The following is a 115,343-nucleotide window of genomic DNA, read 5'->3' as shown; positions in this document are numbered from 1 at the left end:
CTCACCGACGGACCTGGCTGCGGTCCGCAGGGCCACGACCTCGGCGTGGCCGGTGGGATCGCCCGCTGCCTCGCGGACGTTGTGGCCGGCCCCGATGACGGTCCCCTCAGGGGAGAGGACGACCGCGCCGATCGGCACGTCGTCGGTGGCGAGCGCGAGGCGGGCCTCGTCGAGCGCGAGCCGCATCGGCTCGTGCCAGGGGTTGAGGGGGCTCATGCAGAGGTGAAGCCGACCGCGTCGTCGAAGAGCTCACCGAACCCGAGGCTGCGGGCCACCTCCGAGAGCATCTCGTCGGGGTAGAGATCGTCGTCGTCGATCAGCACGGCCATGTCCACCGCCTCCATGCCGAGGTCGGCGAGCAGGGCGAGGTCTCCGGCGGGGGCGACGTCCTCGTCGTCGAGGTCGCCGAACACCGGCAGGCCGAGGAACGTCAGCGCGGACTGCGCCAGCTCCCATTCGTCCGCAGCAGTGATGTCGCTGAGCAGCACGCGGGTGGACGGCCCCTGCACGCGCACGATCACGAAGAAGTCCTCGTCGACCCCGACCAGGGCGACCGCCCCAGCCTCGTCGGGCAGGCGCCGCAACGCATGGCTGAGGGACTCCACGGACTCGAAGGCCGGCGAGGCGATGTCCTGCACCTGCCACTCGCCGTCGGACCGGTAGGCCGCCAGTGCGAAGTCGACGCTGTCGAGCTGGTCGTCCATGGTCAATCCATCCATGAGAGCACCTCCCTTCTCGCTCCAGCGTCGCAGATCGACCGCGCCGAGGAAACCCTGCACGGAGGCCCACTAGGCTCCGGGCCATGCGCACGAACGTCGTCGACCATCCGCTCGTCTCCCACAAGCTCACCACGCTGCGCGATGTCGACACCGACTCGCCGACGTTTCGCCGGTTGACCGACGAGCTCGTGACCCTCCTGGCCTACGAGGCCACTCGGGACGTCCGCGTCGTCGAGACCAGCATCGTCACCCCGGTCGCGCCCGCGACGGGCGTCAAGCTCGCCACCCCCAAGCCCCTGGTGGTCCCGATCCTGCGTGCCGGTCTGGGCATGCTCGACGGGATGATGCGGCTGATGCCCACCGCCGAGGTCGGTTTCCTGGGCATGGTGCGCAACGAGGAGACGCTCGAGGCTTCGACGTACGCCGAACGCCTCCCCGACGACCTGTCGGGACGCCAGTGCTACGTGCTTGACCCGATGCTGGCCACCGGCGGCACGCTCGCGGCCGCCATCCGCTTCCTCGTAGACCGCGGCGCCGACGACATCACCGCGATCTGCCTGCTCGTCGCCCCGGAGGGGCTGGCCAACCTGGAGGCCGGGCTCGAGGGCCTCGACGTGCCCGTCACGATCGTCACCGCCGCGCAGGACGAGCGGCTCAACGAGAAGGGCTACATCGTGCCCGGGCTCGGCGATGCAGGCGACCGTCTCTATGGCCTGGCCCAGTAACCCAGCGAGTCGAGTGATGGGCTGCACCGTGGATGGAGCCACTTCATCACTCGAGTCGGTCAGGACGCGGCCGAGAGCCGCGGAACCCCGAGGGCGATGAGGTCTTCCATGACCTCCCACGGCTCGTGCCGGATCTCGTAGGCGCTGCACTGCACCACGATCCGCGTGGCGGTCATCAGCTTGCGGTTGCGCGCCCGGTGGTCGCTGGCTTCCGCCACGTCGTCGTGGAAGCTGCCGTCCACCTCGAGCACGATGACGCGGCCGTCGGCGAGGTGCCACTCGCAGTCGGTGAAACGCGTCCGGCCGCCTCGGTCCCTCCGCTTCGTCTGCCGCGACGGGGCGACGATGCCGAAGTCGCGACATGCCTCCTTGACGTCGATCTCGGCCAAGGACTGCGCCCCACCCTCCAGGTCGTCCAGCAGGACCCGGAACTCCCCGGCTCGCCGGAGCGGCGCCAGCTCTGACAGGGACGCGCGGAGCTTGTCGGGAGTGGTGAGCCGTTGCTGCACGGCCGCGGCAAGAGCGCCATGAGCGGTCCGCTGGTTGAACTCGTAGCCGCTGAAGAGCAGAAGGGCTGGCTCGAGCCGACACAGAGGAAGAGCCGTGGGCGCACTCAGGGTGTCCAGATCCCGACGAGTCCGGAAGAACTCGACTCCATCCAACGGCTCGAGGGACTGGGGGTTGTTGATCAGGACGGTGACGTTGTCGCGGGACCAGTTCTTCATCCCGCTCACCTCGGCGGCCGTGAGCCCACCGATCAACGAGTCGCCGCCCGCGTGCAGTACGGCGCACCAGAGCTGCTGCTCGCGTGAGAGCGGTCCGGTCGTGGTGGTCAGCACCTGGCTCGTTCGCTGAGCCCAGCGCCCCACCCTCACGTGGTGACGGAAGGCGGTGCGGGTGACTCCGATGGTTCGAAGCTGGCGAAACGACAGGACGCCGGCCTGCCCGGTTGCGAGCTCCTGCCAGGTCGTGCTCCTCGACTTCCCCATGCTCGGGCCCATGCCTAGGGAGTCTGGGGCGGGTCGCGATGCAACGCGAGCGGTCTTCCACAGGCCCGAGTCGAGTGATGGGCTGCACCGTGGACGGAGCCACTTCATCACTCGACTCGGTGGCCCGCGTGACCAACGCCACCTGAGACCCTGACTGCGCGCGACGGGGCCCGTGTAGGTTCAGCGACTGTCCAGCCGCCCCCAAGGAGGCAACTGTGCGCATCGGCATCCCTCGCGAGTCCCGTCCGGGCGAAACCCTCGTGGCCGCCACCACCGTCACCGCTGCCCAGCTCGCCGCGTTGGGCTACGACGTCGTCGTGGAGTCGGGTGCGGGCGTGGCCGCAGACCAGACCGACGCGGCCTTCACCGACGCCGGCATCCGGGTCACCGGCGCCGACGAGGTGTGGGCCAGTGACATCGTGATCAAGGTCAACGCCCCCAGCGCCGACGAGATCTGGCGGCTCCAGCAGGGCGCGACCATCATCTCGCTGATGGCTCCGGGGCGCAGCCCCAAGCTGATCGAGCAGCTCCAGGCACAGCGCGTGACCGCCCTCGCCATGGATGCAGTGCCACGCATCTCGCGGGCACAGGCGATGGATGTCCTCTCCTCGATGGCCAACGTCGCCGGATACCGCGCCGTGATCGAGGCGGCGCACGAGTTCGGACGCCAGTTCACCGGCCAGGTCACTGCCGCCGGCAAGGTGCCGCCGGCGCGGGTCTTCGTGGTCGGAGCAGGTGTCGCCGGGTTGGCGGCCATCGGTGCCGCCGGCTCCATGGGCGCCGTCGTCCGGGCCTTCGACGTACGCCCCGAGGTCGCGGAGCAGGTGGCCTCGATGGGCGGGGAGTTCGTCACGGTCGAGATGGAGCAGGAGGTCTCCGCCGACGGCTACGCCAAGGAGATGACGGCGGAGCAGGAGGCGGCGACAGCCGCGATGTATGACGAGGAGGCGCGCAACGCCGACATCATCATCACCACCGCGCTGATCCCCGGCCGCCCCGCGCCCCAGCTGATCACCGCCGAGACGATCGCTGCGATGAAGACCGGCTCGGTCATCGTCGACATGGCCGCGGCCAACGGCGGCAACGTCGCGCTGACCCAGGCCGACGAGCGGGTCGTGACCGACAACTTGGTCACGATCCTCGGCTACACCGACCTCGCCAGCCGGCTCGCCGCGCAGACCAGCCAGCTCTACGGCACCAACGTCGTCAACCTCTTCAAGCTGCTCACGCCCGCCAAGGACGGCCAGCTCGTCCTCGACCACGACGACGTGGTCCAGCGCGGCATCACGGTGACGCAGGACGGCGAGTCCCTGTGGCCGCCCCCGCCGGTGCAGGTGAGCGCGGTGCCGGCAACCGCAGCTCCGGTGGAGCGGCACGTCCCAGAGCCGAAGCAGCCGATGGACCCGCGGAAGAAGTTCTTCGCGGCAGCGCTCGGGGCCGTCCTGTTCGCCCTGGCCGCGGCCTACGCACCGCCCGACTTCCTGGGTCACTTCACGGTCTTCGCGCTGGCGATCTTCGTCGGCTACTACGTCATCTCCAACGTGGCGCACGCCCTGCACACGCCGCTGATGGCCGAGACCAACGCCATCTCCGGGATCATCCTGGTCGGCGGGATCCTGCAGGTCGGCAGTGACAACCTCGCCGTCACCACGCTGGCCCTCGTCGCCGTGCTCGTCGCCAGCATTAACATCTTCGGTGGCTTCCTGGTGACCGCACGCATGCTCCAGATGTTCCGGAAGGACTGACCCGCCATGAGCGACTTCCTGACATCCGTTCGGCTCCCGGGCCTCATCCAGGCCGCCTACATCCTCGCCGCCATCCTCTTCATCCTCGCCCTGGGTGGGCTCTCCAAGCACGAGACCGCGCGCCGCGGCAACGCCTTCGGCATGGCCGGCATGGGCCTCGCGCTCGTCGCCACGCTCGTCCTGGCGGCCCGCAACAGTCAGTACGGCGACCAGCGCCCGCTCGCCGTGACGATGGTGCTGATCGTGGTGGCCATGGCCATCGGCGCGGTCATCGGCGCCTGGCGCGCGCGCACGGTCGAGATGACCGGCATGCCCGAGCTGGTGGCGATCCTGCACAGCTTCGTCGGCCTCGCTGCCGTGCTGGTGGGCTTCAACTCCTACCTCGAGACGAGCCACGGCGAGGGCCATCTCGACGGCTCGCTCGGCACGATCCACGACGTCGAGGTGTTTCTCGGCGTCTTCATCGGGGCGGTGACGTTCACCGGCTCGATCGTGGCCTACCTCAAGCTCAGCGCGAAGATGAAGTCGACGCCCCTGGCGCTGCCCGGGCGACACCTGCTCAACCTCGCGATCCTCGTCGCCTCGGCCCTGCTCCTCGCGTGGTTCATCCCGGTCGAGGGCGACCTGGGCCTCGTCCCCCTGATCGCCATGACCGCGCTGGCCCTGCTGCTCGGCTTCCACCTCGTCGCGGCCATCGGCGGCGGCGACATGCCTGTGGTCGTCTCGATGCTCAACTCCTACTCGGGCTGGGCCGCGGCCGCTGCTGGCTTCATGCTCAGCAACGACCTGCTCATCATCGTCGGGTCGCTGGTGGGGTCGTCCGGTGCGATCCTCAGCTACATCATGTGCAAGGCGATGAACCGCTCGTTCGTCAGCGTCATCGCCGGGGGCTTCGGCTCCGACGGTGCCGTGACCGGCGAGCAGCGCGACTACGGCGAGCACCGCGAGGTCCAACCCGACGAGGTCGCCGAGCTGCTCGCCGACGCGAAGTCGGTGGTGATCACGCCCGGCTACGGCATGGCGGTCGCCCAGGCGCAGTACCCCGTGGCCGAGATGACCCGGAAGCTCCGCGAGAAGGGCGTCGAGGTGCGGTTCGGCATCCACCCGGTTGCCGGCCGGCTTCCCGGCCACATGAACGTGCTGCTCGCCGAGGCCAAGGTGCCGTACGACATCGTGCTCGAGATGGACGAGATCAACGCCGACTTCCCCCAGACCGACGTCGTCCTCGTCATCGGCGCCAACGACACCGTCAACCCGGCTGCGCTGGAGGAGCCGGGCTCACCCATCGCCGGCATGCCGGTGCTGGAGGTGTGGCACGCCAAGGACGTCATCGTGTTCAAGCGATCGATGGCCACCGGCTACGCGGGTGTCCAGAACCCGCTGTTCTTCAAGGACAACTCCAGGATGTTGTTCGGTGATGCGAAGGACCGCGTCGAGGACATCGTCCGCGCCCTCGGCTGACGCACCGGCCGGGTCGGGGACCTAGCCCTTGGTGCCACCGGCGGTCAGGCCGGCGACGAGGTGCCGCTGGGCGAAGAAGAAGACGACTGCGGCCGGGATCAGGATGAGCACCGAGCCTGCAGTGAGCAGGTGCCACTGGGCATTGAACTGCGGGACGAACTGCTGGAGCCCGGCTCCGAGGGTCAGGTTGTCACGGGTCTGCATGAAGGCGATGGCGTAGGCGACCTCGCCCCACGCGGTGAGGAACGTGTAGAACGCGGTCACGGCAAGACCGGGGCGAGCCAGCGGCAGGACCACCCGGTAGAACGTGCCGAACGGTCCCAACCCGTCGAGTGCCGCGGCCTCGTCGAGCTCGCGGGGGATGGTGTCGAAGTATCCACGGAGCATCCAGGCGCAGAACGGCACGGCCACCGTGCAGTAGGCGATGATCAGCGATGCCTTGGTGTTGATGAGACCCAGGTTGGCCATGATCGTGTAGATCGGCACGATCAGGATCGCCACCGGGAACATCTGGGTGATCAGGAAGACCCACATGAGGCCGCGCTTCCCGGGGAAGTTGAACCGGCTCAGCGCGTAGCCGCAGGTCGCCGACATGGTGATGCCGATGACCATCGTGAACAACGCGATGACGACCGAGTTGAGGAACCAGGTGGGGAAGGGCGTGTCGAGGAGCAACGTCCGATAGTTGTCCAACGTGGGGTTGTCGATCAGCGTGATCTCGCTGGTGAGGATCCGGTTGGCCGGCTTGAACGAGCTGAGCAGGATCCATACCACCGGGAACAAGGCGAACAGGGTGGCGAGCATCAGCGTGCCGTGCAGCGCGACGCTGGCGAGGAGCGAGCGGTCGTGTCGGCTGCGGCGGGGGGCAGCGGCCCTCGTCGTCGCGGTGGGCTCGACCGTCTTTCCGGGGATGGCGAAACCCATCAGAACACCTCTCCCTGGGCCTTGAGCGTGCGGCGGTAGACGGAGGCGAAGACCAGCAGGATCGAGAGGATCAGGACGCCGTACGTCGCGGCGAGCGAGTAGTTGCGGACCCCCTCGAAGGCTGCCCGGTAGGCGCCGGTGACCAGGATCTCGCTCTGACCGGCCGGCTCACCACCGGTGACGAAGAAGATGATCGGGAACATGTTGAAGGTCCAGATCGTGCCGAGCAGGATCACGGTCGAGCTGACCGGACGCAGGCCCGGGAGGGTGATGTTGCGGAAGCGCTGCCACGGGCTGGCGCCGTCCATCTCGGCGGCCTCGTAGAGATCGCCGTTGATGGACTGCAGGCCCCCCAGGATGGCCACCATCATGAAGGGCACGCCCAGCCAGACGTTGGTGCAGATGGCGGTGAACAGGGCGGTCCATCGATGGTTGAACCACTCGACCGGGTCCAGGCCGACGCTGATGAGCCCCTGGTTGATCAGACCGAAGCGGGGGTTGAAGAGGAACTTCCAGCCGAAGGCCGCCACGAAGCCGGGCACGGCCCACGGGACGATGAGCAGCACGCGGTAGAGCCCGCGCCCTCTCATCGTCCGGTTGAGCATGACGGCGAGCCCCAGCCCGAGCCCGTAGTGCAGCGACACGCACGCCAGCGTCCAGACCAAGGTGTTGGTGAACTGGAGCCAGAAGCTTCCGCGTGCGCCGGTGAGCAGGTCGACGTAGTTCTTCAGCCCGACGAACTCGGAGCTCTTGGGGTTGTCCTTGCACTCCTCGCCGCCGCCGAGGGTCTTGGTGCAGATGACGTCCTGCGCGTTGGACTCGGTGAGGTCGGTGAAGGACTGCAGGATGCCCTGGACGAGGGGATACATCACCAGCACGCCCAGCACGAGGACGGTGGGCAGCACCATCGCCCAGGCGTACCAGTTGCGGTCGTAGGACCGCCGGAGGCGTCCGTCCCGCTTCCCGGGTGGCTCGACCGGCGCCTCAGCCACAGCCAGTGCTTGGCTCATCTCTCGAGCTCCCTCGCTCCTCGATCCTGGGGTCCGTGCAGCCGGAACGGGAGCCGGGCTGGTGCCCGGCTCCCGTCCCGAGTGGTCTCACTCGGTGGTGTAGTCCGGGACGACGTCGGACTTGAACTTCTCCTCGGCCTCCTGCATCGACTGGTCCACGTCCGCGCCCTGGATGAGCACCTTGGTGGCCATCTCATCGAGCGGCGCGAAGAACAGCCCGCCCTCGGGGATCCAGGGGCGTGCCTTGCTCGACTCGAGCGCCGGCTGCCAGGCCTGCACCCGCTCGTTGTCGCCGAGCTGGTCGTAGGCGTCCGAGTTGCCCGGGAGGACACCGAGCTCCTGGGCAGCAAAGGCCTGCGACTCAGCCGAGGCCATGAAGTTGACGAACGCGATGGCCGCGTCGGCCTTCTCCTCGTCCATGCCGCTGTAGATCACGTAGTTGTGACCACCGACAGGGGCGCCGGCGCCGGCCGACCCGGCGGGCACCGGGGCGACGCCGAGGTTCTCGAAGCCACCGAAGTTCGGGTCGTCCGACATCGCGGCGGTCTCCCAGGGCCCGTTGATGATCATCGCGACCTTGCCCTCCTTGAAGAGGGTCATCATCGTGCCGTAGGAGTCGTTGGCGTCCGGCTTGACGGCGGCACCTGAGTCGACGAGGTCCTGGGCGGTCTGGATACCGGCCACGGCCTCGGGCGAGCCCACCTCGATGGTCTGGGCTTCGGTGTCGAGGAGGTCACCACCTTCGCCATAGATGAAGGGGAGCAGGAAGTAGCCGCCGTTGTTGATGTAGAGGCCGTCGACTCCCGCCTTCTCCTGGAGCTGCTTGGACACCTCTTCGACCTCTTCCCAGGTGGCGGGAGGTTCGGTGATGCCCGCCTTCTCGAAGAGCGCCTTGTTGTACATCAGTCCCAGGGTGTCGGTGACCTGCGGGACGCCGTACGTCTTGCCGTCGTAGACGTTGGACGACAGCGGCGTCTCGAGGAAGTTGTTGTCCTCCAGCAAGGCCGTGCCGTCGAGGGCGTAGAGGTGACCGGCGGCCGCGAATTCCGGGACCCAGGCGACCTCGGCGCGCATGATGTCCGGCGCACCGGAGCCGGCCTCGGCCGCGGTCTTGAACTTGTTCTGCGCGTCGCCGAAGGGGACCGACTCGTAGTTGATGGTGATGTCGGGGTATTCCTCGTTGAACTTCGCGATGAGGGCTTCGTAGGTCGGGCCCTCGTTGGTCGGGTCTGAGGTGTCCCACCAGGTCAGCTCGGCTTCGAGCGACGTGGGTTCGGTGTCCCCGGAGCTGTTCTCCGAGTCCGTGTTGTCGCTCTCCGAGCTGCCGCCACAGGCAGCGAGGGCGAGAGCGAGCGCGGCGGTGCCGGCGATACCAGACAGCGTGCGGCGCATGTGTGCTCCTTGCGGTTGGGTCGCGTCCGGGAGGGGCCCCGTGACGAGGGTCACCTGACAATAGAAGGACTTTGCAAAAAATGGAAGATCCTTGCAGAAACTCTGCAAACCGGCTTACATGGACCCATGCCCACCCTTGCCGAGATCGCTGCCGAGGCAGGTGTCAGCGAGGCGACGGTGTCTCGCGTGCTCAACTCGAAGCCCGGGGTCAGCGACACCACCCGACAGTCGGTCGTCTTCGCCCTCGACGTGCTCGGCTATGAGCGACCCCGTGAGCTGCGGCGGCGCAGTGCGGGGCTGGTCGGGCTCGTCGTCCCCGAGCTGGAGAACCCGATCTTCCCCGCGTTCGCCCAGGTCATCGAGGACGGGCTCGCCCGCCGCCGGTTCACCCCGGTCCTGTGCACCCAGTCGCCGGGCGGCATCTCCGAGGACGAATACGTCGAGTCACTGCTCGACCACGGCGTCGCCGGCATCGTGTTCGTCTCCGGCAAGCACGCCGACCGCGGCGCGGACTACGACCGCTACCGTGCGCTGATCGCGCGGCGCATGCCGGTCGTGTTCATCAACGGGTACGTCGAAGGCCTGGCCGCCCCGTTCTTCTCCACCGACGACCGGGCCGCCGTGGGCATCGCGGTGTCGCACCTTGCAGAGCTGGGCCATCACACCATCGGGCTGGCGATCGGACCGGCGCGCTTCGTGCCGTCGCACAACAAGCGGGAGGGTTTCGTCGAGGCGCTGCGCGACGAGCTGGAGCTCTCCGAGGGCGAGGCGCGCGGATGGATCGCCGAGGGACTCTTCACGGTGGAGGGTGGTGCCGCCGCCGCGCGGGTCCTGATCGAACGCGGCGCGACCGCCATCGTCTGCGGCTCGGACATGATGGCGTTGGGCGCGATCCGCGCCGTCCGCGACGCGGGGCTCTCGGTGCCCGGCGACGTCTCGATCGTCGGCTTCGACGACTCCCGCCTGCTGCCGTTCCTGGATCCGCCGCTCACGACCATGCGGCAACCGGTCGGAGACATGGCGATGCAGGCGGTCGACGCCCTGTGCTCGGCGATCGCTGGCCAGCCACTGCCGAGCCACGACTACCTGTTCAAGCCTGAGCTGGTGCTGCGCGCGTCGACGGGGCGTGCACCCGCCCGAGCGGAGCCGTAGACCCCGTCAGGCGATCCCGCCGACGAGTGATCCGACGAGCGAGCCGATAGCGAACGTCACGCCCATGGCCAGCATGCCGCCGACCACGTTGCGTGCGATCGCGCGAAGGCGCGGGCTGAGGCTCAGCCGGGCGCTGATGAGCCCGGTGAGGGCCAGGGCCACGGCGACGGCAAGGACCGTGACGACGACGCGGGCGCTCGCCGGAACGAGGAGGACGCAGAGGAGTGGCAGCAGCGCGCCGAGGGTGAAGGAGATCATCGACGCCCACGCCGCGTGCCACGGGTTGGTCAGCTCGTCGGGGTCGATGCCGAACTCGATGTCGGCGTGCGCGGCCAGCGCGTCGCGCTGGGTGAGCTGAGCCGCCACCTGGGCGGCCAGGTCGGCGTCGAGGCCCTTCTCCTCATACATGCGCGCGAGCTCGCGCTGCTCGGTCTCGGGCATCGCCGCCAGCTCCGCGGCCTCGAACCGCAGGATCGATCGCTCGGAGTCGCGCTGCGTGCTCACCGAGACGTATTCGCCGGTGCCCATGCTCATCGCGCCCGCCACGAGCCCGGCCACGCCGGCGATCAACAGTGCGGAGCGGTCGCTGGTGGCACCAGCGACACCCATCACGATGCCGGCGGTGGACACGATGCCGTCGTTGGCGCCCAGGACGGCGGCCCGCAGCGCGTTGAGACGGTTGCCGCTCGCCGCGTCCAGCTGGTCGTGCCAGTGCCGGGGCTCCGTGTCGGTGCCCATCTTCATCGCTCGCTGCCCTCGCTCATGGCCCCAGCGTTCCTCGCCGGGGTCGTCCTCGCAAGGAAGGTGAGGCTCGGCTGGGGAGGGCGGGGACGCCTACGAACCGAGTGGGAAGGTCTCGCGCACCTCGTAGCGCGGTCGCCGTCCTGGCCCCTCGCCCAGGTGCGACTCCACGAGCGCGAGCTCGGTGACCGTCCACGACGGCCCGGTGTAGGCGTCGAGAACCCTGATCCATCTCGTGACGTTCTCCGGCTGGCCCAGCCGCGCCAGCGTGACGTGCGGTCGGAATCGCTGACCGTCGACCTTTGCGCCGGCCTTGTTCAACGCCGCGCGAGCGGTGGTGGCGAGCTGTTCGAGGTCACTGCGATCGGTGTCGCCGCCCGCCACGTCGGCGTACAACACCTTGGCCCGGTCAGGATGCGGGAAAGCACCGCCTCCGACGAAGCCCAGAGTCAGCTCGGGTTGCTTGGCAGCCGTCCTCGCGATGTGCTCGACGGCGTCATCGAGTGAGCGGTCGGGCAGGTCGGTGGCGAAGGCAAGGGTGACGTGCCACTGGTCAGGGAGGGTCCAGCGGTACGCCGCTGCGTCGCGGCGTACGGACAGGAACTCCTCGAGGTGCTCAACGACGTCGGTGGGCGGGATTGCGGCGACGAAGGCTCGATGCATGGAGCCGATCGTGTCACTCCTGGTCGACTTCGACCTCGTCATTGATGTCGCTGCCATCGACCTCGGTGACGGTGACCGTCAGTCCGAGCTCGTCGGGGCCGGCGGTGAGAGTGCATCGCATGGTCGTGCCGACTTCTGCCTCGAGGTCGCCTGGGCAGTCGATGTCGTCGGGCGCCTGGCCGACGCTCTCGGTCAGCTGCTCGCTGACGCCCTTCTCGACGTCCTTCTCCGCCACCACGCCAGCCCCACAGGCGGAGAGGGCGAACACGGAAAGGACGATGCTGATCGGGGCGATGCTGAGTCGCTGCATGGTTGTCTCCTTGAGAGGTCTGGGCCCCGAGTTCCGGCGCCGTATCGTCCGCGATGAGCACCCCGGACCGTTTACCCAGAACGGCCAGCTCTGGATGAGTGCCAGCGTGACGTGCCACTGATCGACCCCAGGAACATGCGGGCGACGAGTCCATCCCTACGGGTAAATTTCCCGCGATTCACGTCCAGAACCACCCAATCCTTGGCACTGTGTTCTCAACTACGGATCCTGGAGGGTCATGGACGGGGATCAATGGCTCACGCCGTTGCCCCAGCACGTCCGCAACAGCAGCTGGGGAGGGCCGGAGGCGGGCGCCGAGCTGGGGCGCATCTGCTTCGACGCGCGCCTGCGAGCAGGGTTCAAGGTCGCCTCGCTCGACGTGCTGCGTCCGGACGGTTTCCTGGAGGCCGTGGCGTTCTCGGGCGGCCCGCACGGTGATCCGACAGCGGGCGGGAGCTTTTCGCTCGCCTTGGCGCGACGGGTCCTTCGCGAGGGGACGGCCTACGGCAAGTTCGTCTTCCTCCGGGAGGAGGACATGGCCCCCGACCTGCAGGAGGAGGTCCGCGGCTACGGCTACGTCCCTGACCTTCCCCAGACCGATGACCCCTGGCGGTGGCGGTCCCTGGACATGTTCATGGCCCACCTCACCGACAGCACCGGCAGGACCCGCGCCTTCTTCCACCTCGACGAGCCGGTGGACGGGATCCGACCGTCTCCCGAGGGCTTGGCACAGATCGCGGCGGACCTCGAGCTGCTGCTCCAAGCGGTGATCACGGCGGTCGACCGCGAGGAGCTGACCCGCTACGCGAGGCTGGACGAGACCGCCCGGGAGATCGTCCGGGCCGCGTCGGGTCGCCTCGGCCACCATGAGTTCCTCGAGGTCGTCAAGCCGCGGTTGGTGGCGGGGTTCCGCGCCTCGGCGGCGCTGGTCCACCTCTATGACGACCCCGCCGGCGATGCGCAGTCCGGAAGGCTGAGTGCCGAGTTGCTCTCCGGACTCGAAGCGGCCACCCGGCGCGCCTGGGTGTCACGCACCGTGATCGTCGTCGAACCCGACCATGTGTGGGGCGACGACGAGCTCCATCGCCACCACCGGGTCGCCCTGGGCCACTATCTCCGCGACGCGTCGGCCAAGGAGCTGATCCTGGTGCCGGTCGGCGCCGGCCATGAGGCGATGGGGATGCTCGTCATCGTGCGCGACGCCCGCGACCGCTGGACCGAGAACGAGAGCCTTTCGGCGCTGGGCGTCGGTCACGACCTCGGCCGGGCGCTCCTCAGCACCCGGGCGCACGAGCGGGAGCAGCAGCTCATCGGCGAGCTGCAGCAGCTCGACGACTACCGCCGTCAGCTCATCGCCACCGTCGCCGACGAGCTCAAGAACCCCATCGGGGTCATCGCCGGCCACGTGGAGCTCCTCGAGCAGCTCCCCGGCGTGCCCGCGTCGGCCTCACCCTCCCTCCAGGCGCTCACGCGAAGCGCCTCCCGCCTCGACACCGTGGTCCGCGACCTCTTGCTGGTCAACCGCATCGGCGACCCCGAGACACCTCTGGAGCGCGTGCCGGTCGACCTGAGTGACGTGCTCGCTGCGGTCGTTGCAGACGCAACCGTCCGGGCCACCGAGCACAAGGTGACCATCCGCAGCGCGGCGGAGGATGACGTCATCGTCCACGGTGACCCCGAGGAGCTGCGCGAGATGCTTGCCAACCTCGTCGGCAACGCGGTGAAGTACTCGCACCGTCACGGCGTGGTCGACCTGACGCTGAGGCGCGAGGTGGACCAGGTCGTCTTCAGGTGCAGCGACCACGGGCTCGGGGTGTCGAGGCGCGATCGGTCGCACCTGTTCGACGACTTCTTCCGATCCCTCGACCCGGTGGCTCGCCAGCGCCCCGGCACCGGTCTGGGCCTGGCGATCGTGGCTCGCATCGTGGGTCGACACGAGGGTCGGGTCGACGTGGACTCGGAGCTCGGCGGGGGCAGCACGTTCACCGTGACCCTGCCGGCTGGTCCGCGCCCTCGGGACCCCGGCGCCTAGAATCCGAGGTCGCGCCCGATCAGCATCTTCATGATCTCGTTGGACCCGGCCCAGATCTTCGACACGCGAGCGTCACGCCAGGCTCGGGCGACACGGTATTCGTTCATGTAGCCGTAGCCGCCGTGGAGCTGGACACAGTGGTCGAGCACGTCGTTCTGCATCTGGGAGGTCCACCACTTCGCCTTGGCAGCGTCGACGGCGGTGAGCTGGCCGCGCGTGTGCTTCAGGACGCACTGGTCGACGTAGGCCTGGGTGACCTCGACCTGCGTGACCAGCTCAGCCATCAAAAACGCGTTGTGCTGGAAGCTCCCGATCGGCTGTCCGAAGGCCTTGCGGTCCTTGGCGTACTGGATGGTTTCCTCGAGGATCTGCGCCGCGTGGGCCAGGTTGGTGATCGCCGAGCCGAGGCGCTCCTGCGGCAGGAACTGCATCATCGAGATGAAGCCGGTGTCCAGGGGACCGATCAGGTCGTCGTTGCTGACCCGGACGTCCTCGAAGGCGAGCTCCGCGGTGTCGGACTCGTCCTGGCCGACCTTGTCGAGCACCCGTCCCACCGAGAAGCCCGGCAGGGTGGTGTCGACACCGAAGAGCGAGATGCCCTTGGCCTTCTTCTCCGGGCTGGTGCGCGCCGCTACGACGACCAGGTCGGCGCTGCCGCCGTTGGTGATGAAGGTCTTGGAGCCGTTGATGATCCAGTCGTCCCCGTCGCGGACCGCGGTCGTCTTCAGGTTGGCGAGGTCGGAGCCGCCGCCGGGCTCGGTCATGCCGATCGCGGTGAGAAGCTCGCCCGAGCAGAAGCGCGGCAGCCAGCGCTGCTTCTGCTCCTCGGTGGTGAGGTGCACGAGGTAGGGCGCGACGATGTCGGCGTGGATGCCGACACAACTGGGCAGGGTCATGTTGATCTTCGAGAGCTCCTCGGTGAGCACGGCGTTGAAGCGGTAGTCACCCGCCCCTTCCTCGATCTGGCCGCCGTACGTTTCGGGAACCTCCAGGCCGAGGTATCCCTGCTTGCCGGCTGCGAGCCAGAACTCCCGGGCGAGCCCGTGTGACGCGGCGTAGTCGTCCAGGTGCGGGACGACCTCGCGGTCCAGGAACTCCTTGACGGAGGCCCGGAAGGCCTCGTGGTCCTCGTCGTAGATCTCACGGCTCATGTCTCGATGTTACTGGCGAGTCACCTTCTGCGTCGCCGGATGTCGTGCAGATGTGACGAGGGCTACCCGCAAGGGTGCCCCGCCGCGGGCGAGGATGGCGTGCGCGGAGCGGGAGCCGTTAGGCTTTGAACGATCCAAAATCAAGGAGACCTCTTGCAGATCTGGCCAGGACAGTCCTACCCCCTCGGCGCCACCTTCGACGGCAGCGGCACCAACTTCGCTCTCTTCAGCGAGATCGCGGAGCGTGTCGAGCTCTGCCTCTTCGACGAGGACGGCACCGAGACCCGACTCGAGCTCAGTGAGGTCGACGCCTACGTCTGGCACGCCTACCTGCCGACGGTCCAGCCGGGCCAGCGCTACGGCTATCGCGTGCACGGGCCGTGGGACCCGGCGCAGGGACTGCGCTGCAATCCCAACAAGCTGCTCATGGATCCCTACGCCAAGGCGACCAGCGGCGAGATCGAGTGGGACCAGGCGTTGTTCGGCTACACCTTCGGTGACCCCGACTCGAGGAACGACGAGGACTCGGCCCGGCACATGCAGAAGAGCGTCGTCATCACGCCCTTCTTCGACTGGGAGGGCGACCGCCGCCTCAACATCCCCTACAACGAGTCCTTCATCTACGAGGCTCATGTCAAGGGCCTGACCCAGCTGCACCCCGACATTCCCGAGGAGGAGCGCGGGACCTACGCCGGCCTCGCGCACCCGGCGGTCACCGACCACCTGTGCAAGCTCGGTGTGACTGCGATCGAGCTGATGCCAGTGCACCAGTTCGTCCAGGACTCGACCCTGCTCGACCAGGGTCTGCGCAACTACTGGGGCTACAACACCCTCGGCTTCTTCGCGCCGCACGCCGACTACGCCGCCAACCGCGAGCACGGCCAGCAGGTGCAGGAGTTCAAGGCCATGGTCAAGGCGATGCACGCCGCCGGCATCGAGGTCATCCTCGACGTGGTCTACAACCACACCGCCGAGGGCAACCACCTCGGTCCCACGCTGAGCTTCAAGGGCATCGACAACCCGGCCTACTACCGCCTGGTCGAGGCCGACCAGCAGCACTACATGGACTACACGGGCACCGGAAACACCCTCAACGTGCGCCATCCCCACTCGCTGCAGCTGATCATGGACTCGCTGCGCTACTGGGTGACCGAGATGCACGTCGACGGCTTCCGCTTCGACCTCGCGGCCGCCCTCGCCCGCGAGTTCTACGACGTGGACCGGCTCGCGACGTTCTTCGAGCTCGTGCAGCAGGACCCGGTCGTGAGCCAGGTGAAGCTCATCGCCGAGCCCTGGGACATCGGCCCCGGCGGCTACCAGGTCGGCAACTTCCCGCCGCAGTGGACCGAGTGGAACGGTGCCTACCGCGACACCGTCCGCGACTTCTGGCGCGGTGAGCCCTCGCTCGGCGAGTTCGCCTCGAGGCTCTCCGGCTCCTCCGACCTCTACGAGCACTCCGGTCGGCGGCCCTTCGCCAGCATCAACTTCGTCACTGCGCACGACGGCTTCACGCTGCGCGACCTCGTGTCCTACAACGAGAAGCACAACGACGCCAACGGCGAGGACAACAACGACGGCGAGAGCCACAACCGCTCCTGGAACCACGGCGTCGAGGGTCTCACCGACGACCCGGAGATCCTCGAGGCCCGGGCCCGCGAGCAGCGCAACTTCCTGGCCACGCTCCTGCTGAGCCAGGGCGTGCCGATGCTGCTGCACGGCGACGAGATGAGCCGCACCCAGAACGGCAACAACAACACCTACGCCCAGGACTCCGAGATCGCCTGGATGCACTGGGACCGGGCCGACAAGCCGCTGATCGAGTTCACGGCCGCGGTGGCCAAGCTCCGCGCCAGCCACCCCACCTTCCACCGCAAGCGGTTCTTCACCGGCCGCACGGTGCGCACCGGTGACGGCACCCGTCTCAACGACATCGTCTGGCTGGCGCTCGACGGCCAGCCGATGGAGGACGGCGACTGGGACGGATCGAAGGCCATCGGCATGTATCTCAACGGCGACGGCATCGCCGGCAAGGACGCCCGCGGCGGCACCATCACCGACGACCACTTCCTGCTCTACTTCAACGCCGACGGCCCAGCTGACGTGACCCTGCCACCCGACGAATACGCCGCGGCGTGGGACGTGGTCATCGACACCGGTGGGACCGCCGACACGATGGTGACCCTCGACGCCGGTGCGACCCTGTCACTGACGACGCACAGCCTCGTGGTGCTGCGCGAGCACGCCGAGCCCGAGCTGGAGCCCGACCACTCCGTCGCGGCGTCGCTCGCCTCGCTCGCCGACGCCGGCAACCTCGACAGCACACCGGCAGCGGACCAACGGCACCGCGACGACAAGCCGACCGACCAAGACTGATCCCTCGGGAGACCCCACGATGCGCACGCCCGTCAGCACTTACCGGCTCCAGATCAACAAGGACTTCGACCTGCATGCGGCAGCCCGGGTGCTGCCGTACCTGCACGATCTGGGCGTGGACTGGGTCTACCTCTCGCCGCTGCTCGCAGCGGAGGCGGACAGCAACCACGGCTACGACGTGACCGACCACGGCCGGATCGACGCGGCGCGTGGTGGGGTGTCGGGCCTGTCGGCGGTCTCGGCCGAAGCGCATCGGCTCGGGATGGGCGTGCTCGTCGACATCGTGCCCAACCACGTCGGCGTCGCCACGGCCAGCGCCAACGCCTGGTGGTGGTCGGTCCTCACGCACGGCCAGGACTCGGAGTATGCCGACGCGTTCGACATCGACTGGCCTGCAGGCGGCGGCCGGCTGCGCATCCCGGTGGTCGGCGACGACGACCTCGCGGACGACGGCACGATCGACAACCTCCGCGTCGAGGCGGGCCAGCTGCGCTACCACGACCACGTCTTCCCGCTCGCCCCCGGCAGCGCTGGTCTCGGCCTGGATGCCCAGCAGGTCCACGCGCGTCAGCACTACGAGCTGGTGTCGTGGCGGCTGGCTGACGCCGGCCTCAACTACCGCCGCTTCTTCGCCGTCAACACGCTCGCCGCGATCCGGGTCGAGGAGCGGGAGTGGTTCGCCCGCTCCCACGACGAGATCGGACGCTGGTTCACCGAGGGACTGGTCGACGGGCTCCGGGTCGACCACCCTGACGGCCTGTGCGACCCCGAGGGATACCTCCGCGACCTGGCCCAGCTGACCGGCGACGCCTACGTCCTCGTCGAGAAGATCGTCGAGCCCGGCGAGGAGCTCCCCTCGGAGTGGGCGACGGAAGGCACCACCGGCTATGACGCCATGGCGCTGATCGACCGGGTGCTCACCGACCCCGCGGCTGCCATGGCCCTCGGCGCGCTGGACGAGCGACTGCGCGGCGGGCCGGTCGACTGGCCCTCGATGGTCCACGACAACAAGCGGGCGGTGGCAGACGGGATCCTGCGCTCCGAGGTGCTGCGCATCGGGCGCGAGCTGCGGGTGGCGCTGAGTCGTTCGGGGGTGGCCGACGCACCAGCAGACGCCGAAGACGCGATTGCCGAGCTCCTGGCCTGCTTCCCGGTCTACCGTTCCTACCTGCCCGGCGGTCGCGAGCACCTGGACGAGGCGTTCGAGCTCGCGCGCCGGCTCCGTCCCGACCTCGACGGCACCCTCGACGCGCTGCTCCCGGTCCTCTCCGATCCCGAGCAACCGCCGGCGCTGCGCTTCCAGCAGACCTCCGGCATGGTGATGGCGAAGGGGGTCGAGGACTGCTCCTTCTACCGCTGGTCGCGGCTGACCTCGCTCAACGAGGTCGGGGCCGACCCGTCGATCTTCTCGGTCACTGCCGAGGAGTGGCACGAGGCCATGGCAGCCCGCCAGCGGGACTGGCCGCACGCCATGACGGCCCTGTCGACGCATGACACCAAGCGCGGTGAGGACGTGCGCGCGCGGATCACCGCCCTGGCCGAGGTCCCCGACGTGTGGGAGCACGCCCTCGACCGGTTGCTGGCTCTCGTCCCCCTCCCCGACCCCGGTTTCGGCAACCTCCTGTGGCAGGCGATCCTCGGTGCGTGGCCTGCCCGAGGTCTCGACCGCAACCTCCGCGAGCGCTTGCACGGGTATGCCGAGAAGGCGATGCGCGAGGCCGGTGACCGCACCACGTGGACTGCCCCTGACCAGGACTACGAAGCCGCGGTGCACAGGTGCGTCGACGCCGCCCTCGACCGGCCGGACGTCCGTGCGGTGCTCGACGAGGTCCTCGCAGCGGTCGCCGACGCAGGCTGGAGCAACTCGCTGGCAGCCAAGCTCGTCGCGATCACCATGCCGGGGGTGCCGGACGTCTACCAAGGCAGTGAGCTGTGGGAGCAGAGCCTCGTGGATCCCGACAACCGGCGACCGGTCGACTTCGACGTACGCGCCTCGATGCTGGCCTCGGTCGAGAAGGGTGAGCGGCCGGGGCTCGACGGCGGCGTCGATGACTCCGGCGCGGCCAAGCTGCTCGTCACGCGCGCTGGTCTGCGCGCGCGCCGCGAGCACCCGGAGCTCTTCGCGTCCTACTCGCCCGTGGCGGCCGACGGCGAAGCAGCTGGGCACGTCCTGGCCTTCGACCGCGGCGGCGCGATCACCGTCGCAACGCGGCTCCCGATCGGGCTGGCCGCTCGTGGCGGCTGGGGCGACACCAGCCTCGCCCTGCCGGCCGGGGAGTGGACTGACGCTGTCTCCGGGCGCACCTTCTCCCGTGACGCTGCGCTGTCCGAGGTGCTGAACGGGCATCCCGTCGCACTGTTGATCCGAGGCGCCGCGCCGCTCCCGACTGCGCACGACCGCTTCGACGTGTGGGCCCCCCGCGCGCGCTCGATGGCCCTCCAGGTCGGCGGCCAGCGGATCGCGATGCGACGTCGCGCCGACGACTGGTGGACACCCACCGAGGCGGTCCCGGAGGGAGAGGTCGACTACGGCTACCTCATCGACGACGCCGACCGGGCAGTCCCCGACCCCCGGTCGCGGCGGCAACCCGACGGCGTCCACGGGCTCTCCCGGACCTTTGACGCCGGCGCGCACGACTGGACCGACACGGCGTGGACCGGACGCCAGCTCGCCGGTTCGGTCATCTACGAGCTGCACGTCGGCACCTTCACCCCCGAGGGCACCTTCGACGCCGCGCTGACCAGGCTCGACCACCTGAAGTCGATCGGCGTCGACTTCGTCGAGCTCCTCCCCGTCAACGCCTTCAACGGGACCCACAACTGGGGCTACGACGGCGTCCTGTGGTCAGCAGTCCATGAGGGGTATGGCGGTCCCGCGGCCTACCAGCGCTTCGTGGACGGCTGCCACGCGGCCGGGATCGGCGTGATCCAGGACGTCGTGCACAACCACCTCGGACCGTCGGGCAACTACCTGCCGATGTTCGGGCCCTACCTCAAGGCCGGTGCCAACACCTGGGGCGACCTGGTCAACCTCGACGGCGAGGGCAGCCACGAGGTGCGTCGCTTCATCCTCGACAGCGTGCGCATGTGGTTCACCGACATGCACGTCGACGGGCTGCGACTCGACGCCGTGCACGCGCTCTCCGACGACTCGCCGATCCACCTCCTCGAGGAGATGGCGAGGGAAGTGGCCGCCCTGTCGGCACACCAACGGCGCCCCCTCACCCTGATCGCCGAGTCGGACCTCAACGACCCGCTGCTCGTGACCCCTCGCGAGGGCGGCGGCTACGGACTCGACGCCCAGTGGAGCGACGACTTCCACCACGCCGTTCACGTCGCACTGACCGGCGAGACGGCGGGCTACTACGCCGACTTCGAGCCGCTCACCGCGCTCGGCAAGGTGCTGACCCGCGGGTTCTTCCACGACGGCACCTTCAGCTCCTTCCGCAACCGGCCGCACGGCGTGCCGTTCGACGTGGACCGGATGCCCGCGTGGCGCCTTGTGGTCGCCAGCCAGAACCACGACCAGATCGGCAACCGCGCCCGCGGCGACCGGATCACCGAGGCTCTCGACGACGACCAGCTGTCCTGTGCAGCGCTGCTCACCCTGGCCTCACCGTTCACCCCGATGCTGTTCCAGGGTGAGGAGTGGGCGGCCTCGACCCCGTTCGCGTTCTTCACCTCGCACCCCGAGCCCGAGCTCGGCACGGCGACCGCCGAGGGGAGGCTCGAGGAGTTCGAGCGGATGGGCTGGGACCCCGCCGTCGTCCCCGACCCTCAGGACCCGACGACCTACGAGCGTTCCAAGCTCGACTGGGACGAGGTCGAATCCGGCCGGCACGCCGTGCTCCTCGAGGTCTACCGCAAGCTTGCGACGCTGCGGCGTGAGTTGCCGGACCTGACTGATCCGGACCTCCGTCGGGTGGGGGTGGACGTGGACGAGCGCGCCCGCACCCTGGTGATGCGGCGCGGGGCGACCACGGTCGTCGTCAACTTCGACGAGTTCGACGCGTCCGTCGAGATGGCCGGCGAGCACGACGTCCTCTTCGCGACGCCGTCCGGAGCGTCCCTGGCTGCCGGTCGGCTGGACCTGCCGGCGCACGCAGGTGCGCTGCTGCGGCGTACGCACTGACGGCTCCGCCTCTGGATCACAGCGCAGGTCTGTGGAAACCGCTCCGTCGGGTGCCGCGCCGTGTCATCGTGGTGGATCGGAGGTATCCACGCGCATGGTCAGCGACGAGCAGATCCGCACGCACGCCTTGGTCCATCAGGGCGGCTGGGGCGAGCCTGCCGCGCGCAGCAAGCTGTGGCGCATCGCCAACGACCTCCGTCGCCGTGCCGGCTTCGACATCTGCGCGATCGAGGTGCGTCGCAGCGACGACCGGATGGAGTTCGTCGCCATCGCCACCGACGACCCGGCGGCTCGCGAGCTCGAGGGCCAGAGCTCTCCGCTCGACGCGATGTTCCCGGTCATCGATCTGGGGGAGGTCATCGGCCTCTTCACCTTCATCCCGCACGAGGCGGTCACTGACGAGGCGCACGCAAGCATCGAACCCTATGTCGTCACTCCGGACCTTCCGTACTCCGACGATCCGGATGCCTGGCACCCCCAGGACATGCTCGTGGCCCGGCTCTACGACGCCTCCAACCGCCTGCGCGCGTTCGTCTACTTCGACGTCCCATGTTCTCTCCGTCGACCCTCACATGACGATCTGGTGAAGCTGAGCGAAGACCTCGACGTCACGCTCCAGGCCATCATCACCACGATCGAGCGGGAGGAATTCGCCGCCGGCGTCCGGTTCGCGACCGGCGCACGGATGGTCGTACGCTCAGCCGACAGCCGCCACGGGCTCCCCGATCTCCTCCGTCTGGCCACTGAGGAGCTGCAGAAGTCCTTCCGGGCGACGGTGCTGGCCGTGGACGTCTTCGGTGAGGCCCTCGCGATGCACCCTCCCGGAGCCGTGACGATGGAAGACATGCCCCTCCTCCAGGCCGTGCGTGACTCTGCCCGTCGTTGCTGGGACCGGCAGCGCGTGCTCCTGGTGGACGGCACCGGAGTCTGGGGCGACGACCAGCTCGCCGAGACCTCGGGCGGGCCTCTCGCCGACCTGATGACCTGCCACGACTGGATGGAGCTGATCGTCGTGCCCATCGGTGCCGGTGACGAGGCCCTGGGCATGCTCGCGATCGCGCGCGGCTTCGGGATCGCGTCCTGGAGCGATGACGAGAGCTCGGCGGCCCTCGACGTGGGCCACGACCTCGGTCGCGCGATCCTCAACGCCCGCGCCTCCGAGCGCGAGCGGCAGGCGGCCGAGGAGCTCCGCCGGGTGGACGACTATCGCACGGGGCTCATCGCCACGCTGGCTCACGAGCTCAAGAACCCCATCGGGGTGGTGGCCGGCCACGCCGAGATGCTCTCCATGCTGGACGAGGAGCATGATCTCCCGCCGGCGGCGCTGGTGTCGCTGGAGGCCATCACCCGAGGCGCCGACCGGCTCGCGATCCTGGTCGACGACCTGACGACGCTCAGCAAGGTCGGCGATCCTGCCCACGAGCTCGAGGCCGTCCCCGTCGACCTCGGACGCCTGGCGATGTCGGTGATCGACCAGTCAGCGCTGGCAGCCGGACAGCGCGACATCAAGCTCGTGTACGACGCCCCGCCGGAGCCGCTCATCGTGCTGGGTGACACGACCTCCCTGACCAGCGTGATCACCAACCTCGTGACCAACGCGATCAGCTACTCCGACGACGGGGGCAGCGTGCGGCTCGCGCTGTGGTGCCGCGACGAGGAGGTCGTCGTCGAGTGCACTGACGCGGGCCTGGGCATCTCGAGCGAGGACCTGACGCAGCTGTTCACCGAGTTCTTCCGCAGCACCAACCGGGAGGCCCTGGTCCGGCCGGGCACGGGTCTTGGGCTGACCATCACCCGGCGGATAGTGGAGCGACACGGCGGCCGGATCGAGGTCGAGTCCGAGCTGGGATCCGGGTCGACCTTCCGCGTGTGCCTGCCCCTGGCTGTTGCACCTGAGGCCGTCGTCCTTACCTGAGCACCTCGTCGACCCACGCGGGGACCAGCTCGGTGGCGGGGCCACGACGGGACTGGTGGAAGTCGCTGCTGGTGTCGCTCTCGTCCAGGTTGAGCTCCAAGGTCTGTCGCCCATTGCCGATGGCGTAGTGCACGAATGCTGCAGCCGGATAGACCACGCCCGAGGTGCCGATCGACACGAAGAGGTCGCACGCCCACAGGGCCTCCTCGATCGCCTCCATGTCGTATGGCACCTCGCCGAACCACACGACGTCCGGGCGCAGCTGGGCCGATCCGCATGCCGGGCACGGCGGCCGGTCGACCAGCGTCGCCTCCCAGTCGTGGCGCGCGTCGCACGCCGTACACCATGCGGCACGCAGACGTCCGTGCATGTGGTGCACCCGTTGCGAGCCGCCGCGCTCGTGCAGGTCGTCGACATTCTGCGTGACGAGACAGAGGTCGTCTCCCAGCTCGGCCTCGAGGCGCGCCAACGCCTGGTGCGCGGCGTTGGGCTGGACGCGGGTCAGGGCGGTTCGGCGTTCGTCGTAGAACCGCTGCACCAATGTGGGGTCGTGGTCGAAGGCCTCGGGCGTGGCCACGGTCATCGGGTCGTGGCCCTCCCACAACCCGTCGGCATCACGGAAGGTCGGCACCCCGCTCTCGGCCGAGACGCCGGCGCCGGTGAGGACCACGATGCGCATCGGGTGAGTTTATGCCCGAGACTCGGCTGCACAACGACCGAAGGGGACCTCATGTCCTTCCACACTGCGTTCGCGATCGTGGATGCGTTCACGACCCAGCGCGCCTTCTCAGGCAACCCCGCAGGGGTCATGCTGCTCGACGCCTTCCCCGGGGACGAGTGGATGCAGGGAGTTGCCAACGAGCTGCACCAGGCAGAGACAGCGTTCCTCGTCGCGGACGGCGAGAGCACGTTCCGGTTGCGGTGGTTCACGCCGACGACCGAGGTGGCGCTCTGCGGGCATGCCACGCTGGCAAGCGCCCACTGGCTCTGGGAAGCCGGTGTCCTGCCCGAGGACGCCGTGGCCGTCTTCACGACCCGCAGCGGCCGGCTCACCGCCGAGCGCGACGGAGGTCGCGTCGTGCTGGACTTCCCAGCCGCCCGGCCAGTGGAGGAGCCGGCCTCTCCCGATCTCCTGGCAGCGCTCGACGGCACGGTCCCGGTGTGGACGGGCGTCACCAGCCACCCCGATCCCGCAGAACGCAACGTCATGGCGGTCCTGGACTCCGCGGAGGCCGTGCGGTCCCTCACCCCCGACCTGCAGGCCGTCGCGCGGCTCCCCGCCGGCGGTCTGATCGTCACGGCAGCCGGTGGCGACGCAGCCGTGGTGTCGCGCTACTTCGCACCCGCCTACGGGATCCCGGAGGACCCCGTCACCGGATCGGCCCACTGCACGATCGGCCCCTACTGGCGCGACGCACTCGGCGCGACCCTCGCCGCTGAGCAGGCGTCACCGCGGGGCGGAGAGCTGACGGTCGTGACGACGGACGCCGGCAGGGTCCGGCTGTCGGGCACGGCGCGTACGGCGGTCACGGGGTTCGTTCACTGACGGGGTCCGGCGATCCGTGGACTACCCGCGCGTTCCTCCGGGCCGTTGGCGAAGAGCAGCTTCCCGACATCCGCTGTCAGGCCGAGTCACCACCTTCTTCGCGTCGAGTCCTCCACTCGTGCTCAAGGATGGCGAAAAGGAACTCGCTTCCCCACGCGCCTTTGAAGAAGACGTTCTCAAGAAAGTGCGCCTCCCTCCGCATGCCCACCTGCTCCAGCAAGGCAGCTGCAGGGACATTGCACGCGTCGGTCACGGCGAACACCCGGTGCAGCCCGAGGGTGCCGAAGCCGAGATCGAGCAACCCTCGCAACGCTTCCCTGCCGAAACCTCTGCCCTGATGAGCAGGGGCGAGTGTGAAGCCCACCTCCATCACCCCTGGCTCGCTCTCGCTGACCTTCGCGGCGAGATCGCCCACAAGATCGCCGCCCGCATGCTCCTCCAGCGCGAGTTGGTACCACTCCCCGGGCGTACCCAGTCGGCATCCTTCCAGCGAGGCCAGAAGAGCGCGGCCATCCTCGAGGGAGTAGTCACTCCAACTCTGGAAGCGCGCGACCTCCGGGTCGGCCCGATAGGCCACAAACGCCCCAAGATCCCCCGCAATCATCGGCCGAGCACGCAGCCTGGCAGTCTCGAAAATCGACTCAGAGGGCGCCATGGCCGCGAGCCTATCGCCGCAAGTTCGACACTTGGACAGCAATGGTCGGCAGCGTGGTCACTGGAGTCCATCTGCATACGTGCCGTGGGACGAGGAGCGAACCGCGGTGCCAGAGCGACGATCGCCGCCGGGTCACGCGAGGATCGGTGGCCAGCTCGAGTGCCACGGCACCGCCCATCGAGTGCCCGACGATGACGAGGTCGCGAGCGGCGGGAAGCATTGAGCGCACGGCGTCGGCCTGCCGGGTGAACGTGTACGCCGCCTTCCAGCCCGAGCGCTCGTGGCCGGGCAGGTCGAGGACCAGCCAGCCGGGCCGGGCGTCCGGGAGCAGCGCCTCGCCGCCCGCGTACACCTCGCCGGTTGCTCCCAGCCCGTGCAGGAGCACCAGCAGCGGCCCGTCTTCACGGCCGCTCGTTCGGGACCAGATCACGCGGTCACGCTAGCGACTGTGAATGGCCATCGGTCGTTCACACGTAGCGGACGTGCGCGTCACCGCCGTGCGGGAGGAAGGAGTCATGACATCTCTCCGCGTCTCAGCCGCTGCTGGCGCCTCGTTGCTGGCGGCACTCGCTCTCGGCTCCGCGTCCCCGTCCCTCGCCGCGAACGGGCAGGACAAGCCCTCATCGACCACCTTCGCCGTCATCGGCGACGTGCCCTACGGCGCCGCCCAGATCGAGGCCTTCCCCCGCTGGGTCGACCGGATCAACGACCAGCCGGGCCTCGACCTCGCCTTCCACGTCGGCGACATCAAGAACGGTTCGTCGGCCTGCACCGACGCCTACAACGCCATGATCCGCGAGCAGTTCGACCGGTTCGAGATGCCGCTGCTCTACACGCCGGGTGACAACGAGTGGACCGACTGTCACCGTCCGGCGGCGGGGCGCTACCACCCGCTGGAGCGTCTCGACGCGCTGCGCGCAGCGTTCTACGAGACGCCCGGCCTCACCCTCGGCGCCCCGATGAAGGTGGCAAGCCAGTCCGCCGCCGGCTTCCCCGAGAACCAGAGCCTTCGCACCCGCGGCATCGAGATGGCCACCCTGCACGTGGTCGGCAGCAACAACGACCGTGCGCCCTGGACGGGCCTCGGACTCACGACGCCCACCGTGGAGCAGCTCGACGAAGAGGCCAGCAGGATGGCAGCCGCCGTCGACCTCCTCGAGGAGACCTTCGCTCGTGCGCGACGCACGAACGCCCGCGCGGTCGCGATCTTCCAGCAGGCCGACATGTTCGACCCGTCCTACCAGCCGACCTGGGACATCAGCGCATTCCGTCCCCTGGTCCAGGTCCTCGTCGACGAAGCCTCGACGTACGACGGCGAGGTCTACCTCTTCGACGGGGACAGCCACGTCTACAACGTCGACCGCCCGCTGGAGGCCGGTTCGCGCTGGCTGGAGATCCACGGTGTGCAAGGGAGCGCGGACAACCTCACGCGCATCACGGTGGACGGCGAGGCCAACAACACCAACTTCCTGCAGGTGACCGTCAACCGACCGGGCGCGGACGATGTCTTCTCGTGGGAACGCGTGGCCTACGACTCACAGCCCTGACGACCGAGACGGCCGCGCGTCAGGCGGCGGGTCGATTCAGTCATTGGTGATCGCGACCCCGGCGCCGACCAGTCCCGCCGCGGCGACGGTCCAGTAGTGGTGAGGCGCCGCGGGAGGAACGTCGAGGACTCGGAGCACCTCGGCGCTGCCCGGACGCCACGCCACGATGCCGTCAGGCGTCCCGATGAGCATCGTCTCAGGGTCGAGCCAGTCGTACGTGCGCACGACGTAGTCCCGGTTGTCGAACGCCAACCTCGCCTCCACCGCCAGGCTCGCGGCGTCGACCACGACGAGCTCGACCCGACGGAAGTCCCTCGCCTGAGGTTGGTGAAGGATCGCGAACCGACCCTCGATGGGGGCCACCTGCCACAGGCGTTGGAGATCCCGGCCGAGCCCTGGCAGAGCCAGTCGACCGTGCGGGACCAGCTCGCCTCCACGGTGCTCGACCAGCTCCGCCTCGCCGACCCGGATGTGGCGCAGCGAGAAGGCTGTGTCGTGCGGGGCGATGCCGACCTGCGACAACCGGTACGGCAGCTCGGTGATCTCCAGGTCTGGCACGGTCACGCGGTGGGTGCGCCCACGGCGCCCCGAGGAGCCGTTGGAGACCACGTAGCCCTGACTGTCGGACAGCCAACGAATCTCCGAGACCCAGTCGGTGCCGACGTCGACCACGCGGTGCTGTCCGGTCGAGAGGTCGAGCAGGACCACCCCTGCGCGTGACCCGCCGGCCCACCAACGGCCGTCCGGAGACAGGTGCCCGGCGCCATATGTGTCATGGTCGCCCCACGTCTCGGGGGCCGGCCGAGCTCGTCCATCCGGAGGCTCCGCCAGCGTCGGTCGTGGCCGAAGAACAGCACGGTCTCGCTCGCCCAGCCGTCTGGATCGCCGAACCCTTCAGGCGGGTGGTAGCTCAGCAACGCGCGTCCCGGCGGGTCCGTCAGCAGCGAGGGGAAGGCGTCAGCGCGGTCGGGCACAGAACGCGGGAGACGGGTCCGAAGGCGTGTCAGCCCACCGAGGCCGGAGCCCAACAGACGCTGGGGCTTCGGGAGGACGGGCTGGGCCGCAGCGACCGGTGGTGGTCCGACCCGCGGTTCGGCGGAGTTTTCGCAGCCGGAGACGAGGCCGAACAACGAGCAGGTCAACAGGACCAGGCACACCTTGCCCAACCGGGGGCGTGCCCTCACGGCAACCGCACCGACTCGTTGACGCCCACCTGCACGGGGCCGGTCGCCGACTCGCAGCGAAGCGCCGCGGTGCTGCAGCGCACGAGTCGCGACGATCCGTTGCCGGCCGGCACGGACAGGAGGAGGTCGTCGTCATCGAGCCAGTGGATCTCGGAGTCGCGGCGCACGCTGTGCAGCGGAGTGTCAGACAGCGACGAGGCATCAGCGGTCGCGAGGTCGATGACCCGAAGGTCGGTGGTGACCCCGGTGGTGCCGTCGGGGGACACGCTCAACAGGTCCGGGACGCAGCCGGCGCTGAGTGTCGTGACCTCTCCGGAGCCGGCGATGCGGACTGCCTCCGCACAACCGTTCTGGGCCCCCCGCAGCCCGACGTCCGAGCCCACGTCGAAGACACCGGGAAAGCCGTCAAGGGCAATGGGCGCCTCGCCGAGCCGCCAGAGGAAGTACTCCTGCCCGCGGGCCGAATAGATGATCCCCTCCGACGTCCAGGAGACCAGCACCTCGGCCGCCTCGGGCATCTCGCCGACCGTGGCGCCGGTGGACTTGTCGATCACCTGGTCGCCGTTGGTGAAGTAGCGGCCGTCAGGAGAGACCACGGCCTCATAGGCCGCGCCCTCGACCGCGGTGCTGGCCTGCATGTCGGTGGTGGTGCCGTCGTCCTGGACCAGGACGAAGCGAGTGCCGGCCAGGACCCCTTGGGGGTCGTTCTCCTCGACGAAGATGATCAATCCGGCCACGGTCTGGCCGACGATCGCGGCGTCTGCGACGTCCAGGTCCCTCACCGCTCCGCCGGGAAGGTGGACGGTTGTCCCGGCCAGGTAGGCGACCTCGGGAGCGGCTCCGCGAGGCAGGCCGGCTGCCCACTCCGCCAGTGCCTGCTTCTCCGCCGGACGTGCAGTCCCGCTCGTCGCGGGAACAGCGGGCTCCTTGGCCGTGTCCGGCTCTGACGGCCTCAGCCCGCTCATGCTGACGGCCGCGCCGAGTGCGACAGCGCCGACGCCGGCCGAGACGGCGTACCGTGCCCGCCGCTTCCTGCGCTCGCGCCGCCCTTCGGCCATGATGCGATGGGTCAGGCCGGCGGCAGGGGAAACGCGGGGTTCGTGGAGGCGGAACTGCTGCCGGAGAACTGTTTCGAAGTCTTCATCGACGCTCAACGTCGGCTCCTTCGGCGGGGGCTCGGTAGGTGTCGTGGAGGCGCTCTCGCAACGTGGCCAGCCCGCGGGAGGCGTGTTGTTTCACCGAGCCTGTGGAGCAGCCGAGCGCATCGGCGATCTGTTGTTCGCTGAGGTCTTCGTAGTAGCGAAGGACGACGACGGCGCGTTGCTGCCGGGGAAGCGCGGCCAGCTGGGGAAACAGGGAGAGGTGGTCGTCGTGGTCGCCGGCGGGTGAGGCGCGGTCACGGATCTCAGCGACGTGCGCGACGTCCTTGGCGCGGGCCGGCCCGCGGCGGTACGACTCCCGCACCATGATCTTGCGGACGTACGCATCGCGCTTGTGCTCGTCGCGGACCCGGGACCAATGGACGTAGGCCTTGACCAACGTCGCCTGGACGAGGTCCTCGGCTGCAGCAGAGTCGCCGGAACAGAGGAAGACCGCAGTGCGCAGCAGCGCAGCACTCCGTGTCTCCACGTAGCGCGTGAACTCCTCGTCCCGGGCGGTCACCCAGCATTCCTCCCGTCAACGATCGTGTCTCACCACTCAGAGCCGTACGTTCCTCGTTCGGTTGACCTGGGCTGCGGACAATTTTCGCCTCACCAGGTGTGCGGGCTTGTGGGGTTCGTGGCCCCATCACGCGATCACGCTAGCGATGCGGAATGGGGCACGGCCGGAATGGCCGTATCCTCCCGACCATGACGCAATACGGGGGAACGGACGCGCCTGTCACGAAGTGGGTGGCAGTGCCGCTCGTGCTTGCCTTGCTGGCCACGATCGGATTCCTTGGCTGGGCCGTCTTCGGCGGGCAGACGCCAACCGAGTCGTCGCACCCGAAGGCATGGGACAAGCGGGTCAAGCCCTACGTCAAGCTGGTGGAGAAGAGCCGCGGCTTCGACTTCATGCACCCCGTGGAGGTGCGCTTCCTACCCGCTGGCGAGTTCCGGAAGTCCGTACGTGCAGATGCCGCTGAGCTCTCCGGTGACGACCGGGAGGAACTCGAGAAGTTCGAAGGGTTCTTCCGTGCCCTGGGTCTCATCTCGGGTGACGTCGACCTCCTCGAGGCCTCCAACGACGCGAGCAGCGGCGCGACACTCGCCTACTACTCATTCGAGGACCGCCGGATCACCGTCCGCGGGAAGACCATCACGGCCGCCACCAAGTCGACCGTCGTGCACGAGCTCACCCACGCTCTCCAGGACCAGCACTTCGGGATCGGAGACCAGTTCGAGGCGCTGGAAGGAGCCGACGAGGACGACACCGAGGCGGACGGAGCCTCCTCCGTGCTTCGGGCCGTCGTGGAGGGAGACGCCGTACGGATCGAGGCGGCCTACGCCGCATCGCTCAACGCCAAGGAGCGTGCCGCACTGGTCCGCGCGCAGCGCAAGCTGTACGAGGAAGCAGGCGACCGGACTGCGCGCCAGGACGTCCCAGAAGTGATCCTGACGTTGATGGGGGCGCCGTACGCGCTCGGCTCGAGCCTGGTCGAGATCGTCGCCGCCGACGGTGGCAACGGCGCCGTCAACTCGCTGTTGCGTCGCGGCGCGATGCCGCACGACGACGTGCTGCTCGACCCGTTCTTGTTCCTCGCGGGAGAGGGAGCAGGTCGCCCCCCGGTGAAGGCCCCGGGGACGATGGCCGGCGAGGAGGAGTTCGACTCAGGTGAGTTCGGAGCACTGGGATGGTACTTCCTGCTCGCCGAGCGGATGCCCCTACGCGACGCGCTCGCCGCAGTCCGAGGCTGGGACGGAGACGCCTACGTCGCCTATGAACGCGATGACGTCACCTGCGCGCGGATGGCGGTGAGGAACGACTCCGCAGCAGGCGCCGAGCGGATGCATCAGGCGCTGCAGCGCTGGGTGGCCGCCGCCCCGCGGTCCGGCGCGTCCGTCACCATCGACGGTTCGCGTCTCGAGTTCGAGTCGTGCGACCCGGGCACCGAGGCGGCGCCCGGCAACGACGCGTCGCAGGAGGCGCTCGATCTCGTCACGGTGCGCAACTCCCTGGCTCTCCAGCTGTTGAACAGCTCGGCGGCGCAACCTCTGGCGCGCTGCTCTGCAGACCGGATCATCGCCGAGTACTCAGTCGAGCAGCTCGTCGACCCGGCGTTCGGGGTGTCGGACCCAGCGGTCACGGCGCGGATCCAGCAGATCGTCGCCGACTGTCGCTGACTGCGTGGTCGGGCCTCCGGCACTGTCGAACGACTCCGTTCAAGAGGACCGGGGAGGCTCCATCACGGCCACTCCCCAAGGCGGCGGTCCGATGTCGGGATGTGCGCTGTCGAGCCAGGGCGCAGGGATGTGGGCCCATCCGCCGATCTGTTCGTGAGTGCCATCCTCAAGAGTCGCCCACACTTCAGTGTCGGAGGGTCGCCAGATCGTGAGGTAGTCCGGTCCATGAACGACCTCGAAGTCCGGGGCTGCAACCGGCCCCCGGAACGTCAGGAGAACGCGCTCCTGCGGGGGGAAGTCGTAGGACATCGCCTCCGGTTCGACCAGCACGCAGAACTGACTGTCGGCGTCGCCCTGCACCAGCATGCGCGTGATCTGAACATCGACAGACCCACTTGATGGTGAATCCACTCGCTCGTCGACATCACGTTTCTCGTCACGACGGCGGGCCCGTGAGGCCCACTTCTTCGCCTCGTGAGCGTGCCCCCAAAAGCCGTGCTTGCGCGACATGTCGCGAGCACCGTCGTGCTCGGTCTTCCCGCGTCCAAGGGCCATGTCGACAGGCTATCCGCCACGCACGCAGCCCCTATTTCAGTAGTACCAGGGGTACGGCGACCAGTCCGGCTCGCGCTTCTCCAGGAACTGGTCGCGACCTTCCTGCGCCTCGTCGGACATGTACGCCAACCGCGTCGCCTCGCCGGCGAAGAGCTGCTGGCCGACGAGCCCGTCGTCGAGCAGGTTGAAGGAGTACTTCAGCATCCGCTGGGCTGTTGGCGACTTGCCGTTGATCTTCGCGCCCCACTCCAGGGCGGTGGCCTCGAGGTCCGCATGGTCCACGACCCTGTTGACCGCGCCCATGCGGTGCATCTCCTCGGCGTCGTACTCCTCGGCGAGGAAGAAGATCTCCCGGGCGAACTTCTGCCCGACCTGTCGCGCGAGGTATGCCGACCCGTACCCACCGTCGAAGGAGCCGACGTCCGCGTCGGTCTGCTTGAAGCGGGCGTGCTCGCGACTGGCGAGGGTCAGGTCGCTGACGACGTGGAGGCTGTGGCCGCCGCCGGCCGCCCAGCCTGGCACGACGCAGATGACGACCTTCGGCATGAAGCGGATGAGTCGTTGGCACTCCAGGATGTGCAGTCGCGACAGCTTGGCGCGGTCGATCGGGTTGGGCGGCGCGGCGGCGTCGGTGTGGCCCTCGGTCTCGTACTGGTAGCCCGTCTTGCCGCGGATGCGCTGGTCCCCGCCGGTGCAGAACGCCCACTTGCCGTTCTTCTCGCTCGGACCGTTGCCGGTGAGGAGCACGCAGCCGACGTCGGATGACGACCGCGCGTGGTCCAGCACCCGCAGCAGCTCGTCGACCGTGTGCGGTCGGAAGGCGTTGAGCACGTCGGGCCGGTCGAAGGCGACGCGGACGGTGCCGTGCGCCTTCGCGCGGTGGTAGGTGAGGTCGGTCAGGTCCTCGAAGCCGGGGACGTCGTCCCACGCGCTGGGGTCGAACGTCTGGGACACGCCCTCGATCGCACTCATGCAGGCGAGGGTAGTCGGGGTGGAATCACTGCCCCGGAAGTGGTGTTGTGGGGGTATGGCACTTCAAGGCACCTATGTCCCGAGCGCGACCGAGTGGGTCCGCGACAACGTCGAGGAGTACGAGGCCAGCAACGGCGAGGTGGGTGGCACCCTGCGCGACACCGGCTATCCGGTCGTCGTGATCACCTCGGTCGGCGCGAAGTCCGGCCACCTGCGCAAGAACCCGGTGATGCGGGTCGAGCGCGACGGCGCCTATCTGGCGGTGGCGTCCAAGGGCGGCGCCCCCGACAACCCGGAGTGGGCCAACAACTTCCTTGCCCACCCCGAGGTCGAGTTGCAGGACAAGGCGGAGAAGCACACCTACTCGGTCCGCCTGCTCAAGGGCGACGAGCGTGCCGACTGGTGGGACCACGCCGTGGCGACGTGGCCGACCTACGCCTCCTACCAGGAGAAGACCGAGCGCGAGATCCCGCTGTTCCTGCTCGAACGCGCCTGATCGGACGATCTTGCCCACCGGGTGACGGGGCTCCCTAGACTGCGGAGGTGTCTGAACCCCGCCGCCTCCGCCTGACTCACCGCGGAGCCGCAGCAGTTGCGGTCGGCGTGCTCTTGGTGCTGGCGACCTTCTCCGGCTGCAGTGGCCAGGATAGCGACAGGACCGAGCGCCCATCGGCCGAGTCGTCCACGGCTGCTGCTGACGAAGAAACCTCAGCCGCCGTGGACGTCCTCGTGCAGACCGGCCTCGACCAGATGACGGCAGGTGACCGAGCAGCGGCTCGCGGCACCTTCGCCAATGTGCTCGCGCTCGATCCGGACAACACGCTCGGTCACTACAACCTCGGCGTCATCGAGCAGCAGACAGGTCGCGACGCCGAAGCAATGGCGTCGTACGACGCAGCGCTGGCCACCACTCCCGACCATGTGCCGTCGCTGTTCAACAAGGCAATCCTGCTGGAGACCACTGACTTGCCGGCCGCAGTGGATCTGTATCGCACCGTCGTCGACCTCGACGACCAGCGGGCCGCCGCCCACATGCGGCTGGGCTTCGCGTTGATCCATCTCGGGGAGGCGACCGAAGGCGAAGCCTTGCTGGCGGAGGGCCTACGACTGGACCCGGCGATGGCCGGGGTCGAGGCGCCCCGCTACGACTGAGCGGACGTGCCCAGGACTAGACCAGTCGGGTCGATGCTGACTGCAGACACGTTTGTTGGAGTGCTGTGCACCTACGGGTGCTTTGCTGCACGGATGGTCTCCACGAAGAACGCTCATGCCGTCGCTGTTGCTGTGTCCTCCCTGAGCCTGCTCGCCGTCGGGACCATGCTGAGCCCCGCGGGCGCCTCCGCAGCTGCGAGCACCGACCGGGTCCTCATCGCCTGCGTGCAGAAGTCCTCGGGCGACCTGCGCATGGTCGAGCCGGGTGACTGGTGTGGTCCGGATGCGAACAAGATCCGCTGGCGCCGGGAAGGCCTGCCCGGCAAGGACGGTGCCACCGGTGCCGCTGGTCCTCAGGGTGCGACCGGTGCGACGGGAGCGACCGGCGCGACCGGGTCCATCGGCATGATGGGCGCCACCGGCGCCACGGGTGCGACGGGCGCTCCCGGACCGACCGGTGCAACAGGAGTCACGGGCGACATCGGCATGGCAGGACCCACCGGTCCCACGGGCCCTCCCGGACCGACGGGAGCCACCGGCGCCACGGGCCCGAGAGGAACGCCGGGCACGGAAGGTCCTGTTGGCCCGACCGGCGCCACTGGCGCCATCGGCGCCACCGGCGCCACCGGCGCCACCGGGGCCACCGGGGCCACGGGTGCCACCGGGGCCACGGGTGCCGCCGGCGCCACCGGCGCCACCGGGGCCACGGGTGCCGCCGGACCAGCCAGTTTCGGCGCGATCACGGTCCGCAACACCAGCGAGCCCGTGTCCGGCTTCGCGTTCACCTCGGTCGTCGGATCCTGCGCAACTGGCGAGGTGGCCATCGGGGCTGGTTACACAGGCACCCTTGACCTGGTCATCAGGAACAGCGAGCCGAGGGACGTTTTCCAGACGGCACCTGTCGGGCCTGACGGGTGGGTGCTCGACGTCTACAAGAGCAACGGCGGCAGCGGCACGGTGACGCTGCGGCTGCTCTGCGCCGACGTGACCCCCTGAGTCAGAGCCGCTGGCGGCAGAACTCGACGTTGGCGAGCAGCCGCTCGTCGTGCGGGTGTACGGCCAGTGCGCGCTCAGCGGCGTCCAGCGCTTCGGCGTACGCCCCGGTCCAGTAGCAGCTGATCGCCAGCTCGTCCCAGGCCCGCCAGGAGTACGCCGACTCGTCGACGAAGAGCGCTGAGGTGCCGGGGTGCGGTGCCAGCGTGGCCGGACGCGCGAACAGACAGGCCACGGCGTGCTGGTCACGCTCCCGGTGGAAACGCGAGAGCTCGACCAACGGCTCGGCGCGTGAGGGCAGGTCGGCGTACGCGGCGAGGTAGGCCGCCACGACGTCCGCATCCGGTCGGCCCAGTCGCTCCGATACGACCGCTGCCTGGAACCGTGCGTACCACCGCTCCTGGTCCCAGCCGGCCTCGTTGTCGCTGCGCGTCCGGTAGGCCGCCAGTGCACGCTCATGCTCGCCCGCGTCGCGCCAGGACTGCGCGAGGTAGAACTGCGTCCGCGGCTCGTCGGGCGTCTTGACGAGCGCACCGGCGAGGAGCTCGGCGTCCTTCCTGTACTTGTCCGGATCGCGCGAGCGAGCGCCCGCTCGTTCCTCGTGCACGCGGGGCGCTGACAGGGCGCCGACCTCGGCACCCGCTAGCGCGAGGTGCTCGTGGACGACCCCCGTCCAACGCCACGGTCGGTCCAGCCGGGTCAGCCGCAGGACGGAGTAGCTCGTGGCGCCGAAGTGGTTGGTGACGTAGTAGCCGTCAAGCGCGAGGTCATGGCGCTCCGCAGGGACCGAGGTGAACTGGTCGTCGGCGTCGATCCACACGCCGTAGCTGTCAGGACTCCGAGCTGAGAATGCGGCCGCCAGCTCGAGAGACTCCTGCCGGTTGTGACCGAAGTCGACCCAAGGGCGTTCGTGCAGCTCGCCCGGCACCCCGCCCAGGATCCGGCGCACCACGTCCTGGGTACCGTCGGTCGACCCGGTGTCGACGATCACCCACCAGTCGATGAATGGAAGCGCACTGCGCAGGCAACGCTCAATGATGTGCGCCTCGTCCTTGACGACCATGTAGAGACCGATCTCCGTCACCCCCGGAGGCTAGCGACCGGGACCGATCAGGTGGCAAGAACGCCCAAGGTTCGAGGCGGAAGTCACTGGTCCCGGGCGGTCTCCGCCCGATTGATCGTCCACGCCAGCCCAAGCAGGTGCCCGACGCGGGCCAGCTCTGAGTCCAGGAACTCCGGGCCGCCCTGGCGACCCAGCACGATGACGTCGCCGTCCAACGGGGCTCCGCAGAGCACAGTCTCGTCGTCGTCAGGGAGGCGTGACGGACGGTCCAGGTCGACCCACGTCACCACGGCAGGCGCAGGCTCGGTGGCTCGGACCACGTGACCGTCGCGACGCACCCGCGCCGCCCAGTCGACGCGGAAGGTCACCGGCAGCAGGTCCACGACGCGTTCGAGCGCCTCGCCGGGGTGGAGGGTCAGCTCCTCGACCACCTCGAGGTCCAGGAACAGGTTGCCCGCAGCGGCATACCTGCTGATCCACAACACCTCGACGCCCTCGATGGCGTTGCACGCCGAGACGATCGAGTCGGGCATCACGCCCGGACCCATCTCGAGCAGGACGTCATCGACTGCGGCACCGTTCGGAAGCTTCTCGACGACCTCGATGGCCGCGATGTCGCCGCCCGCCCGGCCAATGGCCCCGGCGACGCGTCCCAGCGAACCGGGGACGTCGGGCAGCGAGACGCGTAGCAGGAAGGACATGTCGTGAGGCTAGCCGGGCGATGTTGCGCCGAGGTTGCCGATGCCGCTGATGGACAGAGGCAGGCTCAGCCGTCGGCCAACCGCGCCCGCAGCCCGCTGGCTCGCAGGGCTTGCCGGCCGATGGCCGCCCGCACCGCTGCTTCGGGCCCGACGATGCGCACCTTGGTGCGGGCACGTGTCACCGCGGTGTAGAACAGCTCGCGGGTGAGGAGACGGGACGTCTCGTCAGGCAGCAGCACGGTCACCACGTCGGCCTGGCTGCCTTGACTCTTGTGGATCGTCATTGCGTGCATGGTCTCGACGTCACCGAGGCGAGATGGCGCCAGGCTCAGCGGACCCTCGCTGGTCGCGATCACGACCCTCCGCCCGGCAGGGGTGTCGACGACCACACCCGTGTCGCCGTTGTAGACGCCGAGGGCGTAGTCGTTGGCGGTGACCAGGACCGGACGCCCGAGGTAGGCGGAGTCGTAGAGGGGATCGCCCGTCTCCTGGGTCAGCCACTGCTCCACGCGCCGGTTCCAGTGCCGGACACCGAAGGGGCCGTCGCGGTGGGCACACAGCAGCCGGTGCCGGTCGAGCGCGGCCAGGGCCTTGGCGGCGTTGCCCGTGGCCGCTGCGTCGCGCACGGCCAGGGCCGAGGGCAGCGCGGTCGCACGTATGGCGGAGGCAGGGTCCTGATCCCGCACCCACTCCACCTCGCTGTGGCCGGCGCTCAGCACGGCGACAACGGCGTCCGCGTCGCCGACCCGCAGCGCCTCCGCGAGCTCACCGATCTCGGCGCCGTAGCGGTGGGCGGTCTTCAGCGCCACGACCGGACTGTCGGCCCGACCCTCGAAGCCGTGCACGATGTCGGCCAGCACTGCGCCGGCATCCACCGAGGACAGCTGGTCGGGGTCGCCGACGAACACCAACCGGGAGTCCGGTCGAACCGCCTCCAACAGGCGCGCCATCATGGTCAGGGAGACCATCGAGGTCTCGTCGACGACCACCACGTCGTGCGGCAGCCTGTTGCCGCGGTGGTGGCGAAACCGGGTCCGGTTGCCCGGACGGGTCCGGAGCAGCCGGTGCAACGTCATCGCGCTCGAACCCGCCAACCGGTCGCGGTCGCGCTCGCTGAAGTCCTTGGCCGAGTCGCGGACGGCTTGCTCGAGCCGGGCCGCTGCCTTGCCGGTGGGAGCTGCCATCGCGATGCGGAGGTGGTGCCCCTGGGCCTCTGCCTGCTCGTGCAGTGCCACCAGCAGCCCGGCCACGGCCGTCGTCTTGCCGGTGCCGGGACCGCCCGTGATCACGGTCGTCCACCGACCGGCCGCGTGGGTGCAGGCGGCGCGCTGCTCGTCGAAGCCGGCGTCGGCGAACACCCGCGCCAGCGAGTCAGCCAGCAGTGACGGGTCGTAGGGAGGCGTCGAAGCGGCGCGGGTCGTCAGGTCCTCGAGGACCTGCGTCTCCTGCTCGTGGTAGCGGTCGAGGTAGAGCAGGCCGTGCTCCCAGTGCAGCACGCCCAGCGCCAGCAGCTGGCTGCGCGCTATCGCCGCCTCCCACCCGGCGGGTGCAGGCCACGGGAGATCGATGTCCGTGAGCAGACTGCCGACCTCTGCGAGCTCGAGACACACCGACCCGTGGCGCACAGCTCGTGACGTGAGGGCGATGGCGAGCAGCACGTCCGGATCCGGCTCGTTTCCGAGCCGGCCGAGGGCGGTGGCGATGTGGATGTCGGCGGCCGTGATGACGCCAGCGGCGTTGAACGCTGCCAGCGTCGGTGGCGCGGTCACGGCAAGGTCGCGGTCGTGCTCGTCGACCGGCTCGAAGAGCTCACTCATCGCACCGCCCCCGATCGCCCGACTGCGCCGTCGAGCAGCGCCGAGAGCGCCTCGACGAGTGCCACCGGCGGCCGCCACGCGAAGACGCCGCACGGTGCGCCCGCAACACGGGGGGTGTCCGGTCCGCACATGCCCCGAAGGTAGAGGTAGAGCACGCCGCCCAGGTGGCTCGCCGGGTCGTAGTCGGGAAGCCGCCAGCGGAGGAACCGGTGCAGCACCACGGTGTAGAGGAGCGCTTGGAGCGGATAGTCGGAGTGGGCCATCGCCTCGTCGAGCATCGCCGGTCGGTAGTCGTGGGCCGTCAATGGCGCATCGAGCGGCCCGAGCCAGTTGGTCTTGTAGTCGACGGTCAGGAAGCGTGGCGACCCCTCGACGTCGACGCGCAGCACCACGTCGATCGAGCCGGTGAGATATCCCAGCAGCGGCTGCCCGGCCAGATCGGGGTCGTGCTCCAGGGTGGACGCGTAGGAGAGGACCGGGTCGCCGCCGGGCAGGTGGCGTCGGAGCAGCGGCGCGAGGTCGCCGAGTGTCACGGGGCTTGCTGGGTATGTCGCGTCGTCACCGCCGGCGAGCGGGAGCTCGAAGTCCAGCTCGCGGAGCCGGTCGGCGAGTCGCAGGTCGAGCAGCGTGCGCTCCCCGGCGAGTGGTCCGAGCGGGCTCGAGCACACCGCGACCAGGGCGTCGGCCAGGACATCGGCGTCGAGCTCGACGGGCCACCAGACCTGTTGCTCGCGGATGTGGGTGAGCAGCTCCGCACGGAAGTCCGGAGAGGCCGGGTCAGCGTGCTCGAGCACCGCGTGGACGAGCGAGCCGAAGGTCGCACCGACCGGGAGTTCGGCCATCGGCGAGGGAACTGAAGCCGTCGCCAGCTCTTCGTCGATCTCACCGCTGCCCACCAGCACGAGGGCGTCACCCTCCTCGGGCCGCTCCTCGGGTTCGGAGAGGGAATCCACGATGCTGGCCTCGGGGTGGGCGTGCCCTGCGGTCGATGCCGCGGACAGCGACGAATAGGACGTACGCCGCCAGGTGGTGTCCACCTCGCGGCTGAAGGTGCGCGCCGCGAGGACGTCGGTGGAGACCGGCAGGGGAGACGGATCGGGCGCGACCAGCTCCGCGAGCTCGCTGACCGGTCCACCGGCGTCCCGCCAAGCGCCGAGGATTTCGGGCAACCGGTCCTCGCTGACGACCGCCTGCTCGTCGGGCACGACGGCGGCGCCGGGCCGACGGCCGAAGAGCATGCGGTGCAACGGGGAGGCCGGGGTGTTGAGGTCTGCGGCGGCGTACCAGACGACGACCTGTGACTGGGCGCGGGTCAGCGCGACGTAGAGCAGACGGAGCGACTCGCCGGCGTCCTCGCGGCGGTGGCGAGACACCGCGTCTCGGTGGAACGCGCTGGGACCGCCGACGTCGCGGCACCGACGACCGGCGTCGTCGTGGAACAGCGGGATGTCCGGGTCCTTGCCGACGTATTTGTCCCAGAGGGTCGGCAGGAAGACGACGGGGTATTGCAGGCCCTTGCTGCCGTGGATCGTCACCAGCTGCACGGCGGCGGCGTCGGAGTCGAGCCGGCGGGTGCGCTCGGAGGCGACCTCGAGCTTCTCGTCGTCCACCTGCTCACGCAGCCAGCCGAGGACCCCGACGATGCCGAGGCGGTCCTCGACGCTGACTCGATGGAGGGCCTCACCGATGTGGCGCAGGTCGGTCAGGGTGCGTTCACCGCCGACCCTGCCCAGCACGCGTGCGGTCAACCCCGCCACGACGGTCACCTCGAGGACAGCGGCGACACCGCGGGTCGTGAAGACGTCGGTCAGGGTCCGCACGCGGTCGGCCAGCCGGTCGGTCAGGTCGTCGCCGCCGGCGTCCAGCTCCGCGGCTGAACAGCCGAAGAACGACGTCAGGGCTGCGGCTCGCACGCGGTCTGATCGATGGGGCTGCTCGAGCGCTTCGAGCAGGACCAGCCACTCGCCGGCAGCGGGAGTGTGGAAGACAGAGCCGCCGGCATTGACCACCGACGGGACGCCCACGGACGCCAGCGCCGCGTGGGCGGCCTCGAGGTCACTGCGCTTCGCGGCCAGGACGGCGATGTCGCCCGGCACCAGCGCCCGGCCCTCGAACGTGGCACCGCTCTGGACGAGCCGCTTGATCTCGTGGGCGGTGTCGGTGACGGCATGCTCGCGCCACAGCGCGACCGGCGGCCTCGACCGGGGACCCTTCCCCAGCTCGGCGCGACGGACGACGCGCAGCCGGAAGGGCTCCCCGGCCCCGACCAGTCGTGAGTGCTGCTCGTGCGCGACGACGGGGTGGACGACGATGCGCGGGTCTCCCAGGGTCGCCCCCTCCAGCAGTGCCTGGACCGACTCGAGCAGGGGCCGGTCCGCACGCCAGTTGACGCCCAGCGTCTGGGTCGTCCCCGCGATCCTGGCCGCCTCCAGATAGGTGACGATGTCGCCGCCGCGAAAGGCATAGATGGCCTGCTTGGGATCACCGATCAGCACCATCGTGGCTGACTCGGCGAAGGCCCGCTGGAAGACCTGCCACTGGACCGGATCGGTGTCCTGGAACTCGTCGATGAGGACGAACTTCCAGCGACGCTGCATGCGCGCGCGAGCCGCGGCGGAGGGGTGTTGGAGCGCGTCGGCAAGCTGGCTCAGCAGGTCGTCGTAGCTCAGCACGCCGAGTCGCCGCTTGCGCCGCTCGACCTCCTCCAGGACGGAGATGGCGAATCGGACGCGCATGGCCGCGGCGGAGTCGGGGTCCTCGGCCAGCACCGCCAGCGGCTCGATGACCGCGCGCGGGTCGCCCACCACGGTGTGCGCCAGCGCAAGTGCCTGGTTGCGGGTCCAGGGCGGCGTCTGCTCGTGGCCGAACCGGGCGAGGTAGAGGTCGTCGACGACCTCGGTCGTGAGCTGCTCGAGATCCTCCACCAGCGTGGCGCCCGAGTCGGTGTCACCGGCCACGCCCAGGCTGCGGAGCACCAGCTGGCAGAACTGGTGGATGGTCGCGATCGTCGCGGCATCGAAGGAGACCAGCGCTGCGGTGACGCGCTCCAACCGCGCCTCGATCGTGGGCTGATCGCCGGCGAGCAGCCAGTCGTGGAGCCGGTTGTCCGGGTCGCCGACGGCCGGGTCGGCCAGCACCTGGACGGCCTCGTCGAGCTGGCTGCGCACGCGCTCGCGCAGCTCCTGGCTCGCCGCTCGGGTGAAGGTCACGACCAGCATCTCTTCCAGGGCGACCTGGCCGGCGGCCACGTGCTTGGTCACCAGGGCAGCGATCGTCCACGTCTTGCCTGTGCCTGCGCTGGCCTCGAGCAGGGTGACGCCGGGCTCGAGGTCGCGGGCGATGTCGAAGGTCTCCATCACAGCCCCCGGATCTGTTCGGTGCCCGGGCTGCCGGCCGAGCCGATCAGCGGACCCCAGAGTCGGGCCGAGTAGTGGCCGAGACGGTGGGGCGCGGTGCCGTCCTCGCCCGGACGCAGCGGCGACGCCAGCAGCTCGTATGCCGCGTGCTCGCCGAAGGCACGGACGTGCCAGACGTCGGCATCCTCCTTGGGGAAGCCTGAGTCGTTGAACCGAGGGGTGACCCACTCGGCTCGCGCCTTCGCGTCAGGGTCGCCGTCGCTGCCCGACTGTGCACGCCGGAACTCCTCGGCCCAGGCGAGCGACGCCCTGATCGGAAGCGGCAGCGGCTCGCGGAGCCCGGCTTCGTGGATGGCGACCAGGTCGCGCAGCCAGGCACGGGCCTCGTGCTGGGCCAGCGGCTTGATCATGGCGACCTGTCCACCGGTGCGGTGCTTGCCGATCGTGTGTGCGGTCCAGTTCTCGTCGGGCCGCCCGGCCGCCAGGGCGAGCGCGTTGATCCAGGCCGCGAGTCGGTGCTTGGCGCCGAGGTTGGAGAAGGACACACCCACGAGGTTGTTGCCGAAGATGTCGCCGATGGTGCCGCTGACCCGGCGGTCCCCGAGGTCGATGTCGACGTCGAGGGTGCGCACGGGACCTGTCTGGAGGCTCCGCGCCGCGAGCACGAGCGGCCTCGCCTTCGTCTTGATGGCCTCCAGCACGCCGTCGCCGAGGGCGCCGGGGGGCAGCTGCCCGCTGACCCGGAGTGCCTCGATGACCGCGGGACCGTCGGCCCCGCCGAGCACCGAGGTGGCGAGGTGGTCTCCGATCGCCCACTGCTCGAGAGCGTCGAGGGTGATCGGGATGTCGTCCTTGATCTCGTCGGCGTCGACAGGCTTGGTGATCCTGAGTCGCCGGCGGAGGAACCCTTGGACAGGGTGGCGGAAGAAGTCCTGGAGGTCGGCCAGAGAGACGTCCGTCGTCGGCGCGGCGACCGGGGTGAGTGCTGCAGGGACCAGCTCCCTGACGACCGTCCGCTCTCCTCGGGCTGCGGTGGCCCCGGCCAGGGCGGAGCGGTCGAAGGTGAAGGGCTGGGCGCCGCGGAGACGACCGGGGACCAGGTTGGCCTCGTCGAACGGCTGCAGTGGGTGCTGGGTCAGCACGTGCTCGCGCACCGGAGCCGAGGCGGTGCGGTCGAGGGCGTCGAGGAGCTCTCCGAGGGGTACGGCGGGTGGCCGCTCCGCCCCGTTGTGCTCGCCGCGTCCGGTGTAGGTGATGACGAGCGTCTCGGTCGTCGCCGCGATGGCGTCGAGCAGCAGCTGGCGGTCTTCCGAGCGAGGGTCTCGATCGCCCGTGCGTGGGCGGCGGGCGAGCACGTCGTCACCGTCGACCGACGAGTGGCGGGGGAAGACCCCGTCGTCGAGTCCGACCAGGCAGACCACGCGGTGCGGCACTGACCGCATCGGCACCATGGTGCAGACCGTCAAGGTGCCGGTGCGGAAGTTGGAGCGGGTCGGCCGGCCGCGCAGTCGCTGTTGGAGAAGGGCCCGGACATCGGACTGTCGCAACACGGTGTCCTGGTCGACCGCGCCTGCCGCGATCCGGGCGAGCTCGCGGTCGAACTGGGCCACCTGCCAGACGTCTGCCGACGGCGTCGCCGTCAGCTGGTGGACTCCTTGGCCCAGCACGCGCGTCCAGTCCAGGACGGTGCGCGCGGCCTCCGCGCCGACCAGGAAGGTGTGGAGGCGGTCGACGAACTCGGCGAAGCGCCCGACCGTCTCGAGGTCGCTGTCACTGACGTCGTCGACGGGGAGCGCGCCGTCCACGTGACGGTGCTCCAGGCCCGACATCGCAGCCCCCAGCAGCACGCGACGCACCCCGGCCGACCACGTGTTGGCGCCCACGGTGCCGAGGCCGAAGGAAGCGCGGTGGTCTGCGTCGTATCCCCAACGGATCCCGGACTCACCGACCCACTGGGCGATCCGCTCGAGCTCGTCGTCGCCGAAGCCGAAACGCCCGCGCACAGGTGCCGAGCCGGCGAGGTCGAGCACCTGCGTGGCGCTGAGGCGACCTCGCACCAGCTCGACGAGCTGCGCCGCCACGGCGAGCAGCGGATTGGTGGCTCCGAGCGAGCGGTCGGCCAACCGCACGCGGAGCCGGTGCGCTGGGTGACCCACCCCGTCGCCGGCGATGTCCGCCAGCCCGAAACCCGCGGAGATGAGGGGGGCGTAGGTCTCGATGTCCGGGCACATCACCAAGATGTCGCGCGGCTCCAGGGTCGGGTCGTCCTGCAGAAGACCGACCAGCACCTCCCGCAGCACGTCGACCTGACGAGCAGAACCGTGACAGGCATGGACCTGCACCGAGGCGTCGCGCCCGGTGCGGTGTCGGGTGATGGCCCGGTCGGGCGCTGCATTGGCCTGGAGGTCGGACTGGAGCCATCCGAGCAGTGTGTCGGCGCGAGCGGGCGCCAGCCCTGCGTGCTCGCTGTCGATGTCACCGAGCATGCGCCGGAGCTCGCGGGAATCGCGGCCCAGCGAGCTGAGGAGGGGATGGCCGACCAGCACGGCGGACCCATCGGCCGACCGAGGCACCGGCCCAACGGCTGCGGTGGGCTCCAGCGCCGTCCACAGTGCCGGCGAGGCCTGGGGCAGCCACAGGTGGACCTCGCGCAGTTCGCCGAGAGCGTCGAGCAGGGAGATCTCGGTCTCCGGCAGTCGCGTGTGGCCGAACAACGAGAGCCGCGGCGGCAGGTCGAGGTCCGCCCCACCGGCGCGCAGGCGCCCCAGCGTGGCAGCGTGGCGCACGTCGGGCGGGTCTGTGCCCATGAGCTCGAGGAGGCGCCGCCAGAGCTCTGCCTGCCAGCGCAGATCTGGTTCGAGCTCGCCTCCGAGACCGTCGCTGACGCGCCCCGACCGCCAGTCGGTGATCAGCGTCGGCCGCTGGGTGGCGTACGAACCGAACAGGCCGGCCAGACGCCTGGCGACGGCGTAGCGCCGGGTCGAGCGGTCGTCGTCGCCGTCCCCGCCGCCGAGGTGCGCCGTGAGGTCGGCGAAGGCCGGCTCGCCCATGACGGAGTCGATCACCTGGAGCACGGGCCAGGCGAGACGTTCGGGGTCCCAGGGGTCGTCGGCGCCCTTGTCGAGCAGCATCGAGACGAGGGAGGACGGGGTCACGAAGTCGACCCCTGCACACACGCCGTCCCCGCTCCGCGCACCCACTCCGAGGCGGTGGGAGAGCCGCTGTGTCAGCCAGCGCTCCACCCCGCGCGCCGGGACGACGACCACCTCACGGGCGAACGGATCGGCCAGTGGCGTCGACAACAGCTCCGCGAGCCCGTCGGCGAGCGCGTCGGTGCGCTCTGCGACGTGGACGTGGACTGTCATGGCGGCAGCCTGCCACCTGGCACGGACACCTTCACGGGACCCACCCGTCCGGGCGACAGGGCGCCAGGACGCCAACGAGGCACCGACTGCTCGAGTCGGTGCCTCGGGTGGGGTTCGCGATCGCTGAGGATCGAGGAGGTCAGTGCTTGAAGGCGTCCTTGACCTTCTCGCCGGCCTGCTTGATGTCGGCCTTGGCCTGGTCGCCCTTGCCCTCGGCCTCGAGACTCTCGTCGTCGGTGGCCTTGCCGGTGCCCTCCTTGACCTTGCCGGTCATGTCCTCGGAGGCATTCTTGATCTTGTCGTCGAGTCCCATCAGGTTCCCTTCGTCGGTGCGCCCCGACCGGGGCGCGCCATTCGAACTTGCCACGCCGGGCCCTGCTGACCAACACCCCTGCGGGTGGATGGTCACAGTCACGCAACGCATCTTGCGGCGCGCGGTGCCGGTGTGACTAGAGTGCCGACGTGGCGTGATCTGAGTCACATCCTCTCGATCGGCCCGTCCTCCGATGGGTCTCGGACCAGAAGTGAGGTTGCATCCATGAGAGCCATCCGGAAAGTTGCATCGGCGGCCGTGGCAGGCGTGCTTGCCCTGACCGTCGCGTCCTGCGCCGAATCGGAGCGCGGTGAGGGTGGCGAAGGCGGCGGCCGTGAGGGTGACGAGTCCACGTTCACCTTCGGCGCGGCTGGTGCGCCGGAGATGTTCGACCCCCTCTACGCCACGGACGGCGAGACGTTCCGCGTGACCCGCCAGATGTTCGACGGGCTGCTCGGGATCGAGGCCGGTAGCGCTGAGGTCGTCCCGGAGCTGGCCACGGAGTGGACCTCCAACGAGGAGGGCACCGAGTGGGCGTTCACGTTGCGCGACGACGTCACCTTCCACGACGGGGAGCCGTTCAACGCCGAAGCGGTGTGCGCCAACTTTGAGCGCATGTTCGACCAGAACGAGGCCGGCCAGGTGGCGGCCGAGTACTGGGGCTACGTCATGGGCGGCTTCGCCAACGATCCCGAGAGCTCGCTCTACGAGAGCTGCGAAGCTACCGACGAGTTCGTGGCAACGGTCAACATCACCCGTGCCACCTCCGGATTCCCGACCATGCTCAGCCTCTCCTCGCTGGCCATGCAGTCGCCGAAGGCGATGACGGACGGCGACGCCAACGGCATCGAGGCGCAGGGCGAGGGCTTCAGCTTCCCTGACTACGCGCAGAACCCGGTCGGCACCGGCCCCTTCAAGTTCGTCGAGTACGACCAGGCCACCGGCGCGATCGAGCTGGAGGCCAACGACGACTTCTGGGGCGAGGCGCCCGCGTCCAGCAGCCTGGTCTTCCGAGTCATCCCGGACGAGAGCACTCGCCGTCAGGAGCTCGAGGCGGGCAGCATCGACGGCTACGACCTGCCCAACCCCGCGGACTGGGCCGGCCTGGAGGATGGCGGCAACCAGGTCGAGGTCCGTGACCCCTTCAACATCTTCTACCTCGGACTCAACCCCGAGACCAACCCGCAGCTGAAGGACCTCAAGGTCCGCCAGGCGCTCTACCACGCGCTGGACCGCGACCAGCTGGTCTCCACCCAGCTGCCTGAGGGAGCCCAGGTCGCTACGCAGTTCATGCCGTCGACCGTCGGCGGCTACAACAGCGAGCTGCAGCCCTACGCCTACGACCCCGAGAAGGCCAGACAGCTCCTGGCGGAGGCCGGCGCCGAGGGCATGACCCTGACGTTCGCCTACCCGACCGAGGTCAGCCGTCCCTACATGCCCGACCCGCAGAAGCTCTACGAGGCCATGCGGACCAACCTCGAGGATGTCGGCATCAAGGTCGACGTGAAGACGGCTTCGTGGAACGGCGGCTATCTCGACAACGTGACCGCCGGCAAGTACGACGCCTACCTGCTTGGTTGGACCGGTGACTACGACGCCGCGTTCAACTTCGTCGGCACGTTCTTCGGCAACCTCAAGGAGAACGACTTCGGGACCGAGGTCATGCCCTGGGGTGAGGCGCTCGCAGACGACCTCCAGGCTGCCGACGCCGTCGTCGACGAGGACGAGCGGGCTGCAGCGTTCGAGGACATCAACCGGCAGATCATGGAGGAATACCTCCCCGGCCTGCCAATCAGCCACTCGCCGCCAGCCCTCGTGGTCGGAGCGGACGTCGAGGGCGTGATCCCGAGCCCGTTGACGGCCGAGGAGTTCGCCAGCGTGAGCGTGGGCGGTCGCTGACGCTTCGTAGTGAGGTCGAGGGGGGCCGTCCGGCACGGACGGTCCCCTTCTCCTCTCCCTCGCCTGCGCCGACACCGTCCCCGGGAGCCTGTCCATGGTCCGCTTCATCGTGCGTCGCCTGTTCCAGATGGCGGTTGTGCTCGTCGTGCTGTCGATCCTGCTCTTCGCCTGGCTCAAGGCACTGCCGGGCGGCCCCGTCTCGGCGATCCTCGGCGAGCGGGCGACCCCTGCGCGCCGGGCCGCGCTCGAGGCAGCGCTGGGCCTCGACCAGCCCGTCCACGTCCAGTACTTCCGGTTCGTGGAGCGCGCGCTCCACGGCAACTTCGGCGCCTCCACCGGCGTGCTGCCGGGCGAGGACGCCTTCCAGGTCTTCCTGATCCGGCTGCCCGCCACGATCGAGCTGTCGTTCTTCGCCATCCTGCTGGCGGTGGCCCTGGGGATCCCACTCGGCTACTTCGCCGCGCGTCGCCACGGGTCGCCGGTCGACTCAGGCGCGGTGATCCTCTCGCTGATCGGGGTGGCGGTGCCGGTGTTCTTCACGGCCTTCCTCCTGAAGTACTACGTGGCAGTGCAGTGGAACCTCCTACCCGTCTCAGGACGTCAGGACGCCAGCCTGGACGCCACGCGGGTCACCGGTTTGTTCGTCCTCGACGGGATCCTCACCCAGGAGTACGACGCCGCATGGGACGCCGTCCTGCACCTGATCCTGCCCACGCTGGCCCTGGCCACCATTCCGTTCGCCATCATCTTCCGGATCACCCGTGCCTCCGTGCTCGACACCCTCGACGCCGACTTCGTCCGGACCGCCGAGGCCAAGGGTCTCTCCACTCGGGTCATCCGCGGTCGCCACGTCCTGCGCAACGCGATGCTCCCCGTGGTCACCACCATCGGCCTGTCGCTGGGCGGGCTGCTGGCCGGTGCCATCCTGACCGAGACCGTCTTCTCCTTCCCAGGCATCGGCGACGCCATCGCCCAGGGCTATCGCAAACGGGACTACGCCGTGCTGCAGGTGCTGATCCTTGCCTCGGCGGCGATCTACGTCGTCATCAACCTGCTGGTCGACATCGCCTACGCGATCATCGACCCCCGGATCAGGACGAGGTGAGCGGCATGGGTGTCGACGCGTACGCCGACCGGCGCAAGGACCGCATCGACGCGCTGGCGGCGAGGTCGGTCGACGACTCCCCCGGGGTGTCCTTGATCGCGAGCGCCTGGCGGCGTCTGCGCCGCAACCCGGTGTTCCTGCTGGGGTTAGCCATCACCGTGTCGTTCGTGGTGCTGGCCGTCGTCTCTCCGTGGTTGGCGCCCTACGACCCGGCTGCCAACCCGCTCATCGACCAGGTCCGCCCCCAGTCCAACCCGATCCCAGGCCCCGAGCCCGGCTTCCCGCTGGGTGCCGACGACCGCGGTCGTGACCTGCTGTCCCGCCTCCTGGTCGGCAGTCGGCAGACGCTGATCGTCGGGGTCCTGGCCACCGTCTTCGGCCTGATCGGCGGACTGGTGCTGGGGACACTCGCCGGGGCGCTCGGCGGTTGGGTCGACTCCGTGGTGATGCGGCTGGTGGACGTGATGCTCTCGATCCCGTCCCTGCTGCTGGCCTTCACCATCGGGGCGCTCGCGGCCCGTCCGAGTCAGTGGACGCTGATCGTCGCGATCGCCACGATCCAGGTGCCCGTCTTCGCGCGGCTGTTGCGCGGGACGATGCTCGCCCAGCGCCACAGTGACCACGTGTTGGCCGCCCGGGCGCTCGGAGTCAAGCCGCAGGCGATCGTCTTCCGGCACATGTTGCCCAACGCCATGGGGCCGGTCATCGTGCAGGCGACCCTGGTGCTGGCGGTGGCGATCATCGACGCGGCGGCCCTGTCGTTCCTGGGCCTCGGCAACCCCGATGACCGCCAGCCTGAGTGGGGCCAGATGCTCGGCGCGTCGCAGCAGTACATCTACGACCACCCGCACCTCGCGATCTACCCAGCCCTGTGCATCATCGTCGTCGCCCTCGGCTTCACGTTGATGGGGGAGTCCCTGCGCGAGGCCCTCGACCCGAAGTCCCGGAGATGAGCCGATGAGTGCCACGCTGAGCCTGCGTGACCAGGCGAGCCCGACGAGCGGTCCCCTGCTGTCCGTCCAGGACCTGCAGGTGACGTTCACCCGGCAGGGCGAAGAGTCCTTCCATGCCGTCGACGGGGTCTCCTTCGACGTACACCCCGGGCAGACGGTCGGCCTCGTCGGTGAGTCGGGCTGCGGCAAGTCCGTCACGTCGCTGGCGATCATGGGGCTGCTGCCGAAGCGGGGGAACCGCGTCGAGGGGGTGGCGACCTACGACGGGGTCGACCTTCTCAGCCTTCCCTCCAAGCAGATGCGCGACCGGCGCGGCCGCGACATCGCGATGATCTTCCAGGATCCGCTGTCCTCGCTGAACCCCGTGGTGCCCATCGGCGTGCAGGTCACCGAGGTGATGGAGCGGCACCGTGGCCTGAGCCGCAAGGAGGCGATGCCGAAGGCGCAGGAGCTGCTCGAGCGGGTCGGCATCCCCGACCCGAAGGCCCGGTTGAAGAACTACCCGCACCAGCTCAGTGGCGGGATGCGTCAGCGGGCGTTGATCGCCATGTCGCTGGCGTGCTCACCCCGTCTGTTGATCGCCGACGAGCCGACCACCGCGCTCGACGTCACGATCCAGGCCCAGATCCTGGCGCTGCTCAAGGAGCTGGTGGTGGACACCGGCACCGCATTGATCATGATCACCCACGATCTCGGCGTCGTCGCGGGACTGTGCGACGAGGTCAACGTCCTCTATGCCGGCCGCATCGTCGAGCGGGGTGATCGCCACGGTCTGTTCGGTCAACCACGTCACCCCTACACCCACGGTCTGCTCAGCTCCATCCCACGCCTCGACGCCCCGCGTGGCGAGCAGCTCAACCCGATCCCGGGCTCGGTCACGGACAACCTGCCGTGGACCTCGGCGTGCGCGTTCGCACCGCGCTGCCCCCACGCGCTCGAGCTGTGTCGCGAGGTGACTCCCGTGTGGGAGCTGGAGCCGGGGGGCCGTGGGTTGCGGTGCCACAACCCGATGGAGCCCGAGGAGGTCGGCCATGAGTGACGACACTGCGCAGTCCGAGGACCTGCTCGTCGACGTACGCGGCCTCAAGGTGCACTTCCCGATCAAGGCCGGCGTGGTCTTCGACCGGACCGTCGGCCACGTCTATGCCGTCGACGGGGTCGACCTCCAGATCTTCCGTGGTGAGACGTACGGGCTCGTGGGGGAGTCGGGCTGTGGCAAGTCCACCTTGGGCCGAGCGATCCTCAACCTCGAGACGCCCACCGAGGGCTCCGTCCACTTCGACGGGGTGGACGTCGCCAGCCTCAAGGGAGAGACGCTGCGGCGCCAGCGCCAGCACATGCAGATGGTCTTCCAGGACCCGATGTCGAGCCTCGACCCGCGCCAGTCGGTGGAATCGTTGCTGATCGAGGGGATGCGTGCCCACGGTCTGGACAAGGACAAGGCGAGCACGCAGGCCCGGCTTCGAGAGCTGCTCGCGTCGGTGGGTTTGCCGTCCACTGCGCTGTCGAAGTATCCGCACGAGTTCTCCGGCGGCCAGCGTCAGCGGATCGGGATCGCCCGGGCCCTGACGGTGGGCCCGACGTTCATCGTGGCGGACGAGCCGGTGAGCGCCCTCGACGTCTCGGTCCAGGCGCAGGTGCTCAACCTGCTCGAGGAGCTCCAGGGCGAGCTCGGTCTCACCTATCTCGTCGTCGCGCACGACCTCGCTGTCGTACGCCACATCAGCGACCGGATCGGTGTGATGTACCTCGGTGGCATCGTCGAGGAGTCGGAGGCGGGGGAGCTCTACGACCTCCCGCTGCACCCCTACACGCGTGCTCTCATGTCGGCCGTCCCCGTCCCCGACCCGGTGGTCGAGGACAGCCGCGAGCAGCTCCTGCTGACGGGCGACCTGCCGTCGCCGTCCGACCCCCCGAGCGGTTGCCGGTTCCACACCCGCTGTCCGTGGCGCCAACCGACCCGTTGCGACGACGAGCGCCCGGTGCTCCGGGCCCTCGAGGTCACCGGGATCACCCCCGGGCACCGCGTCGCGTGCCACTGGGTCAAGGAGATCGCAGCGGGCGAGCTCCAGCCGCATGCGGTGGCTGCGGAGCTGGTCGAGGCCGCCGACACCACCACCCCCGCGGACGACGCCTCACCCTTCGGTCCGGCCTCCGTGGCCGAGCTCGGCTGAGGGAGCAGCCCGGCCGGGTCACTGCTCCACCTCCCAACGGATGGGTCCGGGGCGACCGCGCACACCAGTACGCTCTCGCAGATGACCGAGACCGCGAACGACAACAAGGACACCAGGAGCGAGACGCTCGACGAGCGAGCGGACCGCAACTGGTCCGACCTGATGCAGGAGCTCCGGGTCAGCCAGACCGGCGTGCAACTCCTGGCCGCCTTCCTCGTGACGCTGCCCTTCCAGGCGCGGTTCGCCCAGCTCGACACCTTCCAGCAGCGGTGGTACCTCGGCCTGCTCGCCCTCGCCTTCCTGACCGTCGGCGTCACCCTCTCGCCGGTGGCCATCCACCGCCACCTCTTCCAGGGCGGAGCGAAGCCGGACGTCGTCCGGGCTGCGCACGTGATGACAGGTCTCGCGCTGGGCCTCATCGCCCTGCTGCTGGCGGGCATCGCCTTCCTGGTCGTCGACGTCGTCGTCAGCCGCGAGGTGGCCGCAGTCGGCGGCGGCATGACGTTGCTGATCGGGCTCGTCCTGCTGGTCGGGATCCCGCGGATGGTGGCGCAGAACGCCGATCAGAGCACGTGACGCAGGTAGCGCATCGGGTCCTCGAGGTAGGCGCGCCAGTGTCCGACGACGTCGAGGTCGTCGTACGCCGTCTGGCGCAGTCCCCACGGCCCCACCTCCAGCAGGTGCGCTCCGGGGAGTGCCGCCAGCAGCGGTGAGTGCGTCGCGCACAGCACCTGGCCGCCCGCCGCGGCGATCTCGGCCATGGTGCTGACCAAGGCGACCTGCGCGGAGAACGACAGCCCGGACTCCGGCTCGTCGAGGCAGTAGAAGCCCGGTGAGTCGAATCGGGTGCTCAGCAGGGCGAGGAACGACTCGCCGTGGCTCAGCGCGTGGAAGTCGGGACCGGCGCCGCCCGGGTTGTCCTCGAGATAGCTGTAGAAGCCGTGCATCGTCTCGGCACGCAGGAAGAACCCCCACTTCCGCACGCCCGGTGAGCGCTCGAGCTGCAGCCATTCGTGCAGGTCGGACTCGGTACGCCGCGTGGAGTGCCGCGCATGGATCGAGCCACCCTCGGGGGAGAGACCGAAGGCCATCGCGATCGCCTCCACCAGGGTGGACTTGCCGCTGCCGTTCTCGCCCAGCAGGAGGGTCACGCCGGCGGGTAGCTCGAGGCCGTTCGTCAGCACCTGCGCGACCGCCGGGATCGTGAGCGGCCACGTGCCGGCCGGCGCCGGCGCATCGGTCGCTGCGACCACGCGGCGTACGGGCCGCCGGTCCCAGCGTGCTTCCACGACGACGACCCTACGGTCCGGCCGCGCCTACGACGACCGCCCCAAGGTGTCCTGGGTCACGTGGGGCAGTAGCCTCGCCGACAACACAGTTCTTGCGACGTCGGTTGCAAGGGCGAGTCGTCGAGTGGGAGGGCAAACGGGTGTTCTCGCGGATTGCGATCGTGAACCGCGGCGAGGCCGCGATGAGGTTGATCCACGGCGTGCGCGAGCTCAACGCCGAGGGCGGCGCGCCGATCCGGACGATCGCGCTCTACACCGACGAGGAACGCACCTCCATGTTCGCGCGCGAGGCGGACGAGACCCATCCCCTCGGACCGGCCGCGGGGCGTCCCTACATCGACCTGGCCGTGCTCGAACGAGCACTGCTGGCCTGCCGCGCGGATGCGGTCTGGGTGGGATGGGGCTTCGTCGCCGAGGACCCGGCGTTCGCCGACCTGTGCGCTCGTCTGGGTGTGACCTTCATCGGCCCCAGCGCCGAGGCGATGCGTCGGCTCGGCGACAAGATCGGCTCGAAGCTGCTCGCCGAGGAGGTCGGCGTGCCCGTCGCCCCCTGGAGCAGAGGTGGCGTGGACACGCTCGAGGCTGCCCTCGCCTCGGCTGCCGAGATCGGCTATCCGCTCATGCTCAAGGCGACCGCAGGTGGAGGCGGTCGGGGCATCCGCAAGGTCGACTCGCCTGCCGAGCTCGAGGACGCCTACCAACGCACCCGCGACGAGGCCGAGCGCGCCTTCGGCAGCGGTGTGGTGTTCCTGGAGCGCCTTGTCACCGGTGCCCGACACGTGGAGGTCCAGCTGATCGCCGACAGTCATGGGACGGCCTGGGCCCTCGGCGTACGCGACTGCACCGTCCAGCGTCGCAACCAGAAGGTGATCGAGGAGTCCGCCTCACCGCTGCTCGACTCCGACCAGACCGACGAGGTCAAGGCCTCGGCCGAACGACTCGCCCTTGCGGTCGGATACGTCGGAGCCGGGACCGTGGAGTTCCTCTACCACCCCGGCGAGCGCACGTTCGCCTTCCTCGAGGTCAACACCCGGCTCCAGGTGGAGCACCCGATCACGGAGCTGACCACCGACGTCGACCTCGTCAAGGCACAGATCCACGTCGCCGCCGGGGGACGTCTCGAGGGCCCGAAGCCGGCCGAGAAGGGGCACGCGATCGAGGCGCGTCTCAATGCGGAGGACCCGGACCGTGACTTCGCACCGTCGCCCGGCCGCATCGCGCTGCTCGAGCTGCCCTCGGGACCCGGCATCCGCGTCGACACCGGGATGGGGGAGGGCGACACGATTCCCTCCGACTTCGACTCGATGATCGCCAAGATCATCGCCTACGGCCGCACCCGCGACGAGGCACTGGCCCGGCTCCGCCGGGCGATGTCCGAGACGACCGTGGTGATCGAGGGCGGCGCCACCAACAAGAGCTTCATCCTCGATCTCCTCAACCAGTCCGAGGTCATCGACGGGAAGGCGGGCTGGGCCGACACCAGCTGGATCGACCGGGTCCGCGACGAGGGACGACTCGTCGTGCACGAGCACTCCGGCATCGCCCTGGTCGCCGCCGGGATCGAGGCCTACGAGGACGAGGCACAGGTCGAGATCACCCGACTGCTCTCCAGTGCGCGCGGTGGTCGTCCGCAGGTGCAGCACAAGGTCGGCCGGGCGGTCGACTTCAAGCTTCGCGGCACGACCTACAAGGTCACGGTGCTGCAGATCGGCAGCCAACGGTTCCGGGTCGGTGTCGAGGCGGGCGGAGTCGAGCACGACGTGGTCGCCGAGGTCGAGCGGCTGGACGAGTTCCACACGCGCCTGACCGTCGGCGGCGAGCTCTACCGGCTGGTGACGGCGACCCACGGTCCCGTGCACATGATCGAGGTCAACGGTGTCGCCCACCGGGTCGCCGGCGATGACGGCGGCGTGCTGCGTTCGCCCGCCCCCGCGTTGGTCGTGGCCTCGCCCGTCGCCATGGGCGACCTCGTCGCGGCCGGTGCTCCCGTGCTGGTGCTGGAGAGCATGAAGATGGAGACGGTGGTGCGCGCGCCGTTCGCCGCCCGGGTCCGCGAGCTGCTCGTGACGACCGGCAGCCAGGTCGAGACCGGCGCACCGCTGGTGCGCCTCGAGCCGGTCGACGACGGTCCCGGCGTCGAGCAGGCAGCCTCCGACGCGACGGCCCCGGCGCTCGACCTGCCGGCACCCGCCGAAGCCGTCTCAGCGCAGGAGCGTGCTGCACGGGCCCGCGCGGACGTCTCCGCGATCCTGATGGGCTACGACGTCGACCCGAGCGACGAGAGCGACCGCATCCTTGGCTACCTGACGGCGCGCGACGAGCTCGTCGCAGCCGGTGGCGACGTGGTGAGCGACGAGATCCGACTGCTGGGGATCTTCGCCGACCTGGCCGAGCTCAGTCGCAACCGACCGGTCGGCGAGGACCTCCACACCGAGCTCCGGGTGCACAGCTCGAAGGAGCACTTCCACGCGTTCCTGCAGACCCTGGACGTGGAGCGCGGCGGTCTGACCGACCAGTTCCGCGAGCGGCTCGCGCGGGTGCTGGCGCACTACGGCGTGACCGAGACCGACCGGACGCCACAGTTGGAGGAGGCGGTGTTCCGCATCTTCCTGGCGCAGCAGCGTTCGACCCCCGACGTCTTGCTGGCCACCGAGGTGTTGCAGCGCTGGATCGCCGAGCCCCCACCGACCGAGGAGCTCGCTGGCCCCGCCCGCAACCTTCTCGAGCGATTGGTCAGGTCCACCCAGCTGCGGTTCCCGGTCGTCGGTGACCTCGCACGCAGCACCCGCTTCCGGTGGTTCGACCAGCCCCTGGTCGACGCTGAGCGGTCCAGCGTGCTGGCGGGCGTCCGCGATGAAGTCGCTGCCCTTGCGGCCGACAAGGACGCCCCGCACCGCACCCAGCGCATGGAGGCGTTGGCAGCGATCCCCGAGCAGATCGTCAGGTTCCTGGCTGAGCGCCTCGAGGACGGCGTGCCGCTGGAGGAGCCGATGCTCGAGGTGCTGGTCAGGCGCCACTACCGCGAGCACGATCTGCGCAGTCTGGCGTCGACGACCCGGGCGGACCGGACCTTCGTGGTGGCCGACTACACGCTCGACGACCGACCCACCCGCCTGATCTCAACCTTGTCCACGATGGCCGAGCTCACCGCTCCCGGCAGCGCGCTGACGGCAGCGGTCGGCGACGAGGTGGCGGCACGCGACTCCCGCGCCGACGCCGTGGTCGACCTCTACGTCCACTGGCCCGAGGCTCCCGAGGCCCCCGACGATGCCGCGCAGGAGCTGGCCCGCATCGTCGAGGCCCTGCCCTTCGCTGCTGACGTGCGGCGGATCGCCGTCGCGGTCTGCCCCGGCGGGGGTCGCCCCGTCACCTACTTCACCTATCGTCCGCTCGCCGACGGCGGTGTCACCGAGGACGACCTGGTCCGTGGGGTGCACCCGATGGTCGGGCGCCGGCTCGACCTGTGGCGGCTGCGCAACTTCGTCGTCCACCGCATCGAGGCCCCCGAGGACGTGCTGCTCTATGAGTGCGTCGCGCGGGAGAACCCCGCCGACCGGCGACTGGTGGCGCTCGCGCAGGTGCGGCAGATGGCGGTCGTGCGCGACGAGCAGGGCCGGGTCACAGCCATGCCCCATGCCGAGCGAGCGGTGGAGAACTGCCTCGAGGCGATCCGACGGGCGCGTACGTCTCGTGGTGCCGCCGGCAGCAAGCTCGACTCCAACCACGTGTGGGTCCAGGTCTGGCCCGACGTCGAGGCCGACCCGGAGCAGCTGATCGCGCTCCAGGGCAAGATCACCCCTCTCACCGACGGTGCCGGGATCGCCGAGGTGGTGGCACAGGGCCGGGTGGTCAACTCCGACGGCAGCAGGACGCCCCTGGCCATCAGGTTCCACGCCCGACCGGGCGCCGGCGTGACGGCGTCGCTGGAGGCGCCGCCGACCGAGCCGCTCCAGCCCCTGAACGAATACGACGGCAACGTCGTGCGTGCCCGTCGTCGGGGGCTCGTCTACCCCTACGAGCTCGTCGACGTCCTCACCGGCCCCGACGGAGGCTTCGTCGAGCACGACCTGGACGACACCGGCACCCTCGCGCCCGTCACCCGCCCGCCCGGGCTCAACAAGGCGGGCATCCTGGCCGCCGTCGTGACGACGCCCACCGCCCTCCACCCGGAGGGGGTGACCCGGGTCGTGCTGTGTGGCGACCCGACCAAGGCGCTCGGCGCCGTGTCGGAGCCGGAGTGCTCACGGATCATCGCTGCCATCGACCTCGCCGAGCGCATGCAGGTGCCCGTCGAGTGGTTCGCCCTCTCCGCCGGCGCCCGCATCTCGATGGACTCCGGGACCGAGAACATGGACTGGGTCGCGGCCGCCCTGAAGCGGATCATCGAGTTCACCCAGGCCGGCGGCGAGATCAACGTCGTGGTGGCGGGCATCAACGTGGGAGCGCAGCCCTACTGGAACGCCGAGGCCACGATGCTGATGCACACCAAGGGCATCCTGGTGATGACGCCGGACAGTGCGATGGTCCTGACCGGCAAGCAGTCACTCGACTTCTCCGGAGGCGTGTCCGCCGAGGACAACTTCGGCATCGGTGGGTACGACCGCGTCATGGGACCCAACGGGCAGGCGCAGTACTGGGCGCCCGACCTGGCCAGCGCGTTCGACGTGCTGATGGCGCACTACGACCACACCTACGTCGTGCCCGGCGAGACCCGACCGCGCCGGGCCGCGTCCACGGACCCGACGGATCGCGACATCTCGCCATACCCCCACGAGTCTGCCGACAGCGACTTCACGACGGTCGGCGAGATCTTCTCCGCCGACTCCAACCCGGACCGCAAGAAGGCCTTCGACATCCGCACCGTGATGCGAGCCCTGGCCGACCAGGACCACGTGAGCCTGGAGCGCTGGGCAGGTATGGCCGACGCGGACACCGCCGTCGTCCAGGACGCCCACCTGGGCGGCTATCCCGTGTGCCTGCTCGGGATCGAGTCGCGGCCGGTCCCACGGCGCGGCTTCCCGCCCACGGACGGGCCCGACATCTACACCGCCGGTACGCTCTTCCCGCGGTCGTCGAAGAAGGCGGCCCGGGCGATCAACTCCGCCAGCGGCAACCGGCCACTGGTCGTGCTGGCCAACCTGTCCGGGTTCGACGGCTCACCTGACTCGATGCGCAACCTGCAGCTCGAGTACGGCGCCGAGATCGGCCGTGCGATCGTCAACTTCGACGGGCCGATCGTCTTCTGCGTGATCTCGCGCTACCACGGTGGCGCGTTCGTGGTGTTCTCCAAGGCGTTGAACCCCCACATGACCGTGCTGGCCCTCGAGGGGTCGTTCGCGTCCGTCATCGGTGGCGCGCCCGCCGCGGCGGTCGTCTTCGCGGGAGAGGTCGAGAAGCGGACGTCCGCGGACTCCCGCATCGGCGCGATCGAGCGCCGGATCACCGACGCCGGACCGGATCGCACCCACCTCGTCGTGGAGCTCGCCGAGCTCAGGGCAGCAGTGCGGTCGGAGAAGATCAGCGAGGTCGCCGCGGAGTTCGACGGGGTGCACGACATCCACCGCGCCGTCCGCGTGGGCTCGGTGGACGAGGTGATCTCGGTGGCGCGGCTGAGGCCCCGGGTGATCGAGGCGATCGAGCGAGGACTCGAGGGGTCCGGACCGGTCTAGCGACCCAGCAGGCTCAGCGCGGCATCGGCGATCGATCCGGTGTCGATGCGGTGCAGCCGGTAGGCATCGTCGAGGTCGGAGGACTGCCCGAACTCCGTGACGCCCAGGCAGCGGATGCGGTCCCCGCGCGCGCCGGCGAGGAACGCCAGGGTGTGGGGATGGCCGTCCAGCACGGTCACCAGCGGCGCCGGGTGCTGCGTCGGGAACAGCTCGTCGAGGATGCTGCCGCCCTCACCGATGTCGCGCCGTCCGCGTTGCTGGAAGGACCGGAAGACGAGGTCCGGGCTGGTCAGGCACACCACGCCGGCGTTGACCCCGGTGGTGGCGAGCACCTCCGCCGCGGCGATGGTCTCCGGCATGATGGCGCCCACCCCGACCAGGGTGACGCCCTCCTCGGCGGCCCGATGTCCCGGGGGGATGCGGTAGCCGCCCGCCACCGCCTGCTGTCGCCTGCGCTCGACCAGGGCAGGCTCGGTCGGGACCTGGGACAGCGCGGGATCGATCGGTCGGGTGCTGAGCCGGAAGTATGCCGACGTCCCGCCGTCGACTCCGACGCGGCCCATCGCGTGCAGGAAGCACCACTCGAGGTCCTGCGCGAAGGCGGGTTCCCACGCAACGCAGCCGGGCTGCTCCAGCCCGATCGACGGGGTGGTGATCGACTGGTGTGCGCCGCCCTCGGGCGCGAGCGTGACACCCGACGGTGTGCCGACGAGGATCGACTGACCGCCGGCATAGATCCCGTAGGACCAGGGTTCCAGGGCGCGGGAGACGAACGGGTCGTAGAGCGTGGCGATCGGGATCAGCCGCTCGCCCCATCGCGACCAGGTCGCCCCGAGCTCGCCGAGCAGCGAGACCAGGTTGACCTCGGCGATCCCGAGCTCGATGTGCTGGCCGTTGCTGACCTCGTGCCAGCGCAGCACGCGCTCGGCGTCGTCGGCGAACCAGTCGCGCCGCTCCTCGACCGACCACACGCCGGTCTTGTTGATCCAGCCGCCGAGATTGGTCGAGGAGGCGACGTCCGGGCTGCAGGTGACCACGCGCGCTCCCACCTCGGGCGCGTCGCGCACCAGGTCCGCGAGGAACCGGCCAAAGGTCGCCTGGGTCGAGACGGGCTTGCGGTGGGGATGCCCGAGGGACACCGGGACCTGCAACGCGGTCGACGGGGTGACCGGATCGCGACGCAGGTCCGCAGCGCGACGCTCGCACAGCTGGCCGGCGCCCGTCCCGGGGTCGAAGAGCTGCCAGGGCGACGCGGGATCCATCCCCGACGACTCCGCCAGGGCGTCCATCTGTGCCGGGGTGAGCAGGGCCGAGTGGTTGTTCGGGTGCCCTTCGGTGGGCAGCCCACGTCCCTTGACGGTGTAGGCGAACACGATGGTGGGCCGCGCCTGGTCCACGCTGCTGAAGGTGTCGACGAGCAACCCGAGGTCATGACCGCCCAGGTCGCGCACCGCCGCGGCCAGCTCTGCGGACGGCAGCGAGGACAGCAGGGTGCGCAGCTCGTCGGTGCCGCCGCCGGCCAGGATCCGCTCGGCCACCTCGGCGGAGTCGACCCGGAGCATGCGCTGGTATTCCTCGTTCGGCATCTGCTCCAGGCGCTGACGCAGCTCACCGCCACCGGTGCGCTCGAAGATCTCGGAGATCAGCCGCCCCCACTTCAGGACGATGACCTGCCAGCCCGCGGCCGCGAACATGCCCTGCAGCCGCGCGATCTGGATGTCGGGCACCACGCGGTCCAGGGACTGGCGGTTGAGGTCCACGACCCACAGCAGCTCGCCCAGCTTGGCGACTGCTGGGTCGGCAACTGCCTCCCAGATCGCCCCTTCGTCGAGCTCCGCATCGCCGAGGAGGCTGATGAACCTCCCCGCCGGCGGTGCGTCGGTGAACTGCGAGGCGACGTAGCGGTGGGACATCGCTGCCCACAGGGCTGCCGTCGCGCCGATGCCCACGGAGCCGGTGGAGAAGTCCACGGTGTCGGGGTCCTTGAGCCGCGAAGGGTAGGACTGCAGCCCGCCCTTGGACCGCAGGGTGGGCAGGTAGGACTCGTCGAGGTCGCCGAGCAGGTAGTTGATGGCGTGCAGCACCGGCGAGGCGTGCGGCTTGACCGAGACGCGGTCGAGGCTGGTCAGCTCCGCGAACCACAGCGCGACCATGATGTCGACCATCGAGGCACTGGAGGCCTGGTGGCCACCGGCCTTGACCCCGCTGACGTTCGGCCGTCCGGCGTTGGCAGCGTCCACGATCGCGGCGGAGAGCCACAGCACCCGCCGGGCGATCTGTCGGAGCACCTCGGCGTCGTACGACGCTCCTGTGGTCGGGTCGGACTCCAGGTCGGTCGTGGCGCTCATCCGCGTCCTTTGGTCGAGGTGGTGGGGACTCGGGCTCCCGGACTCTATCCGTCGAACGCCGGTGTCGGCTGGCCCGGCCGGGTGGCCAGTGCGAAGTCCACTGCGGCCTCGGCATGGACCCGCATGGAGTCGAGCAGGGGGATCGGGGCGTCCCCGTCGTTGACCAGGAGCTCGATCTCGGTGCAGGCCAGCACGACTGCCTCCGCCCCCGCATCGGCCAGCCGGTCGATGGCCGCGAGGTAGGTGATCCGCGATTCCTCCACGACCCGGCCCTGCGTGAGCTCGTCGAAGATGATGCGGTTCACCTCAGCGCGGTCGTCGGGGGCGGGGACGTGGGTCCGGAGCCCCGAACGTTCGAGCCGCCCGGTGTAGAAGTCCTCCTCCATCACCCACCGGGTGCCGAGGAGTCCCAGCTGGGACCAGCCCCGAGCGCGGGCCTGGTCAGCGATGGCGTCGGTGATGCGCAGGAGAGGTACGTCGAGAGCGGACTCGACGTCATCCGCGACCCGGTGCATGAGGTTGGCGCAGATCAGGACGACGTCGGCGCCCGCGTCCTGGCAGCGTCGTCCGGCGTCTGCGAGCAGGCGACCGGCGGCCGCCCAGTCGCCAGATTCCTGGTGCGCACGGACGACGGAGAAGTCGAGCGACTGGAGGGCGATCAGTGCCGAGGCGTGCCCGCCCCGACGCTCCTGGACCAGCTCGTTGATGGTGCGGTAGTACTGCGCGGTCGAGTACCAGCTGAGTCCGCCGATGAGGCCGATGGTCTTCATGGGTCCACTCTGCGCCGCGACCATGGCTCATAGGAAGACCGCTTCTCCTATGCCGGGCCATAAGTGTTGCTTTTATGCTTACGGGTATGGACCCGCGACGCCTGATGATCTTCCGGGAAGTGGCACGGGCGGGCTCGATCAGCGCTGCGGCCCGCAGCCTGGGGTGGACGCAGCCGGCCGTGAGTCAGCACCTCAGCGCTCTGGAACGCCAGGCTGGCTGCGCCCTCCTGTTGCGGTCTCCACGCGGGGTGGAGCTGACGGAGCCCGGGCGCGTGCTGCTGGCTCGGGCTGACGCCATTGCCGGCCAGCTGCACATGGCCGACGAGGAGCTGGCGACGCTCACCGACCTCAGGGCAGGTCGCGTCCGGCTGGCCGCCTATCCGTCGGGCGCCGCGACGCTGGTGCCCCGGGCGGTTGCCGCGCTGCGTCGGCAGCATCCTGACGTCGAGGTGGCGCTGACGCAGGCAGAGCCTCCCGAGGCGGTCGCCATGGTCCAGGCGGGAGACGCCGACCTTGCGCTCGCCTTCTCCTACGACGAGGAGCCGCTGGACAACGGGGGGTTGGTCTGGCGGATGTTGGGCAGCGAAGCCGTCGACCTCATCGTGGGGCCCGGGCACCCTCTGGTCGGGGGAGGCACGTTCTCGGTCGGCGACCTGGCTGAAGAGCAATGGATCGTGGGGTGCGAGCGCTGTCGGGCTCACGCGGTCGCGCTGTGCGACGAGGCCGCGTTCGAGCCGGACGTCCGCCACGTCAGCGACGACTACGTGGTGGTGCAGAACCTGGTCGCCGTTGGTCTCGGGATCGCGCTGCTCCCGCGGTCTGCTCTCGAGGCGTTCCGACACCCTGATGTGGAGGTACGTCGCAGCACCGTCCTGGGCTCCCGTACCTTCGGGATCGTCCATCCGGTCGGGGCCGAGACCGTCCCTGCCACGGCGGCCATGATCGCGGTGCTGAGTGAGCCATGACGGCATGCGCGACGGTTCCCGCACTGGCTCGGACGGCCACTCACGCCAGGGAGCTCAGCTGACCTTCCTCATGGCAGGCAGTGGTGCCGGCCTCGCACGCGCAACGGGCGACCTGGTTGCGGCCTCCGCGCTTGGCGCGGTAGAGCGCGTGGTCGGCCCGGGACAGAGCTCCCTCGGTGCTCTCGTCGGCGTGCACCTGGGCGAAGCCGATCGAGCAGGTCGACGTACCGGCGACGGCGTCGGCGATGCGCTGGAAGATGGCTGCCTCCTCATCGACGGTGCAGCCGTACAGCGCCACCGTGAACTCGTCGCCGCCCCATCGGGCGAGCACGTCGACGTCGCGCAGCACTGCGGACGCTTCTCGCGCGAACGACGAGAGGAGCTGGTCGCCGGCGTGGTGGCCGAAGCGGTCGTTGAACTCCTTGAACCGGTCGAGGTCGATGATCCCCAGGGTCAGGGACTCGCCCTCCCGGCCGGCAAGTCGGTGCAGTGCCACGACCCGCTCGTCCCACCCGCGCCGGTTGAAGCAGCCGGTCAGCTGGTCGGTGGTGCTGGCCAGCTCGAGCTGGCGGCGCGCCTCGTCGAGCTCCCGGACGCGCTCGGTCAGCCGCTCCTCGGCGAGATGCAGCCGCTCCCAGGTGAGCGCACGGATGCCAAAGATGGCGAAGGCCAAGGCAGAGGCCAGGATCAGGTCGATCGCGTGCTTCAGGACGAGACCATCGGGGTGGGGTCCCCAGGCAAGGGCGATCGCGACCCACGCCGCCAGCGCCACCAGCGTCAGCACCAGCCCGGGACGGAGGGTCGGGGCCACGGCTCCGATGCCGACGATCGACAGCATGACCATGGTCGGGGCGATCGCGCCGGTGGCAGCGATGAACATCAGCCCGTTGAGCAGAGGCACCGCGCAGACCAGCCACACCATCCGCTGCAGCATCGACGGGCTGGCGGAGGGAAGACGCCGGGCGCACAGCAGCCCGGCGACGACCGAGAGGCCCGAGACGGTCGCCAGCACCCACTTGGCGGCACCGTCCACCAGGACGAGCTGGATCACCGCGAGCGCGGCGTACACGACCACGATCGCCCGGGTGCCGACGTACACGATCTCTTCGGCGCCACCGACAACAGCGTGCGAGTTCATCGCCGTGAGCTTCATGGCGTCACCCGGGGACGGTCTGGACAGGTCATTCGGCAGGTTATGCCGATCCGTCCCGGGGCATGGTCGTTTCGGGAGTTCAGCCCCCGCTCACCTCAAATCGTCGGGTCGCCCTCGGTGAACGCGGCCCTCCGTCCCAGCCAGCCCCCCAGCTCACGTGCCATCCGGCGTCGCGAGCCACCATGGCGAGCCGCCCGGCGAGCGCCGACTTCCCGATCCCGGCGTCCCCGGTCAGCACGACCGCGCTGCCGTAGCCCGAGCGCGCGGCGTCCAGGGCGCCGAGTAGGACGCGGAGGTCGGTCTCCCGGCCGGCGAGCAACGGTCCGGACCGCCCCGGCTCGCCCTCACCGTCGCGCGAAAGAGTCAGCACCGCCCCGTCCACGGCCGAATCCTGCGACGAACGATGGGGCCAGGGAATAGGTCGCAGCAAGCAGAAACCGCAGGTCAGCTGGACGGTCAGGTCAGGCTCGGGGTCGCTGGCAGCGCATCACCGAACGTGCTGGTGGTCAGCTCGCCGAGAGCGCCGCCGTGGGGCAGGTCCTCGGGAGCGCGAACCGAGAGCAGGACGTTCAGCAACATCCCGTGGGCGATGACGTCTCGCGCCTGGCCCGGGGTGCACCCCGTGGACAGGAGAGTGGCATAGATGCGGGCCATGCAGCGGCGACCGACGGCAGCGATCTCGTCGACAGATCCGGCCGAGAACCCGTGCATCAGCACCTGCAGGACGTCGGGATCCGCGACCAGGTCGGTGTAGGCCGCGCTCAGCCGGTCCCAGTCCTCGTCACGCTCCGGGTCGAACGGAGCGGCCTCCAGGACGTCCTGGAAGACGCACTGGATGCGCTCGCCCGCCTCTTCGAACACCTCGATGAAGAGATCGAGCTTGGTGCCGAACATCCGCACGACGTACGGCTGCGAGACGCCGGCCTCCTTGGCGACGGCGTCGGTCGTGGTCCCGTGGAAACCGGCGCCCGCGAAGGCCCGTCGCGCGGCCGCGAGCACGAGCTGGCGGCGTTCGTCTGCCTTCATCCGAGTCGCCATGTTGACACGGTATCAGTTGATTACTTAAGTTGTAATCAGTCAATGCCAACAAGGAGGTTCGAACATGCCCACGACCCTGGCCCCGGCGCCGCCGGTGGCACCGACGCACGCGAAGCGCCAGGCCCCCGTGGCAGTCGTGGTGGCCGCGGCGTCACTACCGGTCTTCATGGCCACCCTCGACAACCTCGTGCTGATCAGCGCTCTGCCCGTCGTGCAACGAGATCTCGAGGCGACCGTGAGCCAGCTCTCGTGGTTCCTCAACGCCTACACGTTGGCCTTCGCCACCTTCATGCTGCCGGCTGCGACTCTCGGCGATCGCTGGGGCAGACGGCGCACGATGATCGGGGGCCTGACCGTCTTCACAGTCGCCTCGATCGCGGCCGCACTGTCGACCAGCTCGGAGTCCTTGATCGCTGCCCGGGCGCTCCAAGGTCTGGGGGCGGCAGCGATCATGCCGCTGTCGCTGGCTCTCCTCGCGTCAGCGGTGCCGCCCGAGAAGCGAGCAGCGGCCATCGGCGCCTGGGGCGGCATCTCCGGCCTCGGCGTGGCGCTTGGTCCGGTCCTCGGTGGAGCGGTGGTCGAGGGCTTCGGCTGGCAGGCGATCTTCTGGCTCAACGTCCCGGTCGCCCTGATCGCCCTGCCGCTGCTGGTGGTCGCGGTCCCGGAGTCGCGCGGCACGTGGTCGCGCCTCGATCCGGTCGGCACGCTGATGCTCGGCGGTGCGGTCTTCGGTGGCATCCTGGCCCTCGTCCGCGGCCATGACGAGGGGTGGGGCTCGGTCAGCGTGGCCGGAGCGCTGGTCGTCGCGGCCCTGCTGCTCCCGTGCTACGGCCTGTGGGCCCGAGGGCGCGCACACGCGGTCCTGCCGCTTCGGCTCTTCGCGTCCCGCGGGTTCTCGGTGGCCAACGTGATCGGCCTGACCTTCAGCCTCGGCATGTTCGGGGCAGTCTTCCTGCTCTCGCAGTACCTCCAAGTGGTGGAGGGCTACAGCCCGTTGGAAGCAGGAGTGCGCACCCTCCCGTGGACCGCCGCCCCCATGGTGGTCGCGCCGCTCGCCGGGGCGCTGGCGCCTCGCACCGGACTGCGGGCGCTCCTCGTGACCGGGCTCGGCCTCCAAGCCGGCGCACTGGTGTGGTTCGCGTGGCTGACCGAGAACGCGTCGCCGTACGCCGTCTTCGTGGTGCCGCTGGCACTGGCCGGGATCGGGATGGGACTGACCTTCGCCCCCAGCACCACAGCGGTGCTCGACGGGCTGCGCGAGGCCGACTTCGCGGTCGCCAGCTCGGCCAACTCCACGGTGCGCGAGTTCGGGGTGGCGTTGGGAGTCGCGCTGCTGACAGCGGTGTTCCTCGGCAACGGGGGCACGATCAGCCCGACCGGCTATGACGGCGCGATCGGCCCGGCGCTGCTCGCCGGCGCCGCCGCCATTGTCGTCGCGCTCATCGCTGCCGGGTTCGCGCCTGGTCGCGGTCGACGCTGACCGCTCACGATGCGCTCGGCGGCGTGAACTGGGTGCGCAGGAACCTGTCCCACATCCGGTCCGACATGAGGCGTCGCTGGGCGGTGAGCACCGAGGCCGACGGGGTGACCCGCACCCGGACGGGGGCGCGCCTGGCGGTGATCGCCTTCTCCACGGCCCGCGCGACGACGTCGGGCTCGCCACCCAGTCGGGCCAGCGGGCCCTTCTCGTAGACCTCAGCGGTTGCCCTCGCGACGGTGCGGTTGAACTCTTCGTACGGCGCCGGGGTCGATGGCAGGGAAGCGCCCGCTGTGGCTGCGAAGCCCGTCCGGATCAGGCCGGGTTGCACGAGGGTGACGCCGATCCCGAACCCGGAGACCTCGAACCGGAGCGCGTCGCTGAGCGCCTCCACGGCGTACTTCGTCGCGTGGTAGGCGCCTCCTCCGGGAAAGACGAAGTTGGCGCCCATCGAGCTGATGTTGACGATGCGACCGCTGCCCTGCGCCCGCATGCTCGGCAGTGTCAGCTGGCACATCCTGACGAGGCCGAAGACGTTGGTCTCGAACTGTCGACGCAGGTCGTCGGGCTCGATCGTCTCGACCGCGCCCGACTGGGAATATCCGGCGTTGTTCACCAGCGCATCGACCGCACCGTGCTGCTCGACGACCCGGGTGACTGCGGCGCTCATCGAAGCCTCGTCCGTTACGTCGAGCTCGGAGACGTGGCAGCCGGCCTCTTCCAGAGCGGCAAGGGAGTCGATACGGCGCGCCGTGGCGTGGACGGTGTGTCCGGCACAGGCGAGTCGAAGTGCAGTCGCGTGGCCGATGCCAGTGGAGCATCCGGTGATCAGGACGGTGCGGGGAGTATTCATGTGAGCAGGATAGACAAACTATGCCGATATTGTCTATCTCGTCTAGACTGGCTCCATGTCGTCGCCGACCCGCGCAGATGTCACGAAGCTCGAGCTCCTGGACGCATCGGTCCACGAGTTCGCTGCGTTCGGCTATCGGCGTACCTCCATGGAGGCGATCGCCCGGCGTGCCGGCCTCTCCAGGGCCACGGTCTACCTGCACTGGTCCTCGAAGGAGGCCCTCTTCCGCGATCTCGTGACGCAGCTGCATGCCGACCGGACAACGGCCATGGAGGCCGCGCTTGCTGAGTCGGGCGACGTCGAGTCGCGCCTGATCGCGATGCTCCGCGCCCGATACGACCGGTTCGTCCAGCTGACGGCGAGCTCACCGGCTGCTGCTGACCTCTACGACAGCCACGACCGCATCTGCGGCGACATCTCGACAGCCGCGGACACCCGAGCCCGTGAGCTCGTGTCCGCCCTCGTTCGTCGTGCCACCAAGGACGGCGAGATCGACCTGCGGCGAGTGGGCATCAGCTCCGATCTCCTGGTCGACGTCCTGCTGGGCCTCGGCCATGCCGCCAAGGGCACTGACCCTGCGCGATCCACCCTGGAGGCCTACGAAGAGACGCTTGCCGCCACCGTGCGACTGGTGGTGAGGGGACTCGCGCCCGGCCCTCCTGCGCGCAGCAACTAGCGCGAGGCACGCGATCGCGGCGCGGACCGCTGGCCATCGACTGTCAGGACCTGCCGGCAGGCGACGAGGCACGCCTTAGCGCCGGGCATCAGTTCTGGGGGTGGCGGATGACGGCGCGGTCCATCCGGAACCTGACGACCTCGTAGCCGACCAGACCGCCCAGGACGACGGCAACCACGGCCAGGGCCGCCAGTGCGGGAAGTTGCCACGCGACCGGGAGCAGGAGGACGAGGACAACGGCCGCGAGACTTCGATGAGGGTTCCACGTGCCGATGTTGCGGCGCCTGAACGCAACGTGACCGAGCAGGTGCACTGCGACGCCGAGGTACAACGCGACCAGAGGGACCCCGGTGAGAGCGTCACTCAACTGGTGGTCGCTGGTGTTGGCGACGTACTCGAGGACCTTCTTCATCCCGAGGGCGATGAAGATGACCGAGATGACGATCGGGAAGTGCAGGTAGGTGTAGGAGTCCCGCGCAAGTCTGGTGCGATCCTGGCCGCTCGTTGCTGACAGCACCTGTTCGGCCACGTGCGCCACCACGTCGAAGTACAGCCACCACAGACTGACCGCGATACCGACCCCGAGCACCGACGCGACGATCACCGGCGTCGACACCGGCGCGCCCGCAACCCCGACCCCGATGGCGACCAGCGACTCGCCCAGCGCGACGATGAAGATCAGCCCGTGGCGTTCGGCGAAGTGGCCAGGACTGTTCAACCGCCAGCCCGAGGTGCCGGTGACCCAGATGCCTGCATAGTCCACCACCAGCGCGAGCGCCCAGAGGAACGCTTGGTACGGCGGACCGGTGAGTCCGCCGATCACCAGCAGCGTGACTGCCATGACGACCGGCACTGCCGTGAAGAGCAGCTGGCGTCTCAGCTCGACATCGTCACCAGCGGCTACGAGATAGCAGGCCAGGTGTGCAACCCGGACCAGGGCATAGCTGGCTGCCAGCACGAGCGGCGCCGGCAGCCCGCCAGGAAGGTCGTCGAACGACTCGGGGATGGCCAGCGCGACGACGAACATGGCGATCATCGCCGTGATCATGGTGAGTCTGACGACGCCTTCGTCGGCGAACGCCTGGTTGCCGAGCCATGCGTAGGAGCACCATGCCCACCACAGCAGGGCGAGCACCACCAGCCCCTGCGAGGCCCCGGCGGGAGTCGGGTTGTCCGCCATGAGCTGGGTCACCTGGGTGAACGCGAAGACGAAGACCAGGTCGAAGAACAGCTCGAGGGTCGTCACCCGGTGTCCGGCATCGGTGGGGCGGAATCGCGCCGCAACAGAGCGTGTCGTCACCGGATGATTACATGCTTACAACGCTGTTCGGGTCAACCGTCATGAGCAGGGCAGGGCCGCTTCGGGCGTCGTGAACGAAGTAGGGGCAGCGTGACTTCTACCCCATCGGATTCCTGCCACACGGTGTCCGACTCTCGGCCTACCCGGGCGACGCCAGCGACCTACCCGGGCGACGCCAGCGACCTACCGACCTGTGTTCTGCAGGAGTTCCTCGATGCGATGGCCGTCGGGGACGCAGCCGTGGGCGCACTCGCTCGGCGCAAGCTGGATCAACGCCCCGCGAACGGCGAAGCCCCCATGCTGTTGCATGGGGGCTTCGATCTGTGCGCCTGTAGGGATTCGAACCCCAAACCTTCTGATCCGTAGTCAGATGCTCTATCCGTTGAGCTACAGGCGCGCTGTCCTCACCGAGGCGAGGACTGGTAGAGACTAGCCGACTCATCTGGCGGGGACGAAATCAGTATCCGTAGCGCGGGGCGTGCCGCGGCGTCGGTGCCCTAAGGTGCCCAGAAACCCGGGCAGGCAGTCGTGGCGGTGAAGGCCGGCACGCCGACGAGAGGCACGGCACCATGGCAGATCTGGATGCAGCCCTGGATGCAGCGGGACTGACGAATCCGAGCGTCCGCGACTACGTGCGCAAGTACGCAGACCTCACGGGAGCAGAACGGATCGAGGTGGTCAACGCCGGCGACGACGCGCGCCTGGTCCAGGAGGCGCTGGACGCCGGCGAGCTGCTGCCCGCGGGGGAGGGGCGCTACTACTCCCGCAGCCATCACCTCGACACCGCCCGGTCCGAGGAGCGCACGATCGTCGCGACGAACGACGAGAAGGACAAGGGCGTCTACAACAACTGGCGGCCCGCCTCCGAGATGGTCCCGCTCCTGGAGGACCGCATGCGGGGTGCCTCGGTCGGCAAGACGATGTACGTCATCCCCTACCTGATGTCGCCACCCGGCAACGACCTCGCTCCGTGGGCAACCGGCGTCGAGCTGACCGACGCACGGACCGTCGTCCTGCACATGATCCGCATGGCCCGCGTCGGCGTCGAGCACGTCAACGACGTGGGCGACCAGTTCGTCCGCGCGGTGCACGTCACCGGCGACCTGCACAACCTGCGCCAGGGCACGCCCGAGGACCGTCGCTACTTCGTCACCGTCGGTGACGAGCGGACGATCCTCCACTTCGGTTCGTCGTACGGCGGCAACGCACTGCTCGGCAAGATCGCGCACGGGCTCCGGCAGGGCGCCTACGACGGCTGGGCGTCCAAGAAGTTCCTCGCCGAGCAATACATGCTCATCGGCATCCACGACAAGGAGACCGGGAAGGACTACCACATCTGTGGTGGCTTCCCGAGCGCCTCCGGCAAGACCAACCTCGCGATGATGCTGGCTCCGGACGTGCTCGGGGACCGCTACCACGTGTCGTTCTACGGCGACGACATCGCGTGGCTGTGGGTGCACGAGGACGGCCGTCTCTACGGCATGAACCCCGAGTACGGCGTCTTCGGGGTCGCCAAGGACACCAACGAGCGCACCAACCCGACCGCTCTGCGTTCGGTCGACCCCGGCACCGGCGCGATCTTCACCAACGTGGCCTACAACCCCAACACCGAGGAGGTCTGGTGGGAAGGCCGCACGCCCAGCCGGCCTGAAGACGTCCACGGGTGGCTCGACTGGACGGGCGCTCCGATCGCCGACCGCAAGGACAGCGACTCCTCACCCTGGGCCCACCCCAACAGCCGCTTCACCACGACGCTGGCCAACGTCCCCAACATCGCCGACGACTACGACGCCCCGACCGGCGTGCCCATCGACGCGATCATCTTCGGCGGCCGCACCCGCGACCGCGAGCCGCTGATCCGTGCCATCCACGACCTCGCCGAAGGCGTCTACGACGGACTCACGCTGGGAGCCGAGGCCACCGCGGCGGCAGAGGGCAAGGAGGGCGTGCTCCGCTACGACCCGATGTCCAACCGCCCCTTCATGGCGTACGGCGAAGGCGACTACGCGCAGCACTACCTCGACGTCGTCGGAGCCGCCGCCGAGCAACCGATCTTCGCCCACGTCAACTGGTTCCAGCGCGACCCCGAGGACGGCCACTTCCTCTGGCCGGGCTACCGCGACAACCTGCGCCCGCTGCTGTGGTTGCTCCAGCTCAGGAACGGTGAGGTGACGGGACGCCAGACGGCGGTCGGCATCATCCCGACGGCCGACGAGTTCAATCTCGAGGGCGTGGACATCTCCCCGCAGGACCTCGAGACGATCCTCTCGATCGACAAGGAGCGGTGGCAGCAGGAGATGACCAACCGCGAGGAGCACCTGCGCCAGTTCCGCGACCTGCCCGAGGCGATCTGGGAAGCCCACCGCCGGGTGGCCGCGGCCGTGGAGGACAGCCAGCCCTAGGAAATCCACAAATCAACCAATCGCCAACGCGGCTGCCGCGACTCGGTGATGATGGCGCTTACCATGAGCAGCTTCGAAGCTTCAAGGCCCCCCACGCGACGCAGGTTCGACCGGCACCGGCCGTCGCTGCGTCTGATGCGCCCGTTCGGGGTTGTTGCTGGCATCGGTCTGGCCACCGTGCTGGTCCCGCCCTACGAGGCTCCGGCGTGGGTGCTGGTCGCGACCACGCTCAACTACCTGCTCATCGCCCTGCTCCTCGTTCTGAGCGTCCGCACCGGGAAGTCAGAGCTCTCACTCGCCTCCGCCTACGTCGCATTCCCGTTCGTCGCCCTGATCCGCGAAGCAGCCGGCGGACAGGCCTCAGGGCTCTCCGCGCTCGTGTTCCTGCCCGTCCTCTGGCTGGCTGTCACCGGAGTCAGGCGCGATGTCTACGTCGCGTCCCTCCTCACCGGGGTCATCATCATGGCGCCCGTCCTGCTGATCGGGGCTCCGCGCTATCCCGCCGAGGACTGGCGTCGGGCGTTGATCATGCTCGCCATCGCATTCGTCCTCGGGCGGGTGGTCCAGCGGATCGTGGAGCGCCTGGAGAAGGAGACACGGTTTGCCCAATCGGCCACCGAGCGCAGCGAGCGCCTCTTCCTCGATGCCCCGCACGGCATCGCGGTGCTGGACGACCAGGGTCGGATCGAGCTGGCCAACGACGCGCTGGGGGTCATCGTGGGCGCGCCGCCGGAGGAGCTGGTCGGCAAGATGCTCACCGATCTCGCCCCGGCCGGCGATGGCACGGTCGGAGCGCACGTCGCCCGCATCCTGAACCACGAGGCCCTTCTCGGGCTGGTCGCCGATGACACACCCGGCGCCTCCACCGTCTCCGACTGCGTCCTGCGCAACGCTCGCGGCCAGAACGTGCATGTGGCGCTGAACAGCCGGATGCTCATGCACAACGACCTGAACGAGCCCGACGTCATCCTGGTGAGCGTCGTGGACGTGTCCGAGCGCCGCCGCTACCAGGACCGGCTCGCGCACCTCGTCGACCACGACGTCCTGACCGGCCTCGCCAACCGCCGACGCTTCGACAACGAGCTCCAGCGACACCTGGAACGTGCCCGCCGCTACGGCCAGAACGGCGCTGTCCTGCTGCTCGACCTGGACAACTTCAAGCAGGTCAACGACAGCCTCGGCCACAACGCCGGCGACCAGCTCCTCGTCACCATCGGTGGGCTGCTTCGGCGGTCCGTGCGGCAGACCGACGTCGTGGCGCGTCTGGGCGGCGACGAGTTCGCCGTCCTGCTGACTGACGGTGACCAGTCGGTGGCCGAGCGCATTGCTCAGGACATCGTCGACCGCATCGGCAAGCACGCCGCCACCCTCGACGGCGTCAACCGTCGCGTCACTGCCAGCGTCGGCGCCGTGACCTTCCAGGCCGCAAGTGAGCACTCGACCGACATCCTGGCGCTGGCCGACATGACGATGTACGACGCCAAGGAAGCCGGTCGCAACCAGATCGCCATCCTGCCCGAGGGCGAGACGCGCCCGCCGCGCTTCTCCGCCCGGCTGCAATGGCAGAGCCGGATCGAGGAGGCGCTCGAGCACGACCGCTTCGAGCTCCACCTCCAGCCGATCATGAACCTCGCCAACAACCGGATCAGCTCCGCCGAGGTGCTGCTGCGGCTCCGCGACCAGGACGAGCTGGTGCCGCCCACCCGCTTCGTCTACATCGCCGAGCGCACCGGGCTGATGCCTCAGGTCGACGCCTGGGTCGTCGAGCACAGCCTGGAGATGCTGGCCAAGCTGCGTCAGCGCGACCCCGGCTTCGAGCTCGAGGTCAACCTCTCCGGACACTCCATCGGTCACCCGGACATCGAGCGGACCATCCGGGAGTCCCTGGCTCGGCACGACGTCGACCCGGCCGCCCTCATCCTGGAGATCACCGAGACCGCGGCGGTGGCCGACGTGGGCCTGGCGCGCGCCTTCGCCGAGCGGATGACCGACCTCGGCTGCGCCTTCGCCCTCGATGACTTCGGTGCCGGTTTCGGCTCCTTCTACTACCTCAAGCACCTGCTCTTCGACTACGTGAAGATCGACGGCGAGTTCGTCGCCCACGTGCACGAGTCGCAGGTAGACCGGACCATCATGCGGTCGATCGTGGGCATCGCCAAGGACCTCGGAAAGAAGACGGTCGCGGAGTTCGTGTCCGACCCGAGGATCCTCGAGGTCGTCCGCGCCGAGGGCGTCGACTACGCCCAGGGGTTCCTGATCGGCCGGCCTGCGCCGTACGACGAGTTCGTCGAGAAGTTCATGGACCTGCCGGTCGCCGCTGCCCTGCGTGCCTGACCGCTGGCCCTGACTCTCGTGCTGGGGCGCCGTACGTCAACGTGACGTGCGCCTCACGGGTGGATCGATCCAATATGACCCGTGCAGGGCGGACGTTAGCCTCGAGCAACCGTCGCCGCAACGAAGCCGGACGGGACCGAACACACACTCCACGACACCACCGTCGACGGGTTCGACGGCCGGAGGCGCCTCCCATCAATTTGGGGCGACCGCCGCGAATGCGCGAGAGGGAAACTGCAGGCATGACAGCCACCACAGACACTTCGGCCCCGACGACCCACCAGGGAATCCTGGCCTGGGTCAACGAGATCGCCGAGCTCACCCAGCCCGACAACATCCACTGGTGCACCGGCTCCGACGAGGAGTGGGTGCAGCTCACCGCGGCGCTCGAGGGCACGGGCACCTTCACCCGGCTGAACCCTGAGATCAAGCCCAACTCGTTCTACGCGGCCTCCGACCCCACCGACGTGGCGCGCGTCGAGGACCGCACCTACATCTGCTCGGTCGACGAGAAGGACTGCGGGCCCACCAACAACTGGATGGACCCAGCGGAGATGAAGGACCTCATGCGCGGGCTCTACGCCGGCTGCATGAAGGGCCGGACGATGTATGTCATCCCCTTCGTCATGGGTCACCTCGACGCCGAGAAGCCGATGTTCGGCGTGGAGCTCACCGACTCCGCCTACGTCACTGTCTCGATGCGCGTGATGGCGCGCATGGGTAGCGAGGTGCTGAAGCGGATCGAAGAGCTCGACAACGGTGGTGCAGGGGACGTCCAGTGGGTCCCGGCGCTGCACTCGGTCGGCAAGCCGCTGGCCGAGGGTGAGCCCGACGTCGCGTGGCCGTGCAACGACACCAAGTACATCGTCCAGTTCCCCGAGGAGCGGATGATCTGGAGCTTCGGTTCCGGGTACGGCGGCAACGCGCTGCTCGGCAAGAAGTGCTACGCGCTCCGCATCGCCAGCGTGATGGCGCGCGACGAGGGGTGGATGGCCGAGCACATGCTCATCCTCAAGCTCACCTCGCCCGCCGGCGTCACCAAGTACATCGCCGCGGCCTTCCCGAGTGCCTGCGGCAAGACCAACCTCGCGATGCTCCAGCCCACCATCCCGGGATGGAAGGTCGAGGCCATCGGCGACGACATCGCCTGGATGCGCATCGGGGAAGACGGCCGCCTCTGGGCGGTCAACCCGGAGTTCGGCTTCTTCGGTGTCGCACCCGGCACCAACGAGCACACCAACCCCAACGCGATGGCCACCATCAACAAGGGCAACTCGGTCTTCACCAACGTCGCGCTCACCGAGAGCGGCGACGTGTGGTGGGAGGGCCTGGAAAATACTCCGGAACGCGCGACTTCCTGGAAGGGCGAGCCGTGGACCCCGGACAGCGACGAGCTGTCCAGCCACCCCAACAGCCGCTACTGCACCCCGATCAAGCAGTGCGACATGCTCGCTGCTGAATACGAAGACCCGCGCGGCGTGCCGATCGACGCGATCCTCTTCGGCGGACGCCGCAAGACCACCATCCCCTTGGTGACCGAGGCGCGCGACTGGACGCACGGCACCTTCATGGGAGCCACGCTGTCCTCTGAGACGACCGCCGCGGCCGTGGGTGCCGTGGGCGTCGTACGCCGCGACCCGATGGCGATGCTGCCGTTCATCGGCTACAACGCCGGTGACTACTTCAGCCACTGGATCAACATGGCCAAGGACAACGACGAGTCCAAGATGCCGCGGATCTTCTACGTCAACTGGTTCCGTCGCGACCAGGACGGCGGCTTCCTGTGGCCGGGCTTCGGCGAGAACTCGCGCGTGCTCAAGTGGGTCATCGAGCGGCTCGAGGGGCAGGCTGCCTCGGTCGAGACGCCGATCGGGCACGTGCCAGCTCCCGGCGCTCTGGACATCGATGGTCTTGACGTGACCCCCGAGGCTCTCGCTGCCGCGCTGGCGGTCGACGTGGAGGAGTGGAAGGCCGAGATCCCGCAGATCACCGAGTGGTTCGAGAAGTTCGGCGATGACCTGCCGGCCGTGTTGTGGACCGAGCTGGACGGGCTGAAGCAGCGCCTCGGCGTCTGACCCACCCGGCACCACCTGCTCCGGCCCGTCGTGATCCCTGGATCCGATGGGCCGGAGGCGTCAGTGCGCAAGGCAACCGAGTGGCCTCGAGGCGAGTTGCCCGTTCGGGTGCTACGCCCGGCCTGCATCCTGTGGGAGGTTGAGGTGTGACATACGGGCCAGAGCAACGTGCAGTGTTCGAGGCGACGGCCACCGCCCTCTACGAGAGCCTCGTGGCCGAGGGGGGCGCGCCTCCAGATGATGAGCGCATCAGCGGGAGCGGTGCGGCCGCCGAGGCGTTCGAGATGCTGAAGGAAATGGGGCTCGTCGCCCTCGACAGGTCCGAGGGTCGGTGGCTGCCCGTCGACCCGTCGATCGTGCAGTCCCGTGTCGTCTCCCCGCTCGGGCAGAAGGGCGCTGAGCTGATCGCCGAGTCCGCCCAGTGGGCGAAGGCCTTCGGCGGTCTCTCCCAGGCGTGGCGGCGGTCTCCCGAGGCGCTCCGCGGCCCGTTCTCCGAGCTCCGGGGCGACGCGATCAGGGCCTACATCAAGGCTGTCGTCGCTGATGCGTCCGAAGAGCTGTTGACGGCCCAACCGCAGACCGACCGGGCGGTGAAGCAGCTGCCGGAGGCGATCGAGCGCGAGGTCGCAGCGCTGCGCCGGGGGATCAAGATGCGCACCCTCTACCAGCACGCCGCGCGCCGCTCAGTCGCCACTGCGAAGTACGTCGCCGCAGTCACGCCCGAAGGAGCGCAGGTCCGCACGCTCGACGAGTTCTTCAACCGGCTGATCGTGGTCGACCGACGGATCGCGATCATCCCGGGCCGTGAGGGAGAGGACATGGCGTTGGCGGTGCGCGAACCGTCCCTCATCGCCTACCTGGTCGACATCTTCGAGCGGTCCTGGGAGCGAGCGCGCCCCTTCACCAACCGAGACACCCCGGTGGTGCGAGACATTGCAGACGAGCAGCGGGCGATGACGATCCGGATGCTCATCGGTGGCCACTCGGACCCGAACGGCGCAGCTCGCCTCGGGGTCAGTCCGCGGACCTATGCCGGCTACGTCTCGGAGCTCAAGCAGGAGTTCGAGGTCGAGTCGCGCTTCCAGCTCGGCTACGAGATGGGCCGGCGTGGCGTGACGGGGCGAGACTGACCCACGGGTGGGGTCCGACCCGACCCCGACCCGGGGTGCCGACGCCGCTCAGGCGCCGGTGTCTGTGATCACGGCCAGGTGGTGTCGGGGACCCTTAGGGATGACGTGCCACCTGACGTGCCGATCTTGGCGTCGGCCGGGGTGGCGACGGCGCCGACGACACTGAGGGAGAGGGCAGCGGTCAGGATTGCAGCAGCGATGCGGCGTGGGGTGTTCATCGTTCTTTCCACCTCTTGTCTCATGGGCCTGATCGAGGCCAGTGTTCATTCTCGCGCGAGGAACGCCCAGACGCACCACCGCTCGGGGTGCGAATCTGTGCATCTGCAGCATCTCGCAAACCTTGTCGAGCAACTCCCGGCCCGCGGGGGGAGGCGAAATGAGCGACAGCCGGACCCAGGGGATCCGACTGTCGGCTGGCGGAGGCGGGGGGATTTGAACCCCCGACAGGGATTAACCTGAACCCGCTTAGCAGGCGGGCGCCATAAACCGGACTAGGCGACGCCTCCATGCTCGCCCCGTTGGACGAGCAGGGATGAGGTTACTAGCCGCGCCGAGCCTTTGCCGAATCGCACCCGGAGCGTCGCTACGCGAGTGCGCACCTGCGATCGGGGTTGGGATCGTGCTGGGATCGTGCTGGGATCGTGCTGGGATCAGATCAGATGGGTCGGAGCCCCTGCGCCGCCTGGAGGTGGCGCTGCAGGTCGCGTACGAACGCCTCCCGGTCACCCGCCATCATCTCCACCGGGATCGTGGTCGACCGGCCGCTACGCAGGCGGAGCTGGACGACGGGTGAGCCCACCAGGGTCGTCGTGACGGCGTCCTCCACATCGGTCCACCGCGCGGTGGCGACACCGACTCCGCGGACCCACTGCACGCGATAGCCCTCGTGGGTCAGGCGCACGATCCACCCGCGGCGCGTGAACGTGACGGCGGCCGCGGTGAGCACGACCAACCCCAGGACAACGGGGATGAGCATGATCGCGGTGGGGAGGTCGAGCAGGGCGACGAGAGCCGTCGTGAGGAAGACCAGCGCCGCGATCGCCAGCAGTAGCAGGCCCATCAGTCGCGCGGCCACAGCCGGGGCGACGCGGTAGACGGTGGGCACGGGACGATTGAACACAGGAGCGTGAGGGTTGCGCCAATCCAGCCTTGCCTCTGAGAGTGACGCACGTCACACTCGGAGGAACACATCCGCCGCATTCTCCGGAGCGAGGGGCATCGATGACAAGTGCAGCCACCGCCCTGAGCGAGCTGCACCGCGCGCTCGACTCCCCTCGCGGTCCGGGGGTCGTCGCCGGCAACTGGCGCTGGACCGTCAGACAGCAGATGAAGGCGGTCCGCGCCCTCCTCATGCTGGAGTCCGAGCACCCCGACGACGCCTGGTTGAGCGCCCGACGCGGGACGGCGCTGCGCGAACGCCGTGCGCTGCTCGCCCGCATCGGTCAGCTCGAGCCCGAGGTGCTCCAATGCCCCGACCTGGAGGATGTGCGCAACCAGGGACTGCGCCTGCTGACCGACATCAACCACCACCTGCAGCGGCTGCGCGACATGGCCTACGACGACGTCGAGCTGGAACTGGGCGGCTCCGAGTAGATCTCCGCCCTGAGGGCCCTGAAGCGACGTGCGGCTCCGCCGCCGGTATATTCCTCCTCGCCGAACCAGCTCGCTGCGCTCCATGGTTCGGCGAGGAGGGGTGCCGGAGCGGCCGATCGGAACCGCCTTGAAAGCGGTCGTAGGGAGACCTACCGCGGGTTCGAATCCCGCCCCCTCTGCCAGGCGAAGCGAAGCGAGCCTTGCTGAGGGGGCGTCGGCCGGGTGTGGCGGCTGCCAGGCCCGCGACCGCGCGGGCGAAGTAGGCTCCGCCGGGTGACCTGGTTCAGCAATCCCGACGACGCGAGCGCCCGACTGCACGCGGCCGGCTACCTTGCCGACGGACCGACCGCGACGACCTCCTACCTCGCCGGCGCCCTCGAGAAGCCGCTGCTCGTGGAAGGGCCCGCCGGTGTCGGGAAGACCGAGCTGGCCAAGGCGGTGGCGCGCGCCACGGGCGCCGAGCTGATCCGCTTGCAGTGCTACGAGGGTCTCGACGAGGCCCGGGCGTTGTACGAGTGGAACTACAAGAAGCAGCTGCTCAGGATCCAGGCCAGCACCGGTGATCAAGCCTGGAGCGAGACCCACGATGACATCTTCACCGACGAGTTCCTGCTGACGAGGCCGCTCCTGACCGCGATCCGGCGCGCAGAGCCGACGGTGCTGCTCATCGACGAGGTCGACAAGACCGACGTCGAGGTCGAGGGGCTCCTGCTCGAGGTGCTCTCCGACTTCCAGGTCACCATCCCCGAGCTCGGCACCGTGGCGGCGACGCGTCGCCCGTTCGTCGTCCTCACCTCCAATGCGACCCGGGAGCTCTCCGAGGCCGTGAAGCGTCGCTGCCTCTACCTCCACCTCGACTACCCCGACGCCCAGCGCGAGCGGGAGATCATCACCTCCCAGGTGCCGGGACTCGACCCCGCTGTGGCAGCCCAGCTGGTCGAGGTCGTGGGACGGCTGCGCGAGCTCGAGCTGAAGAAGGCACCCTCGATCGCCGAGTCCGTCGACTGGGCACGCACCCTCATCGCCCTCGAGATCGGCAGCCTCGACGAGGAAGCCGTCCGACGGACGCTGGGCGTGGTCCTCAAGCACGCCTCCGACCACACGCGGGCGATCAAGGAACTGAGGCTGGCCGCCCGGTGACGCTGCTCGACACCCACATCGGCTTCGTCGAGGCGTTGCGGGCGGCGGGCCTGCCGGTCTCCCTCGCCGAGGGACTCGATGCGATCAGCGCCATGCGCCGGATCGGGTGGCACGACCGTGAGGTGGTGCGGACCGCGTACGCCGCAACGCTGGTCAAGAAGCACGCCCAGCGGGTCACCTTCGACGCGATCTTCGACCTCTACTTCCCGCGCCTCATAGGTGCTGGGGTCGCCGCCGACTCCGCCGCCGACCGGGCCACCGATGACGAGTCGGAGCGAGGCGGCCCGCGCGACACCGGGGCGGACCTCGCCCGCTTCCGCGACGAGCTGGCCCAGGCGCTCCTCGAGGAGGCGGCGTCGGGAGGGCAGCGGCTCCAGGACCTGGCGGTCGAGGCCGTCGGCCGGTTCGGCGCCATGCCGGGTCGCGGCGCGGGGTTGTCGAGCTGGTCGGCGTACTCCGCCCTACAGCGGGTATCGGCGGAACAGCTCGTCGACCAGATCGTGGCCGGTCTGCTCGCGCGAGGCATGACCGAGGAGGACGCCGAGCGACTCGCCGGTCGCCGTGTCGGCCGGTTCACCCGGCTCGTCGAGGGAGACGCGCGACGCCGCATCGCGGAGGAGAAGGGACCGGAGCACGTCGCCAAGGTGGTCATCAGGCCGACGATCGACCGGCTCGACTTCACCGCCGCCCGTCGCAGCGACCTGGAGGAGATGAGGCGGGAGATCTATCCCCTCGCCCGGCGCCTGGCGACCCGCTTGACGAAGCAGCAGCATGCTCGCCGTGGCGGCGCGCTCGACTTCAGGCGGACGGTGCGCTCGTCCCTGTCCACGGGCGGCGTCCCGCTGGAGACCCGCCACCGGCCGAAGCGTCCTCACCGCACGGAGCTGGTCGTGCTGTGCGACGTCAGCGGCTCGGTCGCCAACTTCGCCCAGTTCACCCTGCTGCTGGTCTTTGCCCTCCGCGAGCAGTTCCACAAGGTGCGCGCCTTCACCTTCGTCGACCACGTCCACGAGGTCACCGCACACTTCACCCCGGGCGGTGACGTGGTCGAGGTGATGGAGAATCTGGCCGCGAGCACTGCCCATGCGGCGTTGTGGGGGCGGACGAACTACGGACGTGCACTCACGACCTTCGCGGAGGAGCACGCGGACGCGCTGGGCCCGAAGACGTCGTTGTTGATCCTGGGCGACGCGCGGTCCAACTACAGCGACCTTGCCCTGCCGGTGCTCCGCGAGCTCGTGTCGTCGGTCCGGCACGCGTGGTGGCTCAACCCTGAGCACCCCCGGCACTGGGGCACCGGCGACAGCGTCGCCCCGGCGTACGGCGAGATCGTGCCCATGGTCGAGTGCCGGAACCTGACCCAGCTCGAGGAGTTCGTCTCCGCGATCTCGTTGGGAGAGACCGCCACGCTGCGGGCTCGCTGACCCAGCTCACCCAGCGAGGTAGCCGAGCTCCTGGATGCGCCGGATCTCGGCCTGCAGTCCGGGGTGATCGGCCTCGTCCGCGGCCCGGCCGCCCACGACATAGGTCTCCGGTCCCCCTGCGGCACCGTCGTAGATGACGGTGACACGGTTGTCGACCGCAGCGTTGATCAAGGAGCCCAGCAGGGCGACCGGGTCCGCCCGGTCCTCCAGCGACAGCACCCGGGTCTGCATCGGGATGGACGGCACCTGGGCGGCCGGTGCGCCGATGGTGATGACCTGGTCGACGACGAAGGACTCCGAGCGGGCACCTGCCGCGATCTCTGCGGCCGCGGCGCCGCCGAACGAGGAACCGACGAGCATGACCCGGGGGTTCTCGCCCTCCTGGACGGTCTGCTCGATCGTCTGCTCGATGGCGCGGACGACCTGACGGACGTAGGCGGAGTTGTCGGCCCCGACCAGCCGCAGCCGGCCACCCTCATGAGCCCTGTTGCCGGGGAGGTAGGCGATGTAGCGCCCGGCCCCCGTGCGTTGGACGCTGATCCGACGATCAGCGGACACGAGGTTCGTCATCAGCTGCTCGATCGAGGTCGGCGGCGCTGACTCGCCCTTCGCGGCGCCGCCCGGCTCGTCCGACGTGCTCTCGACGAGCCCTGCGGCAGCGTCGCGCAGGGCTGATGTGGCGTCGGCCTCGAAGGGCTCGATGCCGAGTGCGCGGAGTCCGCCACGCGCAACGGCGCCGCCGCTGTCGGTGGCCAGCACCCCGGCGGTGAGGAGGGACCGCATCTGCATGCCTTCGAGGAGGCCACCGCTGTCGGCCATGTGGTCCATCAGGTCGGGATTGCTCTCGGCCAGCTCGTTGAGGTAGGCGGCCACGCCGTCGCGGTCGAGTGCGTCGGTCTCGATCAGGCCGGCGGACACGATCGCGCCACCGAGGGCAACCTCAGGGGCGAGGTAGCCGATGGCGCGCCCGGCGATCGAGCCGAGAGTCTTGAAGGCTGCTTCCTGGAGCTCGTCGATCCAGCGGTAGGTCAGGACGGTGGCTCGGACCACGAGCGCGTCGGCGTCGAGCTCGATCGAACGGGTGAGGAGCCCCTGCTTGCCGGTCGTCGCCGCCCGGATGTCCTCCTCGGCCTGCGCGAAGGTCGCCGTCGACAGATCGGCGCTCTCGGCGACGTCGGGATCGGACAGGATCTCGGTGCCGAGTCGGGCGCGGCCACGCATGTCGGCGCCGGCGGCGTCGAAGACGTCCGCCAGCGCGAGCATCTGGTGGTATTTGTCGGCGTCGGCCGCGGCGTCCGACACCCCGCGGCGCTCGCTCGGGACGGGGATCTTCGAGACGGTGGTCGAGTCGTTGGTCATGCGGTCACCTGGGCAAGGATGGGGGCCAGCTCAGTGGCGAGGTCGGCAGGGGAGATCCGTCGGACGCGGAGCCGGGAGGCGTCCTGCGCCTGATGGGGGCGCAAGGAGTGCCAGCCGTCGGCGACCAGCACCCACGAGACGAGTCCGACCTTGGTCGTCTCGTCCGCGGAGACGCGGGCGGCCAGCACGCGGAGCCGTCCCTGGCCCTCGGTGTGGATGGCGGCAACGGCGGTGCCGGCCTCGGTGTCGTTGATCGGTCGGGACTCGCCGTCGACGATGCCTTCACCGTGCTGGCTCAGCAGCACGGGGACCAGGTCTGCTCGACCGGACCGCAGCGCCTCGCCGACGGCGTCCACGAGCTGGAAGGGCAGGTCGATCTCCTCGGGCACCGAGCTCTCGCTGAGCGAGACGTCGCCCGGGATGGCTGCCGCCCGGGAGAGCTCGGCGGGCCACTGGTCGGTGGCGAACCAGGCGAGCTCGAAGACGATCCCGTCACAGGTTGCGAGGGTGGCAACGGCGTTGCCTGCCTGCCGGTGCCACGCCTTGACGTGGGAGTTGCCGGCGGACACGTCGATGTCGAGGGCCAGGGTGGGTGTGGCGAGAAGGCCGATGGCGCCGGTGATGCCGGGGTCGACGCCGTCGTCGGTGATCAGGCCTCGATGCCGCAGGGTCTCGTCAGCCTCGTGGAGGGAAGCCAGCGCTGCGGCGTACGCGGTGTCCTCGATGCTGCCCCGGGACTGGCCGAGGCGACCCTCGAGGCTGGCGGACGACGTCTCTGCTGGCTCGGCGAGGTCGAACGGCAGGGGTGCGTCACCGGCCAGATGTGCGGCATGACGCAGCTCGGGCAGGGTGAGGGTCAGGCGCCGGGGCAGGCCGTCCAAGAAGCTCGCCGCCAACGGCGGGGGCGTGGTCAGGTCGATGGTCACCATGTCAGAGTCCTGGCAGCTCGACGTCCAGCCAGTCCTTGTGACCGGCTGGAGGGGGGACGAAGGCGACGAGCACGGCGTCTTCCTGGGCGGGTTCGCGACCGTCATCGGCGGCCTCGAGTGCAGCTGTGCGCGACTGTGCGTCTCGGATGAGCGCGGCGGCCTTCAGCTCGATCGCCTCGATCGCGTCCTTGCGGGTGTCGATCTCGGTGACGTGCCGGCCGAGGGAGTCGGCGGCGGTCTCGTGATGAGCGGCGGCGACACGAAGGTGCTGCGCCCGCTCCTTGATCCGCACGCGCATCGCCTCCGCGGCCCGCCCGCGCCACGGGACGCTCTCGGCCTGGGACACCAGTCGGTCGGCGGCTGCTCGGATGTCGCCACTCTGCTCTCGCAACTGGGCCACACGTCGACGCGATGCGGCGGAATCGCCGTACATGACACACCCTCCCTCGTCCCTTGCTGCACTTCCCCCTGCCTCTACCCGGGCGCAGCCGTCCCAAACCCGCGAGTTCAACAACGTTTCAACTGGGCGTGGTCGCCCGAGCCGCACGCGCGCTGGGCAGGCCCCTGAGCACCGATAGGATCGGCACCCGAGCCGAGTAGACGAAGAGCGAGGTGGCCGTGACCTTCGACGTCCACCAGCTCGACACGTTCCTGCTCGTGGGATCGCTGGTCACCTTGGTCGCCATCCTGGCGGTGCGGCTCTCGGCGAGCGTCGGGCTTCCCAGCCTGCTCTTCTACCTCCTCCTGGGCGTGCTGCTGGGGGAGTCGGGTCTGGGCGTCCAGTTCGAGGACGCGCAGCTCGCCCATGCCCTCGGGTTCGGGGCCCTCGCCCTGATCCTCGCCGAGGGCGGGCTGACCACCAGCTGGCGTGAGATGCGCCCCTCGATCCGCCTCGGCGTCTCGCTGGCGACGATCTCCGTGGCCGTGGTCGCAGCGGGTGCTCACTACCTGCTCGGCCTGCCGTGGGAGCTGGCCATCCTGCTGGGTGCGGTGTGCTCGCCCACCGATGCCGCGGCGGTGTTCTCCGTGCTCCGCGTCGTGCCGCTGCCCAAGCGGCTCACCGGGGCACTCGAGGCCGAGTCCGGCCTCAACGACGCCCCCACCGTCGTGCTCGTCACCATCATCTCCACCGGAGCGGCCGCGGAGAGCGGCGTGCTGACCGTGGGGGCCACGATCGTCTTCGAGCTCGTCGTCGGAGCACTGATCGGGGTCGTCGTCGGCATGGCCGGCGCCTGGGTGATGCGCCGGATCGCCCTCCCGTCCTCGGGTCTCTACCCGTTGGCCGTGCTGTGCCTGGCGTTCCTGGCCTACGGAGGCGCTGCCGCCATCCATGCCTCGGGCTTCGCCGCGGTGTATGTCGCAGCGCTGATCCTGGGCAACCAGGAGCTGCCGCACCGGGCGGCGACCCGGTCGTTCGCCGAGGGCGTCGCCTCGCTCGCCCAGATCGGGCTGTTCGTCATGCTCGGGCTGTTGCTGTCCCCGAGCCGCATCACCCTCGACATCGTCGGCATGGCCCTGGTCACGGGTCTGCTGCTCACCGTCGTGGCACGCCCGCTGTCAGTGATGATCAGCTCGGTGGTCCAGCCGATGCCGTGGCGCGAGCTGTCGTTCATCTCGTGGGCAGGGCTGCGCGGCGCCGTACCGATCGTCCTCACCACCATCCCGCTCGCCGAGGGCGTGGACGAGGCCGACGTGCTCTTCGACATCGTCTTCGTGATGGTGGTCATCTACACCGTGCTGACCGGTCCCACCCTGCCGTGGGTCTCGCGCCTGCTGGGAGTGGCTCGTCGCTCGGAGCCGCGCGGCCTGGACGTGGAGGCCGCTCCGCTGGACCGGGTGGCGGCGGACCTGCTGCAGGTGACGATCGAGCCCTCCTCCCGGATGCACGGTGTCGAGGTGGGCGAGCTGCGGCTCCCGCCAGGAGCCTCGGTCTCGATGGTGATCAGGCAGGGCGAGACGTTGGTCCCCGAGCGGCGTACGGTCCTGCGGCACGGCGACGACCTGCTCGTGGTGGCCCCCCGCAGGCTGCGGTTCGCCACCGAGGAACGGCTGCGTCAGGTGTCATCCGGTGGCCGGCTCGCCCAGTGGGTGCAGGAGCCGAAGAAGCGGGAGTGACCTCTGGGGGAGTCGGTCTACCTGCTCTCGGGCGGGCTGCAGAACGTCGACGACTCGACGGCCGTGACCGACTCGACCACCGGCTTCTTCAGGCGCGTGAAGGACTCCCCGACCACCACGATGATCCCGCGGCCGAGCTGCTCACCGGAGACGATCTTGGCGCCCTTGAACTGACGAGCCACGAGGCGTACGGCGGCGTTGCGCGGCTCGTCCGACCAGATCTCGGCGACGCCGGCGACCTTCGCGGGCGCGTTGTCGCTGTCGGCCGCGACGAAGCCGCGCTCCTCGAGCTGCTCCAACGTGGCGCCGGCCAGACCGTTGCGGTCGCTGCCGTTGTAGACGCTGACGGCCACCTGCTCGCTGGAGACCCGGTCGCCCGTGCGCACCGTGGTCTCGGTGCACAGCGGCGCCGGAGCCGAGCTGGGGAACGGCTGCGTGGCTGCCTGCCACCCCCACACGGCCGCGATCACGAGCAGGAGTGACAGGACCAGCAGGGTCAGCGCTGATCGCAGGGACGCGGTCATCAGTCCCCCACCTCGTGGACCCGGGCATGCAGGATGTTGCGCTGGTGGAGCGCGGCGCGCAGCGCCCGGTGCAGGCCGTCCTCCAGGTAGAGATCGCCTCGCCACTCGACCACGTGCGCGAAGAGATCGCCGTAGAACGTCGAGTCCTCGTCCAGGAGGGCCGCGAGGTGCAAGGTGTCCTTGGTGGTGATCAGCTGGTCGATGCGGATCTGGCGAGGGGGGATCTTGGCCCAGTCGCGTGGTTCCAGGGCATGGGCGGGGTAGGGCCGCCCCTCGCCCACCCGCTTGAAGATCACGGCGCGACTATATGACGCCACCTGGCGGACCGCTTCCTCGCCGGTGCGTGGGGAGCGAGCCGCTGGATACGCTCTGGACATGACCCAGACTCCCGACCCGGCTCCCGCGTCCCCGTCCGTCGAGGCGGACCCGGTCGCCTCTGCTGTCGCCTCGGGCTACGCCTTCGAGGGCGCTGCCCTGGAGCTCGGTGGCCTGATGCTGAGCACCGATGAGCTGTCCGACGTGCGCATCCGGATCCCGCTGGCGATGCTCAACCGCCACGGCCTGGTCGCGGGCGCGACCGGCACCGGCAAGACCAAGACCCTGCAACTCCTGACCGAGCAGCTCAGCGCCCAGGGTGTGCCGGTCTTCGCGGCCGACATCAAGGGCGACCTGTCGGGTCTGAGCGTCCCCGGTGAGGGGGGCGAGAAGGTCACCGCCCGCGCGGCCTCGGTGGGCCAGCAGTGGATCGCGACCGGCTTCCCGACCGAGTTCTACGCCATCGGTGGCCAGGGCATCGGCATACCTGTGCGTGTCACGATGAGCGCGTTCGGGCCGACCCTGCTCGCCAAGGTGCTGGGCCTCAACGACACCCAGGAGTCCTCGCTGGGACTGGTCTTCTACTACTGCGACCAGGCGGGCCTGCCCCTGCTCGACCTCGCCGACCTGCGGGCGGTCCTGCAGTACCTCACCGGCGACGCCCAGGGAAAGGCCGAGCTGAAGTCCATCGGCGGCGTCTCCAGCCAGACGGCGGGCGTCATCCTCCGCGAGCTGATCGCCTTCGAGGCCCACGGAGCCGACGCGTTCTTCGGCGAGCCCGAGTTCGAGACGAAGGAGTTCCTCCGCACGACCGAGGACGGCCGCGGGATCATCAGCCTGCTGGAGCTGCCCAACCTCCAGGACCGGCCGGCGCTCTTCTCGACCTTCCTGATGTGGATGCTGGCGGACCTCTTCCACGACCTGCCGGAGGAGGGCGACCTGGACAAGCCCAAGCTGGTGTTCTTCTTCGACGAGGCGCACCTCCTCTTCAACGACGCCTCCGAGGCGTTCCTGGACCAGATCGCCCAGACGGTCCGGCTGATCCGCTCCAAGGGGGTCGGGGTGTTCTTCGTGACCCAGAGCCCTACCGACGTGCCCGACGAGGTGCTCGCCCAGCTCGGCTCGCGCATCCAGCACCAGCTGCGCGCCCACACCCCCAACGACGCCAAGGCGCTCAAGCAGACGGTCAACACCTACCCGAGCTCCTCCTACGACCTCGGCGAGGTCATCACCAGCCTCGGCATCGGGGAGGCGGTCGTGACCGTGATGAACGAGCGCGGCGCCCCCACCCCAGTGGCCTGGACCCGGCTGCGCGCACCCGAGTCGTTAATGGACCCCGCACCGTCCGCCGACATGGAGGCCGCCGTACGGGCCTCGCCCCTGTATGCGAAGTATGCCGAGGAGGTCGACCGCGAGTCCGCCCGCGAGAAGCTGGCCGCCAAGCTGGAGGAAGGTGCGCGCAAGGCCGCCGAGGACGCCGAGGTCAAGGACATGGCCCGCGAGCAGAAGGCCGAGCGTGTCACTCGACAGTCCAAGAAGGACGACGACGGCCTCGTGATGGACGTCGTGAAGTCGACGGCCTTCAAGGACTTCATGCGTACGGCGGCGCGCGAGGTGGCGCGCGGGATGTTCAAGTCCGGCCGACGCTGACCTGGCGGGTGGGCAAGGCAGCCAGGCCGGGCCCGGCCCGGCTCACATCGTCGGGTCGGTCCACGCCAGCTGAGCGACCTCGATGCCCTTGTCCCGGGTGACGACGCGGGCCCGCCCGGGCGGCGCAGGCTGCGGCCGGAGGTTGCCGATCAGGGCACCCTCGTCGCGCGGACCCGAGAGCAGCACCCCGGGCATGGCCAGGTCGCGCATGGACTGCAGGACGGGCTCGTAGGACGCCCGCGAGGCGCCACCGACACGGCGGGCCACGACGAGGTGCAGGCCGGTGTCGCGCGCCTGCGCCATCAGCGGCTGCAGCGACTGGACCGGGGAGGACTGCTGGGTGGCGACGAGGTCGTAGTCGTCGACCACGACGAACACCTCCGCGCCTGTCCACCACGTCCGGTTGCGCAACTGCTCGGGAGTGACGTCGGGGCCGGGGATCCGGCTCTCGAGGTAGGTCGCGATGTCCTTGAGCGTGGGCGTGGCCTGGGTCGAGGACGTCAGGTAGTTGAGGAGGTATTCGTCGGGCACCTCGCCCAGCAGTGAGCGGCGGTAGTCCACGATGACGATCTGCGCCTCCTTCGGCGTGCGGGTGCGCATCACCTCCTGGACGTAGTTGCGCAGCAGCGCGCTCTTGCCCGACTGGCCGTCGCCGTAGATCAGCAGGTGCGGCTCGGCCATCACGTCGATCGCGACGGGCGCAAGCTCCTTCTCGTTGATGCCGATCAGGATGCGCTTCTCGTCGATCTTTCGGCGTACGGCGTCCTCGCGGATCTTGTCCAGGCTGACCAGCTCGGGCAGCAGGCGCAGCTTGGGCCCGGGTGCGCCCTTCCACGCCGCATTGGCGCGCTCGACCAGGTCGTCGACGCCGTCGCCGAGAGTCGACGCGTCGCCGTCGCCGTCGACACGGGGCAGCGCCCCGAGGAAGTGCAGCTTGCTGGGCACCAGACCCCGACCGGGTCGGCCGGTGGGCACCAGCGCGGCGACCTTGCGGTCGATCTCGGAGTCGATCGCGTCACCGAGGCGCAGCTCCAGCTTGGAGCCGAAGACGTCACGCATCGCGGCTCGGAAGTCCGCCCAACGGGTGGAGGCGGCGATGATGTGGAGACCGAATGTCAGGCCACGTCCGGCGAGCTGCTGGAGCTCCAGCTCGAGGTCGTCGAACTCGGCGCGCAGGGTGCCCCACCCGTCGATGACAAGGAACACGTCGCCCCAGCCGTCGTCGGCGCGACCCTGGGCCCGGCGGGTCCGGTAGGTCTCGATGGAGTCGATGCCGTGCTCGCGGAAGTAGGCCTCCCGACGGTCGACGACGCCCTGGATCTCGGCGACCACGCGGCGTACGACATCGGGCTCCGAACGCGTGGCCACGCCCGACACGTGCGGGAAGCGGGCCAGCGGCGTGAACGTGCCACCACCGAAGTCGAGCACGAAGAACTGGGACTCTGCCGGGGTGGTGACCAGGCCCATGCTGGTCACGATCGTGCGCAGCAGGGTGCTCTTGCCCGAGCGCGGGCCTCCGATCACGGCCACGTGTCCGGCGGCCCCGGAGAGGTTGAGGGTCATCGTGTCGCGCCGCTGCTCGCGAGGCCGGTCCACGGTGCCGAGGGGGACGACCAGGCCGTTGATGGAGCGCCACTGGTGCGAGATGAGGCCGAGCTCGGGGTCCTCGGCGAGGTCGGGCATGAGCTCGTCGAGGGTGTCGGGGATGTCGAGCGGCGGGAGCCACACCTGGTGGGCGGGGTTGCCGACACCGATCATCCGGTCGACGGCGATGTCGAGCAAGGAGGCCTGCTCGCCCTGCTGGGTCGGCAGCGGCGCCACGACGTCATCGGTCTCCAGCGGCTCGAGTGCGAGCACCTCGGAGATGGTGAACGGCAGGATGCCGCGGACGTGCCCGCCCTCGTCGCGCGAGACCCGGGCCCGGCCGCTGGGAGGTCCGGACACGTACGCCGCCTTGAACCGCAGCAGGGTCGACTGGTCCGGCTTCAGGTAGCCGAGACCGGGCACCGCCGGGAGCTCGTAGGCATCCGGGACGCCCAGGACCCCTCGCGACTCCGCGGCGGAGAAGGTGCGCAGACCGACTCGGTAGGACAGGTGCGACTCGAGGCCACGCAGCCGACCCTCCTCGAGTCGTTGGGACGCGAGCAGCAGGTGCAACCCCAGCGACCGGCCCAGGCGGCCGATGGCGACGAAGAGGTCGATGAACTCCGGCTTGGCGGAGAGCATCTCGGAGAACTCGTCGACCACGATGAACAGGGACGGCATGGGTGCGAGGTCCTCGCCGTTCGCGCGGGCCTTCTCGTAGTCGCGCACCGAGGCATAGTTGCCGGCGTCGCGCAGGAGCTCCTGGCGACGCACCATCTCGCCGGAGAGGGCGTCCTGCATGCGGTCGACGAGAGTGAGCTCGTTGGCCAGGTTGGTGATGACCGCCGAGACGTGCGGCATGTCGGACATGCCGGAAAAGGTCGCCCCACCCTTGAAGTCGACGAGGACGAGGTTGAGCTGGTCGGGGGAGTGCGTCATGACCAGGCCGAGCACGAGCGTCCGCAGGAACTCCGACTTGCCGGACCCGGTCGCGCCGATGCACAGACCGTGCGGTCCCATGCCCTGCTGCGCCGACTCCTTGATGTCCAGGTGGATGAGGCCGCCCGAGTCGCCGATGCCGATGGGCACCCGCAGCCGATCGCGTGCCGGTCGCGGTCGCCATGAGCTCGTCGGGTCGAAGGTGTGGATGTCACCGAGGCCGAGCAGCTCCATGTGGTCGGGGTTCGCCGAGGTGATGTCGACGGCTGTGCCGGAAGAGGCGTCGGCGCTGATGGTCTTCAGCGGTGCGATGCGGCGGGCGAAGGCCTCGGCGGTGGCGAGGTCGCACTGGTCGATCAGCGCCTTGACCGGCTCCTCGCGCACCCGCACACCGAGCACGGGCAGCTTCTCGAGCTCGGGGCGACCACCGGCGAACTGGAGTCGCAGGCGGGTGGAGTCCTCGAGCTCGTCCCAGCGCGAGGGCATGTCGAGCAGCGTGACGCCGTGCAGGCCGTCCGGCGGGACGACGTGGTTGCCGGGTGGCAGGTGTCCGCCGTCGATCACCAACAGGATGTGGGGCGTGGGCTGGCGTTCGTCGGCACCGAAGCGCGGCCGGTCGCTGAGGTCGGGCGGGAGCAGGTTGCCCAGGTCGTCGATCGAGGTCGCGACCATGCGGCGCGGGCCGACTGCGTCCGCCTCGCGGGTGCTCCGGGCGTGGGGCAGCCACTTGACCCAGTCCCAGTGGGTGAGGTTGGCCTCGGAGCTGAGCACGGCCACGACGAGCTGATCCGGGTTGTGGAAGGCCGTCGCCGAGCAGAGCATCGCGCGGGCGGCAGAGCGGGCGTCCTCCTCGGGCCCGCACAGCTCGATGCGGTCGAAGGCCCTCAGGTCGATCGAGGCCGGCAGGTTGGGCTGGAGACGATGGACCACCAGCAGCCGGTGCAGGGCCGAGGCCGCCGCCGGGTCGACCTGGTCGACCGGAGCGCTCTCGGGCGGGACCAGCTCCAGCGACAGCGGTTGGGCGCACAAGCCGTAGCGGACGTGGAGGAAGTTGCTGTCACCCGGTCCGTGCTCCCACAGTCGGGTGCGCTCCTCCGCCAGCGAGGGCAGGGCGCTCGGCTCGGGGTGGTGCCAGCTGAGGGCACGACGTTGCTGGTCGGCCGCGTTGCGGGCCACCTCGCGGATGTGCGCGAGGTAGCGGAGGTACTCCGTGCGCGAGCCGGTGACCTGCTGGGCTCGCTGCTTACGCTGGCGGTCGATCTGCACGATGATGAAGCCGAGGGTGGCGAAGAGGAACATGCCGGCTGCCAGGAAGCTGCGGGTCTTGTTGCCGCCGGTGCCCATGGTCGCCACGAGCACGATGGAACCCAGGCTTCCCAGCATCGGGATGGCGTTCATCAGGACGCCGCTCGCGCCCTCGTTCTCCTGGATCTCCGGCGGTGGCTGCAGGACGATCTGCCCGCCAGGCATCACCGGCTCGTCGAGCCGTTGCCCACCTCGCAGTGCAGTGCTCACGCAGTTCCCCTAGCAATGGCCGATGAGTCGCGATGATGATAGGTGCGGGTGACGAGACGGACTACCCTGCACACCGAGTAGTCGATCGAAGAGGGGGGACTCGTGCCGGACGCCGTGTCTGAGGCGACCCCCTCCTCCGGGTCTGCCGCGACGATCGCCATCAGCGTGCACGGTCCGGTCGGAGTGCTGGACATGGTGGTCCCTGTGGGCGCCACGCCCGTTGACGTCGGCCGCGCCTACGCCGACCAGGCTGGCCTGTCGGGCATCCCGCTGCTGCAGACGCCCATGGGCGAGCACCTCCGCGCAGACCTCGCGCTCGGTGCCATCGGTGTCGAGTCCGGCACGGTCCTGGTCGCGGCGACCGGCGTACGCCGTCCCAAGCCTGCCGACGAGGCCGCCCTCCGCGACCAGGCCGTGGTCGACAGTCCTCAGGTCGCCGCGGTCATGCTCGGTCTCGCGGTGGGTGCCGCCGCCCTGTCCGCCTGGTATGCCGCACTGTCGGGCGACGACTGGCTGCGCACCGTGACCGTCGGGCTCCTCCTGACCTGCGCGCTCGCCGGCTCCGTTCCGTGGGGCAGACACGCGCAGCAACGGACCGCGGCAGCGCCCGCCCTCGCCGCCGCCGCTGCGTTCGCTGCGTTCTTCGAACCCGGTGAGCACCTCCTCGGCGCCGTTGTCGCGGTGTGCGCCCTCGCCGCCGCGCTGACCGCCGCGATCGCCCGGACGATGAGTCCGGACCGACACCAGGTCCTGATGGTCTGGATCGTGGCCGGCTGTGTCGTCTTCGGCGTGTGCGCCCTGAGCCCGCTCATGAAGTGGGACGACCGGGTCTCGTGGGCTCTCCTGCTCGTGCTCGCCATGCTCGGCGCGCGTTTCGTGCCCTCGATCGCGGTCGACGTGCCCGACGAGGCCCTGCTGGACCTCGACCGGCTCGCCGTCACGGCGTGGTCCGCCCGGGATCGCTCCACCGGTCGTCGCGGACGCATCGTCATCCCGGAGGCCGCCATGCGCCGCCTGGTCGAGGACGCCACCCGCACGGTCACGGCGTCCTCTGCCGCCATCTTCCTGGTGACTCTCGTCGCCACCCCGCTCCTGCTCGCTTCGGCCACGATCGACCTGGACCGGATCGGTGCCCGGTGCTTGGCGTTCTTTGCCGGGGGCGCCATCCTGCTGGCGGCTCGGCAGTACCGCCACGCAGCGGCACGTCGACTCCTGCGCGGCGCCGGGCTCGCGTGCTGGCTCTGGCTGCTCGCCTTCGAGGCCGGTGACCTGTCGCCCACGTGGGTGACCTGGGGGTTGGTGGCAGTGGTCGTGCTCGGCCTGGTGAGCGTCGCGGCGGCGGTCGCGACCGGCCGCGGTTGGCGTTCGGTCTGGTGGTCACGCAAGGCCGAGGTCGCGGAGAGCATGACCGGCGCCTTCGCGTTCGCGGCCACCGTCGTCGCGTCCGGACTCTTCCGCGCCCTGTGGGAAATGACGTCGTGATGTTTAGGCCCCGCTCCGCCGGGTAGATCGAAGTCAGCGCGGGGGGCCGGGACGTCTCCCCGAGCAGGACAGCTCGAAGGACTGAGCAGGGTCCGTTCGCCGCACCACTTCAGAGCACCACCTACACACCAGTGAACTCTTGGGGGAGACATCCGCCGAGGGGGAAGGATTGAGATGACCAACCTCAGCCAGACAGAACAAGCGCTCTCCAAGGGAGCCGAAAAAGTCGAGACGGCGCGCGTCGAAGTCAAGCAGAAGTGCAACACCGTCACCGACAAGGTCAACGAAATGATGAGCGGCTGGGGCGGCCAGGGCGCTTCCTCGTTCGGCAACTTGATGGTCGCCTGGCAGGAGAAGCAGGAAAAGATCCTGCAGGCGCTCGACAATCTCGCAGCCTCGATGCGGGAGACCGAAAAGGACAACGTCGCGACCGACGAGTCGCAGTCCGCCTCGCACCTCAACCTGCAGAACCGCCTCGGCTGACCGCCGCGACCACCCAGACCAAGAGGAGATCCACATGTCTTTCGACGGAATCAAGGTAGAACACGGCAAGCTCGACGCGGGCTCGGCCGATGTCATCGCGGCGGCGAAGCAGATCGAGGCGCGCCTCGACACCCTGGAGAGCGACCTTCAGCCGCTCGCCACTGACTGGACGGGTGCGGCCAAGGAGGCCTACCGCGAGGCCAAGCAGACGTGGGACCAGGCGATCAACGACATGGTCGCCCTGCTCGAGCAGGCCGGCAAGAACGTTGGCCTCTCGAACGAGGAGTACAAGTCCGCCGACGCTCGCGGCGCCGGTCGTTTCTGATCCACATCACCAACACCGACACGAGGTCGGTCGCCCTGCGGGGCGACCGACCTCGTGTCGTTGGCGTAGCGGTCCTCAGGTGACCGCGATCGATATAGGCTGCTGCCCGATCGAGCGGGCCGGCCATGCGGAGCAGGACCCGAGCATGACCCGGGACTCGTCTCGACCGCACCACATATCTGGGGGGACCACAGCATGAGTCAGACGACGCCGATCGGTTCGGGCCTCGTCCGGGTGACCGTCGCGTCGGGCTCGCGTCGTGTCGACCTGGTGCTGCCCGGCGCTGTCCCAGTGGCTGAGCTCGTCCCCGAGCTGGCCCGCAGCGTCGGGATCCTCGATGCCAGCACGGTGTACGGCGGCTATCGCCTCGTCGCCCAGGACGGTCGCCGACTGGCCAACGACGCCGGGCTCCTGATCCAGGGCATCGAGGACGGCGGACTTCTCACCGTCACTGCCGGCATCGACGACGAGGCACCTCGGGTCTATGACGACATCGTCGAGGCGATGGCCGACGTCGTCGAGCACGAGCTCAAGCCCTGGGAGCCAGCGGCCGGGAGGCGGACGGCTCTCGGTGCCGGCGGCATGCTGCTCGGCCTCGGTGCCTTCGCGCTGTTGTTGCAGGGCGAGAGCGTCATGGGCGGGTTGGCCGCCGCTGCGGCAGCGGCGTTGCTCGTCGTCGGCGGCGTCGTTCTGGCGCGCGGGCAGGACGAGCCCGACGCAGGCGTGGCCGTTGCGCTGCTCGCGGTCATCTACGCCGGGGTCGCCGGTCTGCTGCTCGCGCCTGGCGACCTCGGTCCGTGGCAGTGGCCGCTCCCGGCAGAGTTCTTCGAGGCCCCGTTGGCCGCCGCTGGAGCCGCGATGCTCGCGGTGGGGCTGGTGGCCGTGGTGGGACTGCGCGAGGGCCGTGCTCTCGTCATCCCTGCCATCGTGGTGGGAGCGATCCTTGCTGCCTCGGGCCTGCTCCTGCAGGCCGTCGATGTCGACCCGACTGTGGTGTTCACCGTCCTGATGGCGCTCGTGGTCCTGGCAGGCAGCATCTTCCCGTGGCTGGCCCTGGGGGTCACCGGGACCCAGGTCGACCAGATCTACTCCCTGCACGACATCACGGCCGACCCCGACGAGATCGATCCCGCGCAGGTCGGCGCCGATGCCCGGGTCGCGCACGAGATCCTGCTCGCCGTCTCGGCCACCGTCGGCACGCTGCTCGTGCTGCTGGTGCCGATGGCGGTGAGCCGCGGCGTCTACGGCACCATCCTCGCCGCGGTGTGCTGCCTGGCCGTCATGTTCCGGACCCGGCAGTACCGCGCCGGCTCCGAGGTGCTCGCCGGGCTTCTGTCCGGGATCCTGGGCCTCGTCTCGCTCGCGCTGTCGATGCTGCTGATCCACGACGGGTGGCGTGCGGAGGCCGCCGTGGCCCTGGCGGTCGTGGGCGCCGTACTCCTCGCCTCGACCCTGGTCCCCGCCTCGCCGTCGGTGCGACGCGGCCGGATCGGCGATGCCGTCGAGACCGCCACGCTGCTGTCCCTCTTGCCGCTGATGGTCATGGCCGCCGGGTTCTTCGACATGGTCAAGGGCTGACGTTGGCGACCAAGAAGGATCTCGTCGAGGCCCACTCGTTCAGCAAGCGCAGACTCGTCACGGCGTTCATCAGCGGTGCACCTGGCGGTCGCGAGGTGGAGCCGGTGCGTCCCGGTCGCGTCCTGATCGGTGGCGTGGCACTGTCGCTGCTGCTGCTGGCCGGTGCGGCTGTAGCAGGGTTCCTCGTCGGTCGACCCGACTCCCAGTGGCTGGAGGCCGGCAGCTTCGTCACCAGCAAGGACACCGGTGAGCAGTACGTCGTCCTTGAAGGAGGCGACGACCCGGTGATCCGACGGGTGCCCAACTACATCTCCGCGCAGCTGCTGCTCGGCCAGGCCGACCTCACGCCCTTCCAGGTGCGGGACAAATACATCCGCGAGGTCACGCTGGGTGAGGATCTCGGCATCGACGATGCGCCTGCCGGGCTGCCCGACCCCGATCGGCTCATCCAGGACGGCTGGACCGCCTGCACGTCGCCGGACGCCGGGATCCAGGTCGCACTCAACCCCGAGCCGGAGGTCGAGGAGCTCGTCGACTCCGCCTTCCTGGTCCGCAGCGACAAGGTCCTGTGGTTGATCGCCACCGATTCCGGCGGCGCTGCCTACCGGTTCCAGCTGCCGGCCGACCCGTCGGACGCCGGGACCATCGCCAACCGGCTGCGACTCGGGGCGACCGAGGACGCCCCGGACGTCAGCTTCGCCTGGCTCAACCTGTTCTGGCTGGGCGACCCGCTGACGGCGGACGAGTTCGGCGTGCGCAACCTGGGCCAACCGACCAACTACTCCTCCGAGGTCGAGACCGACCTCTCGGACTACCGCATCGGAGACCTGGTCACTACGCCGGGCGGGGACTACCTCCTCGGCGACGAGGGACCCGAAGAGCTCAGCGAGTTCGCGTCGCTCGTCTATGACGCCGTAGGCCCCGCCACCCACACGGTCGACGAGAGAATCGCTGCCGCGTTCCCCTCGGCCGACTATTCGTCACTGTGGCCGGCCACGCTGCCGACACCCAGCCTCGACGAGGAGATGTGCGCGGTCCTGCACCCGGGTTCGGACGGCGACACCCGGGTCACCCTCGCCCACGCACCCACGGGCGACGCCTCGCCCGACGGCCTCGGGGTCGACCGCCGCGACGTCGAGGTCCAGCCTGCGGGCGGTGCCTACGTCCAGTCCGGCGCCGATGCCGGCGGTTCGACCGATGGCACCCTCTACGTCATCGACTCGACCGGCTACAAGTACGAGCTGATCGGCGCCGACGTGCCGACCTACATCGGCTACGGCAGCACCGCCGCGCCGCTGGTGCCCAGCAGCTGGCTCGACTTCTTCGAGGACAAGGTGCAGCTCTCCACCAATGCCGCGCGACGGGTGTCCGAGGACGCCCCGGCGGCGGACTCCACCACCGGGGAGTCATGACGCGACTCGCGCCGGTCCTGCTCGTGGCCGGGATCGCTGGTTCGGTCCTCTCTGTCGGTGCGTCCGCGCCTGCGGCGGCGGTGACTTCGCCGTACGCCGCAGTGGTGCCGTGTGACGAGACCACGGTGCCCGAGACCGAGGTGCTGGAGGACAGCCCCTCAAAGGTGAGCGTCCCCCTCGAGAGGATGCACGTTCCGCAGGCGCACGAGATCACCGACGGACGAGGAGTGAGCGTCGTCGTCGTCGACAGCGGCATCCAGCCCGGGCTGGGGATCAACCAGGGCCCGGCGGTCCGGTTGCCGGACGTCGCCGGTCCGCTGCTCTCAGGTCACGGCACCATCGTCGGCGGCCTGATCGCTGGCCCGCACGGAGTCGCGCCAGGAGCACAGGTGATCGACGTGCGCGTCTTCGACACCGCTGATCCAGACGATGCCGAGGGGGAGAAGGGCGTCACGTCCGAACGCATCGCGCAGGGCATCGAGACGGCCATCGGGTTGCACGACACCCTCAAGTTCAAGGTCGTCAACATCTCCTTGTCGGTCGGCGAGGACGACCCGCGGCTGCATCAGGCGATCAAGGACCTGCAACGTCGCGACGTGGTCGTGGTCGCGTCGTCGAGCAACGCGCCCGAAGAGGTTGACGAGAGCTTCAAGGGGACGCCGGGCAACGACGCCGAGGTCTATCCGGCCGACTACAAGGGGGTCCTGGCGGTGAGCGCTGCTCCGCCGCCCGGGGGATCACCGATCGACTCGGTCCTTCCCAACCTCCACATCGACGTCGCGGCCCCCACCGTGGGTGGGATCTCGATCAACGCCAACGGTGTTCGATGCGACATCGAGGAGCTCGCCACCTCCTGGGCAGCCGCCGAGGTGACCGGTGTCGTTGCGTTGCTGCGTGCGGCATACCCGCGTGAGAACGCCAAGCAGGCCGTCGCCCGGTTGGTGTCGACAGCAGAAGGCTCCGAGACGGTGAGGAACCCGTGGACGGGGGCCGGTGTGGTGCAGGCCCACGACGCACTGACCCGCTCGCTCTCCCCCGGCAGGAGTGGCCGGATCGAACGTCCGGTCCTGCAGAACCGGGGCGAAGCCACTGCGCCGCCCCCGCCGAGGCGGCTCGATCTCTTCGGCTCCTCGCGGGCGCTGCTGCTGTGGTGCGGCCTGGGTGGAGGCGCCCTGATGGCGCTCGCCTTCATGGTCCGTCCCCTAACCCGACGCTGAACCTCCGGCCTCTGATCCATCACGCACAACAGGCCGGGCCCAAGGGCCCGGCCTGTTGGTGCCTCGTGATGGGCTCAGACCTTGAAGGACCACTTCAGCGGCTGGGCACCGGGCTTGGCCTTCTGGTCCCAGGCGTTGCCGCGGACATCGGTCACCTTGGTGCTGACCGTGACCGTGTAGGTGCCCTTCCTCAGCGGCCTCTTCGGCTTGAGCGTGATCTGCTTCTTCACGGAGTCGTAGCTGACCCTGGCCTTGATCTTGGAGCCGCCCTTCTTCTTCAGCACCACCGTTGCCTTGGTCACCGACGCTGCGGCGAGGGCTTCGCTGGCGAACACCTTGACCCGCGCCGTGGGCTTCACGCCGGTGGCGTTCTTGCCGGGCTTGAACTTCTTCGCCAGCGGCCCCACCGTGTCCACGGGCGGGGTGGGGACGGGTGCGGGTGCGGGGACCGTGGTGTCCAGGGTGATGGTGTCGGAGACCGTCGTGACGTTCCCGACTCCGTCCTTGAACTGGGCGAACACCGTCTTGACTCCGTCACCGGCTGACAGCGACCACGCGGCGGTGGTGGCGTAGGGCTGGAAGGCGGAGTACGTCGTGCCGTCGTTGCTGAAGCGCATCTGCGTGACCCCGGTCGAGGGTGCCGGGTCGGTGGCCGACAGGGACAGCGTGACCGCGGTGGACTTCGTGGTCGCGGCCCCGGCGTTGATGGAGACCGAGCCCACGGGTCCGGCGGCGTCGTCCCACTCGATGTCCAGCGACCAACCACCGATCCTGGCGAAGTCGCCGCTGACCGTGTCGGCGGCGAAGAGCTGCCAGGTGCCGTTCGGGTCGGTCCCGTCGAAGGCGGACAGCGCCGTCGCTCCTGATGGTGCGGGAGCGGGTGCGGGATAGGAGTCCGCCCCATTGGCTATGTTGGTCGGTCGGAACGTCCCTGCCACAAGAGGCCCTGCGCCGGGGAGATCGGTGGCCGCCTCGTCGTCGAGGGTGAGGTCGAGGTCCGTCACGGTGGTGCTCCCACCCGCGTCCGACATCAGGGTGGACTGCTGGCCGCCCGGGCCCACCAGCAGGAGATCCATGTCGTCGGGGTAGGTCGAGGTGATGTTGTCGAGGGTCACGTTCAGGTCGGTGACCGGACCGATGCCGGACACGGACACCTGGGAGGGATAGGGGACCGTCTCCGTCTGGATGGTCAGACCCCATTGCGAGAGTGAGCCAAGGTCACCGGCAGAGTCGTCGTAGACGAAGAGCTTCCAGGTGCCGTTGGTCAGGGTGCCGTCGAACACGGACATGGACGTGTTGCCATTGGGAGACGGTGCCGGAGCTGCGATCGAGAAGGGGCCGTATGTCGCCGGGCGAACGGTGGAGGTGGCGAGGGGCCCGGCGCCGGAGATGGGGGCCCCCGCTTCGTCGCTGAAGGTGAGGTTGATGTTGCTGATGTCGGCGTCGCCCCCGGCGTCGCCCATCAGCATGACCTGTTGACCGCCAGGTCCGACGAGCATGACCTCGAGATCATCGGGGAACGTGTGGGTCAGACCCGCCAGGTAGACGTCGACGTCAACGATGCGTGCCGCCTGGGTGATCACGATCTCGGACGGGTACAGGCTGGCCGGGCCGCTGCTCGGGATGGTCACGTCGGTCCCGTTGGCCCCGCCCTCGGAGGGATCGCCCAGGAAGATGGGTGTGGTCTGGGCGAAGCTCGTGCGGAGCGAAACTGCGCCAGCAGGGGCGCCCAGGCTCGTGGTCAGGAGGGCGGCTGTCAGGAGTGAGACAGGGAGGATTCTTGCCCGTCTCCGGGCGGTGTGGGTAGAGGTCATCTCGGCAGTGTGCACCCAGATCGCGCTGTGCAGGCAGATCCGCGCCAAGAGTGGTGCCAGTACCACCAAGGTATCTAGACCGGCACGAGCTCGACGGCGCCGCGGACTCCGCGCCGTACGGAACCGACAGCTCCCCGGTAGCGTCCATCCGAGACGTCATGATCCGTCTCGTCGACCGTCCTGAGCAGGAGCACCGCATGCAGTTCCGTCCAGCCCTAGCAGCCCTTCCCCTCGTCGTCGCCGCGCTCGTCGTCCCGGGCGCCCCGGCGTCCGCCGCCCCAGCCGTCTCTGCGGAGGAGGTGGTGAGCAGCAGCCCGGTCCGGCTGTGGATGCCGTCGAAGGTGGTGGCTGACTCGTGGGGTCGGCAGGTGCGTGCCAACCTCGGTGTCCAGCTGATCGCACAGAACGCGCCGTTCGAGCTGTGGTCGACGCGGGCTGACTACGACTCACCGATCGTGACCGAGTGGCGGACAGCCACCTCGCGGGTGCGTCTGCCCGACGGCACGATGAACAACTTCAGGGGCCTGAACGAGTTCCTCACCCTCACGGTGTCCGACCTGGACGGCAAGCGGGTCTTCAAGGACACCCGCAGGGCCTGCCTGGCCTCGTGGATGCCCCAGCGCCTCTCCCCGACGGCTGTCCCGCTGTCGCCGTACCCGAACTACTGCGGCTTCCACCCCTTCACCCTCGGGTCCGTCCAGGGCATCCCCCAGGACTACGCCACCCCGCTCGAGGTCAACACCAAGCTCCCGCTGGCCCCGGGCCGCTACCTCGTCCAGGCCAGCATCAAACCCGAGCTCGCCGCCGCCCTCGGTGTCTCCAGCACGGACGCGACCGCGACGTCGAAGCTCGTGGTGCCGCGCCAGCCGGTCGACGGACCCAAGGGTCCGGGTCACCCCCACCCACTGGAGGGCAACGGGCGTACGGCGCACAAGCCGACCCCGCGCCTGCAGCCGGGTGCCCGCCCGACCGCTCAGCGCGCCGGCGCACCTGCCGGGCTGCTGCCGGACCTGCGCTCGCTCCCGTCGTTCTTGATCGAGCTCAACCCGAAGCAGACCCAGCTGCGGTTCGGTGCAACCGTCTGGAACGCCGGCAGCTCGGCGCTGGTCCTCGACGGGTTCCGCAACACCGGCGACGAGTCGAAGATGGACACCTTCCAGTACTTCTTCGACACCGAGGGTGAGCAGACCGGCTACCAGCGGGTCGGGTCGATGACGTACCACAGCGCCAACCACGACCACTGGCACTACGAGGACTTCGCCGAGTACAGCCTCGTCGACGCCGACAAGGAGACGGTCGCGGTGTCGAAGAAGATCTCCTTCTGCCTGGCCAACACCGATGCGGTCGACCTCACCCTGCCCGGGGCGGACTGGATGCAGGGGCCCGACGACCTCCACTCGGTGTGCGGCGACAACGGTGCCCTCTCGGTCCGCCAACAGCTCTCGGCCGGTCACGGTGACACCTACATGCAGTTCCAGGCGGGTCAGGCCATCGCGGTCAAGGACGTGCCCAACGGCACCTACTACCTCAAGGTCAATGCCAATCCCTACGGCCGCCTCGTCGAGAGCGACGCGACGAACAACATCTCCTACCGCCAGATCCGCCTGGTCGGGCGCCCCGGACAACGCCGCGTCGTGGTGCCGGCCGTCGGCCGGATCATCGAGCCGTCGATGGGCACGGACATGCCGCCCCTTCGCCGCTGAGGACGTCCGCCGACCGTGTACGCAAAAAGGACCCGGGCCGATGGCCCGGGCCCTCCTGACTGACTCATCTGTCGCGACTCATCACACTGGCGGAGGATAGGGGATTCGAACCCCTGAGGGCTTTCACACCCAACCCGCTTTCCAAGCGAGCGCCATAGGCCACTAGGCGAATCCTCCGCCGAGGAGCGTACCGGTCGGGTACGGGCGGGGTGAAATCGCGTCCCGGTCGGTCACGTGCGGCGGGGCGGGGAGCCCGGTTGGGTCTGGTCGCCGGCCTCACCTAGACTCATGCCAACCCCCCACGTGGCGGCATCTTGCTGAATTCCCCCAGGGCCGGAAGGCAGCAAGGGTAGGCGAGCTCTGTCGGGTACGTGGGGGGCCTTTTCGTCCCCTGTCCCTGTTGGTGCGGGTGTGCTGGCGACGGGGCTGTGGGCGCCCGGTGGTCGTCGTCGGTGGCGGTGCGTAGGGTTCGGGTCGTGGAGTCACCGCTCGCGTTGTATCGCCGCTACCGGCCCGAGACGTTTGCCGAGGTCATCGGTCAAGATCACGTCACGGAGCCGCTGCGCAACGCCCTGGCAAACGACCGCGTCAACCACGCCTACCTCTTCTCCGGGCCACGCGGATGCGGCAAGACGACGTCCGCGCGGATCCTGGCCCGTGCGCTCAACTGCGCCCAGGCACCGATCGCCGACCCGTGTGGGGAGTGCGACAGCTGTCGCGAGCTGGCTCGCCGCGGTGGTGGATCGATCGATGTCATCGAGATCGACGCTGCCTCGCACGGAGGCGTCGATGATGCCCGCGACCTGCGGGAGAAGGCGTTCTTCTCGCCGGTGCGCGACCGCTTCAAGATCTACATCATCGACGAGGCCCACATGGTCTCCAACCAGGGCTTCAACGCGCTGCTCAAGCTGGTCGAGGAGCCGCCTCCCCACCTGCGGTTCATCTTCGCCACCACCGAGCCCGAGAAGGTCCTGCCCACGATCCGCTCGCGCACCCACCACTACCCGTTCCGCCTGATCCCGCCGCGGCAGCTCTCCGACTACCTCCACCACCTCTGCGTGGAGGAGGGCGTGGCCATCGAGCCGGCCGCCCTGCCGCTGGTGGTCCGTGCCGGAGGTGGCTCGGCCCGCGATGCCCTCTCCGTCCTCGACCAGCTGATGGGTGGAGCCGGCGCTGACGGCGTCACCCATGAGCTCGCCGGGGCGCTGCTGGGATACACGCCTGAGACGCTTCTCGACGAGGTTGTCGATGCGTTCGCCGCCGTCGACGGGGCAACGGTCTTCGGCGTGGTCGACAAGGTGGTCGAGACCGGGCGAGACCCTCGCCGGTTCACCGAGGACCTGCTGCGACGCCTTCGCGACCTGGTCATCGTCGCGGCGGTCCCCGAGGCGGCGGCGACCGGACTGCTCGACGTGCCCCAGGACGCGGGTGAGCGACTGGTCGCCCAGGCAGCCCGGTTCGGCTCCGTCGAGCTCAGCCGCGCCGCGGACATCGTCGCCGCTGGCCTGACCGAGATGCGAGGCGCGACCGCGCCCCGCTTGTTGCTCGAGCTGATCTGTGCACGGGTGCTGCTCCCCGGTGCAGACGACACCAGCGACGGGGTGATGGCCCGCCTCGATCGGATCGAGCGTCGACTCGACGTGTCCGGTGCGGTGAGCACGACATCTGAGCGACCGCGTGCCACCCCTGCTCCCCAGTCCCCGGCACCCACGGCCCCAGCGCCCACGGCCCCCGCCCCTACGGCCCCTGCCCCCGCACAGGCCCCGGCTGCCGGACCGACTCAGCCTCCTCAGGGCTCGGCCCCGGTCGACCACGGTGGTCACGAACCCATGTTCGCGCCACCTCGCTTCGACGAGGACCCAGCGGAGGACCCGGCGGAGGAGCCGGTCGAGCCAGCGCCTGCGAGCACCGTCAGCGAGCACGTCCCCGAGGCGTCCCCAGCGGCGGCCCCGCCGACCGACGCAGCCGAGGACACCGGGAGGGCCGACAGCTTCCTCAGTCTCGTCGACGTCCGTCGCCTGTGGCCGGACATCGTGGACGCGACCAAGGTCCGACGTCGAGTCACCTGGATCCACCTCACCCAGAACGCTCAGGTCATCGCCGTGGACGCCACGACCCTGACCCTCGGCTTCACCAACGCCGGGGCCCGTGAGTCGTTCCTGGCAGGCGGTTCGGACGAGATCCTTCGCCAGGCGGCCATCGACGTCGTGGGAGCCGAGTGGCGGATCGACGCGATCATCGACCCCAGCGCCCAGCCCGATGCCGGTCGACCCGTCGTGGTCCAGTCGTCCACCGAGATAGTGGCCCACGCCCGCTCGGCGGCACCTGCTGAGGAGACGGGCGCCCCGCCCGCCTGGGCCCACGAGGGGACACCCACATCAGCGGCGCCCGACTCACCACCCACGTGGGCGGCTCCGCAGGCGGATCGGCCCGACTCCGGCACGCCGGCTCAGGTGCAGAGCGCCCCGCCGAGCGGGTCCGCCGGGCTCACCGCCGCTCGCGAAGCGCTGAGTCGCTCCCGCGAGCCTGCGGCCGATCCGGGAACCCCCGTCGACCATCGTGCGTTGGCCGATGAGGCAGCCGACCCAGACGACCCCGCCGCCGACACGCAAGGCCTGGACAGCACAGCGCTGCTCCAGCAGGCCCTGGGTGCCAAGGTGGTCGAGGAGATCAAGCACACGTGAGGCCCGACCCGATGATCCAGGAGCTCCCATGACCCAGAACCCCTTCGACGCCCTCGGTGGCGGCGGTTTCGACATGAACGCGCTGCTGCAGCAGGCGCAACAGATGCAGGAGCAGCTCCAGGACGCCCAGGCGAGGCTGCTCGAGCAGACGGTCTCCGGCACGGTCGCCGGGGGCGCGGTCACGGTCACCGTCAACGGCGTGGGCGACATCCAGACGGTTGACATCACCGCGGGTCAGTTCGACGGCTCCGACGCAGATGATCTGTCCGACCTGGGCGACATGATCGTTGCGGCCTACCGCGACGCGAAGTCCAAGGCCGAAGCGCTTGCCAATGAGGCCATGGGGCCGCTCGCAGGTGGCCTCGAAGGACTTGGCGGCCTGGGTGGTCCCGGCCCCGAGGGCGGGCCGCCCAGCGGTCAGCTCGGCTTCTAGGCCTTTCGTTGTACGAAGGCATCGTCCAGGACCTGATCGACGAGCTGGGACGACTCCCCGGTGTCGGTCCCAAGAGCGCGCAGCGGATCGCCTTCCACCTGTTGCAGGCCGAGACCGTCGACGTACGCCGCCTTGCTGACGTCCTGATCGAGGTCAAGGACAAGGTGAAGTTCTGCTCCATCTGCTTCAACGTCTCGCAGGAGGAGCAGTGCCGGATCTGCCGTGATCCCCGGCGCGAGCCAGCAGTGCTGTGCGTGGTCGAGGAATACAAGGACGTCATCGCGATCGAGCGCACGCGCGAGTTCCGGGGGCGCTACCACGTCCTGGGTGGGGCGATCTCGCCGATCGACGGCATCGGGCCCGAGCAGCTGCGCATCCGCGAGTTGATGATCCGACTGGCCGACGGGGCGGTGACCGAGGTCATCCTGGCCACCGACCCCAACCTCGAAGGCGAGGCCACCGCGACCTATCTCACGCGCATGCTGCGGCCGATGGGGTTGCGCGTGACCCGGTTGGCGAGTGGACTGCCGGTGGGCGGCGACCTCGAGTATGCCGACGAAGTGACCCTTGGACGTGCGTTCGCAGGAAGGCGATCAGCTGATGACTGACCCGGGCAGGCAGCCCCACACGGCTGTGGAGCACGAAGAGTTCGCGTTACAGATAGCCGACCAGATCGAGAGCTTCCTGCTGTCGCTGCGAGCGATCGCGCGCGAGGGCAACGGCGCCCGGGCGGTGTCCCTGCTGCTGCTCGAGATCAGCCAGGTCCTGCTGGCGGGAGCCCGGCTGGGCGCCCAGAACGACTTCGAGCCGCGCGAGGAATACCAGCCGGACGTCGGACCGGAGGCCGACATCGACGAGATGCGGCTTCGCCTCGCCGAGATGCTCGACAGCATCGACACCTACAGCTTTGTCTTCGACCCCTACCTGCCCGACGTGGTGCAGAGCAAGCTCTCCGACGACCTGACCTCCATCGCGACCGATCTCGACAACGGCCTGCGCCACTACCGGCTGGGCAACGTCGAGGAGGCGCTGTGGTGGTGGCAGTTCTCCTACGTCAGCAACTGGGGCAACCTGGCGGGCGCCGCGCTCAACGCGCTGCTCACCGTGGTCGCGCACGACCGGTTCGACACCGACTTCGAAGAGACCGTCGAGGCGCTGACGGTCACCAGTGAGATGTTGGCGGAGCCGATCGAGCCGCCCCGGTAGAATCTGGCGCGTCGATCGTCGCAACGGCGCTGCGGTCTGACCAGACGCATTGTTGCAGCGAATTATCTCAGGAGCTCCCGTGGGCATTGTCGTGCAGAAGTACGGCGGCTCGTCGCTCGCCGACGCCGACGCCATCAAGCGGGTCGCCCGTCGGATCGTGGAGAAGAAGAAGGCCGGCCACGACGTCGTGGTGGCGGTCTCGGCCATGGGCGACTCCACCGACGAGCTCGAGGACCTCGCCAGCGCCGTCAGCCCGCTGCCGCCCGCTCGCGAGATGGACATGCTGCTGACGGCCGGCGAGCGGATCTCGATGGCGCTGGTCGCCATGGCGATCTCCGACCTGGGCTTCACCGCCCGATCCTTCACCGGTTCGCAGGCGGGGGTCATCACCGACTCCGTGCACCGCAACGCAAAGATCATCGACATCACCCCGGGCCGGATCACCAGCGCGCTCGGCGAGGGTCACATCGTCATCGTGGCCGGCTTCCAGGGCGTCAGTGCCGACACCAAGGAGATCACCACCCTCGGTCGTGGCGGCACCGACACGACGGCGGTCGCACTGGCTGCCGCTCTCGAAGCGGACGTCTGCGAGATCTACACCGACGTCGACGGCGTCTTCACCGCCGACCCCCGCATCGTCCCCGCGGCCCGCAAGCTCGGGAAGGTCTCCTACGAGGAGATGCTCGAGCTGGCCGCGTGCGGCGCGAAGATCCTGCACCTCCGCTGCGTCGAGTATGGCCGGCGCTACCACATCCCGATCCATGTCCGATCGTCATTCAGCCAGCTAGAAGGCACCTGGGTCGTCGAAGACCCGACCGATGGAGGCACCATGGAACAGGCCATCATCTCCGGCGTCGCGCACGACCGAAGCGAAGCCAAGATCACCGTCGTCGGCGTCCCCGACAAGGTGGGCGAGGCGGCTCGCATCTTCGAGGCGCTCGCCGACGCGCAGGTCAACCTCGACATGATCGTCCAGAACGTCTCCGCGGCCGCGACCAGCCTGACCGACATCTCGTTCACGCTGCCGCGTACCGACGGCCAGGCGGCGATGAACGCCCTTGCCAGGATCCAGGGCGAGGTCGGCTACGAGAAGCTGCTCTACGACGACCGGATCGGCAAGGTGTCGCTCATCGGAGCGGGCATGCGCTCGCACCCGGGCATTACGGCCAAGTTCTTCGCAGCGCTCGCCTCCGCCGGGGTCAACATCGGCATGATCTCCACCTCGGAGATCAGGATCTCGGTCGTCGTCAACGAGGACGAGGTGGACCAGGCAGTCCGGGCCACCCACAGCGCCTTCGACCTCGATGCGGACGAGATCGAGGCCGTCGTGTACGGCGGGTCCGGGCGATGAACCGCCCTGTCAACCTCGGCATCGTCGGGGCGACCGGGCAGGTCGGTGTCGCTGTCCGCGAGATCCTGCTGGAGCGCGGCTTCCCCATCGGCGATGTCCGGTTCTTCGCCTCGGCCCGCTCCGCCGGCACCGTGCTGCCCTTCGGGGATCGTGACGTCACCGTCGAGGACGCGGCGACGGCCGACCCGTCCGGTCTCGACATCGCGATCTTCTCGGCGGGCGCCACGACGTCGCGCGCCCTGGCTCCACGTTGGGCCGACGCGGGGGTGATCGTCATCGACAACTCCTCGGCCTTCCGGCGCGACCCCGCCATCCCGCTGGTCGTCTCGGAGGTCAACCCGTCCGCGATCGATACCGTGGTCGCGGCCGGCCGGGGCATCATCGCCAACCCCAACTGCACGACCATGGCTGCCATGCCGGTGCTGAAGCCGCTGCACGACGCGGCCGGCCTGGAGCGACTCGTGGTCTCCTCCTACCAGGCTGTCTCGGGCTCCGGGGTCGCCGGCGTGGAGGAGCTGCTCGACGGCATCACCGCGGCGGGCGACAAGGCCAGCGAGCTGGCCTACGACGGGTCGGCCGTGGCCTTCCCGGAGCCGCAGAAGTACGTCGAGACGATCGCCTACAACGTGCTCCCGCTGGCCGGCTCGATCGTCGACGACGGCTCCAACGAGACTGACGAGGAGCAGAAGCTGCGCCACGAGTCGCGCAAGATCCTCGACCTGCCCGACCTGCGCGTCTCCGGGATCTGCGTGCGCGTGCCGGTCTTCACGGGCCACTCGTTGGCGATCAACGCGGAGTTCACCTCATCGATGACGCCGGCCCAGGCCCAGGCGCTGCTGGCTGATGCCCCCGGCGTGGAGCTCCGTGAGGTGCCGACGCCGTTGTACGCCGCAGGCAAGGACCCGTCCTACGTCGGGCGCATCCGTCAGGACCCGGGGGTCGACGACAACCGCGGGCTGGCCCTCTTCGTCAGCAACGACAACCTGCGCAAGGGTGCTGCCCTCAACACCGTGCAGATCGCCGAGCTCATCACCGCCGCACGCTGAGCCGGCCAGCCGCGCAGCGATGACGCATCAGCCGCGTCAGGTCGGGGAGTCGTCGGTGTCGACGAAGCCAGTGACCCACCAGGAGAGCGCATACATCGCCATCGACACCGGCGGGATGACGAGGATCATCCACCAGCTGTAGATGTCGCCGAGGAAGAACACCATCGTCATCACGGCGAGCAGCGCGACGGCCAGGAAGCTGGTGCTGCCGGGGTCATCGATACCGAAACCTCGCAGCAGCCACGCTCCGACGTACGTCAGCACGACGAGCGTCGCCAGGAGCAGCAGCAACCCCGGACCTCCGCACGAGTCAGTGCCGCTGACCAGCTCGCAGAACTTGAGGGAGGCGAAGGTCAGGAGCACGCCCAGGATGCCGACCAGCGCCCCGACGGCCAGGACGGCCTGAAGGGCTGGGATCACGGGGAAGGACGGTCCGCGCCTCGCCCCGCTGTCGACGGGCAGCTGCTGGGTCTGCGTCACGGTAGAGCCTGCGGCCGGTCGCACCGAGGGTTCGACGCGCTCGACCGGTGCCTGAATCGGGGCCGGCGCCGGTGCGGGCTCGGACGGCTTGGCGTCGAGCTCGGGGGCCACAGGAACCGGTGTCACTGGCGGGGCTGGCACCTCAGGCTTCGCGGTGGCTGCCGGCTTGGGTGCGCGGGCGGGCTTCGGGGTGGTGGCCGCGGGTTTGGGTGTGCGGGCGGGCTTCGGAGTGGCGGCCGCCGGCTTGGGCTTTCGGGCGGGCTTCGCGCTGGGCGCCGGGTCGACCGCGGGAGGGGGCGCCGGCTCGACCGGCTGGGAGACCTCGGGCTCGGGCTCGGCCGGCTGAGAGGCCTCAGGCTCGGGCTCGGCCGGCTGAGAGGCCTCGGGCTCGACCGGGTGAGAGGCCTCAGGCTCGACCGGGTCGGCATCGACCGGTTCGTCCTTCGACTTCTTGCGGCCGAATCCGAACGAGGGAAGCTGCAGCGAGAGGTTTTCCTCGGGGTCCTTGTCAGCCATGTCGCGAAGTGTGCCAGAAACTCACGTGTCAGCCGGGTCTCTTCACCGGTTGACGCAGGATGGTGCGCAGCTTGGACGGCTCCACCCGGCGGGCGTCGCTGAGGTAGATCTCGTGGTGCTTGCCGGTCAAGCGCAGCCCGTTGTCGGGGACGTAGCGGTGATGGAGCTCGTCGAGGATCTCGGCCTCGTCGTCGTATGACCCGACGTGCAGGGTCTGGACGCACAGCCCCTCCTCCAGCGTCTCGAGCCGCACCTTGTCCAGGCTGGAGGGCCGTTGCTTCCCTGCCACCTTGGCAACGGCCTGCTCGAACATCTCGGTGGTGATCCAGTCCGGCACCAGGATCATGGCCGTCCAGTCCCACTGCGACTTGTCCCGTGCGCCCGTGAACGCTTCCATGTCCGAGGCCCACCACTGCGCCTCCAGTGGCATGACGACGTAGTCCTGCCCGAGGTCCGTCTTGCTGGCGAACTTGAGCGTGTACGCCACCGGGTAGAGCGCCGCGATGGCGTCGGCGTACTCCCCGCCCGCGTTGGGGTCGCCGTGCCCGTCCACCATGAGGTACTGCAGCGGCGGGACGTCGACTAGCCGGAACTCGTGGTGCTTCGCGACATAGGAGTCGAGGGTCAACTTGTGGTCCGTCTTCATCCATCTCATCCTGTCCGGACGCAAGGAGAAGCGAAAGATCCGAACCCCCAATGGGGGCCCGGATCTCTTCGTCTCTTGCGAGATCACCTGGTCGGGGTGACAGGATTTGAACCTGCGGCCTCGTCGTCCCGAACGACGCGCGCTACCAAGCTGCGCCACACCCCGGTCCGCTCCGGGCCGGTGACCGGCCGTGGAGCAGGGCGAGCATACCCGAGCGCCAGGACCCCTCCGAATTCGGGCTGGACGGGCGAGATCAGGCCCGCGGCACGAGGGTCATCAGCGTCGCCTCGGGGCGGCAGGCGACGCGGAGGCGCACGTAGGGGTTGGTCCCCACCCCGGCAGACACGTGCAGCCACGAGGAGCCCGGGTCCCCCGGAGCCGACGCCGCCGGGTGGCGATGGAGACCCTTGGCGCGCGCCGGCTCGAGGTCGCAGTTGGTCGTCAGGGCGCCGTAGCCGGGCAGGCACACCTGCCCGCCGTGGGTGTGGCCGGCGATGATCGCGTCGTACCCCGCTGCGGCGTAGTGGTCGAGCACCCGCAGGTACGGCGCATGCGTGATCCCGAGCCGCACGTCGGCCGACGCATCGGCGGGCCCGGCGACGGCGGCGAGGTCGTCGTAGCGCAGGTGCGGGTCGTCGACGCCGGCCAGCGCGAAGGTGGTGCCACCCACCGTGACCTGTCCGAGCTCGTTGCACAGGTGCACCCAGCCCCGGTCCGCGAACCGCTGCTTGAGCTCACGCCACGGCAGTCGCGGGGTGTGGGTGTTGCGCCGACCTGTGTCGGGCACGAGGTAGCGCAGCGGGTTGCGCCAGCCGGGGGAGAAGTAGTCGTTGGAGCCGAAGACCGAGACACCGGGTAGGTCGAGCAGGGGCCCCAGCGAGTCGACCACGATCGGCACCGACGCCATGTGCGCGAGGTTGTCACCGGTGTCGATGACGAGATCGGGCTCGAGCTCGGCCAGACCTCGTAGCCACTCCTGCTTGGCGCGTTGGTCCGGCGCCATGTGGATGTCGCTGAGGTGCAGCACGCGCAGTGGAGCGTGACCGGTCGGGAGCAGGGGCACGGTGACCTCACGCACGGTGTACTGCCGGGCCTCCCAGGCGGCGTACGACGCCAGCGCGAGGCCGGCGCCGACGGTCAGCCCGGCCGAGCGGCGGAGAAACTCGGGGGAGGGCATCGGGCAAGGCTGCCACAATGGCTCCATGAGTGCTCTCAAGGACCGTCTGCGTGCCGACCTGACCACCGCCATCAAGTCGCGTGACGAGATCAGGTCGTCGACCCTGCGGATGGTCCTGACCGCCATCACGAACGCAGAGGTGGCCGGCAAGGAGGCCCGCGAGCTCACCGACGACGACATCATCGGGGTGCTCTCGAGCGAGGCCAAGAAGCGCCGCGAGGCGGCCGTGGCCTTCGGTGAGGGCGGGCGCGTCGAGATGGCCGCCAAGGAGGTCGCCGAGGGCGAGGTCCTGGCCGACTACCTGCCCGCCCAGCTGAGCGAGTCCGAGGTTGCCGAGATCGTCTCCACAGCCATCGAGCAGACCGGGGCCGCCGACGAGGGGATGCGCGCGATGGGCAAGGTGATGGGTGTCGTCACGCCCCAGGTGAAGGGGCGCGCCGACGGTGGGGCAGTGGCTGCGGAGGTACGCCGCCAGCTGGGCTAACTAGCCCTTGTTCTTGCTCTTGCCCTTGCCCTTGCCGTTCCCACCACCGCCACCGCCACCGCCGCTACTCTCCGGAGGCGGTGGGACGGTGCCGGTGGACTGGAAGATCGAGACCGTGTCGCCGGAGCCCAGCTCGGTGCCTGCCGCGGGGGAGGTGAACACGACGGTGCCTTCGGTCGCCTCTGAGTCCGCGAAGCCACCCAGGCTGGTCAGGAAGCCGGCCGACTCGAGCGTCGTACGGGCCTCCCGCAGTGTCATGCCGGCGACATCGGGGACCGGGGTCAGGACGCCGAGGATCTCGTCACCGGACGGCGGGTTGAACTCCTCGTAGTCGAGGCGGGCGGAGATGGCGGCCATGGCCTCGCCCCAGATCGGACCGGCGACGGTCGAGCCGAAGGCCTCGCTGATGTAGGACCCACCTACGGTCTGTCCGTTGAGGCTCACCCAGTAGCCCTGGGAGTTGGCGCCGGCGACCATGGCGGCCGCGGCGATCTGCGGCGTGTAGCCGACGAACCACACCGACATGTTCTGCTGGTTGGTGCCGGTCTTGCCCGCTGATGGCTGCGCGGGGGCGATGCTCTCCGCGAAACCACCCGGCCCCGTCACCCCGCTCAGGATGTCGTTGACGGCGTCGGCGGTGACTCCCGGCATGACCTGCTCGCACGTGGGCTTGTAGTCCTTCACGGTGCTGTCGTCGGAGGCCAGGATCTGCTTGACGGGGAGGTTGTCGCAGTGGATACCGCGTGCGGCGAAGGTGGCGTAGGCGCCGGCCATGGTCACCGGGTCGGTGTCGGAGACTCCCAGCACCCAGGAGGGGACCTGCTGGGCCGTGGGGATCGTGATGCCCATCTTTTGTGCCAGCTCGATCGGCTCGCACATGCCGGTCTCCACCTCGAGCTGGGCGAAGAAGGTGTTCACCGACTGCTGCGTGCCGGTGTAGAGGTCGAAGGTGCCGCTGCCCGTGGAGTTCGAGACGTTCCAGCCCTCGCCGTCGCCGGCATACGGGCCATCACAGGTCTCGAACTCCTCGTCCGGGATGTTCATGCTGTCCGGTGCGGAGATCTGGGTGCTCAACGGGATGCCCTGGTTGATCGCCGAGGCGAGCACGAACACCTTGAACGTCGAGCCGGCCTGGAAGCCGTTGGCGTCGCCGTACTTCCGCGGGACCACGTAGTTGAGGTAGGTCTCGCCCGCCTTCTTGTTCTTGCCCATCGGCCGCGACTGCGCCAGCGCTCGGACGTAGCCCGTGCCGGGCTCGACCATGGCCAGGCCGCCGATGGCGTCGTCCGTCGGGTCGACGTGCGCCTGGACGGCGGCGTCGGCACCATCCTGATATTCGAGGTCGATCGTGGTGTGGATCGTGAGCCCGCCGGACTGCAGCAGCCGCTTGCGCTCCTTGACCGTCTCGCCGAGGGACTTGTCCTTGAGGAGGTAGTTGACGGCGTAGTCGCAGAAGAACGGCACCCGGGACTGCTGGCAGCCGTTGGGGGACGGGTTGAGCTTGAGCCCCAGCGGCCGCTCCTTCATCTTCTCGGCCTGCTCGCGTGGGATGACGTTGAGCGTGGCCATGCGGTCGAGGACGACGTTGCGACGGTTCAGCGCCCGCTCGGGGGAGTTGGTGGGGTCATAGCCGGTGGGGTTCTTCACCAGACCGGCGAGCGTGGCCGACTGCTGGTAGTTGAGGTTCTTCGCGTTCTTGCTGAAGTAGTGCTGCGCGGCCGACTGCACGCCGTAGGCGCCGTCACCGAAGTAGGCGATGTTGAGGTAGCGCTCGAGGATCCAGTCCTTGGAGTAGTTCTTCTCGAAGGCGATGGCGTAGCGCAGCTCGCGGATCTTGCGCGCGTAGGTGTCGTCGGTCGCCGCGGCGGCCTCGGTCTTCGTGTCCGCCTGGTTGAGCAGGGTCTGCTTGACCATCTGCTGGGTGATGGAGGACCCACCCTGCACCGAGCCGCTGGCCTGGTTGGTGACGAAGGCGCGGATCGTGCCGCGGATGTCGAGAGCCCCGTGCTGGTAGAACCGGTCGTCCTCGATCGAGACGATCGCCTCGACCATCTTGCGCGAGATCTGACGCAGGCCGACGTTGATGCGGTTCTGGTCGTAGAGGGACGCGATCAGGGTGCCGTCGGCGGCGTAGATCCGGGTCGTCTGGGCGAGCTCCTCCGCCTCGAGCTCGTCAGGCAGGTTGACCATGCCCTTGCTGAGGTCCTTCGCCGCCACCCCGACGACTCCGGCGAAGGGGATGGCGAGCCCGGCCACCAGGACACCCAGCACCGCTGCCACGACCGCCATCACGGCGAGGTGGGACAGCACCGAGCGCCGGCGGGTAGGGGTGCGAGAAGGGCTGGACATGGCGCCAGAGTACGTGAGCGAACCAGACCGACGCATTCGTCGTACCACACCGAATGCGGCCTTCGCAGGAAATGGTGACCAGAGGTGGTCTAGTCATATCGGACCATGCCATTTGGTCGGTTCGTGTCTCCTTCAACTACCTACTCTTCGCCTACCTTCATCTTGGGTCGAAGAACGGTCGCTATGGGGGCGATGGTCACCGGCCCAACGAAATGGTGGACATCATGTGGGTAGAAGACTGGGCACCGCGGGCCGCTTGCCGGCAGGACACTCCCGACGCGCTC

General features: G+C 69.3%; 92 protein-coding genes, 5 tRNA genes and 1 other RNA gene (1 of these 98 running past the window's edge). 49 read left to right on the top strand and 49 right to left on the bottom strand.

Translation table 11 applies throughout. From position 1 onward, the window contains the following. Window positions 1-216 carry the beginning of a nucleoside deaminase gene (locus VNJ48_RS16825; RefSeq protein ID WP_325604174.1) on the bottom strand. Its footprint begins 246 nt before the window's first position, so only the first 216 of its 462 coding nucleotides appear in the window; the start codon lies at window positions 214-216; its stop codon lies beyond the left edge, outside the window. Beyond that, window positions 213-719, bottom strand: a complete 507-nt coding sequence (locus VNJ48_RS16820; protein WP_325604172.1) for a tRNA adenosine deaminase-associated protein — start codon at window positions 717-719, stop codon at window positions 213-215. The genes VNJ48_RS16825 and VNJ48_RS16820 overlap by 4 nt, the downstream gene beginning before the upstream one ends. 83 nt (window positions 720-802) lie before the next feature. Between VNJ48_RS16820 and upp the strand changes: the two genes are divergently transcribed. Next, the gene (gene upp / locus VNJ48_RS16815; RefSeq protein WP_325604170.1) at window positions 803-1,444 is read left to right on the top strand and encodes a uracil phosphoribosyltransferase; all 642 of its coding nucleotides are present in this window, start codon (window positions 803-805) and stop codon (window positions 1,442-1,444) included. A 59-nt stretch (window positions 1,445-1,503) separates the two neighbouring features. On the opposite strand, the gene VNJ48_RS16810 is transcribed toward upp, so the two are convergent. After that, window positions 1,504-2,445 carry a hypothetical protein gene (locus VNJ48_RS16810; protein ID WP_325604168.1) on the bottom strand — a complete coding sequence of 314 codons (942 nt, stop codon included), beginning with the start codon at window positions 2,443-2,445 and terminating at the stop codon, window positions 1,504-1,506. Between the two features lie 203 nt (window positions 2,446-2,648). Between VNJ48_RS16810 and VNJ48_RS16805 the strand changes: the two genes are divergently transcribed. Continuing rightward, window positions 2,649-4,178 (top strand): Re/Si-specific NAD(P)(+) transhydrogenase subunit alpha, encoded by a 1,530-nt coding sequence (locus tag VNJ48_RS16805; RefSeq protein WP_325604166.1) that lies wholly within the window; start codon window positions 2,649-2,651, stop codon window positions 4,176-4,178. Window positions 4,179-4,184: 6 nt separating this feature from the next. Further along, the gene (gene pntB, locus VNJ48_RS16800; protein WP_325604164.1) at window positions 4,185-5,639 is read left to right on the top strand and encodes a Re/Si-specific NAD(P)(+) transhydrogenase subunit beta; all 1,455 of its coding nucleotides are present in this window, start codon (window positions 4,185-4,187) and stop codon (window positions 5,637-5,639) included. Window positions 5,640-5,660: 21 nt separating this feature from the next. Here the strand turns inward: pntB and VNJ48_RS16795 are convergent, their stop codons facing one another. From VNJ48_RS16795 to VNJ48_RS16785, 3 genes are all read right to left on the bottom strand, one after another. Continuing rightward, window positions 5,661-6,563, bottom strand: a complete 903-nt coding sequence (locus tag VNJ48_RS16795; RefSeq protein WP_325604162.1) for a sugar ABC transporter permease — start codon at window positions 6,561-6,563, stop codon at window positions 5,661-5,663. After that, a complete protein-coding gene (locus VNJ48_RS16790; RefSeq protein WP_325604160.1) occupies window positions 6,563-7,573 on the bottom strand; it encodes a sugar ABC transporter permease in 1,011 nt (336 codons plus the stop codon). The genes VNJ48_RS16795 and VNJ48_RS16790 overlap by 1 nt, the downstream gene beginning before the upstream one ends. Before the next feature lie 87 nt (window positions 7,574-7,660). Then, window positions 7,661-8,965, bottom strand: coding sequence for an extracellular solute-binding protein (locus tag VNJ48_RS16785; protein WP_325604158.1), 1,305 nt, complete (start codon window positions 8,963-8,965; stop codon window positions 7,661-7,663). A gap of 126 nt (window positions 8,966-9,091) precedes the next feature. Between VNJ48_RS16785 and VNJ48_RS16780 the strand changes: the two genes are divergently transcribed. Then, the gene (locus VNJ48_RS16780; protein WP_325604156.1) at window positions 9,092-10,117 is read left to right on the top strand and encodes a LacI family DNA-binding transcriptional regulator; all 1,026 of its coding nucleotides are present in this window, start codon (window positions 9,092-9,094) and stop codon (window positions 10,115-10,117) included. Window positions 10,118-10,123: 6 nt separating this feature from the next. On the opposite strand, the gene VNJ48_RS16775 is transcribed toward VNJ48_RS16780, so the two are convergent. The 3 genes from VNJ48_RS16775 to VNJ48_RS16765 all read right to left on the bottom strand — a co-directional run bounded on the left by VNJ48_RS16775 (window position 10,124) and on the right by VNJ48_RS16765 (window position 11,831). Further along, window positions 10,124-10,861, bottom strand: a complete 738-nt coding sequence (locus VNJ48_RS16775) for a VIT1/CCC1 transporter family protein (RefSeq protein ID WP_414689963.1) — start codon at window positions 10,859-10,861, stop codon at window positions 10,124-10,126. A gap of 90 nt (window positions 10,862-10,951) precedes the next feature. Then, a complete protein-coding gene (gene thpR / locus VNJ48_RS16770) occupies window positions 10,952-11,521 on the bottom strand; it encodes an RNA 2',3'-cyclic phosphodiesterase (protein ID WP_325604154.1) in 570 nt (189 codons plus the stop codon). Between the two features lie 13 nt (window positions 11,522-11,534). Continuing rightward, complete coding sequence (locus VNJ48_RS16765) at window positions 11,535-11,831, bottom strand: DUF4333 domain-containing protein (protein ID WP_325604152.1); 297 nt, start codon at window positions 11,829-11,831, stop codon at window positions 11,535-11,537. Window positions 11,832-12,069: 238 nt separating this feature from the next. On the opposite strand from VNJ48_RS16765, the gene VNJ48_RS16760 reads away from it, so the two are divergent. Beyond that, window positions 12,070-13,863: a HAMP domain-containing sensor histidine kinase gene (locus VNJ48_RS16760; protein WP_325604150.1), complete on the top strand. Its 1,794-nt coding sequence runs from the start codon at window positions 12,070-12,072 to the stop codon at window positions 13,861-13,863. On the opposite strand, the gene VNJ48_RS16755 is transcribed toward VNJ48_RS16760, so the two are convergent. Further along, window positions 13,860-15,014 (bottom strand): acyl-CoA dehydrogenase family protein, encoded by a 1,155-nt coding sequence (locus VNJ48_RS16755; protein WP_325604147.1) that lies wholly within the window; start codon window positions 15,012-15,014, stop codon window positions 13,860-13,862. The genes VNJ48_RS16760 and VNJ48_RS16755 overlap by 4 nt on opposite strands. Before the next feature lie 153 nt (window positions 15,015-15,167). On the opposite strand from VNJ48_RS16755, the gene glgX reads away from it, so the two are divergent. From glgX to VNJ48_RS16740, 3 genes are all read left to right on the top strand, one after another. After that, on the top strand, window positions 15,168-17,387 hold the full coding sequence (glgX, locus tag VNJ48_RS16750; protein WP_325604145.1) for a glycogen debranching protein GlgX: 2,220 nt from the start codon (window positions 15,168-15,170) through the stop codon (window positions 17,385-17,387). A gap of 19 nt (window positions 17,388-17,406) precedes the next feature. Then, complete coding sequence (gene treY, locus VNJ48_RS16745; protein WP_325604143.1) at window positions 17,407-21,519, top strand: malto-oligosyltrehalose synthase; 4,113 nt, start codon at window positions 17,407-17,409, stop codon at window positions 21,517-21,519. 94 nt (window positions 21,520-21,613) lie between these two features. After that, window positions 21,614-23,434 carry a GAF domain-containing sensor histidine kinase gene (locus tag VNJ48_RS16740; protein ID WP_325604141.1) on the top strand — a complete coding sequence of 607 codons (1,821 nt, stop codon included), beginning with the start codon at window positions 21,614-21,616 and terminating at the stop codon, window positions 23,432-23,434. Here the strand turns inward: VNJ48_RS16740 and VNJ48_RS16735 are convergent. Beyond that, window positions 23,427-24,113: an NAD-dependent deacylase gene (locus VNJ48_RS16735; protein ID WP_325604139.1), complete on the bottom strand. Its 687-nt coding sequence runs from the start codon at window positions 24,111-24,113 to the stop codon at window positions 23,427-23,429. The genes VNJ48_RS16740 and VNJ48_RS16735 overlap by 8 nt on opposite strands. A 51-nt stretch (window positions 24,114-24,164) precedes the next feature. Here VNJ48_RS16735 and VNJ48_RS16730 point away from each other — a divergent pair, with 51 nt between their 5' ends. Next, complete coding sequence (locus tag VNJ48_RS16730; RefSeq protein ID WP_325604137.1) at window positions 24,165-24,980, top strand: PhzF family phenazine biosynthesis protein; 816 nt, start codon at window positions 24,165-24,167, stop codon at window positions 24,978-24,980. A gap of 76 nt (window positions 24,981-25,056) precedes the next feature. Here the strand turns inward: VNJ48_RS16730 and VNJ48_RS16725 are convergent, their stop codons facing one another. Next, window positions 25,057-25,635: a GNAT family protein gene (locus VNJ48_RS16725; RefSeq protein WP_325604134.1), complete on the bottom strand. Its 579-nt coding sequence runs from the start codon at window positions 25,633-25,635 to the stop codon at window positions 25,057-25,059. A gap of 10 nt (window positions 25,636-25,645) precedes the next feature. Then, window positions 25,646-26,065 (bottom strand): alpha/beta fold hydrolase, encoded by a 420-nt coding sequence (locus VNJ48_RS16720; protein WP_325604132.1) that lies wholly within the window; start codon window positions 26,063-26,065, stop codon window positions 25,646-25,648. An 85-nt stretch (window positions 26,066-26,150) separates the two neighbouring features. Here VNJ48_RS16720 and VNJ48_RS16715 point away from each other — a divergent pair, with 85 nt between their 5' ends. Further along, window positions 26,151-27,182 (top strand): metallophosphoesterase, encoded by a 1,032-nt coding sequence (locus VNJ48_RS16715; protein ID WP_325604130.1) that lies wholly within the window; start codon window positions 26,151-26,153, stop codon window positions 27,180-27,182. 36 nt (window positions 27,183-27,218) lie between these two features. Here VNJ48_RS16715 and VNJ48_RS16710 read toward each other — a convergent pair whose 3' ends face one another. The 3 genes from VNJ48_RS16710 to VNJ48_RS16700 form a co-directional block, all read right to left on the bottom strand. Beyond that, window positions 27,219-27,890 (bottom strand): hypothetical protein, encoded by a 672-nt coding sequence (locus tag VNJ48_RS16710; RefSeq protein ID WP_325604128.1) that lies wholly within the window; start codon window positions 27,888-27,890, stop codon window positions 27,219-27,221. A gap of 472 nt (window positions 27,891-28,362) precedes the next feature. Beyond that, window positions 28,363-29,520: a hypothetical protein gene (locus VNJ48_RS16705; protein WP_325604126.1), complete on the bottom strand. Its 1,158-nt coding sequence runs from the start codon at window positions 29,518-29,520 to the stop codon at window positions 28,363-28,365. Next, window positions 29,507-30,028 (bottom strand): SigE family RNA polymerase sigma factor, encoded by a 522-nt coding sequence (locus VNJ48_RS16700; RefSeq protein ID WP_325604124.1) that lies wholly within the window; start codon window positions 30,026-30,028, stop codon window positions 29,507-29,509. The genes VNJ48_RS16705 and VNJ48_RS16700 overlap by 14 nt, the downstream gene beginning before the upstream one ends. A 188-nt stretch (window positions 30,029-30,216) precedes the next feature. Here VNJ48_RS16700 and VNJ48_RS16695 point away from each other — a divergent pair, with 188 nt between their 5' ends. Beyond that, window positions 30,217-31,689, top strand: a complete 1,473-nt coding sequence (locus tag VNJ48_RS16695; protein WP_325604122.1) for a hypothetical protein — start codon at window positions 30,217-30,219, stop codon at window positions 31,687-31,689. Between the two features lie 39 nt (window positions 31,690-31,728). Here the strand turns inward: VNJ48_RS16695 and VNJ48_RS16690 are convergent, their stop codons facing one another. Continuing rightward, window positions 31,729-32,244, bottom strand: coding sequence for a hypothetical protein (locus VNJ48_RS16690; RefSeq protein WP_325604120.1), 516 nt, complete (start codon window positions 32,242-32,244; stop codon window positions 31,729-31,731). A gap of 36 nt (window positions 32,245-32,280) precedes the next feature. Beyond that, window positions 32,281-33,216 carry a 1,4-dihydroxy-2-naphthoyl-CoA synthase gene (locus VNJ48_RS16685; RefSeq protein ID WP_325604118.1) on the bottom strand — a complete coding sequence of 312 codons (936 nt, stop codon included), beginning with the start codon at window positions 33,214-33,216 and terminating at the stop codon, window positions 32,281-32,283. 55 nt (window positions 33,217-33,271) lie between these two features. On the opposite strand from VNJ48_RS16685, the gene VNJ48_RS16680 reads away from it, so the two are divergent. From VNJ48_RS16680 to VNJ48_RS16670, 3 genes are all read left to right on the top strand, one after another. Then, window positions 33,272-33,712, top strand: coding sequence for a nitroreductase family deazaflavin-dependent oxidoreductase (locus tag VNJ48_RS16680; RefSeq protein ID WP_325604116.1), 441 nt, complete (start codon window positions 33,272-33,274; stop codon window positions 33,710-33,712). Between the two features lie 47 nt (window positions 33,713-33,759). Continuing rightward, window positions 33,760-34,368, top strand: coding sequence for a tetratricopeptide repeat protein (locus VNJ48_RS16675; RefSeq protein WP_325604114.1), 609 nt, complete (start codon window positions 33,760-33,762; stop codon window positions 34,366-34,368). 93 nt (window positions 34,369-34,461) lie between these two features. Continuing rightward, a complete protein-coding gene (locus VNJ48_RS16670; RefSeq protein ID WP_325604112.1) occupies window positions 34,462-35,364 on the top strand; it encodes a hypothetical protein in 903 nt (300 codons plus the stop codon). Window position 35,365: 1 nt separating this feature from the next. On the opposite strand, the gene VNJ48_RS16665 is transcribed toward VNJ48_RS16670, so the two are convergent. The 6 genes from VNJ48_RS16665 to VNJ48_RS16640 all read right to left on the bottom strand — a co-directional run bounded on the left by VNJ48_RS16665 (window position 35,366) and on the right by VNJ48_RS16640 (window position 45,976). After that, window positions 35,366-36,445 (bottom strand): hypothetical protein, encoded by a 1,080-nt coding sequence (locus tag VNJ48_RS16665; RefSeq protein WP_325604110.1) that lies wholly within the window; start codon window positions 36,443-36,445, stop codon window positions 35,366-35,368. A gap of 62 nt (window positions 36,446-36,507) precedes the next feature. Beyond that, window positions 36,508-37,125, bottom strand: coding sequence for an ACT domain-containing protein (locus VNJ48_RS16660; RefSeq protein WP_325604108.1), 618 nt, complete (start codon window positions 37,123-37,125; stop codon window positions 36,508-36,510). A gap of 65 nt (window positions 37,126-37,190) precedes the next feature. Beyond that, a complete protein-coding gene (gene recD, locus VNJ48_RS16655) occupies window positions 37,191-38,942 on the bottom strand; it encodes an exodeoxyribonuclease V subunit alpha (protein WP_325604106.1) in 1,752 nt (583 codons plus the stop codon). Beyond that, window positions 38,939-42,298: a UvrD-helicase domain-containing protein gene (locus VNJ48_RS16650; RefSeq protein ID WP_325604104.1), complete on the bottom strand. Its 3,360-nt coding sequence runs from the start codon at window positions 42,296-42,298 to the stop codon at window positions 38,939-38,941. The genes recD and VNJ48_RS16650 overlap by 4 nt, the downstream gene beginning before the upstream one ends. Beyond that, the gene (gene recC, locus VNJ48_RS16645) at window positions 42,298-45,663 is read right to left on the bottom strand and encodes an exodeoxyribonuclease V subunit gamma (protein ID WP_325604102.1); all 3,366 of its coding nucleotides are present in this window, start codon (window positions 45,661-45,663) and stop codon (window positions 42,298-42,300) included. The genes VNJ48_RS16650 and recC overlap by 1 nt, the downstream gene beginning before the upstream one ends. A 139-nt stretch (window positions 45,664-45,802) precedes the next feature. Further along, on the bottom strand, window positions 45,803-45,976 hold the full coding sequence (locus VNJ48_RS16640) for a CsbD family protein (protein ID WP_325604100.1): 174 nt from the start codon (window positions 45,974-45,976) through the stop codon (window positions 45,803-45,805). 225 nt (window positions 45,977-46,201) lie between these two features. Here VNJ48_RS16640 and VNJ48_RS16635 point away from each other — a divergent pair, with 225 nt between their 5' ends. From VNJ48_RS16635 to VNJ48_RS16610, 6 genes are all read left to right on the top strand, one after another. Then, window positions 46,202-47,875, top strand: a complete 1,674-nt coding sequence (locus VNJ48_RS16635; RefSeq protein WP_325604098.1) for an ABC transporter substrate-binding protein — start codon at window positions 46,202-46,204, stop codon at window positions 47,873-47,875. 94 nt (window positions 47,876-47,969) lie between these two features. Further along, the gene (locus VNJ48_RS16630) at window positions 47,970-48,980 is read left to right on the top strand and encodes an ABC transporter permease (RefSeq protein ID WP_325604096.1); all 1,011 of its coding nucleotides are present in this window, start codon (window positions 47,970-47,972) and stop codon (window positions 48,978-48,980) included. A 5-nt stretch (window positions 48,981-48,985) separates the two neighbouring features. Beyond that, window positions 48,986-49,933, top strand: coding sequence for an ABC transporter permease (locus VNJ48_RS16625; protein ID WP_325604094.1), 948 nt, complete (start codon window positions 48,986-48,988; stop codon window positions 49,931-49,933). Between the two features lie 4 nt (window positions 49,934-49,937). Then, window positions 49,938-50,972 carry an ABC transporter ATP-binding protein gene (locus VNJ48_RS16620; RefSeq protein ID WP_325604092.1) on the top strand — a complete coding sequence of 345 codons (1,035 nt, stop codon included), beginning with the start codon at window positions 49,938-49,940 and terminating at the stop codon, window positions 50,970-50,972. Further along, on the top strand, window positions 50,965-52,107 hold the full coding sequence (locus tag VNJ48_RS16615) for an oligopeptide/dipeptide ABC transporter ATP-binding protein (protein ID WP_325604090.1): 1,143 nt from the start codon (window positions 50,965-50,967) through the stop codon (window positions 52,105-52,107). Before VNJ48_RS16620 ends, VNJ48_RS16615 begins: the two co-directional genes overlap by 8 nt. Window positions 52,108-52,188: 81 nt before the next feature. Then, window positions 52,189-52,683: a DUF6328 family protein gene (locus VNJ48_RS16610; RefSeq protein ID WP_325604088.1), complete on the top strand. Its 495-nt coding sequence runs from the start codon at window positions 52,189-52,191 to the stop codon at window positions 52,681-52,683. On the opposite strand, the gene VNJ48_RS16605 is transcribed toward VNJ48_RS16610, so the two are convergent. After that, entirely contained in the window at window positions 52,671-53,396 is a 726-nt protein-coding gene (locus tag VNJ48_RS16605; protein WP_325604086.1) for an AAA family ATPase, read from the bottom strand. The genes VNJ48_RS16610 and VNJ48_RS16605 overlap by 13 nt on opposite strands. A gap of 140 nt (window positions 53,397-53,536) precedes the next feature. Here VNJ48_RS16605 and VNJ48_RS16600 point away from each other — a divergent pair, with 140 nt between their 5' ends. Further along, window positions 53,537-59,065 (top strand): carboxyl transferase domain-containing protein, encoded by a 5,529-nt coding sequence (locus VNJ48_RS16600; protein WP_325604083.1) that lies wholly within the window; start codon window positions 53,537-53,539, stop codon window positions 59,063-59,065. Here the strand turns inward: VNJ48_RS16600 and VNJ48_RS16595 are convergent. Continuing rightward, entirely contained in the window at window positions 59,062-61,413 is a 2,352-nt protein-coding gene (locus tag VNJ48_RS16595; protein ID WP_325604080.1) for a transketolase-like TK C-terminal-containing protein, read from the bottom strand. The genes VNJ48_RS16600 and VNJ48_RS16595 overlap by 4 nt on opposite strands. A 44-nt stretch (window positions 61,414-61,457) precedes the next feature. After that, window positions 61,458-62,183: an aspartate/glutamate racemase family protein gene (locus VNJ48_RS16590; protein WP_325604078.1), complete on the bottom strand. Its 726-nt coding sequence runs from the start codon at window positions 62,181-62,183 to the stop codon at window positions 61,458-61,460. Between the two features lie 86 nt (window positions 62,184-62,269). Here VNJ48_RS16590 and VNJ48_RS16585 point away from each other — a divergent pair, with 86 nt between their 5' ends. After that, on the top strand, window positions 62,270-63,148 hold the full coding sequence (locus VNJ48_RS16585) for a LysR family transcriptional regulator (protein WP_325604076.1): 879 nt from the start codon (window positions 62,270-62,272) through the stop codon (window positions 63,146-63,148). A gap of 40 nt (window positions 63,149-63,188) precedes the next feature. On the opposite strand, the gene VNJ48_RS16580 is transcribed toward VNJ48_RS16585, so the two are convergent. From VNJ48_RS16580 to VNJ48_RS16570, 3 genes are all read right to left on the bottom strand, one after another. Further along, on the bottom strand, window positions 63,189-64,301 hold the full coding sequence (locus VNJ48_RS16580; RefSeq protein WP_325604074.1) for a GGDEF domain-containing protein: 1,113 nt from the start codon (window positions 64,299-64,301) through the stop codon (window positions 63,189-63,191). Window positions 64,302-64,380: 79 nt separating this feature from the next. Continuing rightward, entirely contained in the window at window positions 64,381-64,683 is a 303-nt protein-coding gene (locus tag VNJ48_RS16575; protein ID WP_325604072.1) for an ATP-binding protein, read from the bottom strand. 74 nt (window positions 64,684-64,757) lie between these two features. Then, the gene (locus tag VNJ48_RS16570) at window positions 64,758-65,339 is read right to left on the bottom strand and encodes a TetR/AcrR family transcriptional regulator (protein ID WP_325604071.1); all 582 of its coding nucleotides are present in this window, start codon (window positions 65,337-65,339) and stop codon (window positions 64,758-64,760) included. Between the two features lie 64 nt (window positions 65,340-65,403). Between VNJ48_RS16570 and VNJ48_RS16565 the strand changes: the two genes are divergently transcribed. Next, a complete protein-coding gene (locus tag VNJ48_RS16565; RefSeq protein ID WP_325604069.1) occupies window positions 65,404-66,819 on the top strand; it encodes an MFS transporter in 1,416 nt (471 codons plus the stop codon). A 4-nt stretch (window positions 66,820-66,823) separates the two neighbouring features. Here VNJ48_RS16565 and VNJ48_RS16560 read toward each other — a convergent pair whose 3' ends face one another. Beyond that, complete coding sequence (locus tag VNJ48_RS16560) at window positions 66,824-67,669, bottom strand: SDR family NAD(P)-dependent oxidoreductase (protein ID WP_325604067.1); 846 nt, start codon at window positions 67,667-67,669, stop codon at window positions 66,824-66,826. A gap of 55 nt (window positions 67,670-67,724) precedes the next feature. Here VNJ48_RS16560 and VNJ48_RS16555 point away from each other — a divergent pair, with 55 nt between their 5' ends. Continuing rightward, entirely contained in the window at window positions 67,725-68,345 is a 621-nt protein-coding gene (locus VNJ48_RS16555) for a TetR/AcrR family transcriptional regulator (protein WP_325604065.1), read from the top strand. An 88-nt stretch (window positions 68,346-68,433) separates the two neighbouring features. Here the strand turns inward: VNJ48_RS16555 and VNJ48_RS16550 are convergent, their stop codons facing one another. Both VNJ48_RS16550 and VNJ48_RS16545 read right to left on the bottom strand, forming a co-directional pair. Beyond that, window positions 68,434-69,645: a low temperature requirement protein A gene (locus VNJ48_RS16550; RefSeq protein WP_325604063.1), complete on the bottom strand. Its 1,212-nt coding sequence runs from the start codon at window positions 69,643-69,645 to the stop codon at window positions 68,434-68,436. Between the two features lie 324 nt (window positions 69,646-69,969). Further along, window positions 69,970-70,042: transfer RNA gene (locus tag VNJ48_RS16545), tRNA-Arg, on the bottom strand. Between the two features lie 172 nt (window positions 70,043-70,214). Between VNJ48_RS16545 and VNJ48_RS16540 the strand changes: the two genes are divergently transcribed. The 4 genes from VNJ48_RS16540 to VNJ48_RS16525 all read left to right on the top strand — a co-directional run bounded on the left by VNJ48_RS16540 (window position 70,215) and on the right by VNJ48_RS16525 (window position 77,586). Next, window positions 70,215-72,047 (top strand): phosphoenolpyruvate carboxykinase (GTP), encoded by a 1,833-nt coding sequence (locus VNJ48_RS16540; protein WP_325604061.1) that lies wholly within the window; start codon window positions 70,215-70,217, stop codon window positions 72,045-72,047. 135 nt (window positions 72,048-72,182) lie between these two features. Next, window positions 72,183-74,381 carry a putative bifunctional diguanylate cyclase/phosphodiesterase gene (locus VNJ48_RS16535; protein ID WP_325604059.1) on the top strand — a complete coding sequence of 733 codons (2,199 nt, stop codon included), beginning with the start codon at window positions 72,183-72,185 and terminating at the stop codon, window positions 74,379-74,381. A 242-nt stretch (window positions 74,382-74,623) separates the two neighbouring features. Then, window positions 74,624-76,456, top strand: a complete 1,833-nt coding sequence (locus VNJ48_RS16530) for a phosphoenolpyruvate carboxykinase (GTP) (protein WP_325604057.1) — start codon at window positions 74,624-74,626, stop codon at window positions 76,454-76,456. A 146-nt stretch (window positions 76,457-76,602) separates the two neighbouring features. Continuing rightward, entirely contained in the window at window positions 76,603-77,586 is a 984-nt protein-coding gene (locus VNJ48_RS16525; protein ID WP_325604055.1) for a LuxR family transcriptional regulator, read from the top strand. Window positions 77,587-77,654: 68 nt separating this feature from the next. On the opposite strand, the gene VNJ48_RS16520 is transcribed toward VNJ48_RS16525, so the two are convergent. From VNJ48_RS16520 to VNJ48_RS16510, 3 genes are all read right to left on the bottom strand, one after another. After that, window positions 77,655-77,804, bottom strand: coding sequence for a hypothetical protein (locus VNJ48_RS16520; protein ID WP_325604052.1), 150 nt, complete (start codon window positions 77,802-77,804; stop codon window positions 77,655-77,657). A 196-nt stretch (window positions 77,805-78,000) separates the two neighbouring features. Beyond that, window positions 78,001-78,092: transfer RNA gene (locus tag VNJ48_RS16515), tRNA-Ser, on the bottom strand. Between the two features lie 149 nt (window positions 78,093-78,241). Next, a complete protein-coding gene (locus VNJ48_RS16510) occupies window positions 78,242-78,691 on the bottom strand; it encodes a hypothetical protein (RefSeq protein ID WP_325604050.1) in 450 nt (149 codons plus the stop codon). Window positions 78,692-78,807: 116 nt separating this feature from the next. Between VNJ48_RS16510 and VNJ48_RS16505 the strand changes: the two genes are divergently transcribed. The 4 genes from VNJ48_RS16505 (at window position 78,808) to VNJ48_RS16490 (ending at window position 81,743) form a co-directional block, all read left to right on the top strand. Then, window positions 78,808-79,179 carry a hypothetical protein gene (locus VNJ48_RS16505; protein WP_325604048.1) on the top strand — a complete coding sequence of 124 codons (372 nt, stop codon included), beginning with the start codon at window positions 78,808-78,810 and terminating at the stop codon, window positions 79,177-79,179. A 94-nt stretch (window positions 79,180-79,273) separates the two neighbouring features. After that, window positions 79,274-79,361 (top strand) — tRNA-Ser (locus tag VNJ48_RS16500). Between the two features lie 91 nt (window positions 79,362-79,452). Next, a complete protein-coding gene (locus tag VNJ48_RS16495) occupies window positions 79,453-80,319 on the top strand; it encodes a MoxR family ATPase (RefSeq protein WP_325604046.1) in 867 nt (288 codons plus the stop codon). Beyond that, complete coding sequence (locus VNJ48_RS16490) at window positions 80,316-81,743, top strand: vWA domain-containing protein (protein ID WP_325604044.1); 1,428 nt, start codon at window positions 80,316-80,318, stop codon at window positions 81,741-81,743. Before VNJ48_RS16495 ends, VNJ48_RS16490 begins: the two co-directional genes overlap by 4 nt. A 6-nt stretch (window positions 81,744-81,749) precedes the next feature. Here VNJ48_RS16490 and VNJ48_RS16485 read toward each other — a convergent pair whose 3' ends face one another. Genes VNJ48_RS16485 through VNJ48_RS16475 form a run of 3 tightly spaced genes read right to left on the bottom strand, consistent with a single transcriptional unit; the run spans window position 81,750 to window position 84,431 of the window. Continuing rightward, entirely contained in the window at window positions 81,750-83,102 is a 1,353-nt protein-coding gene (locus tag VNJ48_RS16485) for a hypothetical protein (protein WP_325604041.1), read from the bottom strand. Then, the gene (locus VNJ48_RS16480) at window positions 83,099-84,031 is read right to left on the bottom strand and encodes a hypothetical protein (RefSeq protein ID WP_325604039.1); all 933 of its coding nucleotides are present in this window, start codon (window positions 84,029-84,031) and stop codon (window positions 83,099-83,101) included. The genes VNJ48_RS16485 and VNJ48_RS16480 overlap by 4 nt, the downstream gene beginning before the upstream one ends. 1 nt (window position 84,032) lies before the next feature. Further along, window positions 84,033-84,431 carry a hypothetical protein gene (locus VNJ48_RS16475; protein WP_325604038.1) on the bottom strand — a complete coding sequence of 133 codons (399 nt, stop codon included), beginning with the start codon at window positions 84,429-84,431 and terminating at the stop codon, window positions 84,033-84,035. Window positions 84,432-84,649: 218 nt separating this feature from the next. Here VNJ48_RS16475 and VNJ48_RS16470 point away from each other — a divergent pair, with 218 nt between their 5' ends. After that, a complete protein-coding gene (locus VNJ48_RS16470; protein ID WP_325604036.1) occupies window positions 84,650-86,146 on the top strand; it encodes a potassium/proton antiporter in 1,497 nt (498 codons plus the stop codon). A 17-nt stretch (window positions 86,147-86,163) separates the two neighbouring features. Here the strand turns inward: VNJ48_RS16470 and VNJ48_RS16465 are convergent, their stop codons facing one another. Beyond that, on the bottom strand, window positions 86,164-86,670 hold the full coding sequence (locus tag VNJ48_RS16465) for a LytR C-terminal domain-containing protein (RefSeq protein WP_325604034.1): 507 nt from the start codon (window positions 86,668-86,670) through the stop codon (window positions 86,164-86,166). Further along, a complete protein-coding gene (locus VNJ48_RS16460) occupies window positions 86,670-86,966 on the bottom strand; it encodes a type II toxin-antitoxin system VapB family antitoxin (RefSeq protein ID WP_325604032.1) in 297 nt (98 codons plus the stop codon). The genes VNJ48_RS16465 and VNJ48_RS16460 overlap by 1 nt, the downstream gene beginning before the upstream one ends. Window positions 86,967-87,045: 79 nt before the next feature. Between VNJ48_RS16460 and VNJ48_RS16455 the strand changes: the two genes are divergently transcribed. After that, window positions 87,046-88,635 carry a helicase HerA-like domain-containing protein gene (locus tag VNJ48_RS16455; protein WP_325604031.1) on the top strand — a complete coding sequence of 530 codons (1,590 nt, stop codon included), beginning with the start codon at window positions 87,046-87,048 and terminating at the stop codon, window positions 88,633-88,635. Between the two features lie 42 nt (window positions 88,636-88,677). On the opposite strand, the gene eccCa is transcribed toward VNJ48_RS16455, so the two are convergent. Beyond that, the gene (gene eccCa / locus VNJ48_RS16450; protein ID WP_325604030.1) at window positions 88,678-92,673 is read right to left on the bottom strand and encodes a type VII secretion protein EccCa; all 3,996 of its coding nucleotides are present in this window, start codon (window positions 92,671-92,673) and stop codon (window positions 88,678-88,680) included. 114 nt (window positions 92,674-92,787) lie between these two features. On the opposite strand from eccCa, the gene VNJ48_RS16445 reads away from it, so the two are divergent. The 6 genes from VNJ48_RS16445 (at window position 92,788) to VNJ48_RS16420 (ending at window position 99,170) form a co-directional block, all read left to right on the top strand. Then, window positions 92,788-94,155, top strand: a complete 1,368-nt coding sequence (locus VNJ48_RS16445) for a hypothetical protein (protein WP_325604029.1) — start codon at window positions 92,788-92,790, stop codon at window positions 94,153-94,155. 174 nt (window positions 94,156-94,329) lie between these two features. Further along, window positions 94,330-94,638 (top strand): WXG100 family type VII secretion target, encoded by a 309-nt coding sequence (locus tag VNJ48_RS16440; RefSeq protein WP_325604027.1) that lies wholly within the window; start codon window positions 94,330-94,332, stop codon window positions 94,636-94,638. Between the two features lie 34 nt (window positions 94,639-94,672). Next, window positions 94,673-94,963, top strand: coding sequence for a WXG100 family type VII secretion target (locus VNJ48_RS16435; protein ID WP_325604025.1), 291 nt, complete (start codon window positions 94,673-94,675; stop codon window positions 94,961-94,963). A 195-nt stretch (window positions 94,964-95,158) separates the two neighbouring features. Next, entirely contained in the window at window positions 95,159-96,541 is a 1,383-nt protein-coding gene (gene eccD, locus VNJ48_RS16430; protein WP_325604023.1) for a type VII secretion integral membrane protein EccD, read from the top strand. Between the two features lie 2 nt (window positions 96,542-96,543). Further along, complete coding sequence (locus VNJ48_RS16425; RefSeq protein WP_325604021.1) at window positions 96,544-97,953, top strand: type VII secretion protein EccB; 1,410 nt, start codon at window positions 96,544-96,546, stop codon at window positions 97,951-97,953. Then, on the top strand, window positions 97,950-99,170 hold the full coding sequence (locus tag VNJ48_RS16420; RefSeq protein ID WP_325604019.1) for a S8 family serine peptidase: 1,221 nt from the start codon (window positions 97,950-97,952) through the stop codon (window positions 99,168-99,170). Before VNJ48_RS16425 ends, VNJ48_RS16420 begins: the two co-directional genes overlap by 4 nt. Window positions 99,171-99,244: 74 nt before the next feature. On the opposite strand, the gene VNJ48_RS16415 is transcribed toward VNJ48_RS16420, so the two are convergent. Then, entirely contained in the window at window positions 99,245-100,984 is a 1,740-nt protein-coding gene (locus VNJ48_RS16415; protein WP_325604017.1) for a proprotein convertase P-domain-containing protein, read from the bottom strand. Window positions 100,985-101,142: 158 nt separating this feature from the next. Here VNJ48_RS16415 and VNJ48_RS16410 point away from each other — a divergent pair, with 158 nt between their 5' ends. After that, window positions 101,143-102,687: a lysyl oxidase family protein gene (locus tag VNJ48_RS16410; RefSeq protein ID WP_325604015.1), complete on the top strand. Its 1,545-nt coding sequence runs from the start codon at window positions 101,143-101,145 to the stop codon at window positions 102,685-102,687. Window positions 102,688-102,774: 87 nt separating this feature from the next. Here the strand turns inward: VNJ48_RS16410 and VNJ48_RS16405 are convergent. Further along, window positions 102,775-102,864 (bottom strand) — tRNA-Ser (locus VNJ48_RS16405). Window positions 102,865-102,980: 116 nt separating this feature from the next. Here VNJ48_RS16405 and ffs point away from each other — a divergent pair. From ffs to VNJ48_RS16370, 7 genes are all read left to right on the top strand, one after another. Continuing rightward, window positions 102,981-103,071, top strand: an RNA gene (gene ffs / locus VNJ48_RS16400) — signal recognition particle sRNA small type. Between the two features lie 92 nt (window positions 103,072-103,163). Then, a complete protein-coding gene (locus VNJ48_RS16395) occupies window positions 103,164-105,371 on the top strand; it encodes a DNA polymerase III subunit gamma and tau (protein ID WP_325604013.1) in 2,208 nt (735 codons plus the stop codon). Window positions 105,372-105,399: 28 nt separating this feature from the next. Further along, a complete protein-coding gene (locus VNJ48_RS16390) occupies window positions 105,400-105,804 on the top strand; it encodes a YbaB/EbfC family nucleoid-associated protein (RefSeq protein WP_325604011.1) in 405 nt (134 codons plus the stop codon). Window positions 105,805-105,812: 8 nt separating this feature from the next. Continuing rightward, a complete protein-coding gene (gene recR / locus VNJ48_RS16385; protein WP_297741019.1) occupies window positions 105,813-106,412 on the top strand; it encodes a recombination mediator RecR in 600 nt (199 codons plus the stop codon). Then, window positions 106,405-107,010, top strand: coding sequence for a DUF5063 domain-containing protein (locus VNJ48_RS16380; RefSeq protein ID WP_325604006.1), 606 nt, complete (start codon window positions 106,405-106,407; stop codon window positions 107,008-107,010). The genes recR and VNJ48_RS16380 overlap by 8 nt, the downstream gene beginning before the upstream one ends. 79 nt (window positions 107,011-107,089) lie before the next feature. Then, the gene (locus VNJ48_RS16375) at window positions 107,090-108,361 is read left to right on the top strand and encodes an aspartate kinase (protein WP_325604004.1); all 1,272 of its coding nucleotides are present in this window, start codon (window positions 107,090-107,092) and stop codon (window positions 108,359-108,361) included. Beyond that, window positions 108,358-109,407 (top strand): aspartate-semialdehyde dehydrogenase, encoded by a 1,050-nt coding sequence (locus VNJ48_RS16370; RefSeq protein ID WP_325604002.1) that lies wholly within the window; start codon window positions 108,358-108,360, stop codon window positions 109,405-109,407. The genes VNJ48_RS16375 and VNJ48_RS16370 overlap by 4 nt, the downstream gene beginning before the upstream one ends. A gap of 36 nt (window positions 109,408-109,443) precedes the next feature. Here VNJ48_RS16370 and VNJ48_RS16365 read toward each other — a convergent pair whose 3' ends face one another. The 4 genes from VNJ48_RS16365 to VNJ48_RS16350 all read right to left on the bottom strand — a co-directional run bounded on the left by VNJ48_RS16365 (window position 109,444) and on the right by VNJ48_RS16350 (window position 112,226). Next, window positions 109,444-110,403, bottom strand: a complete 960-nt coding sequence (locus VNJ48_RS16365) for a hypothetical protein (RefSeq protein WP_325604000.1) — start codon at window positions 110,401-110,403, stop codon at window positions 109,444-109,446. Between the two features lie 28 nt (window positions 110,404-110,431). After that, entirely contained in the window at window positions 110,432-111,049 is a 618-nt protein-coding gene (locus VNJ48_RS16360; protein WP_325603998.1) for a GyrI-like domain-containing protein, read from the bottom strand. 88 nt (window positions 111,050-111,137) lie between these two features. Next, window positions 111,138-111,214: transfer RNA gene (locus VNJ48_RS16355), tRNA-Pro, on the bottom strand. A gap of 88 nt (window positions 111,215-111,302) precedes the next feature. After that, window positions 111,303-112,226 (bottom strand): metallophosphoesterase, encoded by a 924-nt coding sequence (locus VNJ48_RS16350; protein ID WP_325603996.1) that lies wholly within the window; start codon window positions 112,224-112,226, stop codon window positions 111,303-111,305. 25 nt (window positions 112,227-112,251) lie between these two features. Here VNJ48_RS16350 and VNJ48_RS16345 point away from each other — a divergent pair, with 25 nt between their 5' ends. Then, window positions 112,252-112,710 (top strand): GatB/YqeY domain-containing protein, encoded by a 459-nt coding sequence (locus tag VNJ48_RS16345; protein ID WP_325603994.1) that lies wholly within the window; start codon window positions 112,252-112,254, stop codon window positions 112,708-112,710. On the opposite strand, the gene VNJ48_RS16340 is transcribed toward VNJ48_RS16345, so the two are convergent. Beyond that, on the bottom strand, window positions 112,711-115,059 hold the full coding sequence (locus tag VNJ48_RS16340; protein WP_325603992.1) for a transglycosylase domain-containing protein: 2,349 nt from the start codon (window positions 115,057-115,059) through the stop codon (window positions 112,711-112,713). It lies immediately after the preceding gene. Window positions 115,060-115,343: the final 284 nt, after the last annotated feature.

The organism is Nocardioides sp., assembly GCF_035576065.1.
GTDB lineage: Bacteria > Actinomycetota > Actinomycetes > Propionibacteriales > Nocardioidaceae > Nocardioides.
The sequence above is the reverse complement of the archived record's forward strand: the minus strand, read 5'-3'. Positions and strand labels throughout refer to the sequence as shown.

Excerpts from the sequence above, each read along its gene's own strand:
- thpR (WP_325604154.1), bottom strand. The coding sequence starts at position 11,521 with ATGCATCGAGCCTTCGTCGCCGCAATCCCGCCCACCGACGTCGTTGAG.
- VNJ48_RS16670 (WP_325604112.1), top strand. The coding sequence starts at position 34,462 with ATGGTCTCCACGAAGAACGCTCATGCCGTCGCTGTTGCTGTGTCCTCC.
- VNJ48_RS16660 (WP_325604108.1), bottom strand. The coding sequence starts at position 37,125 with ATGTCCTTCCTGCTACGCGTCTCGCTGCCCGACGTCCCCGGTTCGCTG.
- VNJ48_RS16520 (WP_325604052.1), bottom strand. The coding sequence starts at position 77,804 with ATGAACACCCCACGCCGCATCGCTGCTGCAATCCTGACCGCTGCCCTC.
- VNJ48_RS16350 (WP_325603996.1), bottom strand. The coding sequence starts at position 112,226 with ATGCCCTCCCCCGAGTTTCTCCGCCGCTCGGCCGGGCTGACCGTCGGC.
- VNJ48_RS16455 (WP_325604031.1), top strand. The coding sequence starts at position 87,046 with ATGACCCAGACTCCCGACCCGGCTCCCGCGTCCCCGTCCGTCGAGGCG.
- VNJ48_RS16340 (WP_325603992.1), bottom strand. The coding sequence starts at position 115,059 with ATGTCCAGCCCTTCTCGCACCCCTACCCGCCGGCGCTCGGTGCTGTCC.
- VNJ48_RS16570 (WP_325604071.1), bottom strand. The coding sequence starts at position 65,339 with ATGGCGACTCGGATGAAGGCAGACGAACGCCGCCAGCTCGTGCTCGCG.
- VNJ48_RS16595 (WP_325604080.1), bottom strand. The coding sequence starts at position 61,413 with ATGAGCGCCACGACCGACCTGGAGTCCGACCCGACCACAGGAGCGTCG.
- VNJ48_RS16715 (WP_325604130.1), top strand. The coding sequence starts at position 26,151 with ATGACATCTCTCCGCGTCTCAGCCGCTGCTGGCGCCTCGTTGCTGGCG.
- VNJ48_RS16615 (WP_325604090.1), top strand. The coding sequence starts at position 50,965 with ATGAGTGACGACACTGCGCAGTCCGAGGACCTGCTCGTCGACGTACGC.
- VNJ48_RS16485 (WP_325604041.1), bottom strand. The coding sequence starts at position 83,102 with ATGACCAACGACTCGACCACCGTCTCGAAGATCCCCGTCCCGAGCGAG.
- VNJ48_RS16580 (WP_325604074.1), bottom strand. The coding sequence starts at position 64,301 with ATGAAGCTCACGGCGATGAACTCGCACGCTGTTGTCGGTGGCGCCGAA.
- VNJ48_RS16820 (WP_325604172.1), bottom strand. The coding sequence starts at position 719 with ATGGATGGATTGACCATGGACGACCAGCTCGACAGCGTCGACTTCGCA.
- VNJ48_RS16795 (WP_325604162.1), bottom strand. The coding sequence starts at position 6,563 with ATGGGTTTCGCCATCCCCGGAAAGACGGTCGAGCCCACCGCGACGACG.
- VNJ48_RS16465 (WP_325604034.1), bottom strand. The coding sequence starts at position 86,670 with ATGACCGCGTCCCTGCGATCAGCGCTGACCCTGCTGGTCCTGTCACTC.
- eccD (WP_325604023.1), top strand. The coding sequence starts at position 95,159 with ATGAGTCAGACGACGCCGATCGGTTCGGGCCTCGTCCGGGTGACCGTC.
- VNJ48_RS16695 (WP_325604122.1), top strand. The coding sequence starts at position 30,217 with ATGACGCAATACGGGGGAACGGACGCGCCTGTCACGAAGTGGGTGGCA.
- VNJ48_RS16785 (WP_325604158.1), bottom strand. The coding sequence starts at position 8,965 with ATGCGCCGCACGCTGTCTGGTATCGCCGGCACCGCCGCGCTCGCTCTC.
- VNJ48_RS16650 (WP_325604104.1), bottom strand. The coding sequence starts at position 42,298 with ATGGAGACCTTCGACATCGCCCGCGACCTCGAGCCCGGCGTCACCCTG.
- VNJ48_RS16360 (WP_325603998.1), bottom strand. The coding sequence starts at position 111,049 with ATGAAGACGGACCACAAGTTGACCCTCGACTCCTATGTCGCGAAGCAC.
- VNJ48_RS16640 (WP_325604100.1), bottom strand. The coding sequence starts at position 45,976 with ATGGGACTCGACGACAAGATCAAGAATGCCTCCGAGGACATGACCGGC.
- VNJ48_RS16620 (WP_325604092.1), top strand. The coding sequence starts at position 49,938 with ATGAGTGCCACGCTGAGCCTGCGTGACCAGGCGAGCCCGACGAGCGGT.
- VNJ48_RS16540 (WP_325604061.1), top strand. The coding sequence starts at position 70,215 with ATGGCAGATCTGGATGCAGCCCTGGATGCAGCGGGACTGACGAATCCG.
- VNJ48_RS16565 (WP_325604069.1), top strand. The coding sequence starts at position 65,404 with ATGCCCACGACCCTGGCCCCGGCGCCGCCGGTGGCACCGACGCACGCG.
- VNJ48_RS16765 (WP_325604152.1), bottom strand. The coding sequence starts at position 11,831 with ATGCAGCGACTCAGCATCGCCCCGATCAGCATCGTCCTTTCCGTGTTC.
- VNJ48_RS16725 (WP_325604134.1), bottom strand. The coding sequence starts at position 25,635 with ATGGCGCCCTCTGAGTCGATTTTCGAGACTGCCAGGCTGCGTGCTCGG.
- VNJ48_RS16790 (WP_325604160.1), bottom strand. The coding sequence starts at position 7,573 with ATGAGCCAAGCACTGGCTGTGGCTGAGGCGCCGGTCGAGCCACCCGGG.
- VNJ48_RS16755 (WP_325604147.1), bottom strand. The coding sequence starts at position 15,014 with ATGAGCCGTGAGATCTACGACGAGGACCACGAGGCCTTCCGGGCCTCC.
- VNJ48_RS16775 (WP_414689963.1), bottom strand. The coding sequence starts at position 10,861 with ATGAAGATGGGCACCGACACGGAGCCCCGGCACTGGCACGACCAGCTG.
- VNJ48_RS16685 (WP_325604118.1), bottom strand. The coding sequence starts at position 33,216 with ATGAGTGCGATCGAGGGCGTGTCCCAGACGTTCGACCCCAGCGCGTGG.
- recC (WP_325604102.1), bottom strand. The coding sequence starts at position 45,663 with ATGACAGTCCACGTCCACGTCGCAGAGCGCACCGACGCGCTCGCCGAC.
- VNJ48_RS16590 (WP_325604078.1), bottom strand. The coding sequence starts at position 62,183 with ATGAAGACCATCGGCCTCATCGGCGGACTCAGCTGGTACTCGACCGCG.
- VNJ48_RS16560 (WP_325604067.1), bottom strand. The coding sequence starts at position 67,669 with ATGAATACTCCCCGCACCGTCCTGATCACCGGATGCTCCACTGGCATC.
- VNJ48_RS16535 (WP_325604059.1), top strand. The coding sequence starts at position 72,183 with ATGCGCCCGTTCGGGGTTGTTGCTGGCATCGGTCTGGCCACCGTGCTG.
- VNJ48_RS16440 (WP_325604027.1), top strand. The coding sequence starts at position 94,330 with ATGACCAACCTCAGCCAGACAGAACAAGCGCTCTCCAAGGGAGCCGAA.
- VNJ48_RS16635 (WP_325604098.1), top strand. The coding sequence starts at position 46,202 with ATGAGAGCCATCCGGAAAGTTGCATCGGCGGCCGTGGCAGGCGTGCTT.
- VNJ48_RS16585 (WP_325604076.1), top strand. The coding sequence starts at position 62,270 with ATGGACCCGCGACGCCTGATGATCTTCCGGGAAGTGGCACGGGCGGGC.
- VNJ48_RS16420 (WP_325604019.1), top strand. The coding sequence starts at position 97,950 with ATGACGCGACTCGCGCCGGTCCTGCTCGTGGCCGGGATCGCTGGTTCG.
- VNJ48_RS16555 (WP_325604065.1), top strand. The coding sequence starts at position 67,725 with ATGTCGTCGCCGACCCGCGCAGATGTCACGAAGCTCGAGCTCCTGGAC.
- VNJ48_RS16735 (WP_325604139.1), bottom strand. The coding sequence starts at position 24,113 with ATGCGCATCGTGGTCCTCACCGGCGCCGGCGTCTCGGCCGAGAGCGGG.
- VNJ48_RS16480 (WP_325604039.1), bottom strand. The coding sequence starts at position 84,031 with ATGGTGACCATCGACCTGACCACGCCCCCGCCGTTGGCGGCGAGCTTC.
- VNJ48_RS16380 (WP_325604006.1), top strand. The coding sequence starts at position 106,405 with ATGACTGACCCGGGCAGGCAGCCCCACACGGCTGTGGAGCACGAAGAG.
- VNJ48_RS16390 (WP_325604011.1), top strand. The coding sequence starts at position 105,400 with ATGACCCAGAACCCCTTCGACGCCCTCGGTGGCGGCGGTTTCGACATG.
- VNJ48_RS16810 (WP_325604168.1), bottom strand. The coding sequence starts at position 2,445 with ATGGGCCCGAGCATGGGGAAGTCGAGGAGCACGACCTGGCAGGAGCTC.
- VNJ48_RS16625 (WP_325604094.1), top strand. The coding sequence starts at position 48,986 with ATGGGTGTCGACGCGTACGCCGACCGGCGCAAGGACCGCATCGACGCG.
- VNJ48_RS16690 (WP_325604120.1), bottom strand. The coding sequence starts at position 32,244 with ATGGCCCTTGGACGCGGGAAGACCGAGCACGACGGTGCTCGCGACATG.
- VNJ48_RS16505 (WP_325604048.1), top strand. The coding sequence starts at position 78,808 with ATGACAAGTGCAGCCACCGCCCTGAGCGAGCTGCACCGCGCGCTCGAC.
- VNJ48_RS16370 (WP_325604002.1), top strand. The coding sequence starts at position 108,358 with ATGAACCGCCCTGTCAACCTCGGCATCGTCGGGGCGACCGGGCAGGTC.
- recD (WP_325604106.1), bottom strand. The coding sequence starts at position 38,942 with ATGAGTGAGCTCTTCGAGCCGGTCGACGAGCACGACCGCGACCTTGCC.
- VNJ48_RS16630 (WP_325604096.1), top strand. The coding sequence starts at position 47,970 with ATGGTCCGCTTCATCGTGCGTCGCCTGTTCCAGATGGCGGTTGTGCTC.
- VNJ48_RS16415 (WP_325604017.1), bottom strand. The coding sequence starts at position 100,984 with ATGACCTCTACCCACACCGCCCGGAGACGGGCAAGAATCCTCCCTGTC.
- pntB (WP_325604164.1), top strand. The coding sequence starts at position 4,185 with ATGAGCGACTTCCTGACATCCGTTCGGCTCCCGGGCCTCATCCAGGCC.
- upp (WP_325604170.1), top strand. The coding sequence starts at position 803 with ATGCGCACGAACGTCGTCGACCATCCGCTCGTCTCCCACAAGCTCACC.
- VNJ48_RS16740 (WP_325604141.1), top strand. The coding sequence starts at position 21,614 with ATGGTCAGCGACGAGCAGATCCGCACGCACGCCTTGGTCCATCAGGGC.
- VNJ48_RS16365 (WP_325604000.1), bottom strand. The coding sequence starts at position 110,403 with ATGGCTGACAAGGACCCCGAGGAAAACCTCTCGCTGCAGCTTCCCTCG.
- VNJ48_RS16610 (WP_325604088.1), top strand. The coding sequence starts at position 52,189 with ATGACCGAGACCGCGAACGACAACAAGGACACCAGGAGCGAGACGCTC.
- VNJ48_RS16435 (WP_325604025.1), top strand. The coding sequence starts at position 94,673 with ATGTCTTTCGACGGAATCAAGGTAGAACACGGCAAGCTCGACGCGGGC.
- VNJ48_RS16680 (WP_325604116.1), top strand. The coding sequence starts at position 33,272 with ATGGCACTTCAAGGCACCTATGTCCCGAGCGCGACCGAGTGGGTCCGC.
- VNJ48_RS16760 (WP_325604150.1), top strand. The coding sequence starts at position 12,070 with ATGGACGGGGATCAATGGCTCACGCCGTTGCCCCAGCACGTCCGCAAC.
- treY (WP_325604143.1), top strand. The coding sequence starts at position 17,407 with ATGCGCACGCCCGTCAGCACTTACCGGCTCCAGATCAACAAGGACTTC.
- VNJ48_RS16530 (WP_325604057.1), top strand. The coding sequence starts at position 74,624 with ATGACAGCCACCACAGACACTTCGGCCCCGACGACCCACCAGGGAATC.
- VNJ48_RS16780 (WP_325604156.1), top strand. The coding sequence starts at position 9,092 with ATGCCCACCCTTGCCGAGATCGCTGCCGAGGCAGGTGTCAGCGAGGCG.
- VNJ48_RS16345 (WP_325603994.1), top strand. The coding sequence starts at position 112,252 with ATGAGTGCTCTCAAGGACCGTCTGCGTGCCGACCTGACCACCGCCATC.
- VNJ48_RS16730 (WP_325604137.1), top strand. The coding sequence starts at position 24,165 with ATGTCCTTCCACACTGCGTTCGCGATCGTGGATGCGTTCACGACCCAG.
- VNJ48_RS16410 (WP_325604015.1), top strand. The coding sequence starts at position 101,143 with ATGATCCGTCTCGTCGACCGTCCTGAGCAGGAGCACCGCATGCAGTTC.